We start from the raw sequence: 115,343 nt of genomic DNA on the forward strand, positions 1-115,343 counted from the left end.
GAGGTCGCCATCGACCGTCAGCAGCAGGTGGCGGGTCAGGCGCTGTTCCGGGCGCATAAAATGCGCCTGATGGTGAAGATACCAGGCCTGCACCGTCGACGGGTCCGGCTGCGGCACCTGCTGCGCCAGTTCGGCAAACGCGATCTCCAGCCGGGTGTGATGAAGCACGATGGCCGCGCGCTCGTCGGGGGTAAAGCCTCCGTCGCTAAGCCAGATCCCGAGCGAAGCGGCAACGTTATCCCTCAGCTCCGGCGCAATATCGTGCGCGGGAACCAGGGCGACGATAGCCAGCTCCATCTCACGCTGGCGCTGCCAGGCCTGCTCAAAGGCCTGCGTATCGGCGGCATTCAATGCGGCCGGTTCACTGTTCCAGCGGCTGCGCGCCAGGCGCTGCCGGCCAAACCGTTCCCATGCGTTCATGATTATCTCTCCTCGACGAGGCTGATGGCCTGTACCGGCACGGTAAACCAGCGGCCGCTAAAGTCGACGGTATAGCTGTCGCCGCGTTCGCCCCGATCGGTTGCCTCAATGCGCCCCTGTTGGCCAACGTTAACCACCACCTCGCCGCCGACGGCCAGCGCCATCCGGCAGGTGACGGTATCTCCATACTGCAAGTTTCCGGCCAACCAGGGCTGGGCGAGGGGGATCAGCTCCTGCTCGCGGCAGCCGATGATCCGGTCGCTCTCCGGGAAGTGGATCTGGTAAATAATTTGATCCTGTAAAAAGACGCCCCAGTCGCGGACAAAGCCGGTGCTGCCGCGCCTGACCAGCAGCTCGCCGGGGGCGAAGCCCGCGACGGTGCCATCGTTACGAATCGCGCGCACCACCCGCACCGCGTCGCTGAAGGTGAATTTTGGCCTCATCTGTCGTCCTCCTGAAACTGCTGCTGGTAGCTCTCCGCGAGCAGCCGCCGCGCCAGCAGCCACGAGGCGCGGGCGTTCTCTTCCAGCCGGTTCTGTAGCGGGACTTCGGCACGCAGCTTGCGGTGAAACGTCGCCAGCACCGGCAGGCAGCAGCGGCCAAGCCGTTCTGGCTGATAGGGCACGGAGAAAAACTGAAAGAACGATTCGGCGGAGCTAAGTTCGTCCACGCCGGGAATTTGATAAAACCACTCCATGATTATCCCCCTGCTCGCAGCGCGGCTGCGCCGCACAGCTCGTCATAAATCGCGACCAGCTCATAGTCCCGCGGGCTGCGCTTCCCGCTCTCGGCAAAGCGGCGGATGGCGGGCAGCAGTTGGTTAATTTGCGCTGAGCTGAGGTGATAGCCCATCCGATCGAAAATGCCGTTGACCGCCTGGCGCCCGGAGTGTTTTCCCAGCACCAGCCGGTAGCTGCGGCCGACCAGCGCCGGGTCGATCGCCTGATAGCTCTCGCGATCGCGCAGCAGCGCCGCCACGTGGACTCCCGATTCGTGGGTAAAGACCAGCTCGCCGACCAGCGGCTGCTGCGGGTCGATAGGGCGCTGCGCCGCCGCCGAAACTTTCTGACAGAGCGCCGGAAGCGCCGGGAAGTAAACGCCGGTCTCGACGCCGAGGCAGCGCTCCAGGCCCAGCGCCACGGTTTCCAGCGCCGCGTTGCCCGCGCGTTCGCCGAGGCCGAGGGTGGTGGTATTCACGCTGGAGGCTCCGGCGCGCACCGCCGCCAGCGTATTAGCGGCGGCGAGACCGAGATCGTTATGGGCATGCATCTCTATTTCACCAGCCCACGCTTCGCGCAGGGCCGAGATTTGCTCGAAGGTGGTAAACGGGTCGAGTATGCCGACCGTATCGGCGTAGCGCAGGCGGGACGCGCCGGACTGCTGCGCCACCCTGGCGATATCGCCCAGGTTCTGCCCGCCGGCGCGGGAGGCATCTTCGCAGCCAATGCACACCTGCAGGCCGAGGCTCCGGGCGAGCTGAATAAACGTCGCCAGCCGCTCCAGCAGCACCGCCAGCGGTTCGCGCAGCTTGTACTGCCGCAGCTTGTCCGAGGCCGGAATGGAGATATCCACCCAGTCGATGCCCAAATCGGCGCTCTGGCGAATCTCCAGCGCATTCATCCGACACCAGGTCATCAGCGTGGCCTGGGGAAGCTGGCGGCGCACCAGCTGGATCCGCGCGATCTCCTCATCCCCCATTGCCGGGGTGCCCACTTCCATCGCCGTAACCCCCGCCGCATACAGCGCCTCGGCAATGGCCACCTTCTCGCTGGGGCGGAAGGCCACGCCGGGACTCTGTTCGCCATCGCGCAGCGTGGTGTCGTTGATCAGCACGCGTCTCATCGTCGCCTCCGCCTTAGCCATAAACCGGAGTGAAGACGTCTGCCGCCGGATGCGGCCTGCCGTCCTGCCAGTAGGGCGACAGCGCCCGCAGCCGGTCAACGATCGGCGGCAGCATGGCAATGACGTAATCAATCTCTTTTTCCCGGGTGTAGCGCGAGAGGGAAAAACGGATGGTGCCGTGGGCCGCGGTGTAGGGAATATTCATCGCCCGCATCACGTGCGAGGGCTCCAGCGAACCTGAGGTGCAGGCGCTGCCGCTGGAGGCGGCAATCCCGACCTGATTCAGCAGCAGCAGGATCGCTTCCCCTTCAATAAACTCAAAGGCCAGATTCAGAGTGCCGGGCACGCGCGGCTGGCCGCCGCCCATCACCATGACCGCAGGGACGCAGGCCTGCAGGCGCCGTTCGAGGCGATCGCGCAGCTGGCCCGTTTGCTCCATTCCCGGCAGATGGATCTGCGCCAGCTCGCAGGCCGCGCCCATGCCGACGATCCCGGTGATGTTTTCCGTTCCGGCCCGCCGTCCGTACTCCTGATGGCCGCCGCGCAGCAGCGGGCGAAAGCGCGTTCCCCGGCGCAGATACAGGCAGCCGACGCCTTTCGGACCGTGAAACTTATGCGCCGAGCAGGAGAGCATATCGATGGCGGTCTTACCGACCGCTATCGGCAGCTTGCCCACCACCTGCACCGCGTCGCAGTGGAACAGCGCGCCCTGTTCATGAGCCAGCTCCGCCATCTCGACCACCGGGAAAATGACGCCGGTTTCGTTATTCGCCCACATCACGCTGACCAGCGCGACCCGCGGGCTGAGCGCCGCCCGGAACTGCGCCATATCCAGCGCGCCGTTGCCGTCTACCGCGATACGGTGGATCAGATAGCCCTGGCGCTCCAGGTGTTCGCACGCAGCCAGCGTCGCCGGATGTTCGACCGCGGTGGTTACGATCTCCCGGCGTTCCGGCATCAGCGCCGTCGCCGAGGCGATGGCGGTGGCGGTGGCCTCGGTGGCGCAGGAGGTAAAAATTATCTCGCTGGGATACTCCGCCCCGAGCAGCGCCGCGGCCTGCTGATGAGCCCGCTCGAGGGCGGCCTGGGCCGGAATGCCAAAGTCATGGATGGACGAGGGATTGCCGTAAAAATCGGTCAAAAAGGGCATCATCGCTTCGAGGACCATCGGGTCTAAACGGGTGGTGGCGTTGTTATCGAGATAAACCTGTTTCATCTTGTCCCCCTTGGGTCAGTTAACCGCGGCTATGCCGCCACCACTTCCATATAACAGCCGGTACGTTCCATCAGCTTCTGCTGCAGCCAGGCCAGGGTCATATCGGTCATCATGCAGCCGCTGCAGCTGCCGGAAAGGCTCACGGTGACCTGGTGGTTGGCGACGTTGAGAAGCGACATATCGCCGCCGTCGGCCTGAATATGCGGGCGCAGTTCGGCGATGGTGTCGACCACGCTCTGCCAGTGCGGATCTTTGCCGCTGGCGGCGGGAAGGGGGCTCGGCGGCTGCTGCGCAAGGATCTCCGCCAGCGCCAGCTCGATCTGCTCATGGCAGGAAGTGCAGCCGCCGCCCGCTTTGGTGTAGTTAATCACCTCTTCAAGGGTGGTCAGGCCGTTGTTGAGCACCGCGCGGCGGATATGCCCTTCATCGACGCCGAAGCATTTGCAAATCAGCCGGCCTTCTTCATGCTCCTCTTCGAGGCTCTCGCCGCGAAAGTTGGCGATAGCCGCCCGCAGCGCCTCCTGGCCCATCACCGAGCAGTGCATTTTTTGCGGCGGCAGTCCGTCGAGATAATCGGCGATCTGCTGGTTGGTAACCTCTCCGGCTTCGGTAAGCGTGCGGCCGACGATCAGCTCCGTCAGCGCGGAAGAGGAGGCGATCGCGCTGCCGCAGCCAAAGGTCTGGAATCCGGCCTCCTCGATTATTTCGCTTTGCGGGTCGACGCGCAGCATCAGGCGCAGCGCGTCGCCGCAGCTCAATGAACCCACATCGCCCACCGCGTTGGCGTTGTCCACCACGCGCGCGTTGCGGGGATTAAAAAAATGGTCTTTCACTTTCTCGGAGTAATTCCACATGCTGTCAGCTCCAGGGATGATGACGGAAAACGCCGGGGCGCGTTCCACCGCTAAAAGCGCGGTGGTGGTGATGAACAAGCAAATGCAATACCAATGCGTAAATACGTTTATTTTTAGAGGGTTAGGATTTTCCCCTGACAATACGGGCCGACAGTGTCGTTATTTGTTGTGGGGTTTGTCACAGAAACGACACGGTTAGCCGCGCGGGTCCCGCTCCTCCCGCCACTCCTGCTCCTCAAGCAGGCGGGTAAAGCGCTCAGGGTCGCGCCTGCGGGCGCTTTTGCGCTGCTCTTTGGCGTACCAGTAGAGCTGGATCTCCTGGAGTAAATCGACAATTTTGGTGTCGGCGGGCACGCGTTCGGCGCGGACGCCAACCTGCAGCAGCTGGCGAAATATCGCATCGCCGATTGCCACGCAGAACAGGGTGACGCAATCCTCAAGGGCATGGATGCGCTGACCAATCTTCTCCGCCTGATGGCCGCTTTCGACCGAGAAATCAACCACCCGGATCAGGGTGACCCGATCCTCCTTGACGCCATACACCACCAGCCGCGGCGTGGCGCCGAAGTGGCGGTCGACATGGCGATAGTCGGAGCTGGCAAAGGCGACCTTCATGGACCACTCATCGGAATGGACCATGTCAAACTGGCGGTTAATGGGCGGCATAAGCGGCTCCTGTGGTGAAGGGCGGTTCGGCATTCTGGCGCAGCGGCGAGCGGTAGAGGGCGACCTGGCGGTGACGCTCGCGCATCAGGTTTGCCAGTTCAAACAGCGTATCGCGCATACCGCCATAGCCTTGCCGCACCCGCCGGAACTCGCCGAGCCTGTCAAAGAGAGGGAAACCCGCGCGGATCAGCGGTAGCGCAAACTGTTCCGCGAGGTCGCAGGCGTGAGAATTGGCTACCAGCAGGTCGGCGGGCTGCGAGCAGAGCAGGTTTTGCAGATCCTCCAGATCCCCCGGCACGACGCGTTCGACCGGCAGCTGGCGCAGGCTGGGATGGCCGGTGGGGGCGACCAGCGGACCTGGCCGCATTCCCTGGCTGCTGGCAAAATCGCACCATGCCGCCAGCAGATCGCCTTCTGCCGCCATCGCCATGCGCTGGTCCTGGAGCCACGTGTGGCAGTCGATCATCGCATCCTGAAGCTGTCCACGCTGGCGTTCAATCCACTGCGGAACGCCGCGTCCGGAAATTTTCGCCAGCTGATGAATGAACGTATCGCAGTGCTCAAGGGTCATCAGGTGCGGAAGGGCGATCGCCTCGCCGTGGCTGCGCTGGGCCAGCAGGGACGACGCCCGACTCAGCGAGGCGCCGATGGCGAAGCTGCACAGGCTCTGCCCCATCTGCTCTATCAGGCGCAGCGGCGTCCCGCCCTGGGTCACCGGCGAAAAATCCCCTTGCGCGAGGTGCCCGTCCATCGATTGCGCCAGGTCCGGCAGGATCACCGGCTGCAGGCCAAAGGCTTCAACGTAGCGGCGCAGCAGCTCGATATCGCCGGGGGAGCAGAGGTGGCTGACCAGCAGATTGACCCGACGATTACGCTGGCCGGCGCGGGGCGTCGGCGCCACCCACTGCTCAATGACGCTCTCCAGCACGGCGCTGAAGCCGTTTTCCATAGAGCCATAAAAATCAGGGCTGTTGACCGTCAGTATCGCCACCCCTTTGTGCCGGGGATGCTCTTCGCGAAACTGGCGCACCACCCGGGACATATCGCTGCCCTGAGCCTCCGACAGCCCGGTGCTGAGCAGCACGATGGCCTGCGGAGCGTTGCGCTGGCACAGGGTATCGAGCGCGGTAAAGATATTGCCGTCCGCGCCCATAATCGTCGAGGTCGGGTCCATCGCCGTCGACTGTAAGGGCACCGGGTCGTGGAAGTGCTGAATAAAAAAGACCTTAGCGAAGGCGCTGCATCCCTGCGCGCCGTGGACCAGCGGGATGCAGTGTCCGATCCCGAGGCTGGCGAGGATTGCGCCGAGCGGTTGGCCGGTTTTGATCGGACTGACCGCCAGCGGTTTATCGGTGCGGAAAATTTCTGCCATGCTGTGCTCCTTAGTGCCAGGGGGCGCGGGAATGAGTTTGCGGCCAGATCGGGCTGTTGATGGTCTGGCAGATCTGGCGGGCGAGGGTGACGATGCCCTGATAGCCGGCGAAGGCGTGCTCGCGTTCCTGATTGATATCGAGAAACGGCAGCCGGGCCTTGTAGGCGGTGTACATATTGCGCCCGCCGGCGATCATCAGGTCGGCCTGATAGCGGTAGACCACGTCCAGCAGCGTGCGGGCGTTGCCTTCATCCAGCATGACCGCCTCTTCGCCCATCAGTTCGCGGATCCGCTGTTTATCTTCCTCGGTGGATTTGCGCGTGCCGGTCGCCACCACGCTCATCCCCAGATCCTGCAGCGCCGACACCACCGACCAGGATTTGACGCCGCCGGTGTAGAGCAGGGCTTTGCGTCCGCGAAGCTGTTCGCGCCACGGCCTGAGCGCCAGCTCCGCCGCCCGCTCTTCGCGCGCAATCAGCGCTTCGGTGCGGCGGCACAGATCGTCATCGCCCAGCAGGGCCGCCAGCTGACGCAGGGCATCGGAGGTCGCGCGGATACCGTAAAAACTGCCTTCGAACCACGGCGTGCCGTAGCGTTGCTCCAGCGCCCTCGCGACGTTGATTAGCGCCCGCGAACAGACCAGCATATTGGCCTGCGCCCGGTGCATGGTCTGGATTTCGGCAAAGCGCCCGTCGCCGGAGAGGCTGCCGAGCACGCGGACCCCCAGCTCATCGAGCAGCGGCTGAATATGCCAGAACTCGCCGGCGATATTAAACTCGCCAATCAGGCCAACGTCATGGCGATGCTCCGGGGCGAACGGGGATGCCTCCGGCCAGGGGGCCGGTTCGCGCTGGCCGATGACCCGCTTGACCATCACCTCGCCGGCCAGCCGGTTGCCGAGGTTTTTGCTGCCGTAAAAACCGGCGGCGTCGATGGCGATAACCGGCACGCCGGTGGCGGTCTGCGCGGCCTGGCATACCGCTTCAAGGTCGTCGCCTTCCATTGCCGGCACGCAGGTGTTGTAGATAAAGACCGCCGCCGGACGGTAGCGCGTAACGATATGGCGAACCGCGTGAAACAGGCGGCGCTCGCCGCGGCCCATAATCACATCCTGCTCGTTGAGATCGGTAGTGAACCCCAGCCGGTTAATGTTCGGCCCGGAGCTTATGCTGCCGCGGTTATCCCATGAGCTGCCGGCGCAGCCGATGGGGCCATGCACCAGGTGCGCCACGTCGGCGATGGGTAGCAGAGCGATCTGGGCGCCGTCGAACGCGCAGCCGCCGGCGGTGGCGCCGGGTTTTGGCGCGCTACAGCCGGACTTCTGTTTATGGTTATGTTCGCAGGCGGGCTCATCCAGCAGCGCCAGAATTTCATTTCCCTTCATAGTGACCTCGTAGAACGTGGGGGATGATGATGGAAATGCAATTCGCGCTCCACCCAGGGGCTATTGATTTTTAAAGGGAAAGCCTTGTCAGCTTTGCGACAAAGCCAACAATCGGACGGGAATATTGTGGGTTGTGGCCGGGGAAGAAAAAAAGCCCGCGGGGTCAGCGGGCAACGGGCAAACAGCAGGGGGGCTAAAAGACGCGTTCCTGCAGCGGATTATCCCTGTTAAGCCGCTTCGCCAGCCACGGCGGCAAACGCCCGGTCAGCAGCGCGTTGATGGCCTCGCACTGGGCCTGAATCGCGGTGCCGGGCTGCGCTTTCATCGGATGGATCTGGTGGCGAATCAGTCGGGCGGCGGCGGGTCCGCCGATCTCCTGGCAGAACAGCAGCTGGCAATCATCAAGCAGCCGGGCGCGCGCTTCGCTGGCCTCCTGCTGGCCCGGCTCTGACGGATAGCGGCGCAGATCGTACAGCCAGCCGCCTTGCTCATCGAAGGCATAGATAAAAAACAGGCGTCCCTGGCCGAAATGGCCGTTAATGAGCAGGCCGTCCTGGGAGCAAAATGCGGCCAGCAGCTGCGGCGTCCGCTGAGCGGGACGGGCAATGCGCAGATGAACGGGCAGCGCGCCCCGCAGGCTGGCCATCACCCGCGACCAGCGGGCCGGGGACATAACGGCCGTCGTTGACGGAAAGGCGGCGGCGAGCTGCGGCTGCGTTAAGGTGGCCAACCCCTCCGGGGTCAGGGTTTCGCCGCTTTCCTGCGCCAGCCAGTCTAGTATTTGCGCCGGCGGCAGATCCGGCAGCGTCTGGAATAGCGCCAGCAGGCGCCAGAAAAGGGTATCGTTGTCGGACATCTCCAGCTCCTTATATCAGCGTACTGCGGGTTGCCCGCAGGCTTATCGGGAAGGCGGGCCGCTCCGGCTGCGGGTTGACGTAGTAGCGCCCGCCGCCCTCCAGCGAAATCGCGCCGCCCCAGCGGTCAACGTCGTTATGCTCAATCTGTATCACCCGTGCTTCCAGATCCTGTTTGGCGATATAGGCATACAGATCCGCGCCGCGCTCACGAAAAATCACGATAGGCATAGCCCCTCCAGGCCCCGCTTTCGCGGGGCGGCAAATGGTTAACGGACGAGGTCGAAGCTGTAATCGGTTTTGCCTAACTGGCCGGTGTCGTTATCCAGTTTCTCCAGCACGGCGTTCACCAGCGTCGTGACGATGTTCATGGCGCCTTCATAACCCCAGGTGGTCTGACGGTGCAGGTGGTGACGGTCGAACAGCGGAAAGCCGAGACGGATGAGCGGTACCTCAAAAGCTTTGCCCTTCGCCAGGGTATCGCGCTGGATAAATTTGCCGTAGGAGTTGCCTATCATAAAGTCCGGCTGGCGGGTGAACATCAGCGAACGGAAGTGCCACAAGTCGCAGTTGATGAACACTTCGCTGTCGCGACCGTAGGGCGAGGCCTCCAGCATTTTCTTCATCGCCTTCAGCCAGCGCTTGTTGGCGTTATGGCTCAGGATCACCGTCGGCTCGCAGCCGAGCTCCAGCAGAAAGCGGGTCAGCCCCATCACAAAGTCCGGGTCGCCGTACAGGCCAAATTTCTTGCCATGCAGCCAGGTGTGGGAGTCGAGCATCATGTCGACCAGCCGTCCGCGCTCAAGGGTGAGGGCGTCGGCAATCGGCCTGCCGCTGAGCTGGCTGACGGTCATCAGCAGCTCGTCGGTGGCGGCCAACCCCAGCGGGATCGCCACCTCGGTCGCCGGCTGATTCCACATATCCTGCACCACTTTTTTACTTTTCAGCAGCTGCCACGGCTGCAGGAGCAGCGTATCGATGGCATCCGGGGCCTCCTTCATCTCCTGCTGGGTGGTGCCGCCCGCATACATCCGATAATGGCCGTCGGCGGGGGTATCAAGGACCTCCGACGGATCGGAGAGCAGGCTGCACGGCACCGCCATCTGCGCCATCATCCGCTTCAGCACGCGGAAGTTGCCGAGATAGGTCTCAAAGCCGGTGACCAGGTTGAGCTTTTGCAGTTTGCCCGGCTGCCCTTGATAGTCGGCGGTAAAGGTTTTGGCGAACCCTTCGAACATATTGTCCCAGCCGGTGACGTGGCTGCCGATAAAGCTTGGCGTATGGGCGTGCGGCACGGCAATGCTGCTATCGACAAAACCGTCTTTTTTGGCGTTGGCGATAAACGCCTGCAGATCGTCGCCGATAACCTCCGCCATGCAGGTGGTGGAGACCGCGATGATCTCCGGTTTGTACAGCGCGCCGGCGTTCCGCAGCCCGAGGTTCATATTGTTGTTGCCGCCGAAGACCGCCGCGTCTTCGGTCATCGAATCGGAAACGCAGGCGATCGGCTCTTTGAAATGGCGGTTAAAATAGGTACGAAAATAGGCCACGCATCCCTGGGAACCGTGAACATAGGGCAGGGTGTTGGCAAACCCTAGCGAACAGAGCACCGCGCCCAGCGGCTGGCAGGCTTTTGCCGGGTCAACGGTTAGCGCCTCGCGCTGAAAGTTCAGCGTTTCATACTCGGCGGTGGTGGTCCAGGCGAATACCTCCTGCACGCGCCGGGCGTCGTGGGCCTCTTCCAGCGTCCGCTTATTGCGGAACAGCTCCTGGTATTCATCCTGTTCAAATAGCGGATAACAGCTATTAATTTTGTCAATCGTTTGGCTCATGGTGTTCTCCTCCCGCGCCACAAATCGGTGAACAGACGGGACAATAAATGGGCAATCACGCAGACTTCAGCCACGGGGCGATCAGTTCGTTCCACGCCGGGTTGTTTAAGGTCATATCCATATCGCGGGCAAAAATGGCGAAACCATCGTAGCCGTGGTACGGGCCGGAGTAGTCCCACGAGTGCATCTGGCGGAACGGAACCCCCATTTTCTGGAAGATGTACTTTTCCTTGATCCCGGAGCCGATAAGGTCAGGCTTCAGCGCTTTGACAAACGCCTCCAGCTCATAGCTGCTGGCGTCATCGAACAGCAGGGTGCCTTCTTTCAGATCCGGCAGGGTGCGGTCGTAGTCATCGTTATGGGCAAACTCATAGCCGGCGGCGACGATCTCCATGCCGAGATCTTCATAGGCGCCGATAACGTGCCGTGGCCGCAGGCCGCCCATATAGAGCAGCACCTTGCGCCCCTCCAGCCGCGGGCGGTATTTGGCGATAATCGCCGCCGTTTGCCCCTGATATTTGGCGATCACCGCCTCGGCGTTGGCGCGAATGGCGTCGTCAAACTGGTCGGCAATTTTGCGCAGCGATTCGGCGATTTTGGTCGGGCCGAAGAAGTTGTACTCCATCCACGGGATCTGATGCTTTTCTTCCATGTGCCGGGCGATGTAGTTCATCGAACGGTAGCAGTGGACCAGATTCAGCTTCACGAAAGGGGTGTTCTCCATCTCCACCAGGGTGCCGTCGCCGGACCACTGGGCGACCACCCGCAGCCCCATCTCTTCGAGCAGGATGCGCGAGGCCCAGGCATCGCCGCCGATGTTGTAATCGCCGATGATCGCCACATCGTAAGGGGTGGATGCAAACGGCTGCCCCTCACGGTTATTGAGCACCCAGTCGCGAACCACGTCGTTGGCGATATGGTGCCCCAGCGACTGCGACACGCCGCGAAATCCTTCGCAACGCACCGGGATCACCGGTTTATCCAGCGCCTTGCTGCTGGCGTTGGCGACGGCGCTGATATCATCGCCGATGAGCCCGACCGGACACTCCGACTGGATGGTGATGCCCTTGGTGAGCGGGAACAATAGCTCCATCTCTTCAATCAGTTTGCTGAGCTTTTTATCACCGCCGAAGACGATGTCGCGCTCCTGAAAATCGGAGGTGAAGTTCAGGGTGCCGAAGCTGTCGACGCCGCTGACGCCGGTGAAGTAGTTGCGGCGCCCGGCGCGCGAGTACTGGCCGCAGCCGACCGGCCCGTGGGAGATATGGGCCATATCCTTAATCGGTCCGAATACCACTCCTTTGGAGCCGGCGTAGGCGCAGCCGCGCACGGTCATCACGCCGGGCTGCGATTTACGGTTCGAGATGATGCACTTGCCGACGCTCTCCATTTGCGGATCGCTGACCATCATGTGCTTTCTGCGCTCTTTACGCGCAGTTTCGGGAAAGACTTCCAGGACCTCCTGGATTAGCGCGAGATTACGCTCGCCTGTGGCGTTGGTCATGATGATTGTCCTGTGTTCAGGCCGCGTTTTCTTCGGCGGCGGTTTTACCGATGATGCTGGTGTCTTCTTCTTCCATGATGCCGAATTCCATCAGCAGCGATTCCAGCTCATCCATGGTGCAGGGCGTCGGTACCACCTTCATGGTGTTGTTGACGATCTTGGTTGCCAGAGTGCGGTACTCATTGGCCTGCTGGCAGTTCGGGTCGTACTCGATGACCGTCATCCGGCGGATTTCCGCGCGCTGGACGATGTTGTCGCGCGGCACGAAATGGATCATCTGGGTGCCGAGCTTCTCCGCCAGCGCCACGATCAGCTCATCTTCACGGTCGGTTTGACGCGAGTTACAAATCAGCCCGCCGAGACGCACCTTGCCGGATTTCGCGTATTTAACGATCCCCTTGGAGATATTGTTGGCGGCGTACATCGCCATCATCTCCCCGGAGCAGACGATATAGATCTCCTGGGCCTTATTTTCACGGATTGGCATCGCGAAGCCGCCGCAGACCACATCCCCGAGCACGTCATAGAACACGAAATCGAGATCGTCCTCGTAGGCGCCTTCCTCTTCGAGAAAGTTGATTGCGGTGATCACCCCGCGCCCCGCGCAGCCGACGCCCGGCTCCGGGCCGCCTGATTCGGCGCAGCGCACGTTTCCATAGCCGATTTGCAGGACATCTTCGAGCTCAAGGTCCTCCACCGAGCCCACTTCCGCGGCCATCTCCATAATGGTGTTCTGTGCTTTGGCATGCAGGATCAGGCGGGTGGAGTCCGCCTTCGGATCGCAGCCGACGATCATCACTTTCTTACCCATCTCTGCCAGCGCGGCGACAAGGTTCTGCGTGGTGGTGGATTTGCCGATACCGCCTTTACCGTAGATAGCGCATTGACGCATGGTCATGGTGACTTCTCCTGTTGTTGAGTGTTTGCCACCAGAGAAGTGCAGGGAACATACCAGCCGGGCCATATAATTTAACTTTATGATAAATATGTAATTAAATTTCAACGACCGGTGCGCCCGTAAAACAAAACGGCACAATCAGGCCACCAAATGTGGGAAACAGAACAATTCTGCTCGCCAGGCCAGGAGCGGCGCTTTGTCGGCTGTTCAACAGCTTGTCGCGGTCTGTGTCTTATTCCACGCAATCTCCTGACGTCATGAGGCGCCCGCCGCTGCATAACCTGCTGAATTCAATCGAACTATTTAGCTACGCGAGAGCTGGCATGGGCTGTGCTTGAGGCACAGACAGGGTTTGCCGCCAGCCGATGCGGCGAAGATGCCTCTCACCTTCGAGGAATGAACAATGTCCGGAAAAATGAAAACAATGGATGGCAACGCCGCGGCGGCCTGGATCTCCTATGCCTTTACCGATGTCGCGGCTATCTATCCCATCACGCCTTCCACGCCGATGGCGGAAAACGTCGATGAATGGGCGGCGCAGGGGAAAAAGAATCTGTTTGGTCAGCCGGTACGCTTGATGGAGATGCAGTCAGAAGCCGGTGCGGCAGGCGCGGTACACGGCGCGCTGCAGGCCGGGGCGCTCACCACCACCTATACCGCGTCGCAGGGGCTGCTGCTGATGATCCCCAACCTCTACAAAATTGCCGGTGAACTGCTGCCGGGAGTCTTTCACGTCAGCGCCCGGGCGCTGGCGACCAACTCGCTGAATATTTTTGGCGATCATCAGGACGTGATGGCGGTGCGTCAGACCGGCTGCGCGATGCTGGTGGAGAACAACGTGCAGCAGGTGATGGACCTCTCCGCCGTGGCGCATCTGGCGGCGATAAAGGGCCGTATCCCGTTTATTAATTTCTTCGACGGCTTTCGCACCTCGCACGAAATTCAAAAAATTGAGGTGCTGGAGTATGAGCAGCTGGCAACGCTGCTGGACCGGCCCGCGCTGGACAGCTTTCGCCGTAACGCGCTGCATCCGGATCACCCGGTCATTCGCGGCACCGCGCAAAACCCGGATATCTACTTTCAGGAGCGGGAAGCGGGCAACCGCTTTTACCAGGCTCTCCCCGATCTTGTCGAAGGCTATATGGCGCAAATCAGCGCCATCACCGGACGTGAGTACCACCTGTTTAACTATACCGGCGCAGCGGATGCCGAACGGGCGATCGTCGCGATGGGATCGGTATGCGACACCATCCAGGAGGTGGTGGAGACGCTGAATGCGGCGGGAGAGAAGGTCGGTTTGCTCAGCGTCCATCTGTTCCGCCCCTTTTCGCTGGCGCACTTCTTTGCCCGGCTGCCGAAAACCGTCCGGCGCATTGCCGTACTCGATCGCACTAAGGAGCCCGGGGCCCAGGCCGAGCCGCTGTGTCTGGACATTAAAAACGCCTTCTATCATCACGACGATCCGCCGCTGATTGTCGGCGGTCGCTACGCCCTGGGCGGGAAGGACGTTCTGCCCAACGATATCGCTGCCGTTTTTGACAATCTCAACAAGCCGCTGCCGACGGATGGATTTACGCTGGGGATTATCGATGATGTCACCTTTACCTCATTACCGCCGCGCCCGCAGACGCTGGAGGTTTCTCACGCGGGCATCACCGCCTGTAAATTCTGGGGGATGGGCTCGGACGGCACGGTAGGGGCCAATAAAAGCGCGATTAAGATTATCGGCGACAGGACCGATCTCTACGCGCAGGCCTATTTTTCCTACGACTCGAAAAAATCCGGCGGCATTACCGTTTCGCACCTGCGCTTCGGCGACCGGCCCATTACCTCGCCATACCTGATCCACCGGGCGGATTTTATCTCCTGTTCGCAGCAGTCCTATGTTGAACGCTATGAGCTGCTGGATGGGCTAAAGCCGGGAGGAACCTTTTTGCTCAACTGCAGCTGGTCCGATGCCGAACTTGAGCAGCACCTGCCCGCCGGCTTTAAGCGCTATCTGGCGCGGGAAAATATCCGCTTTTACACCCTCAACGCCGTTGATATTGCCCGCGAGCTGGGGCTTGGCGGGCGGTTTAATATGCTGATGCAGGCGGCGTTCTTTAAGCTGGCGGCGATTATCGATCCGCAGACCGCCGCGAACTATCTCAAACAGGCGGTCGAAAAAAGCTACGGCAGCAAAGGGGCCAGCGTCATTGAGATGAACCAGCGGGCGATTGACCTGGGCATGACGTCGCTGCATCAGGTGACGGTACCGCCCCATTGGGCGACGCAGGAGGAAGCCTCGCCGCAGCCTTCGCCCCTGATGCCGGATTTCATCCGCGATATTCTGCAGCCAATGAACCGCCAGCGCGGCGACCAGTTGCCGGTTAGCGCCTTTGTCGGGATGGAAGACGGCACCTTTCCTCCGGGAACCGCCGCGTGGGAGAAGCGCGGCATTGCGCTGGAAGTGCCGGTCTGGCATCCCGACGGCTGTACGCAGTGTAATCAGTGCGCGTTCATCTGCCCGCATGCGGCGATCCGCCCGGCGCTGCTGAGCCGGGACGAGCAGGATGCGGCTCCGGCCGCGCTGTTGAGCAAGCCCGCGCAGGGGGCGAAGGAGTACCACTATCATCTGGCGATCTCGCCGCTGGACTGCTCCGGCTGCGGTAACTGCGTCGATAACTGTCCTTCACGCGGCAAGGCGCTGAAAATGCAGTCTCTCGATAGCCAGCGCCAGATGGCGCCGGTCTGGGACTACGCGCTGGCGCTGGCCCCGAAAAGCAATCCGTTTCGTAAAACGACGGTCAAAGGCAGCGAGTTTGAGACGCCGCTGCTGGAGTTTTCCGGCGCCTGCGCGGGCTGCGGAGAGACGCCCTATGCGCGTCTGATAACCCAGCTTTTTGGCGACCGGATGCTGATTGCCAACGCCACCGGCTGCTCCTCTATATGGGGCGCCAGCGCGCCATCAATCCCTTATACCACCAACCATCGCGGTCATGGCCCGGCGTGGGCGAACTCGCTGTTTGAAGATAATGCTGAATTTGGCCTCGGCATGATGCTGGGCGGGCAGGCGATCCGCAAACAGATCGCCGACGACATAGCCTCCGCGCTGGCGCTGCCGGTAAGCGAGGAGCTAAAAGAGGTGATGGGCCAGTGGCTGGCGCAGCAGGATGAGGGGGAGGGAACCCGCGATCGCGCGGACCGCTTAAGCGAACGGCTGGCGCTGGAAAAAGAGGGCTCACCGCTGCTGGAGCAGCTCTGGCAGAACCGGGACTATTTTACCCGGCGCTCGCAGTGGATATTCGGCGGCGACGGCTGGGCGTACGACATTGGTTTCGGCGGCCTCGATCACGTGCTGGCCAGCGGCGAGGACGTCAATATCCTGGTGTTTGATACCGAGGTTTATTCCAACACCGGCGGGCAGTCGTCGAAATCGACCCCGACGGCGGCCATCGCCAAATTTGCCGCTCAGGGCAAACGCACCGGTAAGAAAGACCTCGGGATGATGGCGATGAGCTACGGCAACGTTTATGTCGCGCAGATTGCAATGGGGGCCGATAAAGATCAGACCCTGCGGGCGATTGCGGAAGCCGAGGCCTGGCCTGGACCCTCGCTGGTGATTGCCTATGCCGCCTGCATTAACCACGGGCTGAAAGCCGGCATGAGCTGCAGCCAGCGGGAGGCGAAACGCGCGGTGGAGGCGGGATACTGGCATCTGTGGCGCTATCATCCGCAGCGCAAGGCGGAAGGCCGGACGCCGTTTGTTCTTGATTCCGAAGAGCCTGAAGAGAGCTTCCGCGACTTCCTGCTCGGCGAGGTGCGCTATGCCTCCCTGCACAAAAGCTCGCCACAGCTCGCGGACGCGCTTTTCGAAAGGACGGAGGAGGACGCCCGGGACAGGTTCAGGAAGTATCAGTCGCTGGCCGGTGACCAGTAACGCTTATTTTGCCAAGCCGCAGAGCAGGGCGGAAAGGAGAAAATGCAGAGGGATTTGCCCAATAATGACTTCACGTAGCGAATGTTGACAGGGGAACGATATGTTTACCGGTATTGTCCAGGGGATGGCGAAAGTGCTGTCCATTGAAGAAAAAAGCCATTTTCGCACCCACGCAATAGAGTTGCCCGCAGAGATGCTGGCGGGGCTCGAAGCCGGGAGTTCGGTGGCGAATAATGGCTGCTGTTTGACGGTCACGCGCATTGACGGGGCGCGGGTAAGCTTTGATTTAATGGACGAAACCCTGCGCGTCACCAACCTCGGGGCGATTAGGGCGGGTGATAGCGTCAACGTTGAGCGCGCCGCTAAATTCAATGATGAAATAGGCGGACACCTGATGTCTGGTCATATTATGACGACCGCCGAAGTGGTGCAAATCGTGGCGTCTGAGCATAACCGTCAGATGTGGTTTAAGCTGCAAAACCCGGCGGCCATGAAATATATTCTCTACAAAGGCTATATCGGCGTGGATGGGATCAGCCTGACCGTCGGTGAAGTTATGCCGCTGCGCTTTTGCGTCCATTTGATCCCGGAGACGCTGCAACGCACCACGCTTGGTGCGAAAAAGGTGGGGGACCAGGTGAATATTGAAATTGATCCGCAGACTCAGGCGACCATCGATACCGTGGAGCGCGTGCTGGCCGCCGTCGCCGAAGCGGGGCGGTAAACAACCCCGTATGACGCCGCTAGCCCGTAATCCCCGAGTGAGAAACAGGTGACGTTGTCACCTGCGCTATCGGCAGCTTCAAGGCCAGGTACCTGTTGGCGAGTTACATTCCAGCTTTAGCTTAGGTAACCCGGCCTCTTAGAATCTATTGACCGCACGGCTTAACGCCAGGGAGGAGAGGCGCGCCGTGCTCTTTTTTCGCCCAATGCTAAATCGCGAAGGAATAGTTTTTAACCATATTCTTCAATAAGATATTGCATATTCAGTGAATCTATAACCGCTCGTTGGTGGCTGACGACCATGATGATGCTGTGCGGGAGTTCGCTGCGGATCGCTCTTATCAGCTCGATGGCCGTCATATCGTCCAGATGACTGGTTGATTCATCAAGGCAGATAAGATCCGGCTGATTCAACAGGATGCGGGCAAACGAAAGACGCTGCTGCTCGCCGCCGGAAAGGATACCGCTCCATGACTGGCGCTCATTCAGCTGCTGGCACAAATGCTGCAGCCCAACTCTCTTCAGACAGCTCTCCAGTCGTTCATTGCTGACTTTGGCTAAGCCAGGATACGTCAACGCGTGGGTCAGGAGATCGTCAGGCAGATACGGTTTTTGCGGGACGAACAGGCTTTTCCCTGTCGGGTGGTGATAGACCCCGCTACTGTAAGGCCACAGCCCGGAGAGTACCCTTAAGAAGGTGGTTTTCCCGCAGCCGCTGGCGCCGGTAATAGCAATAGCCTCGCCGTGCTGTAAGTCGAGATTTATGGGGTTAAACAGGGGCGCGCCATGAGCGTGACGGGCGACCAGATTACGGCAGCGTAATTTTCCGGGCTGACGGGGATATTTCGCTTTCGCCGGCAGCGCGATTAGGCCTTGCTCAAACTGCCATAGCCTCTCTACCGTCGCTGACCAGGCCACTATCTGGCGGTAGGAGTCGATAAACCAGCCGAAGGCGTCAAGGACGTAGCCGAAAGCGGCGCGCGCCTGCATGACGCCGCCAAGCGAGATCTTTTTGGCGATGTACAGCGGCAGGACTGCAAAAATCGGGATCATCAGGCTCAGGCGGAAATAGGAAGTGGTGAACGTATCTAAGCGAAACTCGCGGGACATCAACAGCTGCCAGTTCCGCGCAATCGCCGAAAAATGACGGTGCACGCGGCGCAGTTCGGCACGCTCGCCGCCATAGAAGGCAATCTGTTCGGTATTTTCGCGGATGCGCAGCAGGCTGGCGCGGTAGTCAGCCTCGGTTTTTTGCCGATCCATATTCAGCTGATGCAGCGGGCGGCCGATCCGGTGGGCCAGCAGGCTGCTAATGACCGCATATCCCAGCGCCACCCACACCAGATAGCCATGCAGCGTGACGTCATGGCCAGCGACGGTAAGGCTGAGCGTGCCTGAGAGCTGCCACAGAATAAAAATGAACGATAAAAGTCCCGTGATGTTTTTTAGCAGCGATAAAAATAACCCAAGGCTCTGCTCAACCAGCAGGCGGATATCCTCGGCAATACGCTGATCGGGATTATCGGGTTCCGCATGGAGGCTCAGATGATAATGGTTGTGTCGTCGCAGCCACAGGTAGTGAAATCTCATGGTCATCTTCTGGCGCCAGCGGATGATCAATAATTTTTTCAGCCAGTTCGTACTGATAATAAACGACACAAACAGGGCGGTATACCCGGCGTAGGAGAGCGCCAGCAGGCCGATCGACGCATGCTGAAAATAGTCGGTGAGGGCATCGTAAAATTCCCGGCTCCAGTCGTTGTACTGCACGCTGACCCATACCACGCCTAACGTGAGGGCGATCAGCGTCAGCAATAAAAGCCATGAAAACCATTCGCGAGGGTGCAGCCAACAGGGGGCTATCAGCTGATAAAACCGTTTCAAACTTTGCATAAAGAAGGTCGCACAGAGTGTGTAAAAAGCGTGACAGCCGCCCTCGCGGACGGCTGTCCATTATCCTTTGCGCTTAATAAGCCCATTTCACGTTGAACATGAAGTTACGCGGATCGCCGTAGAAGTTGTTGCCCCCACGGTGACGGTTGGAAACGCCGAGATAGTATTCTTTATCCGTCAGGTTGTTGCCGTTCAGGCTCAGGCTTATATGTTTACTGTACTGATAACCGATATTGGCGTTGAAAAGCGTGTATCCGCCCTGCGACACGTTGTAGTTGGTGGTGGTATCCGTCTGCGCCGTCAGCCCTGCGCCGACGGACCATTTATCCCATTCTCCCGGCAGGCGATAGCTGTTATACAAACGGAAAAGATGCTGCGGCGTGTGTTTGCTGTAGTTGGTGCCTTTTTGCGTGGCGGCGGCTTCGAGATATTTGCTGTTATTAAGCGTGTACCCGGCGTAGACCTGCCAGCCCTGCGCAAGCTGCCCGGATATCTCCATTTCAATGCCCTGGCTCTGCACCTTGCCGTCAGCGACGTAGCAGTCATCGCAGTCCACCCCGCTCATGGCGTTATTGGCCTGAATAATGCGGAACAGGGCGACGGAGGCGTTCAGCCCGCCGTTAAAGAATTCCCCTTTGACGCCGGTTTCGTAGTTGCTGCCGGTGACCGGCGGCAGGAAGTTGCCGCTGGCATCCAGCGAGCTTTGCGGTTTGTAGATTTCGGCGTAGCTCAGATACCAGGTGTAGTCTTTGGCGAAATCCCACAGCAGGCCGCCGTAGGGGATGATTTTACCTTTCACCTTGTAATTGCTGTGCGCGGTCATCGCCCCGGTGGTGAGATTGGTGAAATAGGAGTCGTAGGTAAAGCTGCTGTAACGGCTTCCGAGGATCAGCTTCCAGTCGTCGGTCAGGCTCAGCCGCGTCGTGGCGTACAGGCCGCGCTGATAGACGTTGTACTGATAGCGCCGCGTGTAATCCCAGTCGGGTTCGGAGAGGCTTTCAGGGTCCCAGCTATAGATATTCACCTCGCTGGTATTGCTCAGCGAACCAAATAAATTATTGAAGTTCTCTTTCTGATAATCACCGCCGAACACCAGCTGGTGATCGCGATTCAGCAGCTGGAACGGCCCGCTCAGGTTGAGGTTAACGCCGTACTGGCTGCTGCGGTTGTGTCGTTGCAGGTAGTTATTGAGTTTCGCGCTGCCTGAATCATCCACGCCTTGAGTGCCGTTGCCGTAAACGCCGATGAATTTTCCCTGCGCGCTGGCGGCCGTGTAGTTCAGCGAGCCTTTGGCGACCCATTCGTTATCAAAATAGTGTTCGAGCTCGGCGTAGGCGTTAGTTTTCTCGAAGGTGATGTTATTCCAGCTGGCGCCGAGAAAGGTCGAGCGGGGCAGACCCAGGCTGGAGTAGCTGGTGGACATCGGCACGCCGTAAAGATTGGGCACCGTATCGGTTTTTTGCCAGGAAATACCGGTGGTCAGCGTGGTCTGCGACGTCAAATCATAGGCCACGGTACCGAAGAGTACCTGACGATCGCTGTGCACGTAATCGGTAAAGCTGTCTCTCTTTTGCAGTACGCCAACCGCGCGGCCGCGCAGCGAGGCATCGTCATTCAGCGGCCCGGAGATATCCATTTCGCTGCGGTAGTTATCCCAGCTGCCGGCGCTGGCGCTGATGGAAGAGCGAAAATCGTAAGTCGGCCGCTTGCGCACCATATTCACCGCCCCCCCCGGTTCGCCGCTGCCCTGGGTCAGACCTGACGCGCCGCGCAGGACTTCCAGATGATCGTAAATAGCCAGATCCGGCGATTCGGTGGACGCTTCGGCATACCCCATTCCGGCGAGGCTGTTCTGAAACGAGGAGCTGATACCGTCTTCCTGAAGGTTATCCATCGTGAAACCGCGCGACTGGTAACGGGTTTGATAGGAGCTTTCGTTGATGACGTTCACCCCTGTGACCTGGCGCATAGCGTCGTCCAGCGAGGTCATATTCTGATCGTTCATCCGCTGGCGGGTAACCACGCTGACCGACTGCGGCGTTTCCCGCGGAGAGAGATTCAGGCGAGTCGCCGCCGACATGCTGCGGGTGGTGTAAGAGCCGGTATCTTCAGTCATCGAGCCGTAGTTAATGTCACCGACCACCACCATTTCGTCCCCTTCAGGGATCTTTTTCAGGGTGTAGCTGCCGTTGGGCTGACGTTCTGCCAGCAGCCCCTGATCGGTCAACAGCCGGGAAAAGCCTTCGCTAAGGCTGTAGGTGCCGTTGAGCGCCGGAGAGGATTTCCCGGCAGTCAGCTGCGCATCGCTCGCCAGATAAATGCCCGACTGCGCGGCAAACTGATTCAGCTGAGTCGCCAGCGGCGCGGCCGGGATCGCATAAACGTGCTTATCCGTCGCCGTTTCGGCGGCCTGAACAGCCGGCGCGATGGCGGCGGCAAACGTCAGTACCGGTGCGCAGAACATCATGCGCAGGAGGGCGGCCGTCGGCGTACGACGGAAAATCCGCGGCTGGCTGGTGCGTGGTGATGATGACATAGATTCCCCTGATAATTCCCAAAAGTAAAAGTGCTGCATAGGGTTAATCGGATGAGGGCCCGTAAAGGGGAACCGATGAGGCGAATTTATTTGTTATTTATCGCGCGGGGCGACCGTCAGCCACCATGAGAAGCGGCGGTTGAGCTGCACAGGCAGCGCGTTGGTGAGCATATCCAGCGCCATATCGGTATCGTGCAGCGGGAACGTACCGGTAACGGTCAGCGCTGACACGGCCGGATCGCATCCCAGATAGCCGCGGCGATATGCCGACAGCCGTTCGATAAACTCACCGAGGGGGAGATTATCGGCCTGTAGCAACCCGCGCGGCCAGGCAGGCTCCGCATTGCGCAACGGCGAAACCGGGCCAAAGGCGTCCCGCCGGAAGGTCATCGCCTGACCGGCCTGCACGATCGGTGCGTCGCTGATAGCCGCCGGGGAGACTTCCACCGCCCCCTGATACACCTGCAACACGGTGGTATCGCCGAGCGCCTGCACGCTGAAACGCGTGCCGAGGGCGCGCATTTTGCCCTGCGCGGTGACGATGGTCAGCGGACGGCGCGGATCGGCGGCGGTTTCGATCATCACCCGGCCGTTCAGCAGCTGCAGCGCGCGCTGCGTCGGGGAGTAATCGACGTTCAGCGCGCTGTCGGTGTCAAGCCAGATCCGCGAGCCATCAGCCAGCGTGAACGACGTTATTTCGCCGTGGGGGCTGTGATAATCGGCGTGCCATGCCAGTACCTGATTGCGCAGCGGCGTATGACGCCAGCAGCCCCAGGCGAGCAGGGTGCCGACGGAAATCCAGGCCGCCATTTTCAGCACCTGGCGCCGCCCGGCGCTGTGCGTTCGCTGGGTCAGCGCGGTCAGCGCCGCCGCTTGTCGCTCACCGTTTTCCCGCAGCGGCGAAAAGCGCTGGCTGATGTTCAACACGTACTGCCACGCCAGCTGATTCTCCTGACTCTCGTCAAGCCAGCGTTGCAGTGCGGCGGGATATGTCTGCGGCGACGAGATGTCCTGGACTTCGGCGTACCAGTTTGCCGCCTGCTGCAACGCGGCGAAGCCGGGCTTATTGCTCATCGTATCTGCCCGCGGCGGGGGGTAATGCATCGAGATACTCGATTTCAAGGCTCAGGCAGTGGAGCATGGCCTGAGCCATATACTTCTTCACCATGCGCTCGGAGACGGCGAGTTCGGCGGCGATGTTCGCGTAAGTCAGGCCACCGATCTGCGACATCAAAAACGCCGCGCGGACTTTCTCCGGCAGAGCCTGCAGCATGGCATCCACCTGAAACAGGGTTTCCAGGACGATCGCGCAGTGTTCCGCTGAAACCGCGGTGGACAGCGGCTGCGCCGCCAATGTTTCCAGCCAGACGCGCTCAATTTCTTTTCTGCGCCACAGGTCGATACACATGCCATGAGCCATCGAACCGAGGTAGGCGCGCGCGCCGGCAAGAGTGTCAAAGCTTCGCGGTTTTATCAGCAACCGCAGGAATACGTCTTGCGCGAGGTCGGCGGCATCGCTGGCATTCCCAAGGCGTCGTCTGAGCAACTTTTGAAGCCAGTTATTATGCTCGGAGAACAGCAGCACCATATTTTCAGCTGAACTAAAACCAGGAGATGACATGTCGCTCTAACCGCCAGAGGAGGGTAAGTTAAGAAATATTTAGACATAAAAATTTACATGAGAATGATTTTCATTTCAACATTAGATACTAAAAAATTACCATCAGCGCATTACGCATAAAAGGGTTGTCCCCCGGAAAAGGGCCTGCTTCCGGGTAAACGCTCTCTCCGGCAATGGTCCGGTAAATTCTGCAACGGTAAAGAAAGCAGTCATCTCCGCAATTAAATATAGTGAAATTCATCCGGCAGCGGATAATTTAATGGGATGAAAACATTCCCCACCCACGCGCGAAAAAAAATAACAGGCGGATTGACGGTAAAGCCGGTAATAAATTAGTCAGGTAGTGAACGGCTTGCACCGAAAGTAACCTGCGGTATGGTGCAAGGTTAATCTCAGGCTACGTCAGATAAAAGAAAGGCAATGTCTCATTTTGGTGCTTTCCGGTATCGGTGATGCATCATGATGATCCGTGACCCATTGCGGGGGGCGCTCATTCATTCGGATATCTTATTGATAGTTAATGAATAAATTAATGGCATGCTTTGTGCTTATATCTACACACCAGCGTAAAAATCGAAAGGTATACACAGGTAAACTCAGGAACCAGCGACGATAATCTGCAGCTTGCATTATATCAGTACCGATACGACAGGCCGGCAAAGAATTTTCAATGCGGTCATTATTTAACTCGCAACCGATTTAATGTTCACGTTGACGATGATTTTCAAGGGGGCGTCCGGTACATAATATAATCCGCATTGATAAACCCAAAGTTCATGCAGAGATAACGGCATTTATTATGCTGGAATTGATTTGTGCTGCAAAAATAATACCTCCTTTGTTTTGCGAAACGAAAGGCAAGAGGCTTAGTTCTGTGAAAGTAAAGCATATACTGCCCCGATCGGCGGTTTGATAAGGATACAATGCTGATGCATAAACTCATAAAAAACTACGAAGCCGACATTTATTTCGACGAGCTAATTGACCACGAGGGCAACCCCCGCCTTTCCGCACAGCGCCTGATTCAATGCCTTGATTCTCTCCCGCCGGACGAACTGGAAAAACGTCGCCTGACCGCAGAGGCGACGGTGCAGGAAATGGGAATTAGTTTTACGGTATATACCGACAAAGGAAATATCGACAGGACCTGGCCATTCGATATTATTCCTCGCACCATCGATGCCAAAGACTGGGCGATAGCGGAGACCGGCCTGAAGCAGCGACTTACCGCCCTGAACCGTTTTATCGAAGACCTGTATCATGAGCAACGCTGCATCAAAGATGGCATAATTCCTGAGTATATTATTAAGGAATCAAAAAATTTCCGCCCTGAGTGTATAGGTATGTCGCCTCCCTATGGCGTATGGGCTCATATCTGCGGCACCGATTTAGTGCGTGATGAAACCGGGCAGTTCTACGTACTGGAAGATAATCTCCGGGTACCATCCGGCGTCTCCTATATGCTGGAAAACCGCGCGATTACCAAGCGTGTTCTGCCTGAATTGTTTGAAAGTGACGATATCAAGCCGATTGACGCCTATCCTGCACAACTCCTGGAAACCCTGACAGCCCTGTCGCCCCGGCAGGTCGCGCGCCCGGAAATCGTGGTGCTGACGCCGGGGATCTATAATTCCGCCTATTTCGAACACGCTTTCCTTGCCCAGCAGATGGGGGTGGAGCTTGTGGAAGGCGCCGATCTGTTTGTCGGCAGCGACGACTGCGTTTATACCAAAACGATCTACGGCCCGGAACGGGTGGACGTCATTTACCGGCGTATTGACGATCTATTTCTCGATCCGGAAGTCTTTCATCCTGAATCCGTTCTCGGGGTTCCCGGCCTGATGCGGGCGTGGAAAGCCGGAAACGTCGCGCTGGCCAATGCGCCAGGGGCAGGGGTTGCGGATGATAAAGTCGTCTATGCGTACGTTCCGGCGCTGATTCGCTACTATCTGGACGAAGAACCGATTCTGCCTAACGTCAAAACCTACCTCTGTCAGAATGATGACGAGCGCGATTATGTCCTCCAAAATCTGGACAAGCTGGTGGTGAAACCGGCCAACGAATCTGGCGGTTACGGCATGCTGGTGGGGCCGCATTCGACCAAAAAAGAGCAGCAGCTGTTTGCCGAACTGATACAGGCTAATCCGCGTAATTATATCGCTCAACCGACGCTGAAACTGTCCACCGCGCCGGCTCTCATCGCTAAAGATTCTCTGGAGCCACGGCACCTTGATTTGCGCCCTTTTATTTTACAGAGCAAAGAGACGTACGTGACGACCGGAGGGTTAACGCGGGTTGCGATGAAAAAGGGCTCATTAGTGGTTAATTCATCGCAGGGCGGCGGGAGTAAGGATACCTGGATCGTGGAGAGCAAGAGATAATGAACATGCTATCAAGAGTTGCCGCGCGTCTTTACTGGAGCGCGCGTTATCTGGAGCGAGTGGAAAATATCGCGCGGTTAGTCAGCGTGTACGACGATCTGCTATACGATCTGCCACGGGATATTGCCGTTTCCTGGTATAACCTGATTGAAATTAACAGCGGGGTGGAGCTGTTTAGCCAGCGCTATAAGATTAAAGACGAACGCAATGTTCTGAAGTTTTTGCTGGCTGACGATACCAATCCCGATTCTTTACTTTCGTCATTAAAAATGGTCCGTGAAAATATCCGTACCAGCCGTGATGTTGTGCCGGGAGAGATGTGGGAACTGATTAATGAACTGGATTTATACGCGAGGCAAAACATCCGCCTGGGTATTAACCGCTCTGAGCGGCATACGTATATTAATACCGTCATTGAAGGGTGCCAAAAAATTAGCGGCCTGCTTACCGGTTCTATGAGCCGCGATGCCGGCTGGCATTTTCTGAACATGGGGCGCTATCTGGAGCGCGCTGATATGAATACGCGCATTCTTGACGCGGCTAATTCGCTGATGATGCAGGCTCGCGAGGAGGAGAGCGTCAAGCTTGGGCAGGTAGTGTGGTCTAAAGTGCTGAAGTCGCAAAGCGCCTATCTAAGCTTTCGCCGGGTTATGCGCTGCTCGATTAAAGGCTCCCTGGCGGTCACTCTGCTGCTCACAGATGCTCATTTCCCCCGTTCGCAGCGCTATTGCCTGGAACAGATCAAGCTCGCCGCCGCTGAGCTGCCGCGGGCGGCGGTCGTTTCGGCGCACATCGATAGTCTGTTGCTTGCTACCCGAGGCGTCGATAATTCTCACGATCTGAATCAGGAATTTAGCCACTATTTAAATGAAATCCAGCTCAGCCTGATTGCGCTACATCATTTGATTACCGATAACTGGTTTCATTTCCTGCAAGGAGATGCTGCATGACTATCCGGGTTGCGATACAGCATAAAACTATCTATGAGTTCGATCGTGTTATTAACGTGGCGCCACATATTTTACGACTGCGGCCGGCCCCTCATTCACGCACGCATATTCATGGCTACTCCCTGAAAGTGACGCCGGAAAGTCACTTTATTAACTGGCAGCAGGACCCTTTCGGCAACTATCAGGCGCGGCTGGTTTTCCCTGAAAAAATGAACCGGCTGGAGTTTGAGGTGGAGGTGATTGCGGATATGACCGTGATCAACCCGTTTGACTTCTTTATTGAAGAGTATGCCGAGAATTTTCCATTTGTTTACGATGCCTTACTGCACGAAGAGCTTACGCCCTATCTGAAGACGTCTGAGCAGAGTCCTGAGCTGGAAGAGTGGCTGGCAACCGTTGAACGCAAAGAAAAGATGCCCATCGTGCCTTTTCTGGTGCAGTTAAATAGCCGCCTGGCGAACGAAATTGACTACGGCATTCGCCTGGAGCCCGGCGTACAGAGTTGTCAGGAAACGCTGACGTTGAAAAAAGGCTCCTGCAGGGACACCTCCTGGCTGCTGGTACAGATACTCCGGAATTTGGGCCTCGCTGCTCGCTTTGCCTCGGGTTATCTGGTGCAGCTGGCCGCCGATGTAAAAGCGATCGACGGTCCGTCTGGCCCGGAGCAGGATTTCACCGATCTGCACGCCTGGTGTGAAGTCTATCTGCCCGGTGCCGGGTGGGTGGGGCTCGACCCGACGAGTGGTTTGTTCGCGGGGGAAGGGCATATTCCTTTAGCCTGCACGGCCGACCCGCTCTCTGCCGCGCCGATTACTGGCGGAACCGACCCGTGCGAATGCGAGTTCAGCTACTCGAATATTGTTACGCGAATTCACGAAGACCCGCGGGTCACGCGCCCTTACAGCGAAGAAGAGTGGCTTAATATCAACGCCCTGGGACGCGCCGTTGATGCCGACCTGCAATCTGGCGATGTGCGCCTGACGATGGGGGGCGAGCCGACATTTGTCTCTACCACCGATATGGATTCCGCGCAGTGGAATACAGAGGCGCTGGGTAAGGATAAGCTACGGCTGGCCAAGGATCTGTTACTACGGCTAAAAGCGCAGTTCGGTCACAATGGTTTACTGCATTATGGTCAGGGTAAGTGGTATCCGGGCGAGGAAGTACCGCGCTGGGCGCTGGGCTGCTTCTGGCGCACCGATGGCGAAGCCCTGTGGCGCGATCCGTCGCTGTTTGCCCGCATCGATCGGGATTATGGCCATAGCGTCGAAGATGCCGAACGCTTTGGACAGGCGCTCTGTCGGCAATTAGGCGTTGCGCCAACCTACCTGCAGCCGGCTTATGAAGATTCACTCTACTATCTGTGGCTGGAGCGCTCGCTGCCGGAAGAGGTTGATCCGAGAACGGCGAATCTGACCGATGACCTTGAACGGCGGAGGCTGGCCAGTTTACTCAGCCGCGGTATGGAAAACGCAGCGGGCTATATCCTGCCTGTCGAATTTGATGGCATACGGTGGCAAAGTAGCCGCTGGTCAATGCGCGCCGGGCTTATTACGCTGATCCCCGGCGATAGCGCGATGGGTTATCGTCTGCCGCTGAATGCGCTGCCTCCGCTAGCCGAAGATGAGATAGCCGCCGAACGCGATCCTTTTGAACCGCGTGAACCGCTGCCTGTCTTTACTCCGGATAAATATACGCCAACGACTATCGCCCGGCAGGCGGTGCAACAACAACAGCCGGCACGAAATCGGCGTAAAAGTGTGATCCGCACCGCTCTGTGTCTTGAGCCGCGCGATGGCAAGCTACATCTGTTCCTGCCGCCGGTAACCCACCTGGAGCATTATGTTGCGCTGATTCATGCCGTCGAGGCGGCGGCCGGCGAGCTGCAATTGCCCGTGGTGATTGAAGGCTATGAACCGCCAAAAGATCATCGCTTGCAGAAGCTGCTGTTGACCCCGGACCCGGGCGTGATTGAGGTCAATATTCACCCGGCCAGCCGCTGGGATGAGTTGGTCCATAATATTGAAACCCTCTATGAACAGGCGCACCAGGCGCGGCTGGGGGCAGAGAAGTTTATGATCGATGGGCGGCATACCGGAACCGGGGGAGGCAACCACGTTACCCTGGGCGGAATCACACCTGCTGACAGTCCTCTACTGCGGCGTCCCGATCTCCTGCGTAGCCTGGTGACATACTGGCAGCACCATCCGGGGCTTTCCTACTTATTCTCAGGAATGTTTATTGGCCCAACCAGTCAGGCTCCGCGCCCGGATGAAGGTCGGGATGAAGCCCTGTATGAAATGGAGATTGCCTTCCAGAACATGCCGGAAGGGCTGGTTGATACCCCGTGGCTGGTGGACAGGCTGATGCGCAACCTGCTGGTGGATATCACCGGCAATACCCATCGCTCCGAATTTTGTATCGACAAACTCTACGCGGCGGGCAGCAGCAGCGGGCGTCTGGGGCTGCTGGAGTTTCGCGGCTTCGAAATGTCTCCTCACGCGCGCATGTCGCTGGTGCAGCTGCTGCTGCTCCGTTGTCTGGTGGCGCGTTTCTGGAAAACACCCTATCACAAGCCGCTGGTCCGCTGGGGGACACAGCTGCACGATAAATTTATGCTGCCGCATTTCGTCTGGCAGGACGTTAAAGAAGTGGTGGATGACCTGCAACAACATGGCTACCCGTTCAAGCTGGCCTGGCTGCTGCCGTTCGAGGAGTTTCGCTTCCCGCACTATGGCCGTCAGCAAATTGATGATATTGAGCTGGAGCTTCGCTGGGCGATCGAACCGTGGCATGTACTGGGCGAGGAAGTCACTCAGTCCGGGACCTCTCGCTATGTTGATTCCTCCGTCGAGCGCATGCAGGTGCGCCTGTCCGGTTTGACTGAAGGACGCTATGTGCTGGCGTGCAACGGCCGCCGCGTACCGCTGCGAGCGACCGGCAAAAAAGGGGAGATGGTAGGGGCGGTACGCTATCGAGCCTGGGCGCCGCCATCGGCGCTGCATCCGACTCTTGGGGTGAATACCCCCCTGGTGTTTGACCTGATTGATACCTGGAACGGTCTTTCCATTGGCGGCTGCAGCTATCGCGTCAGCCACCCTGGCGGACGTCACTATGAGACGCTACCGGTCAACAGCAATGAAGCTGAGGCGAGGCGCGTCAATCGATTCTGGGATCATGGCTTCACCCAAGGCGTCCTGACCCCTCCACCGGCATTTAGCGCGTTAAGGACATTCTATGAGCATGAGCAGGTTCCACGCCCTATGGCTCCGCCGGAAGAAGAGCCCGGCGACGAATACCCGCATACTTTGGATCTTCGCAGGAAGTATACTAGGATTTAGCTTTGAGCCGGGTAATCAGAATACATGACAGCTTCTTTTTCTGAATCAATCACGCCGGCCTGTGAGCCGGCGTCTTTCTCTGTCGATCTCTCTACGACAGACGTTTATAACGAAGCTTGCGATCCGGCGAACATCATCCGCCCGCAATGGACTGAGGTCATGAACAGCGTCAGCGAGATGGGCGTGGACGGGATGGAAAACCGTCTTCGTCAGGCCAGGCGTATTTTGCGCGATGATGGCGCAACCTATAACCTCAATGGCGATCCGCTGTCGCCGAACGTCTGGTCGCTGGACATCATTCCAAATCTGCTGGCGGAAGACGAGTGGTTAACCGTTGAACGCGGGCTGGCGCAGCGTTCGCTGCTTTTCGACCTGATGCTTAAAGATTTCTACGGCGAACAACGGCTGCTGAAAGAGGGAATTATCCCGTCAGAAATCGTGTTCTCTCACCCAGGCTTCCTGCGTCAGTGCCACGGTATACGTCTGCCGAGGGCGCACAATCTAATCTTCCACGCTGTCGATTTAGTTCGCAGCGGCGATGGACAGTTTGTGGCTATTGGCGATCGCACCCAGGCGCCGAGCGGCACCGGTTATGTTCTGGAAAACAGAATCGCAGTTTCTCGCGTGCTGCCGTCGCTGTTTCGCAACAGCAACGTCCGGCGGCTTTCCGGCTTCTTTCATGCACTACGGCATACGTTAGCCAGCCTCGCCAGCCACAAAACCGATACCCCGCGGATCGTGGTGCTGACGCCCGGTGCGTACAGCAGCACCTATTTTGAGCATGCTTACCTCGCGAACTATCTCGGTTTTCAGCTGGTACAGGGAGGCGATCTGACCGTGCGTAACGGCAGGGTATGGTTGAAATCCCTTAATGGCCTGTCGGAAGTCGATGTGATTTTGCGCCGTATGGATGATGCTTATTGCGACCAAACGGAACTACGCTCCGACTCACGACTGGGCGTGCCGGGACTGCTGGAAGTGGTACGCAGCGGTAACGTCGTGCTGGCAAACCCTCTGGGCTCGGGGGTTCTTGAAGCGCCGGCGTTACTGGCGTTTCTCGCAGAAATTAGTCAGTGTTTGCTTGGCGAACCGCTATTGATCCCGACGGTTAAGACCTGGTGGTGCGGCCGCGCTGAGGATCGCGATTTTGTGATCCGTAACCTTGAGCATCTGATAATCAAACCGTCCTGGCGTAGTTTTGATAGCAAAAGCATTTACGGCCATAGCCTGGATGACAGCAATCGGACGCTCATTATTCAGCAAATCATAGCCAACCCGCACAACTACGTGGCTCAGGTATATGTACCGGGCTCGCGCGTACCGGTCTGGGATAAGCAACAAATTGAGTATCGCCCCGGTATTTTCCGCGCGTTTACCGTTGCCGCCCCGGAGGGCTACTGCGTAATGCCCGGAACGCTATCACGGGTGGCTGAGTCCGCTGATGAATTTATTGTCAGCGATTTATCCGGCGCCCGCAGCAAAGATACGTGGATACTGGGGGAAAAACCCGACATCGCGCAGCAGCCGCTGACGGATTCCATTCCTCGTGATGAGGGAAATCTGCCCAGCCGCGTTATAGAGAACCTGTTCTGGTTTGGCCGCTATGCGGAACGCGCTGAAATGAGCCTGCGCGTGATTCGTACTCTTTTCAAACAACTTAACGGAGTTGAGTTGTTTATGCCTGAAAGCCGCGAAGTCCTGCTGGGGGCATTATTCTCGCTCACCGGCACGTTGCCTGAAAGAGACGCCATCGGCGACCAGAGTCATGAGCTTTCTTCGCTGGTTTGCGATGGTCAACGCGTCGGGTCCATTAAATTTAATATCCAAAGCATGCTGACATGCGGCGAGCAGGTAAAAGAGATGCTCTCGGCCGATACCCGAATTATTCTCAATGAGTTACGCGATTGCATCCGGACGGTGGAGGTAGCGTATCAGGATGGGCTGCCGGAACTGCCGGAAGAGTCACTGGATAACCTGGTCACCTCTTTACTGGCATTGTCCGGGCTAAATCATGAGAGCATGCTGCGCGGAATGGACTGGCGTTTTCAGGAGATTGGCCGCCGCGCCGAACGGGCGCGTCTAACCGCCATTTTGCTAAAACACACGTTGACCCGCGCTCTTCCTGGCCTGCAGCAACAGCAAATTTTAGAATCGGTACTGATGAGCGTGGAGGCATTGATCTCTTTCCGTCGCCGCTATCGAGGACGAATGAACATCATTTCCGGTCTGGATTTATTGATGCTGGACGGTAGCAACCCGCGTTCATTGATTTATCAGATCGATCGGCTGCGCAAATATCTGCTCGATCTGCCGCGACAGGAGGGTCAGACTTCCAGCCTGACGTCCGACATGCGTCCGATAATGAAATCACTGACTGATATTCAACTGGCCGAGCTGGACATGCTGGCGCAGGTCGATGAACAAACGGAGCTGCGGGGACAACTGGATGCGCTCATGACGCAGATAATCAGCCAGCTGGAGCAATTCACGACCTTGCTGAGCGACAAGTATTTCGATCACGCAGATGGACCGCAGCAGTTGATTAACGCGCAATGGAAGACCGACTTATGAAATATCGGGTACGTCATCTTACGGAGTACCAGTACAATTCCCCCGTGACGTTATGCTACAACATGACGCATCTTCTGCCGCGCGATACGGCTAATCAACGCTGTTTGCTACGCCGAATTACAGTCACCCCGATGCCCGTTTATCAGAGCGAGGGGAGTGATTATTTCGGCAATCTGACGTTTTATTTCTCGATTCAGGTTCCGCACGATACGCTAACCATTGAGATGGAAAGCTACTTTGATATCGACGAAACAAACCACGCCGACCTGCTATATAACCACCCGCTGACCTGCGGAGAGTATCGTCGATTGCTACATGAGTCTGGGACACCGGAGCTGCGGATGGCGAAAGAGTATGTGCTGGATTCCGAACTAATCCTCCGTTCCGAACGGCTGGCCAGCTATGCTGTCGATATTTTTCACGATAATGCCGGGGTAATTCAGGCGGCGATGGACTTTACGCATCGTATTTTTACGGAGTTCACTTTCGACCCGGTTGCGACCAGCGTCACTACGCCACCCGAGCAGGTGTTGCAGGAAAAGCGCGGCGTCTGTCAGGATTTCGCCCATCTGGCGATCGCCTGCCTGCGTTCCGTCGGGTTACCCGCGCGTTATATCAGCGGTTATATTGAAACGCTGCCGCCTGAGGGGCAGGAAAAATTAGCGGGGGCCGATGCGTCGCATGCGTGGTTTGCTATTTTTATCCCCGATTTAGGCTGGCTGGAATTTGATCCCACCAATGACCTCATGCCGCAGGGGCAGCACATCGTGACGGCATGGGGGAGAGACTACGCCGATGTCACCCCGTTACAGGGGGTTATTTTCGATGGTGGAGCAACGCTCGCCCTGCAGGTGGCGGTAGATGTGCAGCGCGAGTGCTCCCCTGATTGATCGTGATGCGATGAACGAACGCTTAAATACCCTCTCAACCTCGGCTGAGGGGTATTTAAGCTTGCGGCGTTCCTTGAGCGTTTAGTGAATAACCTGCGACAGAAACGCGCGGGTACGCTCTGATTTTGGATGGGCGAAAAACTCCTGCGGCGGGGCCTGTTCTACGATTTCGCCGCGGTCCATAAAGATAACCCGGTCAGCCACCGTGCGCGCAAAGCCCATTTCATGGGTGACGCAGAGCATCGTCATACCATCTTCCGCCAGGCCAATCATGGTATCGAGCACCTCTTTTACCATCTCCGGGTCCAGCGCCGAAGTGGGTTCATCAAACAGCATGATTTTGGGTTTCATGCACAGTGAACGGGCAATGGCCACGCGCTGCTGCTGACCACCGGACAGCTGTCCCGGGAATTTATGCGCATGTTCAGCAATACGTACTCGCTGCAGATAGTGCATTGCCAGCGCTTCCGCTTCCTTCACTGGCATCTTACGCACCCAGGTCGGCGCCAACGTACAGTTCTGTAAAACGGTCAGGTGAGGGAAAAGATTAAAGTGTTGAAATACCATGCCGACTTCAGTTCGCACGCGTTCTATATTGCGAACATCATCGTTGAGATGAATACCATCAACGACGATACGCCCCTGCTGGTGTTCTTCCAGGTGGTTGATGCAACGAATCGTGGTCGATTTACCCGAGCCTGAGGGCCCGCAGAGAACAATACGTTCGCGGGGCTTCACCTGCAGGTTAATATCTTTCAATACGTGGAACTGACCGTACCATTTGTTCACATTTTCGAGCGAAATCATCATTGCGTCAGCAGAATTAGTCATCGTGTGTGTCATGTAAAACCTCAGTGCGATTTACGCCCGGTGTGAAAGCGCTTTTCCAGATACTGGCTGTAGCGCGACATGCTAAAACAGAAAATCCAGTAGACGAGAGCGGCAAAAACGTAGCCCTCTGTCGACATGCCAAGCCAGGTGGGGTCAACCGTCGCCTGTTGTACGCTACTGAAAAGATCGAACAGGCCGATGATGATCACCAGGCTGGTGTCTTTAAACAAAGCGATGATGGTGTTGACCAGGCCGGGGATGGTGAGCTTGAGCGCCTGGGGAAGAATGACCAGAAACTGTGTTTTCCAGTAGCCCAGCGCCAGCGATTCAGCCGCTTCATATTGCCCTTTGGGCAGCGCCTGCAATCCACCGCGCACCACTTCCGCGATATAGGCCGACTGGAACAGAATAACCCCGACCAGCGCACGCACCAGCTTATCGATAGTGGTTCCTTCGGCCATAAACAGCGGCAGCATCACCGATGACATAAACAGCACGGTAATCAGCGGCACGCCTCGCCAGAACTCGATAAAAATCACCGACAGAGTGCGAACGACCGGCATCGTTGAGCGGCGTCCCAGCGCCAGCAAAATCCCCAACGGCAACGCCCCGGCAATCCCGACGGAGGCGATAATCAGCGTCAGCGTCAGACCTCCCCACTGGCGGGTCTCGACGCGTTCGAGGCCCAAAAAACCGCCGTACATCAGGACCCAGACGATGATGGGATAGGCCACCGCCCAACAGGCGATATAGCGGCCTCGGCGCGGCATTGATTTGATAAACATCGGGATGATGGACAACAGACCAATCACCAGCGCGAGGTTGATACGCCAGCGGAGTTCATGCGGATAGAGCCCATACATGAACTGGCCAAAGCGCGCATGGATAAACACCCAGCAGGCGCCTTCTTTGGTACAGTCGGCGCGAGTTGTACCCAGCCAGTTTGCCTTGAAGACCAGCCAGTTCAGCGCCGGGGGGATCACGGTCCAGATAATCCACAGACACAGCAGCGTCAGCAGCGTATTGAACCAGCTGGAGAACAGATGTTTACGTGCCCAGGCCCAGGCTTTACTCGCCGGGTTTGCTGGTGCCGGGGGTGTTTCATGTGTGGTAACAGACATAGTCATTCCGTTCTCTTAACGCTCAACCAGCGCGATTTTGCGGTTGTAGATATTCATCAGCAGCGAAATAACCAGACTGATGATCAGATAGACCGCCATGGTGATAGCAATGGTCTCGATCGCCTGACCGGTCTGATTCAGCACCGTACCGGCAAACAGCGAGACCATATCCGGATAGCCGATGGCCGCCGCCAGCGAGGAGTTTTTCACGATGTTGAGATACTGGCTGGTCAGCGGTGGAATGATGACCCGCATTGCCTGGGGAATGATCACCTGCCGCATGGTCACGGGATTCGGCAAACCTAGCGAACGGGCCGCTTCACTCTGTCCATGCGGGACCGACTGGATACCGGAGCGAATCACTTCAGCAATAAACGAAGACGTGTAGATCGACAGCGCCAGCGTCAGCGAAGCCAGCTCCGGGATCATGACGAATCCGCCACGGAAGTTAAATCCGCGAAGCTGCGGGACATCCCAGTGGGTGGCGGCGCCAAACAGCGTATGGGCTATCAGCGGGAAGACGATAATCATCGCGGCGGCTGTGGGCCAGGTCCGCCGCAGCTGACCGGTCTTCAGCTGGTGCTGGCGGTTGTAATGCCGTAACCCGATGCTGCCTGCGATCGCCAGCGCCAGGGCGATAACGAATGGCCAGCTGCCTGGCGCATAGGTGGGCCACGGGATGTAAAGGCCGCGGTTGCTGACAAACGCCAGATCGAATGCGCTTAATGCCTCGCGTGGGCCGGGGAGATTACGCAGAACGGCAAAATACCAGAAGAAGATCTGCAGCAACGGCGGGATGTTGCGGAACGTCTCGATATAAATGGTCGAGAGCCTGCGCAGCAGCCAGTTATCAGACAGACGGGCGAGGCCGATAAAGAAACCGAGAATGGAGGCGAAAACAATGCACAGCGCGGAAACCAGCAGAGTATTGGTTAACCCCACAAGGAAGACGCGCGCGTAAGTATCGCCTTCAGTGTAATCAATCAGATGCTGGACGATGCCGAAACCGGCACTACGTTCAAGAAAACCAAAACCGGATGTAATACCGCGATTGGCCAGGTTGATCACCGTGTTGTGGATCAGATATCCCACAACAGCAAACACGGCCACAATGGCGACTATCTGGTAAAGCCAGGCGCGAACCGTGGGATTACCGAACGAAAAATCCCTTTTTACGGTTGGGCGTTGAGACATGTTGAAACCTCAATGAAAAAAGCGCATTGGGTACCGCAGGGTGCGGTACCCGACTGGAAGGCAGATTAGCGTACCGGCGGTGCGTACTGGATGCCGCCCTGGTTCCAGAGCGCATTCTGGCCGCGCGCGATTTTCAGCGCGCTGTCTTTACCGACATTGCGGTCAAAGCTCTCCTGGTAGTTACCGACCTGTTTAATAATGTTGAACGCCCATTTATTGTCGAGCTTCAGGTCTTTGCCAAAGTCGCCTTCAGAACCCAGCAGGTGAGCCATGTCCGGGTTGGAGGGTTTTGCCGCCAGCTGATCGACGTTTTTCGAACTGATCCCCATTTCTTCAGCGTTCAGCATTGCGTACAGGGACCATTTAACGATAGTGAACCAGTCGTCATCGCCGCGGCGCACAACTGGCCCCAGAGGTTCTTTCGAAATAACTTCCGGCAGAACGATGAATTCATCCGGTTTGCCCAGCTTAATACGCAGCGCGTACAGCTGAGACTGATCGGAAGCCAGGGTGTCGCAGCGGCCGCTGTCGAGGGCCTTAGCCGATTCGTCAGAGCGGTCAAAGGTCACCGGCGTGTATTGCATTTTGTTGGCTTTGAAGTAATCGGCGACGTTCAGCTCGGTATCCGTACCTGCCTGGATACACACGGTGGCGCCATCCAGCTCTTTAGCGCTTTTGAGGCCAGCCTTTTGATGGGTCAGGAAGCCGATACCGTCATAATAGTTGACTCCCGCGAATAAGAACCCCATCCCGCCGTCGCGTGAAGAAGTCCAGGTGGTATTACGGGACAGAATGTCCACCTCACCTGATTGCAGGGCGGTAAAACGCTCTTTTGCCGTCAGCGGGGTGTATTTGACCTTGCTGGCATCGCCAAACACCGCCGCAGCAGTAGCGCGACAGACATCCACATCAATACCGGTGAATTTACCGTTCGCATCGGCGTAAGAGAAGCCCGGCAGACCATCACTGATACCGCATTGAACAAACCCTTTCTTCTTAATTGCATCCAAAGTGGTGCCAGCATGTGCTTGCTGCGCGACGGCGAACAGAGACGCCGCGGCGACCAGGGTGGAGAACATTATTTTTTTCATAAATCATCCTGTGTGGATAAATCGTGGTGTTATGTGGTTGTGTTGAGCACTGTACCGTGCGTTTTTTCCTGTGGCGGTCCGCCATTTCCGTTAAGGCAATTTTGATGCCATGTTTTCAGATCACTGAAATTTATAGGAAGAGTTCTTCATCATCTGAATCATCAAGAAAGTTACGGTTACTATTGAGCACTAAAAGGGAACAATACGAGTCATCGTGGGCAAAAATAGTGCAAAAGTTTCACGATAAGAAAGCAGCGGGCGTGGAGAAGAAGGGCGCATGCTGATGGGTTTGGCATTTAATGACGAAACGATTCACTCGCATACAGCCGCGGTCTCAAGGGATAGCAGGATGAGGGAAGGGGGACGAGTTGGGCAATATCACTGACGGGAGTGTGAGATTTACCGGTAAAATCTCACGGTATTAACTGCAACTATCGTTACCATCAAGCAGGTAACTGTTTCATTAGTTGCGAATGCAAACGTGGCAAAAGGAAACCCGTTAATGCTGAAAGCGCCAGGGTAATGTTTAATTCGTATTGGCAACGTTCAGCCCCGACTGGTAATAATTCAGGTAGTGGATCGCAGGTCTCCGACAAGTGCGTGAGTTCAAAGGACGGCACTGGAATTCGGTTTGGATTGTTTAGCCTGGCGTTGGCCATTGTAATAATATGCTTTGGCCTGATAAGTATTTTTCTGTTTTTACGCACTAGCGAGGGAGTGAATCTATGCCGGTACAAGTCGGGATCTATATTTTTGATAATGTTGAAGTCCTCGATTTTGCTGGACCTTATGAAGTCTTCACCTGTGCTTCCAGGGTTCATCGGGGAGAAAAACCACTGTTTAACGTCTTTACGGTAGGCGAAACCCTGGAGACCATACGTGCGCGAGCAGGACTGAAACTTACCCCTGAAGCCACGATAGATAATCATCCACCAATAGATTGCTTGATTATTCCTGGCGGGGTTGTCGATGCGGAGCTTGCAAAGAATAATGTAATTGACTGGATATACCAGCAATCGTTAAAAACGGTGATTACCTCTTCAGTGTGTACCGGCTCTTTTTTACTCGCTAAAGCGGGTATTTTGTCCGGTAAATCCGCCACCACGCATTGGGAGGATATTCCCGATTTCCGAATGATGTTTCCACAAGTCTTCGTAAAAGAAGAATTACGCTGGGTAGATGAGGGACCAATTGTAACCTCCGCCGGGATTTCAGCGGGTATTGATATGAGTCTACATTTAGTCGAACGCTTTTCTGATAGAGCGCTTGCGGAGCTTACCGCGAAACAGCTGGCATTTGACTGGACCGGGAATAAACCCACGATTTAGTTAATTCAATGAAACAGGAGACGCGGAGGGCAGCCTGTTTAGCATCATAGTATTGCGCGAACCACAGAAGAAATAAGGGTCAGGTTAGCGCGATCGTATGGTTCAACCTTTAACTGCGGTTATTTTCTTTTCCCGAAAATGGCGCGGCTCCTGACCTGCTCCCTTTTACAAGAAGGGAGCAGGGTCAACTCAGGAAAGGGCTTTAGCCCGGACGCGCTGCAGGCGGCGCAGCGTAATGGTACTGGCGCCAAGGTGGGCGTCTTTGATATGCAGAATAATCAACTCTACCGCTCGCTCCTCCAGCCGGCATTCTATAGCCTCCAGCAGTTCAGCATGCTCTTCATAGGTCTGCGCAATACGCGCCTCATACTCAAAATCGAGCCGGCGCATAATGCGGATCCTGTCGGTAATATTGGTCAGAATTGCCGTCAGTTCGCGATTGCCTGCGGCTTCCGTCAGGGCAATATGAAACTGCTCATCAAGTTCCAAAACTTTATCGCACTCTAATAGTCTCGCCTCAGGCGCGACGCACCAGACTGCTTTAAGTTCGGCGAGAACGGCCCGGTTCACTTTCGGCGAAGTTGAGTTGCACAGATGCCTGACCGTATTCGCTTCAATCAGCGCGCGCGTTTCGTACAGATCTTCATACGTATCGAAATCAATGGGAAATACCTCCCACCCGTTACGAACGCAGCGCCTGACCAGGTTTTCGTTTTGTAATATCAGCAGCGCTTCGCGCACAGGCGTACGCGAGCATCCAAGGCGACGGGCAATGTCCACCTCCGTGAACCGATCTCCTGGCAGAAGAACAAACTGGTAAATTTCCTGCCGCAGTCGAAGACAGACGCGCTCCGAATGCGGAAGAAGCTGTGTAGGTTCAGATGTCATTGCCGTTATTCCTGAAAAGTTCTGAGATTAGCTATGCTGGCGGATGAATCGTGCACGCCAGGGTTTTAAAACGCACAAGGCGAGAGCGGCGGTAACAAAATCCAGGCCAATTGCGCAACTGAAGACAACATGCCACCCCTGAGTGTATTGATACAAGAGCGCCGCAAGCGGGCCGCCGAAAATCGAACCGATGCCTTGCGAAATGTACAGCCAGCCATAGTTTGACGCGGCATTTTCGCTGCCAAAGGTGTCAGTCAGGGTCGACGGGAAGAGTGAAAAGATCTCTCCCCAGCCAAAGAACACTACACCAGACAATAGCACAAAGAGCATTGGATCTTCTCGACACGCCAGCCATAACGTCATGGCAACGCCCTCAAGCGCGAATGCGATGAACATGGTTTGCTCGCGGCCAAAACGGTCGGAGATAAAGCCAAATAGCGGGCGGGTCAGACCGTTAGTGAAACGATCAATCGTCAGAGCCAGTGGCAAAGCCGCCATACCAAATACCACCGCCTTACTGATGCCGAAATCCTCTGCGAAAACCGCCATCTGCGAGGTAACCATCAACCCGGAGGTGGACATCATCGCCATCATGGCGAACATCAGCCAGAACAGCGGCTGGCGCAGCATTTCGCGTGAGGTGAATTGCTTGCTGCTCTGCGCCAGCTTCTGGCTGACGGGGATCGACACCGTGTTCGGCGGCAGCCTCAGCCCCTGACTTGCCAGAAAACCTATAGCGGCAAAAATGATGCCGAAAACGGTCATCGTTTGTTCAAGACCGTAGCTGCCAAGCGACATTGAGATGGGGAAAGTGGTTAATACGGCGCCCATACCGTATCCGGCGGCCACCGAGCCTGCGGCGAATCCACGGTGCTGCGGGAACCATTTCACCATCAGGCCGACAACGCCGATGTAAACAATCCCGGTACCAAGCCCGCCCATACAGCCATAGATCAACCACAGCGCGGTCAGACCATGAATATGCGCTGAAAGTACCCAGCTCATCCCGGCCATTACGGTGCCGATCGAAATCAGCAGCCTGGGGCCGAATTTTTCAACCAGCCGCCCCTGAAACGGTGAAAAGAAAGTCTGCAGTATGATTAGCAGAGAAAAGGTGACCTGCAGTTCCGGTAATCCCACGCCCAGTTTCGCGGCTAACGGCTTCGTCAGCAGCGTCCAGACATATTGCGGACTTGAAATGGCAGCCATACAGATCAAACCAAGAACGAGCTGTCCCCATTTCCCATATTTAGGTGTGATAAAGGGTTCGCTGAGAGTAGTCATAATAATCTCCGATCGCAGTGTAAAATCATTCGGTAGAGGGCGCCCGTCAGGGGATATCGCCCGCCGTTGAAAAATGTCGAATAGAAAAAATGAGCGTTACCAGATCGCCACGCCGCCGTCGCTGCGCGGATCGCTACCCCCCTCAAGCATGCCGTTGCGGCGGCGGATGATGGCGCCGGCATGACCCATGATGTCGTCATAAGGGGGATAGATTTCGACGTCATGGCCGTAACGCCTGAGGATGTCGGTTGTCGCCGGGCTTAAGCGGCTCTCAATCTTGAGCGTGTCGCTGCTTTCGCCCCAGGTGCGGCCCAGCAGCCAGCGCGGCGCGGCTACCGCCGCCTGCGGAGACATGCCTTGATGAAGAATACGGTCGAAAACGGCGGCCATTGTCTGCGGCTGGCCGTCGCCGCCCATGCTGCCGTAAACCATCACGTCACCGTTTACCAGGCGCACCAGCGCCGGGTTGAGCGTATGGAATGGCAAACGACCTGGTTGAAGCGGGTTAGTCGCGGCGGGGTCAAGCGAAAAACTGCTGCACCGGTTCTGCCAGATAATGCCGCTGTCCGGCAGAATAACGGCGCTGCCGAATTCATGATAAATACTCTGGATATAGCTCACTGACGTACCGGAACTATCGACGACCCCCATCCAGATCGTGTCCGCCGGACCGCGGCCACCTTCCCACGCTCGCGTTCGATCGGCCGCGATTTGTTGGCTGAGCATTTCGATGTTTTCCGGCGCGAGCAGGGATTGTGGGTCGACTTTCATATGCGCCGGGTCGGTGATATGACGATCCCGCAAATCAAACGCTAGCTTGATCGCTTCCACGCACTGATGAATGAAATCAGCTTCGTCAACAATGGCGCCTTTTTTACGCTGATATTCGATGATCCCGGTGATAAGCAGCGAGACCAGTCCCTGGGACGGCGGGGGCAGGTTATAAACCGTGCCGGCATCTATTTCCAGCGCCAGCGGTTTGACCAGAGAAGCGCCGAAGCTATCCAGATCGCTGAATTGCAACAGGCAGCCGGCGGCGTTAAGTTCACTGGCAATAAGACGAGCGATATCACCGTGATAGAAATCATCCAGGCCGTTTATGGCCAGCTTTTCCAGCGTGTTGGCTAACGCAGGCTGGTGCAGCAATTCATCCGTGTTCAGCGCCTCGCCTGAGGGAGCGAATAGCGAGGTAAAGCCGGGGAATAACCGCAGCTGGTTTAGCCTGGATGCGATTTGCTGGTGCAGCCCATCACTGACCGGAACGCCATAACGAGCATAGTGAATAGCATCCTTCAGCAGACGGGATAACGGCAGGCGCGCTGGTTCAGTGAGGTTCTGTTCCGCCCATTCCAGCGCCAGGCTCCAACCTGCCACCGCCCCGGCCACGGTATTGGCGGCATGCGGACCCCGCGACGGAATTTGCTGAAAACCCGCCTTTTTATAAAAAGGGATATCAGCTTTTTGTGCCGCATATCCACATGCCTGAATCGCTACCGGCTCTTTACCCGGCGCCGAGATCAACCAGAAACCATCGCCGCCAATGCCGTTCATATGCGGATAGACAACGGCGATAGTGGCTGCGGCGGCAACCATCGCTTCAATAGCGTTGCCACCGTCTCTTAAAACAGCGACAGCGCTTTCTGCTGCCATCGCGTGCGGCGCAACAGCCATCCCCTGCGTGCATTTTACTGACTTCATCTGATTCATTGCATAACACCTTGTCGACATATGTGTATACACATGCCAATGCAACAAATAAGCCAATTATAAAATATAATTATAATCAACAAGTTAAACTGAAATCGAATGGAGGTGGCGGGTGGGATTTCGTCGTGCGGTGGCACTGCAAAGGTGCAAATGTCAGATCCAGGTGCGTTGCATATAAAAGAACCAGACAGGCGGGGCAGGGAAGAGGACTCCCGTTAAGTCGGGGCTCTTTTCGCCCATCCGGAGCGGTTTATCACCGCAGCCCGGCGATAGCGTGGTTGCTAAATCACTCTTTGCCTGGATTGATCGCCTTCGCTGACACCGGGTGAACCTTAGCGGGCGCAGGAGTGGGATGCTAAAAAAGAATGTAAAGAATGATCCGCGGCGATAAATAGCGGATCATTCTTTTCCCCGCCTTTTATATTCTCTCAACAGTTTGAATATGCCAGTTTCAGGAAAAATGCCCTGTGTCGGAAATGTGTTTTTCAACTTTGGATATGTGTTTTTCTTGTTTGTCTTTATAGACCCCGCAGCAATATAGTTTTAGTAAAGAAATAAATGCCAGTGTTGCGCATTTATCAGGGATAGCTCGCTGCGAAAATAAAATAATGATTGCTATTGATAAGATCAGTAAAAGTTTTACTGGCGAACAAATACTAAAAGAGGTTTCGCTTTCCATTAATACAGGGGAAGTTATCTGCATTATTGGTCCAAGCGGCTCGGGGAAAACGACATTATTGCGCACCTTAAATTTTCTGGAGCCTGCCGACAGTGGGAAAATAGAAATCGATGATGCGGTTGTTGACTGCGCGAAAGCCGGAAAAAAAGAGATTGAAAAAATACGCGCGAAAACCGCGATGGTCTTTCAATCCTGGAATTTGTTTCACAATCTCACCGCATTGCAAAATATTACCGAAGGCCTGATTTATGCGCAAAAACGCCCTCGTCAGGAGGCAGTGGCTGTAGCCGAGCGTCTGCTAAAACAGGTCGGGCTGTTGCATAAAAAAGACCATTACCCGAACAGCCTTTCTGGCGGGCAGAAACAGCGTATCGGCATTGCCCGTGCGCTGGCAATTAACCCGGCAGTGCTGTTACTGGATGAACCGACATCAGCACTGGACCCGGAAAAAGTAGGCGAAATCCTGACGCTGATTCAGAACATTGCCGCCAACGGGCAAACGATGATTATCGTGACTCATGAAATGGAGTTTGCCCGCCAGGTCGCCTCCAGGGTGGTGTTTATGGAAAACGGGGAGATCGTGGAGCAGGGGCCGCCTGAGCAAATTTTTGGCGCGGCGTTGCACACGAGGACCCAGGCGTTTCTTGCCCGATTACGTTACCACGCCTGAGGCCACGCTGATGAATCCACATCCGTTATTGAGTTCCGACGATCTGCTTTTCATTGTGCCGAAATTACTGGAAAACCTGCCGATCACGCTGGGTATTACGCTTGCATCTCTGCTGCTCGGCCTGGCGCTTGGCCTGCTGGCTGCGGTATTACAGTTTAGCCGTTCACCGGTGTTGAGTGTGTTTGCGAAAGCGTACACCGATGTGCTGCGCGGAGCGCCGCTGGCTCTGCTGATCCTGCTCTTTTTCTTCGGCGGAAAACTGATTCTCTCAGCGCTGGAACTACCGGCGTTACTGATTAGCGATATGACCTTTGCCATATTGTCTATTTCTGTTGGCATTAGCCCCTATTTTGCAGAAATGATGCGCTCGGCATGGAATGCCGTGGATCCAGGACAAAAAGAGGCCATACGCAGCCTGAATATTCCCTGGCATATTGGGATCGCGCGCATCATTTTCCCACAAGGACTCATTATCGCCATTCCGAATTTTGGCAATATTTTAATCAACCTCGTTAAGATGACGTCGCTGGTTAATATTATTGGCATTGTCGATATTTTTGGTCGGGCGCAGAAAATCTCGCAAAACAGCTATGGTACCAAGCAGGTTGCGGCATTTATTAGCGTCATCCTCATTTACTGGTTTCTTAACATAATTATCTTTTATCTCACTACCCGTATTGAGAAAAAGTATCAATATTTACTGGAGTAAAATACGACTATGTTTAGCATCGATTTTATCCGGGATAATTTCACCTTTATACTAAGTGCACTACCGATCACGTTGCTGATCACCATTTTATCGTTATTTTTTTCGACGCTATTAGGCGGCGTCCTGGCCTGGGTGGTCATTCGCGATGTGCCTTACGTGAAATATCTGGTTGCGGTGTTTATCTCTTTTGGGCGCTCCATCCCCATGCTGGTGATGCTCTATTTTATTTTTTATGTCTGGCCGTGGCTTGCCAGCGGGCTTTTTGGCGGTCCGCAGGAGACGCCGTTCAGCTACAAGCTCTCGCCTCTGGTCGCCGCGGTAGCTGCTTTTTCAGTGGTGTTCAGCGCGTACTTCGCAGAGACGTTTCGTTCGGCGTGGAATGCGGTGGAAAAAGGGCAACGAGAAGCTGCATGGTCGATTGGCCTGACCGGTTTTACCCAGTTTCGACGCATTATTTTGCCGCAGGCGGCGGTATCCGCTTTACCTAACTACACCAGCGTCCTGATTGACCTGATCAAGGATACGTCGCTGGTTTATACCATCACCGTGATCGATGTGATGGCAAAGGCGAATATCGCGGCGGCACGTGGTTTTCATTATGTGGAGGCCTATTGCATCGTCATGATTATTTATATTGCGCTCTGTCTGGTCCTTACCCGGATATTGCGACATATCGAGGCGTATCTCAGTAACCGGTGGAAAAGCCATGCACGAAAAGTGGTTCCATCTCACTCATTTTGGGGAAAGAAGTATGTTCAAAAATAAGGTGTTAATGATCGGTTCGTTGCTGTTAGCAATGCAGGTAGCGGTGGTTCAGGCGGTCGAAAAAAGCCCGAATGCAGAAACTGTTGAAGTGGTGGTGAATGCGAACGGGTTCCCGTTTAGCTTTGTGGATGATAATAACAATATTACCGGTTACGATGGTGAGTTATTAAAAGTCATTGACCAGAAGCTCGCCAACTATAAGTTCCATTTTAATGCGGTCTCTCGTGATGCGATGATCATCGGGTTATCCACCGGCGCGTATACTCTGGCGGCTGACCATTTTTATCTCACGAAAGAGCGTGCGGCACAATACGCGTACTCTGGCCAGCCTTCGGGCATCAGCGACCTGCGTTTAATTATACGTAACAATGAAAATGATATTCATACGCTGGGAGATCTGGCGAGCGGTAAGAAAAAACTGGTGCCGATCCATACGTCTGACGCACGCTATACCGTTATTGATAACTACAACAAAAAGCACCCAGGTCAGCAAATCAATCTGCAGCCGAACGGTGAGCAATCTGCGGCGGACATTTTCAAAGCCGTCGCCTCCGGAGAGTACGATGCGGCTATATATCCGATTGGCGCATTACTGGCGTTAAACAAAGCCCTGAATCTGAATCTGAAAGCCTCCGGGTCGGTCGGTTTGTTCCCCAACGTCTATTTATACAAAAAGAATGCCGACCCGAAACTGATTGAGGCCATCGACCACGAGCTTGAAGCCCTTAAAAAAGACGGCACGCTGGCCGCACTGTCTCGCAAGTGGTATGACGAAGATGTTTACGGTCTGCCGGGTGCGGAAAGCGTCAAAGTAAACACCGACTGGGAATAGTCGTTTAAGGGGAGTGCTGTCTGATGAATACAAAACAGCCCGCTTCGGCGCACAACGCGCCGACCCTGGACGACGAGGTTACTCTTGCGCTACGGGCTATCACCGAAAAGCGCGCCGCGACGCTTGGCTATTTACTTGATGAATCCCGGCTACGCAATCAGCCCGACGATTATGCGCGCGACGCTATCCGCCGTTATGGCCGTGATATCGGGCGTTCCGTACGCGCGAAGATGCGTTGTGACAACGATTTGCAGGAATTTGCTGCTGTGTTTACCCGTGGGCTGGAATCGCAGGTTTACGAAATGGAGACCGTATCGACCAGCCCGTCAGAGTTTATTGTGCTGTTCCATTATTGCCCTTACGTCAATTGCTGGCGTCAGCAGGGACGCGATGCCCGGCAGATTGAGACGCTGTGCGACATCTGCATGGAAGGGGATCATGCGTTAACCGATGCATTCGAGGGCATGCAGTTAGCGGTTGAGACCGCGCTGGCGCGGGGGGATGCCGCCTGCCGGCTGCGTTTCTACCAGACTCAGGAGGCTTAATGACAACACTAAAATGGGATCACGCCGTTCAGTTTGTGAACCAGCCGGACGAAGCGATTGCCGCGTTTGCCGGGCAGCAGCTCAGCGCGCTTGCCGGTGGGCGTCACCCTGGCTGGGGGACCTGGAATGCGCTCAGCTATTTCGGACTGACCTATATCGAATTTCTCGCCATCTACGATCGCGCCGAGCTGGCGTCGGCGCAGGCCGATTTTTTGCTCTCCCGTGACGCGGCGCAGCTGTTGCCGGAAAACCAGGCGCTGCATCGGGTGGCGCTGCGCACGGATGATATTGACCAGACGCATGCCGACCTGCGCAGCAAGGGGCTGAATGTCTCCCCGATTGTCGACGGCCGGCGTAACGATCCGCAGGGTAATACCATTAGCTGGCGTATTTTCACTATCGATGGGGATTTTAACGGTCTGCCGTATCCCTTTATTTTGCAATGGGGAGAGGGCGATAGCGCGCGGCTGGCGCGGCTACGTGCTCAGGGGCTCGACGGGCCACATCCCGCAGGCGAGGTAACGTTGCAGAGCGCTATTTTTGCGGTGCAAGACCCGCAGGCCGCGCGTGCGCACTGGCACGCGCTATTTGGGTTCAATGAACTGCCTGAGGGGCTGGCAGTGGGCCAACAGCGCTTTGTTTTTCTCCAGGGGCAGGCCAACCGCTTAGTCGAACTGGTCTTTAACGTCGCTGACCCGGCGCTGAAAGGCCAACGTTTTCGCGTAGGCAACGGCGAATATCGCTTTCAATAAGGAGTCACTGCGCATGGCAAATGTACATTTTATTGGTGCCGGACAAATGGCGGAGGCCATTATTCGAGCCTCGCTGGCGGCGGGGACGCTTCGCGCGGAAGAGATTTCGCTGGAGGATATCGATTCGGGTCGCATCGCAGCGCTCACTGAACGTTATGGCCTGGCGCAGGAGCAGCAGCGCGAGGATGTGTTGCGCGAGGCCGCCCTGGTGGTGCTGGGGATCCGCCCACAGGACGATTTATCGAGTGTGGCAGAGCGTATTCGGCCCCATCTTTCTGCCGCAACGACGGTGATCTCCCTGATTGCCGGGGTGACGCTGCACAAACTCGAAACCGTATTGGGGACGGGAAAACCCATTGCCCGGGTTATCCCTAATACGCTTACCGATACCGGATTTGGCTACAGCGGGGTGGTTCTGAACGCGCAGGCGATCCCCGAACAGGTGGAGCCTTTTCTGAGCGGTTTTGGCAAGGTGCTTTACCTGCCGGAACGGCTTATTGATATCTTTACCGGCTTCGGCGTCGCCGGGCCGAACTACATTTATTACTTTATCGAGTCGTTTACCGATGCGGGCGTGCTGGCCGGTCTGTCGCGTGCGCAGGCAGCTGAGGTGGTTCTGGAAAATCTGCAGGGGGCGATAGAGATGCTGCGCCTGAGCCAGAAACACCCGAGGCAGCTACTCGATATCAACAACTCCCCGGCAGGGGTCGGGATTCATGGGTTGTATGAGCTTAACAACAGCGATTTCGCTGCAGGCCTGCAACGCAGCGTGCTTGCGGCGGTGAAACGCACCCGTGAGTTGGGTGAGGCACAGTAAACGTTATCAGGAGCGATCGCTATGAAGAGAAAAAATACGCTATTCCTCGCCGGACTGCTCTGCGTGATGGGGACGTTGAGCACCTCTGCGGCCTGGTCGGTCACCCCTCAATCCCCCATAGCCTGGGGGGAACGTTGGAAAAATCTGCCGCGAACACCAGCGCCTGCCGCCGCGCTGAAACCGGCGTATGCCAGCGTAAACGGAATACAGCTCTATTACGCCACCACCGGAGAGGGAACGCCGGTGGTTTTGCTCCACGGCGGGCTGGCGAATTCCGATTACTGGGGTCAACAGGTTGCAGCGCTGGCGAAGCATCATAAGGTCATTGTGGTTGATAGTCGGGGCCATGGACGCAGCACGCGTGACGAGCGCCCTTACAGCTACGACCTGATGAGTGATGATGTGGTTGCGCTGCTCGATCATCTGAACATTAAGAAAGCGGATATTGTCGGCTGGAGCGATGGGGGAATTATTGGTATCGATTTGGCTATTCGCCACCCGACCAGAGTGAACCGCATTTTCTCCTTTGCCCCCAATACGAAAACCAGCGGCGTAAAACCTGATACCGAGAAAAACCCGGTCTTTGCCAGCTATATCGAACGGGCGGGCAATGAATATCGCAAGCTTTCAAAAACTCCCGACCAGTACGATGCCTTTGTCGATCAGATAAGCCATATGTGGGCAACACAGCCCAACTGGAGCGATGACGATCTCAAGAAAATCACGACCCCGGTACTGATTGTCGATGGAGACCATGACGAGGCCATTGTGCGGGAGCATCTGGAATATATTGCCAACACCATCCCGAATGCCGGATTGTTGATTTTACCAAACACCAGCCACTTCGCGTTTATTCAGGCGCCGAAAGAGTTCAACGAGGCCATCCTGAGCTTTATCGATTACAGGTGACGAGGCATGGAGCTGCAAAAATACGGTGCAGCAAAAGCAGACAGGTTGATAAAGAAACAGTGGAGAAGGGCGTGCGAAATTCATTCTGTTTTTTTGAATAACATCCACAAATTGTTTCGATTTTAATCACTCTATGGTCGTCTTATCATTTATCACATCGGGGCAACAGCGCCCAGTACTGAACAAATGACTTAAGGAATACGACCATGAAATCCATCAAAACTTTAGTTGTAGTTTCTGCTTTTTCCATGATGTCTTTCGGCGCTTTTGCCCAGAGCGTGACCGCCACGGCATCAACGATTGACAGCGCTGAAGCACAGATCGCCGCACAGGCAAAACAGAGCGGTACGTCGTACAAAATTACCGAGGCCAGCTTCAATAACGGCGTTCATATGACGGCGGAACTGACCAAATAATCGAGGGAACTGCCGGACTGATCGCCGTAAGAGTAAGACCGCAGGCGTTGTTCTTAAACTTATTAAAGCCCCTGAAGGGGCTTTTTTTGTCCTCAGAGCCCGGTTTTTATCATGAGACGTCTGAGCGTTTCCTTACCAATGACAATGCCGTGATTTTCAGCCAGCTTGTCTCGCGCCAGTGTGGGGCCAAAATCTGAGTAACGTTCCAGAATGATACTCAGCGCCAGTTAGGTCAGTGATTCGGGCAACAGGCGATTGAGCGATTACCAGCGCGGCCGCGACTGACTTTGGTTATTCATTCCAGGCGGCCCACATTGATGGTAGCGTTGCAGCAGTCGGTTGCAATGGCGCGGCGTGATACCGGAGCATTTTCGCTGCCTGACCAGGACGTGAGCTGCGATTGATAACATCGTGAAGTGAAGGATTTTGAGGCAGTTGATTTCTTTCACGGAGAAAACCTCGGCATCAGGTATATAGCCATAGAAAATGCCTCATCAGGAAAAGTGAGTCGTTGACCAGACATACAGGTTTGAAAACTATAGCCAGGTATTCCTATATAGATATAGAGAAAGAGAGTTACGCCAGTTAGCCACAAACAGACTTAGCATTGAGCCCCTACAACTTAGGTGCGCATAATGTATATTATGTTAAATTGACTGCGAAGGTTTATGACTTCACATACAGCATGCAGGCATTGATAAATAAATACGTTGATATTTCTGACTTCCCTCTCATTTCCTCCGAGTTCATTTTCTTCATGCCGTCGTTGTATCTCCTCAGATACCATATTGATCATCTGGTCCTCTGGCAGCAAAAGCATCGGGTCACGTTTTGCCGCAGCTTCTATTCATCTGGCCACAATCTGGAATTGCTATCGGGCAAATGCCCGAATTTTCACTGTATCTTGAAAACGGCCGTGTCATTCAGCCAAACCTGTTGCTATTTACTCATGTGCAGTTAAAGCATCCCTCACCTTTTCATTGTTTAAGAAGCCGGCCGTCCGCCGCTAGCGCGGCGGTTGACGACCCTTACGACAATTTGCTCGAGGCTCTGACCACCAGTTCCGGCATCTGCCCGCGGCTGCCGATCACGTTATGTCCGGCCAGCACTTCAAACAGTAGCGTGACGGCCTGACGGGCAACCTCATCGAGGTGCATGTTCACCGCCGTCAGCGGCGGCAAGGATTCCCGGGCGCGAATACCGTCATAACGGGTGGCTAAGCGCATCCGCTGCGGCATGGCGATCGCCGCATCGTGAAAAGCTCGCACGGCGCCGCTGGCAAAGGTATCAACCAGTACCAGGACGCCATTGATTTCGGGATGTTCCTGCAACATCTGACGCGCCGCCTGATAGCCAGCCGTTTCCCCTTCATGCTCATCAAGGTAATAGATCACCGGCGTCTGCCGCCCTTCGCACCAGTGGCGATAAGCGACCTCCGTTTCCAGCGCGGAGGTCCGCGGCGTATGCCCGACAAAGAGCGCGCAACAATCGGCGCCTTCTGTCTGCAGGTGGCTCAGCAACAGTTTCGCCGTCGCTTCCGAATGCAGATCCACCCACGGTACCGGCGTCGGTGTTCCAGGCGTGCGGCCAATAGTGATGCATGGGATCCCCGCCTGTTGCAGAGCCTGCAGCTGCGGATCGTTTTCGGCGGGTTCCAGCAGAATGGCGGCATCAAAGGTCACCATGTCCAGCGGGTTCTTCCCGGGCGGGACCAGGATCAGCGCATGCTGCTTCTCCAGCGCCATAATCGCCGCCGTAAGCGCGACCTCCATCATAAAACCCAGCTTCGATGCTCCGGAAGCGATGGTCAGCGGCAAGGAAGAAAGAAGCGCAATCGTGTTGGTTTTGCCGGTACGCAGCTGGCGGGCGCGAATATTCGGCGTGTAGTTCAGTGCCTGAATCGCCTCCTCAATACGTTGCCGGGTCTCAGGTTCGACAAAACGGGTGTGATGTAACGCATTAGACACGGTGCCAGGCGATACGCCGGCAAGGCGTGCAACATCAATGAGTCTGGCGCGTTTTTTATCTTGAGCAGTCATCTGGCTGGCGTTCCCTCCTGAGAATTTACGCTCAGGGTAGCACATTTCCAGGGTATGAATTTCGGCACTATTACATAACAAAATCATATTAAAAAAGTGGCCGTTTACCGTAGCTCTCTGGCGAGCATTCCTATCTAATGTTGTTTCATTAAAACGTTTTAATGGCGTATTTTGCCAGAAAAAAATCGCTTCAGGAGGCTACGTGGCACACTTATCTCAGGATCCTGCATTCACCCTCGGGCGTCGTCCGAGCGGGCTGACCTTCTCCGATATGGAGAAAAGCTTCGGCGGCTATACGCTCTTCGCCCCACAAACTGCCGAAGGCCGGGTATATCTGGTTGATGAGCGTGGAAAAGAGGCGCACCAGTGGCAGCTCCCGGTTCGTGCCGGACGCGATGCCGTGCTGCTGCCTAACGGTAACCTCGGCTATAACGGTAGCCACAGCATCTCAGCCAACCTCTATCCGGCCTGGGATCTCTGGCACGGCGGCGATTTTTATGAAGTCACTCCGGATAACGAAGTGGTCTGGCATTATGAGGATATCTTCCATCACCACGACGCGCAGTGGCTGGCGAACGGTAACCTGCTGTATACCGCGGCGGCGCCGCTGCCGGCGGAAATTGCCGCTCGCGTCACCGGCGGCGATCCGCGCCGCGATGCGCCGGACGGAGTCATACAGAGCGATATCGTCAAAGAGGTCAATCGCGACGGTGAAGTGGTATGGGAATGGCGCGCCTGGGAGCATCTGGCCCCGGAAGATTTTCCGGTTCATGAGATCTTCGACCGCCGCCACTGGCCGATGATCAACGGTCTGTCGGTCACCCGCGACGGCCTGGTGCTGATGAGCCTGCGCACCACCTCCGGGGTAATTGCCGTCAATAAAGAGACCGGCAGCATGGTCTGGCACGTGGGGCCGGATGTCGTCGCCCAACAGCACACCCCGATTGAGATGGAAAATGGTTCGATTCTGGTGTTCGATAACGGTAACCTGCGCACCGGCGTAACCTCGCCACACTCCACGGTGCTGGAGTTCGACCCGCACACCCAGGCTATTCGCTGGCAATATCGCGATATTTTCCCGCCGGCCTTTTTCTCACCCTATATGGGCAGCGCTCAGCGCCTGGCCAACGGCAATACCTTTATCTGCGAATCCGCCTTCGGCCGCCTGTTTGAAGTGACTCCACAGGGGGAGACGGTATGGGAATACATTATTCCTTACTTCAATGAATACCCGGAGCATCTTAGCAAGGGGATCATCCCCGGTAAGCAAAACAGCGCCTTCCGCGCGCACCGCTACGCGGCCGATGCGCTACCGTGGCTGAAATAATCGCTCTTCGCCGACGCGGGTCGGCGGGGATGTTCTCACGTCTTTGGGAGGAATTTATGCCGTATTCTGACTCCGCCGTGCCGGAAAACGAAGCCTTGCCCTGGCAAACTAAGCTGCTGCTGGCCCTTCAGCATGTGCTGGTTGTGGCCGCTACGCCGATCACCGCCGTTTTTCTTATTGCCCAGGCGCTTCACTTCAGCGATGGCGTCACCACATCGCTGCTAAGCGCCACCTTTCTGATGTGCGGGCTGGGGGCCATCCTGCAAAGCCTCGGTATCGGCAGCTTCGGCGCGCGCCTGCCGTTTATTATGGTTCCGGGCGGTGCCCCTATCGCGATCTTCATCGCTATCGCTTTACAGACCAATATCCAAACGGCAATTGGCGCGGTGATCTTAACATCGCTGTTTTATTTTATTGCCCTCCCCGTTTTTCGCCGTTTTCTGCACCATTTCCCGCCGTTTATTATCGGGATTATGCTGCTGCTGGTCTCCATCAACCTGATTCGTCTGTACGGCGGGCTCATTATCGGTCAGCCGGGCAGTAGCCACTTTGCGCAGCCCACGAACATTATTCTGGCGCTGGTCACCATCCTGATTACGCTGATCTTCGCTCTGGCGTTCAGCGGCATCCTACGTCAGCTGTCGGTCATGTTCGGCCTGCTGGCGGGCACGCTGCTTGCAATGCTGCTGGGCAGCGCCGATTTTAGCGGCGTCAGCCACGGGCCGCTGTTCAGCCTGCCGCAGCTGTTTCCGTTCGGCTGGCCAATCTTCAATCTGTCAGCGTCTCTGCCGCTGCTGATTTATGCGGTGATTTCTATGGCTGAAGCAACCGGGCAAACGATTGCCACCGCAGAGATCGTCAAATCGACACAAAACGTCCATCAGGCCATTCCCCGCACCATCCGCGGCGACGCCGTTATCTCGCTGCTGGGCGGCGTTTTCGGTACTTCGTTGATCATCACCTCCGGCGAGAATATCGGCGTGGTTCGGACCACTAACGTCAAATCACGCCACGTCACGGCGATTGCCGGATTGCTGTTAATCCTGATTGCGTTATTCTCGCCGCTGGTGCGCCTTGCCACCTGTCTGCCCGGTCCGGTGGTCTGCGGGACGGCGGTGATTGTCTTCAGTATCATCGGGGTCATCGGCATCGATATGATTGCCCGCGAGCCGCTGCACAAGCCGGGGAAAACCTATGCCTTAGCCACTGGTCTGGCGATGGGGATGCTGCCGATCCTCGTGCCTGGCCTGTACCAGAATTTCCCCGCCGCCGTGCAGATGGTGCTGGGTAACGGCATGGCGGCGGGTACCCTCACCGCGATCGTCGTCAACTCGTTATTCCTGGTGAGCGAAAAGCGGGCCGCCGTGCGCCTAAAAGGCTGAACCGATACGCCGCTTTGACCCGTTAACGGTAGTGATGTTTGTTCAGACCAAACTTTTTCATCCGCAGATAGAGTTTTTTGCGCGGGATCTGCAGATATTCGGAGACATCGTTAATTCGGCCCTGGTGGATATTCAGGGCCTCGACAATAATCTGCCGCTCGTAATCTTCGACCCGCTGGTCGAGCTGAACGGGCTCAACGGGCTCAACGGAGTGCAGCATGGGGTTCGGGATGTCGGCCAGCGGCATCACCCCGACGGCAAACAGTTTGGCGGCATTGGCCAGCTCGCGGACGTTATTCGGCCAGGGACGCGCGATCAGTTTTTTAGCCAGCGCCGCTGGAAGTTCAGGTACAGGGTTATTCAGGCGCAAACAGGCCTGTTGCAGATAGTGCATGAATAGTGGCTCGATATCGTCAAGCCGCTGCGCCAGCGGCGGGCAATACTGCTGGGTCATGGCGAAACAGTAGTAGAGATCGGGGATAATGCGGTTATTGCCGGCCATGGCAATCAGCGGCTGTAGCCCGATGCCGACCAGGCGAAATGGCAGCTCATCTTGTCCCTGCAGGTGCGCCAGCATATGCTGCTGCGCCTGGGTCAGATACTCGATATTGCGCAGGACCAGCGTCCCACCCTGCGCCTGCGCGATCCATTCATTGAGCGGCGTGTCCTGCTCTTCGAGGATATCGCCGAAGATAATCGGCTGCGAATGACGTGAGCTAAGGCGATGCATATAGCACGCTGCCAGCGTACGCCCGGTGCCCCGTTCACCATGGAAATAGACCGCGATATCGGTTTCTGCCAGTTGCTGGAGCGTATGCCGCATCTGAATGACCCATTCGCTACGGCCGATCAGGTTGTCTTCCAGCTGCTCCTTTTGCCATTGCCGACGCACGACCTGCGTCTGGCGCTGGGCCAGCGCTTTATCGACCAGGCCTAACAGCTGCTCCGGGTTAACCGGTTTTTGCAAAAAATCCCATGCCCCTTTTTTGACGGCATCGACGGCCATAGGGACGTCACCGTGGCCGGTAATCAGCATCACCGGCAGATGGGGGTCATGTTTCAGCAGGATCTTCAGCAAATCGATACCGGAACAATGCGGCATGCAGACATCGCTCAGCACGATCCCCCCCCACTCCTCGCTCACCAGATCCTGCGCCATCAGCGGATCGCGACAGGCATACACCCGGTGTCCGGCCTCCGTCAGCAGCTGAGTGTAGGCGTCCAGCACGTCGCTGTCGTCGTCAATCAGCAGAATATTATGTTGATGAGTGAGCATGGTTGACATCCGTTGGTAAAAATTGCAAAACAACGCAGGCATGATGGCTCAGCGTCGACGCCAGCCGTAAATGCCCGCCCATCTGTCGCATCAAGGATTCGCTGATTGACAGGCCGATCCCCAGCCCCAGCTGCTTGCTGGTGACAAACGGTTTCAGCAGTGAGTCGGCCAGCTCCAGCGGCCAGCCGCAGCCGTTATCCGTGATGGTTACCGTCCAGCCTTCGGCTGACTGCCCCCATGCAACTGTAATGCTGGGTGCACCCTGTGCCGCATCCAGCGCGTTTGTCAGCAGGTTGACCAGCACCTGCAGGATCCGCACCTCATCTCCCAGCACCTGCGCTGCGCCAGGGGGCAGGTGCAACGAGCCGCGCAGCGGCTTATGACGCAGGGACAACAGCTCCCAGGCGGCGATAAAAGCATGGCGCAGATCGACGGGGCTGGCGGGAGCATCAACCTCCGGCCGCCGCGTAAACTGCCGCAGATTGCGGATAATGGCGTCAATGCGGCCAATCAGTCCCTCGGCTTTGCTCAGCGTCTGACCGGCGTTATCCGCTTGTCCGTTTCTGATGGCGCTACGTGCGCTGTAGAGATACATCGACAGCGCGTTGAGCGGCTGGTTTATTTCGTGCGCCAGAGTGGTCATGGTCTGCCCAACCACCGCCAGCTTGGCGGTCTGAACCAGTTCATCCTGGGTGGTGCGCAGATGCGTTTCCACCCTTTTTCGCTCAGTAATTTCCCGCTCCAACAGCTGACGCTGCTGATTTAACTGGCCGAGGGTATGGCGCAGGAGTTTACCAATGCGCCCCAGTTCATCCTCGCCGTAAACCGGAATGTCGGCGTTAACGTCGCCTAACCCGATACGGACCACCGTCTGGTTAAGCTGGTTAAAGCGTTTAACCAGCCGCGAGCGGATAAAATAGTGGTTGAGCAAATAGGCAAGGATCAATGCCAGCAGCGTGGCAATCAGAATCAGGCTACCGCTGAACCACATGGTATGTTCGAGGCGCTGATTAAAGGCGCGCATTTTGCTGTGGCTGTCGCTGAGCTGGGACTCCAGCTGTGCGCGAAAGCGGGCCAGCGTCGTTTCTTTGTCTTGCGTCACCTGCGATAGCGAGTCCTGTGCCTGAATATATTCGCGGATCGCCGCCGGCATTTTATTTTCGGCAATACCGATATCGAGTAGCTCATCAATCGTCTGGCGCAGGGTTATCGTACTGGGATAGCTTTCCAGCAGATGCATATTGTCGCCAGCGGTTTTTTTCAGATAGGCCAGATAGCGAATATGCCCTTCAATATTGCCATTGCCCTCTGTGCTGGACTGCACCTCGATCAATCGGTCGCGCAGGTCGCTGATAATCTGATTTTCAATACGCGCCAGGGTATAGACCTGCTGCTGCTCCCCCTGCACCGCACGAAGATTGGCCTGTAGTCGGGGGATGGCATTCCCCGGTTTTGCCTCCATCTGATCGAGCAGCGCGCCCTGCTGCCAGCTGAAATCCTGCACCAAAGAGTTCATCTCGGTGGTGAAATCTTCATGCAGCCAGTTAATCCGCGCGGTGGTCTCATTGACCTTCTCACGGGCGATGAACATGTTGTACAGCGAACGGTCAAGCCTCGCGAGGAGCTGGCGGCTGTCCCGCAGCGTCAGTTCAATTTGCTGGCGCTCCGGTGTGTCGAGACGCTGGCTAAGAGTGGCGATTTGATCGAGGTGCTGCAGGATCTGGTTGCGCAACTGCAGGCGTGAGGTGGTATTGGCCGCCAGCAAAAATTCGTTGAGCTGATCGACCACGGTATTCAGGTTGTTTTCAATCAGAAATGAGGTCTGTATCCGCGGAAAATAGTCATTCAGGGCATAGCGGATTTGCGAACTTTGCTCGTGCCAGGAATATAGACTGACGCCGCTGACAATCAGCGTCAGCAGCGCCCCGGTGAGAAAGGCGCCGCGCAGGCTGGCGCTGATGGTCAGGTTTTTAATAAAACCGGGGAGCCTCATTTCAGATTCTCCAGTTTCTCAATCGCTTGTCGCTGCTGCTCCTGAAAAAACAGCTGCCATTCCATCATCAACTGCTCGGCCTGATCTTTGTTATCCAACTGCTGGAGGTAGCGCCGATCCCGACTTTGCTGAGCGCTCACCGGCATGGCGGTCAGCAAGGCGCGGATCTCCGGCAGCGGCGTCTTAAGTCGGGATTCGGCATTGTGCAGCGCGCGCCAGGCGTCTTTCAGCTGGGACAAGCGAAAACTGATGGCGATGTCGAACAGCTTTTGCACCAGACGCTGACGTTGCAAAATCAGCTGATAATTGAGAGAGGGTTCGCTCAGTAGCTGATGCTGTTGCCGCGCACGCGCGCCGTTGCCAGGGGCGGGGATAATCGAATACTTCCCGGTATTGGTATCCGACAGCGCCTGCTGCCCTTCCGGGCTCAGCAGAAACTGAATAAAGCGCCGGGCTTCCGCCGGGTACGTGTTATGGCGGATCAACGCCACATAGGTTGGCGAGGCTGCCGAGTGGGGAAAATAGTGGAACGTCAGGTTCGGGTCGTCAAGCAGCAGGTTCGCGTAGTTATCGATGACCGGACCGACCGACCCCAAACCGCTTTTGATTTTATCCGCCACGCCAAAACTGCGGCTGGAAATAGTGATCAGGTTCCCTGCCACGCTCAATATGGTTTCCCACCCCCGCTGCCATCCCTCCTGTTGCAGCAGCGACTCCACCATCAGATGGTTAGTATCGGAACGGGAAGGACTGCTCATCAACAAGGTTCCCTGATAGCGCGCCTGCATCAGGTCATCCCAACTGGCGGGCAGCGGCAGGTGGCGTTCGCTGAGATTACGCTGGTTGATTAACAACCCAAAGCCGGAGATGGCCACGGCGACGGCTGTGCTGCGGATTGATTCCGGTACCAGCTGCTGGGACTGCGCAGGCGCATCCGGGTAGGCCGCCAGACGTTGATGTTCCTGCAGATGCTGCAGCAGCATCGGCGAAGAGGTCAGCACCAGATCGATATTCTCACCCCCTGCACTATCCAGCAGCTGTTCCAGCGATGCGCTGGTACGGTTAAGGGTACGGATAATCACCGACTGCGGCTGAGTTTGCCAGCGGCTGATGATATAGGCGGTGGCATCGGGCGAAAACGTTGTGGCAATAACCAGCTCACTCTTTTTGGCCTGAACAGAAAATACCGTTATCAGGCTGAGAAATAAACCGACGACCATCATACCTCGCTGCTGTTTATTTGACCGCTTATCCATGCTACGTCCTTTTCGCTGCAATTGTTTTGTGATCATTTTCATAAAACAGGAAAAATAATAAATAAAACCCCGCCCCGGTTTGTGACAAAAAAGTTCATTTATGGATAACGCCTCGATTAAACCGCGGAGTAAGTCAACATTCTGTTTAATCCCCGGAAAGAGATCATAGCTTATAATCCTCATTAAAATCATAGTGTTAAGATGATCAAGCTAACAAGCACCGACTGTTTCCCGCAAGGATATGACGGAGCGCTGAATCCGGACCAATTATCACCGAATTATAGAGTGAAGGCAAAAATACATTTGAGTCAAAAAATAGATATTCGATTTTGTATTTGAGTCAAATCTGACTCAAATACACTGAATTGTTTTGTTGGTTTATTTTTACCACAATCTATTTCGCATGCCACACCGCCAAATTTGCACACCATGATTCACTACCGATAACATAATATAGGTACTTAAACATGTTTTCATTATTAAAACAAAAAGTCGCCGCAGCTGCGGTTCCTGCGCAACAAATAAGACCCACTTACCAACGCTATCGTCTCCAGGCGTTATTAAGCGTGTTTCTCGGCTACCTCGCCTACTACATTGTGCGCAATAACTTCACCCTTTCGACGCCGTATCTGAAAGAGCAGCTCGATCTCAGCGCCACCCAGATAGGGATGCTCAGCAGCTGTATGCTGATTGCCTACGGTATCAGCAAAGGCGTGATGAGCAGCCTGGCAGACAAGGCCAGCCCAAAGGTCTTTATGGCCTTTGGCCTGGTCATGTGCGCCATTGTTAACGTCGGTCTGGGTTTCAGCAGCGCGTTCTGGATTTTTGTGGTGCTGGTCGTGATCAACGGGCTGTTTCAGGGGATGGGCGTAGGGCCCTCATTCATTACCATCGCCAACTGGTTTCCACGCCGCGAACGCGGCCGTGTCGGCGCGTTCTGGAATATCTCGCATAACGTCGGCGGCGGAATTGTCGCCCCTATCGTCGGCACCGCGTTTGCGCTACTGGGTTCAGAACACTGGCAAACCGCCAGCTATATCGTACCTGCGGCGGTGGCGGTACTGTTTGCGCTCGTGGTGCTGGTTCTCGGTAAAGGCTCACCGCGCAGCGAAGGCTTGCCGGCACTGGACGAAATGTTGCCAGAAGAGAAAGTGCTGCTGAATACCGGTAATATCGACAAAGCGCCGGAAAACATGAGCGCATGGCAGATTTTTTGTACCTACGTGCTAAGGAATAAAAACGCCTGGTATGTATCGATGGTCGATGTCTTCGTCTATATGGTGCGCTTTGGCATGATCAGCTGGCTGCCAATCTACTTATTGTCGGTGAAACACTTCTCCAAAGAGGAGATGGGCGTCGCGTTTCTGTTTTTTGAATGGGCGGCCATTCCGTCTACCCTGCTGGCCGGCTGGTTGTCGGATAAGGTATTTAAGGGCCGCAGGATGCCGCTCGCAATGATTTGCATGACGCTGATCTTCTTCTGTTTGATTGGTTACTGGAAAAGCGACTCACTGTTTATGGTCACGGTTTTTGCCGCCATCGTCGGCTGCCTGATTTACGTGCCGCAATTTTTGGCTTCGGTACAGACCATGGAGATTGTTCCGAGCTTCGCGGTCGGCTCCGCCGTAGGTCTACGCGGTTTTATGAGCTATATCTTCGGCGCCTCGCTGGGCACCAGTCTGTTCGGGGTAATGGTGGATAATCTGGGCTGGCACGGCGGTTTCTATCTGTTGATGGGCGGCGTCATTTGCTGCATCCTGTTCTGCTATCTGTCGCATCGCGGCGCGCTGGAGCTGGAACGCAAGCGTCAGCAGGCGGCCAAAGAGCAGGCGCTGGCGCTGGCATAATCATTCATCAAGCAGGCCCCGACGACGGCGATAGCGGGTCGTCGGGGAAGCGATGCCCAGCGGTTCCAGCAGCATACCAATATCTTCTCCTGGCTTGTCGTTTCGCATTGAGCGCGGCTAGCGTCTTGAACATTACAGCTGCCTGATCGGCATGACTTAACACGTACGGCCGATTTTTATTTAACAATAAGATTATTAGCCCAACGGCTTACTACATCACGGTGGTAAATATTAATACCATACGCATATTTACGTCATTCAATCAGGAGCTGACGGCTCAGCATGATTTTTATGCGCGATTAATCCTTCTGAAATAAAACAGCAATGTTACTTAATAATAATCTGGCGTGCAGATCGCTTTAAAAGCATATGTGGGCGTGATTTTAAAAAGGTAACTTATGAGTGATAACAGCGCTATTCAATCTAAAATGGAAACCGCCAGCGGCCTTCCTAAAATACATCAGAAGAACAGCAGGTTAGCTGTTCTTTTTTTTGTTTTATTATTAGTTATAGGCATATCATTTGCAGGGATAAATTTATTTAATGATGTACATGACGCCGGCGCAGTATATACAAGTTATATTCCTTTCCTGTTGCTCGGATTAGCGCTCCTGATTGCATTAGGCTTTGAATTTGTTAACGGTTTTCACGACACGGCTAACGCAGTGGCGACCGTAATTTATACCCACTCGCTGTCGCCAATGGTGGCGGTGGTCTGGTCCGGCTTCTTTAACTTTCTCGGCGTGCTGCTGTCCAGCGGTGTGGTGGCCTTCGGCATCATCTCGCTGCTGCCGGTTGAGTTGATCCTGCAGGCCGGTACCGGCAACGGCTTCGCGATGGTGTATGCCCTGCTGTTCTCCGCCATCATCTGGAACCTCGGCACCTGGTGGCTCGGGCTACCCGCCTCCTCATCGCACACGCTGATTGGCTCGATTATTGGCGTCGGCGTGGCGAATGCCCTGATCCACGGCCGTACCGGCACCAGCGGCGTTGACTGGGGGCAGGCAATAAAGGTGGGCTATGCGCTGTTGCTATCGCCTGTGATCGGCTTTGTGTTCGCCGCCCTGCTGCTGCTGGTGCTGAAAGCGTTCGTTAAGAACCGTCAGTTGTACACCGCCCCTAAAGGGAATATGCCGCCTCCCCTGTGGATCCGCGGCCTGTTGATCCTCACCTGCACTGGCGTTTCCTTCGCTCACGGGTCCAACGACGGCCAGAAAGGCATGGGGCTCATTATGCTGATCCTGGTGGGCACCATGCCGATTGCCTATGCCCTGAACCGCTCGATGCCTCCGGAGCAAATTCCGCGGGTGGCGGCACTGGCAGAAGTCACCAAAAACGATTTGCTGCAGCAATTTCCGGCGGTCGGCCAGCAGCCTCCACGCGAGGTACTGACCAGCTACGTGCGTACCAGGGAGCTAACCCCGGAAGTGGTGCCGGCCCTGGCCCAGCTGACCGGCGCTATCGGCGATCAGATCCGCCAGTACGGCTCGGTCGATAAGATCCCCGCGCAGTCGGTATCCAACACCCGTAACGATATGTATCTGGCGTCGGAAACCATCAAACATCTTAAATCTGAAAACCAGCTGCAGATTTCCACTAATTCACAGCACAACCTCGACGCGCTCAAGGGCGAGCTGGACAGCGCCACCCGCTTTATCCCGTTCTGGGTAAAAGTGGTGGTGGCTATCGCCCTGGGCCTCGGCACCATGGTCGGTTGGCGGCGGATCGTCGTGACCGTTGGTGAGAAAATCGGTAAATCCCACCTGACCTATGCCCAGGGCGCCAGCGCCGAGCTGGTCGCCATGACCACCATCGGCGCGGCGGACGCCTTCGGTCTACCGGTTTCAACCACCCACGTGCTCTCCTCTGGCATCGCCGGCACCATGGCAGCCAACCGCTCCGGCTTGCAGATGTCCACGTTACGCAACCTGTTGATGGCCTGGGTGCTCACCTTGCCGGTCTCGATATTGCTGTCGGCAACGCTTTACTGGGTCTTCACCAATTTCTAAAAAGACTAAGACGGAAAACGATTATGTCTATGCATGAATTTGACCGCGACGAAACCTTCAACCAGCGCCTGCTGCAGGAGTTCTACGACAGCTATGATGAAGAGCTGGAGATGGAACTGGACGATTTGCGTTTTAACAACGCCGAAGTCGACAGCGATCAGAAAAAGGCCTGGCGCAAGCAATACTTCCGCGAATTGCTGCGTCTGCAGGGCGAACTGGTAAAATTGCAGGACTGGGTCATGCGCACCGGTCACCGACTGGTGATTGTCTTCGAAGGGCGCGACGCCGCCGGCAAAGGCGGCGTGATCAAGCGTATAACTCAGCGCCTGAACCCTCGCACCTGCCGCGTGGCGGCATTGCCGGCACCGAACGATCGCGAACGCACGCAGTGGTATTTCCAGCGCTATATCGCCCACCTACCGGCGGCCGGCGAGATGGTACTGTTCGACCGCAGCTGGTACAACCGTGCCGGAGTGGAGCGGGTGATGGGCTTTTGCAGCGATGAAGAGTACGAAGAGTTCTTCCGTAGCGTACCGGAGTTCGAAAAAATGCTGACCCGCAGCGGCATTCAGATCGTCAAATATTGGTTTTCAATCACCGATGACGAACAGGAGCTGCGTTTCCTCAGCCGCATTCACGATCCGCTCAAACAGTGGAAGCTTAGCCCTATGGATTTAGAGAGCCGCTGCCGCTGGGAGGACTATACCGAGGCGAAAGAGGTGATGTTAGAACGCACTAACATTCCAGAGGCGCCCTGGTGGGTGGTCCAGGGCGTTGACAAGAAAAAGGCGCGACTGAACTGCATCAGCCATCTTCTGCAGCAAATTCCTTACACGGAAGGCGATGGCAGCGTTATCACCCTGCCACAGCGTAAGCGCAACCCGGAATACCACCGTAACCCGGTTCCGGATAATATGATTGTTCCCGAGATATATTAAATAAACAGGGGCTTATGAAAAAATAAGCCCCTGCGTTTCCCTCCTGCGATCTCCGTCAGTCCCATCAATGTATTTCCCGTCGCGCCGGGCCCCGGCGCTTCCAGGATTGTGAATGCGGGCTTAGAGTTGGGTTTTGTCGATATACCAGATCTTTTGCGCGTACTCGCGCACGGTGCGATCCGAAGAGAAGTAGCCCATGTTGGTAATGTTGAGCATCGCTTTTGCGGTCCACTCTTCCGGGGTTCGGTAGAGCGCATCCACCTTGTCCTGACAGTCAATATAGCTGCGGTAATCGGCCAGAACCTGATAGTGGTCGCCAAAGTTAATCAGCGAATCCAGCAGACCACGATAGCGGCCCGGCTCCTGTGGGCTGAACGCCCCGGTCCCCATCTGGGTCAGCGCCTGGCGCAACTCTTCATCCTGCTCGTAGTAATCGCGCGGCTGATAGCCGTTGCTGCGCAGCGCCTCGACCTCTGCAGCGGTATTACCAAAGATAAAGATGTTCTCCTCGCCCACGTGCTCCAGCATCTCAACGTTGGCGCCGTCCAGGGTGCCAATAGTCAGCGCGCCGTTCAGGGCGAATTTCATATTGCTGGTCCCGGAGGCTTCGGTCCCTGCCAGCGAAATCTGTTCAGAAAGGTCCGCGGCCGGAATGATCATCTGCGCCAGACTGACGCTGTAGTTGGGAATAAACACCACTTTTAGCCTGTCGCCAATCTGCGGATCGCCGTTGATGACTTTGGCCACGTCGTTAATCAGATGGATGATCTGTTTTGCCGTGTGGTAAGCGGACGCGGCTTTGCCGGCGAAAATCACCACTCGCGGCACCCATTCGGCCTGCGGGTCCGCCTTGATGCGGTTATAGCGGGTGATCACGTGCAGGACGTTCATCAGCTGGCGCTTGTATTCATGAATACGCTTAATTTGCACATCAAACAGCGCCTTCGGGTTGACCACCACGCCCAGCTGACGGGCGATATAATCGGCCAGCCGCTGCTTATTCGCCAGTTTGGCTTCGCTGACGGCCTGGTTAACCAGCGGATAATCCTGATACTCGCCCAGTTCGCTCAGCTGGCTTAAATCCGTACGCCAGGTCTGGCCGATATAACGGTCCAGTACCCCGGAAAGCGCCGGATTCGCGGCGGCCAGCCAGCGGCGAGGCGTGACGCCGTTAGTCACGTTGGTGAAGCGGCGCGGAAAGATTTTGGCGAAATCGGCAAACAGCGACTCCACCATCAGCCGGGAGTGCAGTTCCGACACGCCGTTAACCTTGTGACTGACCACCACCGCCAGCCAGGCCATCCGCACGCGGCGGCCGTTGGATTCATCGATAATCGAGGTCCGGCTCAGCAAGGCAATATCATCGGGATAGTGCTCCTGCATGGTTTTCAGAAAATAGTCATTAATCTCGAAGATAATCTGCAAATGGCGCGGCAGGATTTTCCCCAGCATATCGACCGGCCAGGTCTCCAGCGCTTCGCTCATCAGGGTATGGTTGGTATAGGAGAAGACCTGGCAGGTCACCTCAAAAGCGTCATCCCAGCTGAAGCTGTGTTCGTCGATCAGCAGGCGCATCAGCTCCGGGATCGACAGCACCGGATGGGTGTCGTTGAGGTGGATAGCAATTTTATCCGCCAGGTTGTCATAGGTTTGATACAGCTGGTAATGGCGGGTGAGAATGTCCTGCACCGTCGCCGAGACGAGGAAATACTCCTGACGCAGACGCAGTTCGCGCCCGGAATAGGTCGAGTCGTCCGGGTAGAGCACCCGGGAAACGTTCTCGGAATGGTTCTTATCCTCCACGGCGGCGAAATAGTCCCCCTGATTAAATTTACCGAGGTTAATTTCGCTGCTGGCCTGGGCGCTCCACAAACGCAGGGTGTTGGTCGCATCGGTTTCATAACCCGGGATAATCTGATCGTAGGCCACCGCAATAATCTCTTCGGTTTCCAGCCAGCGCGAGTTTTTGCCCTCATGCTGAATGCGCCCGCCAAAGCGGACGGTATAGCGGGTTTTATGGCGCTCGAACTCCCACGGGTTACCGTATTCCAGCCAGTAGTCCGGTGACTCCATCTGCCGGCCGTCGATGATGTTTTGCTTAAACATGCCGTAGTCGTAGCGGATGCCGTAGCCGCGTCCTGGCAACCCCAGCGTGGCGAGGGAGTCGAGAAAACAGGCCGCCAGACGACCGAGACCGCCGTTGCCCAAGCCCGGATCGTTCTCCTCATTAATCAGCTCTTCCAGATCCAGCCCCATTCCTGCCAGCGCCGTTTTCACATCCTCATAGATGCCCAGCGACAGTAAGGCATTAGAGAGGGTACGACCGATGAGAAACTCCATCGACAGATAATAAACCTGCCTTGCCTGCTGTGAGATCCGTGCCCGATGCGCCCGTAGCCAGCGCTCTACCAGCCGATCGCGCACGGCGAACAGCGTGGCGTTGAGCCACTCATGTTTATTGGCAAGTGAAGGGTCTTTACCAAGGATAAACATGAGCTTATAAGCGATAGCATGCTGCAGCGCTTCTTCATTCAGCCTGGGTGAAATATAACTTACGCGTGGTTCCATTTTTCTTATCCGTAGTAATTAAATAATGCGCTGATACAGCTGCTGGAAAGACTTTGCGGCAATCTGCCAGCTAAAATCCATGCTCATTGCCTGACGTTGCACGTACCGCCACAGCGATGGACGGGACCACAGAACAAAGGCCCGGCGGATGGCACGTAATAACGACGCTGTCTCGCTGTCGGTAAACACAAATCCGGTCGCGAGGCCGTCAGCAAGGTTTTCGAGAGAACAATCGGCGACGGTATCGGCCAGTCCGCCGGTGCGGCGAACCAGCGGCAATGTGCCGTAGCGCAGGCCATAAAGCTGGGTCAGGCCGCAGGGTTCAAAACGGCTGGGAACCAGGATGACGTCGGCGCCGCCGATCATCTGATGCGACAGCGCCTCGTCGTAGCCGATCCGGATACTCACCTGCCCGGGATATTGCGCCGCGGCGGCAAGAAAACGGGCCTGCAAATCAGGGTCCCCGGAGCCCAGTAGCGCCAGCTGCCCTCCCTGCTCAACTAACCCCGGCAGAGCGTCAAGGAGTAGATCCAGCCCCTTTTGGCTGGTCAGGCGACTGACTACCGTGAACAACGGCGCCCGAGCGTCCTCCTTCAGCCCCAGCGTCGTTTGCAGCAGTTGCTTGTTCTTCGCCTTCTCAGCCAGCGAGGCCGGGTCGTAATGCGCCGCCAGCAATGAATCGCTGCGCGGATCCCAGATGCTTTCATCGACCCCGTTAAGGATCCCCGACAGCCGCCCTTCTCGCTGACGCTGCCGCAGCAGCTCTTCCAGACCGAACGCATACTGCGGTTCGGTTATTTCACGGGCATAGGTCGGGCTGACGGTAGTGATATGGTCAGCGAAATAGAGGCCCGCCTTGAGGAAGGAGATCTGCCCTTTAAACTCCACTCCGTGCATCTGGAAGAATGCCCCCGGTAAAGCGATCTCCGCCATATGCCGGGCCTGGAACAGCCCCTGATAGGCAATGTTGTGCACCGTAAACACCGATTTGGCCGGGTTGCCCCGGGCGGCCAGATACGCCGGCGTGAGGCCCGCGTGCCAGTCATGGGCGTGGATGATTTCAGGTCGCCAGAACGGGTCCAGACCGCCGGCAAGCTCGGCCCCGACCCAGCTCAGCAATGCGAAACGTAGTACGTTATCGGGATAATCCTGCATCTGTTGGTCATGATAAGGATTACCCGGTCGGTCATAGAGATGCGGGGCATCAATCAGATAGATGCCCACGCCGTTAAAGTCGCCGAACAGCAGCGTCATCGGCCCGGCGAATGTCTCCCTGCTGGCTACCACCTGCGGCTCCTGTATCCCGTTGCGGATCGCCGGAAACCCTGGCAGCAGCACGCGGGTATCCAGCCCATCGGCAATTTGCGCCGCCGGGAGCGCGCCGGTGACGTCGGCCAGTCCGCCCGTTTTTAACAGCGGGAACATCTCTGCTCCTACATGTAAAACTTGCATGTATGCTCCTTATTATTCAGCCACAGAGACGACCCGCGACAGAGCAATATTGTCCCTGCCGCCGGACGCGCTTTTTCCGCAAATGGGCTCATACTTCAAGTCTTTCCAGCATTTCTTTGGTAACCAGAACGATACCCTCTTCCGAACGATAAAAGCGCCGCGCATCTTCAACGGCATTTTCGCCAATGACCATTCCCTCCGGGATCACGCAGCCGCGATCGATCACGCAGCGCCTTATCCGGCAAGAGCGGCCAATCCACACGCCCGGCAATACAACCGACGAATCTATATTACAGAACGAGTTAATCCGAACTTTGGAAAATAGAACCGACTGCACCACCACCGAGCCAGAAATAATACAGCCGCCGGAGACCAGAGAATTCATGGTCATGCCGTGGCTGCCGGAACGGTCCTGAACAAATTTGGCGCTGGGCAGCGATTCGACATAAGTACGGATCGGCCAGTTACGGTCATAAACATCCAGCTCAGGCACCACGGAGGCTAAATCAAGATTTGCTTTCCAGTACGCTTCAAGGGTTCCGACATCCCGCCAGTAGGGCTCGGCATTATTATCTGACTGGACGCAGGAGCGCGGGAACGGATGCGCATAGGCTTCACCTGCCGCCGTAATTCTGGGAATAATATCTTTGCCAAAATCATGGGTGGAGTGTTCATCCCGATCGTCTTCTGCCAGCAGCTGGTAGAGATATTCCGCGTCAAATATATAAATGCCCATACTGGCAAGCGAGCGGGTTTCATCGCCAGGCATGGTGGGCGGATGAGCCGGTTTTTCAACAAATTCAATGATCCTGTCATTCTCATCAACCGCCATGACGCCAAACGCTGTCGCCTCTTCTACCGGCACCGGCAGGCAGGCTACGGTGCAGCGCGCGCCTTTTTCGACATGATCGAGCAGCATCCGCGAGTAATCTTGTTTATAGATATGGTCACCGGCCAGGATAACGACATATTCAGCATCATAGCGGCGGATAATATCCAGGTTCTGCGTCACGGCATCCGCCGTACCTCGATACCAGTTCTCACCATGCACCCGCTGCTGCGCCGGTAATAGATCCACGAACTCATTCATTTCTTCATTAAAGAATGCCCAGCCCCGTTGAATATGCTGAACCAGTGAGTGCGACTGATATTGAGTAATAACCCCAATACGTCTTATGCCTGAGTTAATACAATTCGATAAGGCAAAATCAATAATTCTGAATTTACCGCCGAAATGCACCGCAGGTTTTGCGCGAATAGTAGTCAGGTCTTTTAATCGTGTGCCACGTCCTCCGGCGAGGATCAGGGCCACGGATTTAAGCGGTAACTGGCGCGACAGCATTAAGTTGTCAGTATATTCAATTTTACTCATAATTATGTCCTGCGATTAATGAAAAGCCATCAAAGAAAATAATGAAGAAAAAGCATTACTCTTCTGTAAATAAATGCAGAAGTGATCTCCTCGGGTAATAACTGGATTGCAGTAAATCAGCGCTCTGTTTTATTCGCCTTCAGATTCCCGTACCAGCCAGATGGTTGCCAGCGGCGGCAGGGTAAGCGAGAGCGAGTTCTCGCGGCCGTGGCTGGCGATCGCGTCGCTTTCCACCACTCCCCCGTTGCCGGTATTGCTGCCGTGGTAGTGCATCGAGTCGGTATTCAGCTCTTCGCGCCAGCGCCCCGGCTGGTTAATCCCGAAGCGATACCCGTGACGAGGCACCGGCGTGAAGTTGCTGGCGACGATAATCTCATTCCCGGCCTTATCGCGACGGACGAAGACAAACACCGAGCGCTCATGATCGTCCACGACCAGCCATTCAAAGCCGTAGCGGTCAAAATCAAGCTCGTGCAGCGCCTTGTGGCGGCGATAGGTATGGTTCAGATCGCGAACCAGACGCTGGACGCCGTGGTGCCAGTTGTCGCCGCCTTCCAGCAGATGCCAGTCGAGGCTGGCGTCGTGGTTCCACTCCCGCCCCTGGGCAAACTCGTTGCCCATAAACAGCAGTTTTTTACCGGGGAAGGCAAACAGCCAGCCGTAGTAGGCGCGCAGGTTGGCAAACTTCTGCCACGCATCGCCGGGCATGCGGTCCAGAATCGACTTTTTGCCGTGCACGACTTCATCGTGGGACAGCGGCAGGACGAAGTTCTCGGTGTAGTTGTAGAGCATGCCGAACGTCATCTTGTCATGGTGATGACGGCGGTGAACCGGATCGAGCTTCATGTAGTCGAGGGTGTCGTGCATCCAGCCGAGGTTCCATTTGAACCAGAAGCCGAGCCCCCCCGTCGAGGAGGGACGCGACACCCCGGCAAAGTCGGTGGACTCTTCGGCCATCGTTACCGCGCCAGGGGTCTGTTCGCCGAGAACGCGGTTGGTATTACGCAGAAACTCAATCGCTTCCAGGTTTTCCCGCCCGCCGTACTCATTCGGCACCCACTCGCCCTCTTTACGGCTGTAGTCGCGATAGATCATCGACGCCACCGCGTCGACGCGCAGGGCGTCAATGCCGAAGCGCTCAATCCAGTACAGGGCGTTGCCCACCAGGAAGTTGCTGACCTCCCGGCGGCCGTAGTTGTAGATCAGCGTATTCCAGTCCTGGTGATAGCCTTCGCGCGGGTCGCTGTGCTCATACAGCGAGGTCCCGTCAAATGCGGCGAGGGCAAAATCATCGGAGGGAAAGTGGCCCGGCACCCAGTCGAGGATCACGTTGAGGCCCGCGGCGTGCGCCGCATGAATGAAGTAGCGGAAGTCTTCGCGGGTGCCAAAGCGTCGGGTGGGCGCGTACAGCCCGGTTGGCTGGTAGCCCCAGCTGCCGTCAAACGGATGTTCGTTAACCGGCAGCAGCTCCAGATGGGTAAAGCCCATCCATCTGGCATAAGGCACCAGCTGGTCCGCCAGCTCGCGATAGCTCAGCCAGAAGTTGTTATCGGTATGGCGACGCCAGGAGCCAAGATGGACCTCATAAATCGAAACCGGCGCATCAAACTGGTTCGCCTGCTTGCGCGCCTGCGGCTGGGTAATTTTGTCCGGCAAACCGCAGATCAGCGAGGCGGTATCCGGGCGCATCTGCGCTTCAAAGGCGTAGGGGTCGGACTTCACCCGCAGGTGGCCGTGCGCGTCGATCATCTCAAATTTATACAGCTGGCCGTTCTGCGCCCCGGGCACAAACAGCTCCCAAATCCCCGACTCCTTACGCAGGCGCATCGGGTGGCGGCGGCCGTCCCAGTAGTTGAACTGGCCGACGACGGAAACCCGGTGGGCGTTCGGCGCCCACACCGAGAAGCGCGTGCCGGTGATGCCGTCCATCGTATCGGCGTGGGCGCCGAGGGTTTCATAGGGCCGCAGATGGGTGCCTTCAGCGAGCAGCCATACGTCCAGGTCCTGCAGCAGCGGGCCAAAGCGGTAAGGGTCATCAATCAGATTGAGCTGACCGTGCCAGGTAACGGCCAGCTGATAGCGGAAAGCATTTTTTCGACGCGGCAGAACGCCGCTAAAGAAACCGCGCGAGTCGAGGCACTCAAGCTTGCCGACTTTGCGTCCGGTTTTCGGTTCAATCACCCACACGTCGGTGGCATCGGGTAATAATGCGCGTACTTCCAGCCCGGCATCGGTGGCGTGCATGCCAAGCACGGAGAATGGATCGGAACAACGGCCTGCAAGAAGTGCTGAAATCACACTTTTATCATTATAATCAGACATGTCAGTCACCCTACTATCATCCTGCGGAAAGAATTAAAACGTCTCTTCCTGCTTTATTGATCCGGTAATATCCCGCAGCGATGCTACGCATCGAAATATCAACCCGTTATTCCAGAGCCTTAAGACATGTCGGTCGTCCACCAATATAGAGTGATTAACCTCCTGAAAAGTGAATTAAATGTGCCGTACGTATTTTGTATTATCTACCTTCAGAATAATTACTCCTGATTTTCTTTCTGTGAGTAAACACGCATTTCTAAATTAACGGAAAAGCAAGCAATGATATTATTACGCTCGTCACACTAACTTTTCGTGTTGGCATCCTGTGCCCACTCAGAAAGTAAATTTCGCCATGATGAAGCGGCACGATTTACCGAAGAACAGGCATGGTCGCGAGGACAAGAGAGGTCTATGGTTGTGGGGTTAGTCAGTCCCGGCGGGTATCAGACCTTTCTCATGCATTTAAATTTCGGGCAAAACTAATCATTGAGGTCGTGGGCGGCGTGAATCTCATGTTAGTTCTGGGCCCATGTTCATCGCCGCAGTTGAAGAATCATGAGAGCCAAAGAACTTCCCTTAAGCCCTGGTTTTCGGTGCTGCGCCTAATGCGCGGATATAGTCGCTTACCGGCACGGGTCGGGAAAAATAGTACCCCTGAAATATCTCTATCCCCAGGGCCCGCAGAACCTGCAGCTGATTATTATCCTCGACCCCTTCCGCAATGATGTGGCAATTAAACTTCTGCGCCAGGTTCACCATATTTTTAACGACCAGCGCCGAGGCCTCGTTCGTCCCGACGTTGGACGTGAAGACCTTGTCCACCTTAATGAACTCCGGCTGAAACTGCTGCAGGTAGCTGTAGTTCGCGTAGCCGGTACCAAAATCATCGAGGGAAAACTGCACCCCGAGCTGGCGGAGCTTCCCGGTCACCGCGTCAGTTTGCAGCGTGTTTTCGATCGATTCACGTTCTGTAATTTCGAGGACCACCCGAACGTCCGCGCCCTTTAGCTGCGACTTAAATCGTGTGCACAGCGCCACGATGTCATCGTCCTGGAAGTTAACGGCGCAGGCGTTAAAGCAGATATAAAGCCCTTCCGGCAGCAGCGACTCATGTTCACGCAGCTGGCGGATCGCCTCGTTGAAGCAGATGGCCGTCACGCCTTTAATCAGACCGGTTTGCTCGGCCACCGAGATGAATTTGTCCGGGGGAATAAAGCCGAGCTTCGGATGTTCCCAGCGCACAAGCACCTCTCCGCCGACAATCCGCCCCTGCTCACCTTCCACAATCGGCTGGATATAGGGCTTCAGCTGTTTATGCTGTATCGCTTTGCGGAGCATAAACTCTAACGTGCCGCGGTAGCCCAGATAGCTTCTGAATAACCAGGTCAGCAGCGCCGACACCACAAGAATGGCAATAAACAGGTTCTGCTCATAATGGATAAACGCGGAGAGGCCAGCCAGGCCGCCGCGGTCGGCAATGACGCTATATCGGAACTCCCCGGATTCGAGCGGCACCGGGATGGCGATACGCGCAGCCGTGCTGACCTGACCATTACGGTCCAGGTAGCGGTCTCCCACCTTCAAATACAGGTGCGAGTCGCCATCCAGCACCCGCAGGACGTTATACAGGTAGTAGCCGTCAATACCGATCAGCACGCTGTTGCCGCTTCGGTCCTGCAGAGTGTAGACAACCAGCGATTTGGAAGGCGTGATCTGATTGCCGCCCATCAGGATCAGCGAGCCGTCCGGATAGGCGGCCTGATTGAGGCTAAATGTCTTACCGCCAAAAACGGAGGTACAGTATATTTCATCACGCTTTGCCATGCTCACCGTCCTGACGTCCGGAATGGTGGCAACAATAGTGCGCAGGCCCGTCAATACTTCCTCGCCGCAGCTTTCGCCCAGATATCCTCTGGCGCGCTCGGCCGCCAGCTCGGCGTGGCCGAGCGTGACGTCGAGGCTGGTGATAGCCTGTTTCAGGCGGGAATGAATATCTTTATCCAGAGAGTACTGCATCTGCAGATAGCACAGCGCGATACCCAGACTCATAACCAGCAGGAAAAACACCAGAAGCAGAGGGCTATGGTATGCCGGAGGTCTTTTCATTGAGAGGTTCCAGTAAACGGTCTGAGCGGGAAGCTATTTTTTAACACCGGTACGCTTGTGGTAATGATAATTCAACGCATGAAAAATGTCCGCCCCCGCGGGCAAACGGAGCCACAACCGCTGATAAATCGTACTTTTCAGCCGAAAGCCAAAGGCATCACCGGCCTACGGCTGCCCCGCCTCCCGAGCGCGTTGAGCGTTTAACCCGCTTCGAATCAAATGCTGGCTTTCGCAACTCGCATATCACGTCCCGGCGGCGCGCCAAACATACGGGCATATTCACGAGTGAACTGCGGAATACTGGCGTAACCAACCGCATACGCCGCCTGTGCGATGCCCGTGCCGTCGGTCAGCATCAGATGGCGGGCGTGAATCAGGCGCAGCTGTTTCTGGAACTGGAGAGGCGAGGTCGTGGTGATAGCCCGAAAATGCTGATGGAACACGGAAACGCTCATGCCCGCCGCGCTGGCAAGTTCTTCAACGCTTATCGTGCGCGTAAAATCTTTACGCAGAATAGCGACCGCACGACTAATTCGCCCTGAATGGCTATTCACCGCGCCGAGGGCGCGAATCGCGGGGCCGTGTACGCTGCGGAGCAGCCAGTAATGCAGTTCACGTCGTAATCCGTCTCCCAGAATGGCCATCGCCTCCCGCTGTTCAAACAGCCTGGCCAGCCGATAAGCCGCGTCCGTAACCTCGGCATTGATCGGTTCAATCCCGACGCAGGGCGTATCCCCCTGCTCTACTGGCGCAGCATCCTGAAGCTCACGCAGGATCGCGGTATCCAGTTCCAGCACCAGGGAATAGTAAGGATGGCGCAGGCTGGCCTCGATAATCTGGCTGCTGGTCGGAACATCGGCGGCAATGACCATAGCCTCGCCCGGACCATATTCAAAACTCCTGCTGCCGGTGGTGACGCGTTTACGCCCCTGCAACAGCATCGCAATCAGAGGTTTGTTAATGGCCGCCTGTAATTCGGCGGGGTGTAAAGCCCGGATAATCGTCAGCCCCGAAACTGGCGTAACGACAAGCCCGTTACGGTCGGCATGAGCATCGGCATAACGGCGACAGAGATCGAACAGAGCAGTACGCATAACATCCTTTCAGGCAAGTTTTTAAGCGATAGTATGCGGTAATTCGCGGCAGAGCGAACGGCTAAAAGAGAAATGAGCAAAAAATAACAAGGATCGGGCAATTTGGACGGGCGGCCAGGTTCTATTGTAGGGACACCACCAAACAGAAAGGACATATCATGAGCAAAATCGCACTCATCACTGGCGCTAACCGCGGCCTTGGCCGCAACGTCGCGCTCGCCATTGCGCAACAGGGAGGCGATGTCATCGTCGCCTACAGAGGAAACGAGGACCAGGCTAACGCGGTTGTGGCAGAGATCCGCGCCCTTGGCCGCAAGGCGGTCGCTCTCCAGCTTGACGTGGCGCAGACGGCAAGCTTCCCGGCCTTCGCCGAAACGCTGCGCATACAGCTTGCCGAGGTCTGGGGGCGCGACACCTTCGATCGCCTGATTAACAACGCCGGTCACGGCGAGTTTGCCGCCGTGACCGATACTACCGAAGCGCAGTTCGACGGGCTGTTCAGCGTGCACGTCAAAGGGGTGTTTTTCCTGGTTCAGGCGCTTTTGCCGCTGCTGGCCGACGGTGGACGGATCGTTAATTTTTCATCCGGGCTGACCAGGGTCTCATATCCAGGATTTTCCGCCTACGCGGCGGCAAAAGCGGCGGTGGAAATGCTGAGCGTTTACATGGCGCGCGAACTGGGCTGGCGCGGCATTACCGTCAATACCATCGCGCCTGGCGCAATTGAAACCGATTTCGGCGGCGGACTGGTGCGCGACAACGCCGAGGTCAACGCCCGGTTTGCCGCCATGACCGCGCTCGGCCGCGTTGGCGTTCCCGACGATATCGGGCCGATGATCGCCAGCCTGCTGCGGGACGATAACCGGTGGGTGACCGCACAGCGTATCGAGGTGTCGGGCGGGCAGACCATCTAGCCCCTAACTCCTGCCAACAGGGTCTGGCCTCAGCGAGGCAGCTGCTGCTCCAGCGCCAGACCCGCCAGGCGTACGGTTTCCTGAAGACGCTCCAGGCTATCCCCCGCCCGCGCTTTCGCGGAAAGGCCGGCCATCAGGGTGCTGATAAAGTCTGCCAGTCTCACCGCATCCTGCGGATATCGCTGGGCTATATATGCCCGGATGTTATCTTCCGCGGCAGTATGCAATTCGCTCGCGGCCTCGCGCGCAGGGCGATCGTTGCAATGGATACCTTCCAGAACCAGGCACCCCGCTGCCGTCGGGTCGGCAACGTAGCGCCTGGCCGCCTCGTTCAACACATCGATCAGACATTGAGCCACCGAACGGTCAGCGCGCAGAAGTTCCGCAAAAGGAATCGCTCCGGTGTGGCTGTAGCGATCTAACACGCGGGTGTACAGGCCGAGCTTACTGCCAAACGCGGCATAGAAGCTGGGCGGATTGATGCCGAATGCCTTTGTCAGGTCGGCAATGCTGACCGCGTCATAACCCCGGGAATGAAAAAGATATTGCGCAATTTCAACGGCCTGCACCGGATCAAACTGGCGGGGACGCCCCGGGGTGCGAACCTGTTTTGTAGTACTCACTACATTACTCCTTGACAGCGTGATTTGCCGAAGCATATTGTAATCCTCACTACAATATCATGAGGAACAGGCAATGGCTGCATTTGAGAACAAATCGGTACTGGTTTTGGGCGGAAGTCGCGGTATCGGCGCGGCTATCGTGCGCCGCTTTGCTGCGGATGGCGCGTCGGTTGTCTTCAGCTACGCCGGATCGCCGGACGCGGCGGCGGAACTGGCGGCAGAAACCGGCAGCGTAGCGGTACGGGCGGACAGCGCCGATCGCGATGCGGTGATCAAGCTGGTGCGTGATAGCGGGCCGCTGGATCTGCTGGTGGTCAACGCGGGTATCGTCCTCTTCGGCGATGCGCTGGAACAGGACAGTGATGCCGTCGACCGTCTGTTTCGCATCAACATTCATACGCCCTACCATGCTGCGGTCGAGGCTGCCCGTAAAATGCCGGATGGCGGACGCATTATTGTTATCGGCTCGGTGAATGGCGATCGCATGCCCATCGCGGGAATGGCATCTTACGCCGTCAGCAAATCAGCTCTGCAGGGGCTGGCGCGCGGATTAGCGCGTGATTTTGGCCCGCGCGGGATCACGGTCAACGTCGTTCAGCCCGGCCCTATCGACACCGATGCTAACCCGGAGAATGGCCCGATGAAGGAGCTGATGCACAGCTTTATGGCCATTAAACGGCACGGGCGTCCTGAAGAAGTGGCGGGAATGGTCGCCTGGCTGGCAGGCCCGGAGGCTTCCTTCGTCACGGGGGCCATGCACACAATCGACGGCGCGTTTGGCGCATAATCGTTATAAAGGCCACCGCGTCGTGGCCTGCTACTCAATGCTCCGCAGATTTCACGCTGCTGAGCATTGATGTACCGGACGAGCCGGTGCTGACGACCAGGCCCGCGAGGATACGCCAGCTCTGCCAGGCGATGACCGGGCGGCAAGCGTAAAAAAAGATCCCCTTCCGCTGTGTTACTCGCCTTAAGTCGTAAATACACGCGTCCCGTAGTCCGCCCCGCGCTCGCCCTCTCAGACCGCGTTTACTCGTTGCCCCACTGATTCAGAAACTCCGCAATATCATCGATCCGCGACGCTGCGATCCCGGCCTCAGCGGCCAGCTCTTTCTGCGTGTTTTCGCTGATCTCTTCGTTCGCCATTAAGCGGGTAATCAGCGCCTGGAAATAGGCGGCCAGCGGCTGACGTTCTGATTCATTGACCGGTTTGGCTGATTCAGTCGCATACTCATCCACGATGTCATAAAATTTCAGCGGTATTTCATTGGTCATTACGTCTTTCCTCATGGCTTGATATTGATTGACTGAACTCCCGACGCGCAAACCTGCCGCTCTTATTCGGCGCAGGTTTACGGCCCGTCAGACGATTCTACCCTATAATTCACGGGCGCACGGCCCACAATATTAACCGCTCGGGGGCGGTTTTCCCGACAAGCAATATTACAGCGCCAGCATCATTTCATGCCACGCCATGCCGCCATGATCGGATGCCGACGGCTTGATATATTGAAAACCAAAGTGCGCGTAGAGATCGACGTGGCGATCCTTGCACATCAGATGAACGGTCTTCTTATTCATCGACCTCATCTGCGATAAAAATTCGCGCATCAGCAGAGATGAATAGCCCTTACCCTGGAAATCGGGGTGCACCACCACCGACATAATCACCACGTTGGGCGCGGCGGCATCGTGCCCGACCAGCTCCTTAAACTCTTCATCGGACATCACCACCTCCCAGGCGCAGCCTGCGTTGATGAAACCGACGATTTCACCCGCGATTTCCATACACAGGAAGCCTTGCGGATATCTGGCGATACGGGTCGTGATTTTTTCTAACGTCGCGGCTTCATCGCCTTCATAAGAGGTGATTTCAATCGCGTAGCAGCGATTGGCATCGGCGAGCGTAGCCTGGCGCAATACGGGGGTGGTCATTACCTGAACCTCTTTATACTCATGTGGTTGCGAGCATAATACACTTCAGGCGGCCGCTTTGCGCTGCATTCTCTACGCCACTGCGTCAGGCGGGCTTACTGCTCGGCCAGGTGGCGGTCAATAATTTGCTGGACCGAGCCGTCCTGCTGCCATTGCGTCAGCAGAGCAACCAGCCTTTCATACGCCGCGTCACTGCGCCGAGGAACGCAAATCGCCTGATTTATCTGACCGAAATTATCGGCCAGTACGCGCAAGCCGGCGTGCCCGGCGGCGGCACGTTCGAGAGGCTGGCGGATGCCCGCGGCCATATCCCCCTCGCCGTTGATAAACGCATCGATGGCCGCCTGCGATGAGCTCAGACGGTTGAGCGTGGCAAAGCGGAGCTGACGCGTCAGGTGCAGGTCGTAAGCCGCGCCCTTGCCGACGTTAATCACCACTTCCTCTTTATCCATCTCCGCGACGCTCTGCCAGCGGCTCCGCGCCTTGACCAGCACGGTACCCTGAATGGTGATGTAGGGCTGGGTGAAGCGCAGGGTTTCCTCGCGCTGAGGATCTATCGCCAGAAAGGCAATATCCCAGACGTCATTTTGCGCATCGTCCACCACCTTAGCCGCCGCCGGATAGGTGATAAACTGCGGCGTAGCCCCCAGCTCTGCCGCAATACGCCCGGCAATCTCCGGCGTAATCCCGCCCGGCTGCCCGTCCGCCAGCGTCTTTGCCAGAACGGCGTTGCCGAGGTTAATCGCAAAACGTATTGGTTTAGCGGCGCTCATGCGGTGTCTCCCTGAAGCGATAATATTGAGGTGCTGAATTTCACCGACCTGCCGGCTACCGGGTATTAAGCGCCTGAATCAGGCTAAATGCGGTTAGCGTCCCCAAAATATAGCCTCATTTAAGCGCGTCGGGCAGAGCCGCCGCCGCGCTATTTCGCTGAGAAATCGCGGATCGGTGTGCTGGATCGATTCTGATTCATCACCACTGGTTATTGATTTCTCTTTGCGCCTTGGATAAGGTTTGGCGACAAGGTGATGGTGTTCCACCTTTCCCAACCGCCGGCTCTGTCGAACCGGATGATGACGCCTGATGTACAATTATTGCTGTTCCCCTACGGGCATGTATGTCAGGAGTTGCTATGCACAATCAACGCGCTTTATCTCTGCCTCTTACCTCAGCGCAAGAGTCCATTATCCACGTCTTTGGCCATCGGAACCCTGACAGCGACACGATCTGCAGCGCGCTGGTTGTGGCCGACTGGCTCAACTATACCGCCAGGCCGGCGCGCCCTTTCCGTCTGGGGGAGTTAACCCCGGAAACGCGGTATATTCTGCAGGTTGCGGGGGTCGCACAGCCGGATTTACTCCACGACGATCTGACGAATAAAAAGGTCTGGCTGGTTGATTTCACCGACGTTGAACAAGGCCCGCTAACGCTCCCCGACAGCGATGTGATCGGCATTATTGACCACCATCGCGTGGGCACCATTGTGACCAAAAATCCGCCGGACGTTTGGATCCGTGCGGTAGGATGCTGCGCGACGGTTATTCTCACCATCCTGACGACGGAGAGCCCGATGCCGCTCAGCGCGGCCCAGGCGATCCTGCTGCTGGGAGCCATACTCAGCGATACGGTCGCCCTCAGCGGCCCCACCACCACGCCGCGGGACCGCGAGTCGGTGGCGATTTTGCGCGATATTGCCGGCGTTGATTACGACGCCTTCGTCGCCGGGCTGCTGGCGGCGAAAACCTCCCTGGAGGGCCAGTCCGCCGCGCAGCTGCTGCATCGCGATGCAAAACATTACCAGATCCACGGCGTCTCTCTCCTGTTAGCGCAAATTGAGGTTCGCGATATGTCGGATATCAACCCGCATTTGCCCGGACTGAAACAGGAGATGGAGCGAGCCAGGCGTGAAATGGGACTGGAGATGGTTGTTCTGATGCTAACCGACATTACCCATCGCCATTCCATCCTCTATTTTTCGCCCAACGACCTTATCCGCAGCCATCAGGTTTCTCTCCCGGGCATGACCAGCAGAAAAAAGGAGATCCTCCCGTGGCTGACCGACCGTCTCGCGTCACCTGATGAGTGATTTCGCTGAACGCAGGCCGCCCCGCTCACGGGACGGCGTGGGATTACACCTCGCGGCGGGAGACGTAATCTCGCGGGGCTTCGCCGGTGTAGATCTGCCGCGGGCGGTAAATACTCAGCGGCTCTTCATGCATCTCATTCCAGTGGGCCACCCAGCCCAGCGTGCGGCCGACGGCGGTTACCACCACAAACATTGACGAAGGCAGCTTCATCGCCTTGAGGATCGCTGCCGTATAAAAATCGACGCTGGGCGACAGGCCGTTTTCAATAAAGTAGGGATCGGTCAGCGCCACCTCTTCAAGGGCCATCGCCACCTGCAGCAGCTGGTCTGACATTCCCAGCTCCGCAAGCACCCGGTGACAGGTTTCGCGGAGAATAGCGGCGCGCGGGTCCAGGTGGCGGTAACGCGAGTTACCAAAGCCCAGGCGGCGGAACGCCTGCGGATCGCGCTTCGCCTTACTCAGAAAAACGGGCACCTGATCCACGGTTTCAATCTCTTCCAGCATCCGCATACTGGCTTCGTTGGCTCCGCCGTGCATCGGCCCCCACAGGGAAGCGAGGCCCGCCGCAACGCAGGCAAACAGGTTTGCCCCCGAGGAGCCGGCGGCCCGCACCGTGGTGGTGGAAGCGCACTGGCCGTGGTCGGCGTGCAGCACCAGAATCTGGTTCATCGCCTCCTCAATAACCGGATTCACCACATATTTCTCCGCCGGAACCGCAAACAGCATATGCAGGAAGTTCCCCGCATAGGAGAGATCGTTGCGCGGATATGGCGCGGGTTGTTCGATGGCGTATTTATAGCTCATCGCCGCCAGCGTCGGCATTTTTGACAGCAGACGCGTGGCCGCAAGGGCGCGGTGTTCAGGGTTTTCTACATCCAGCACATCATGGTAAAACGCCGCCAGCGCCCCAACCATCGCGCACATCAGGGCCATCGGATGGGAGTCGCGGCGAAAGCCGCTGCACATCCGCGACATCTGTTCATGCACCAGCGTGTGGCGGGTGATCGTATTGCGGAAAACCTGATAGCTGGCTTCATCCGGCGCCTCGCCCCGCAGCATAATATACGCCACCTCAAGGAACTCGCACTGCCGCGCCAGCTGGTCTACCGGGTAGCCACGGTGTAGCAGCGTGCTGTTTTCGGTATCAATATAGGAGATGGCCGACCGGCAGCCGGCGGTATTGGTAAAACCAGGGTCGAAGCTGCATAGATCTGACTGATTTAGCGCGCGGATATCAATGCCCACGCGGCCCAGAGTCCCGGAAACCGTCTCCAGGGGAATAGGCTGTTGCCCATCGAAAGTAAGCGTTAGCGGTTTAGTGGCCATCCTGTAAAGTTCCCCCTGTACAACAAGCGTGTCATAAACCTGAATCAATTTTTCAGGCGCAACCTTGAACATAGCCGCAGTGGATTCGCTATTCTTTGATATGAATAGCTAAAAGGGGTAATTATTGCCGCCACGAATCAATAACGCCCCATGATTCGTGACAGCGTCACCTGTCACACCATCCCCAGATAGGCGTTCCGGACCTCCGGATTGTCGAGCAGCTCGCTCCCGGTTCCGCTAAGCCGGATCTGGCCGTTAACCATCACGTACGCTCGATCGGAAAGCTTAAGCGCGTGGTGGGCGTTTTGTTCCACCAGAAATAGCGTCATTCCCTGCGCCGTCAGTTCGCGCAGTATCTGAAAGATTTGCTTCACCACCAGCGGCGCCAGCCCGAGGCTCGGCTCGTCGAGCAGCAGCAGCTTCGGCCTGCTCATCAACGCGCGGGCAATCGCCAGCATCTGCTGCTCGCCGCCGGAAAGCGTCATCGCCCGCTGCGTCCGCCGCTCTTCAAGCCGGGGAAAAAGCTGATACATGCGGCGCTTATCCTCTTCCTGATAGCGGCTGCCAATCGGGATGGTCCCCATCAGCAGGTTCTCTTCTACCGTCATATCCGCAAAAATACGCCGCCCTTCCGGCGCCTGAGCGATGCCGTTTCCGGCGATAAAATGGGTGGATTTTCGGCTGATATCCTCCCCACGATAGAGGATCTGCCCCTCCGCGATGCGCGGCTGACCAAAGATGGACATCAGCAGCGTGGATTTACCGGCGCCGTTGGCGCCGATCAGCGCCACCGTCTCTCCTTCATTGACCGTCAGCGAGACCTGGTTCAGCGCCTGAATCTGACCGTAAAAGACGTCCACCTGGCGAAACTCAAGCAACGGCTGACTCATACCGCAATCTCCTCTTCATCCGCGCCCAGATAAGCGGCGATAACGCTGATATTCGACTGGATCTCCTGCGGAGCGCCGCGGGCGATCACGTCCCCGCGGTCGAGGACGATAATATGATCGGAGATCTCCATCACCATCCCCATATCATGCTCAATCAGCAAAACGGTGATGCCGTGATGCTGGCGCAGAAAGCGGATAATTCGGCTCAGGGCGTGCGTCTCCGCAGGGTTCAGCCCCGCGGCGGGCTCATCTAAGCAGATCATCTCCGGGCCGGTGCACATGGCGCGGGCAATCTCCAGCCGCCGCTGCTGACCGTAGGAGAGCGTGCCGGCCAGCCGGTTGGCGCAATCCACCAGATCCACCACCTCCAGCCAGTAGAAGGCGCGGTCGAGGGCCTGATTTTCGGCCTTACGATAGCCGCGGGTGTTCAGGATGCCGGCCACCAGATTACGGTTTACCTGCATATGCTGGGCCACCAGCAGGTTTTCGATCACCGACATCTCGCGAAACAGGCGGATATTCTGGAAGGTCCGCGCCAGCCCGGCCCGGTTCACCAGATGCGTCCCGCCGAACATTTTGTAGTAGATCCGCGACCCCAGACGCGCCGGGTGGAGCAAATCATCGGGACGTATTTTTTGCCCGAGGACCTGAATCACGTCGGTCATCGCGGCACGGGCGTTGAGCACAATCGCCCCGCCCGTGGCGCGATAAAACCCGGTCAGGCAGTTGAAAACCGTGGTTTTCCCCGCGCCGTTGGGGCCGATCAGCGCGGTAATCGAGCCCCTTTCCACATCGAGGTTAACGTCGTTAAGCGCTTTGATACCGCCAAAATGCATCATCAGATGCTCTACCCGCAGAATGCTGTCGCTCATGGTGCCACTCCCTTGCGCACGGTAACCCCCATGCGGCTGGTTCGCACCAGCCCGCGCGGCCGCCAGATCATCATCAGTACCATCAGCACGCCAAACAGCAGGACGCGATACTCATCGAAACCGCGCAGCAGCTCGGGCGCGACGGTGAGCACAAAGGCCGCCAGCACCACCCCCAGCGTTGAACCCATGCCGCCCAGCACCACAATGGCCAGGATGAGCGCGGACTCAAAAAAGGTGAATGACGTCGGGTTAACAAACCCCTGGTAGGTAGCGAAAAAGACCCCGGCAATACCGGCGGTAGACGCGCCGAGCATAAAGGCCGAAAGCTTAACCAGCACGTGATTGAGCCCCATCGCGCGGCAGGCAATTTCGTCCTCGCGCAGCGCTTCCCACGCTCGGCCGATAGGCATCCGCGTTAAGCGGTGTTTGATAAACAGCACCAGCACCACCACCAGGCACAGCACGCCATAGATAAAGATAAACTTCAGGTTGGGGTTGTAGCTAACGTGCAGAAACTCATGGATCGGCACCCCGCCGTCTTTCGCCCTGCGCCCGAACTCCAGCCCGAACAACGTGGGCGCCGGCACGGAAACGCCGTTCGGCCCGCCGGTAAAGCTGACCCAGTTATTCAGCACCAGACGAATAATTTCGCCAAACCCCAAGGTGACGATCGCCAGATAGTCCCCGTGCATTCGCAGCACCGGAAAGCCGAGCAGCGCCCCCGCCAGCGCCGCCATGATGGCCCCCAGCGGCAGCATCGCCCAAAATCCGAGCCCCAGATACTGGTAGCCCAGCGCCAGGCCATAGGCGCCAATCGCATAGAACGCCACGTAGCCCAAATCAAGCAGGCCGGCGAGCCCCACCACGATATTCAGCCCGAGCCCGAGCAGCACGTAAATCAGCCCAAGAATGGCCACCGTCAGCAGATACTTGGTGGCGATAGCCGGAAAGATCGCCGCCGCCACCAGCAGCAGCGGCACGATCCAGCGCAGCCGCGAGCGGTAGCCGACCGGACGGACGTAGACCCCGTCATCGGCCCCTTCAAAACGGGCGATAAATTTGCGTCCGCCGCGGCTTTGCAGCAGCAGGCTCAGCAGCAGCCTGCCGGCCATCACCACCGCGACGATGACCACCACCCGCTGGGTGGAGAGTTCAAAACTGTAGCCTTTCAGCACAATGCCGACGATCGGTCCAAACACTATCAGCGCACACAGCCCCGCCAGAACGCTATCAATCAGGCTTTTTTTAATATCCAGCCCTTGCTTGCGCGATGCTTCACCCATGCTTTACCCCTTAAACCTTTACGACCATCGGACGACCCAGCAGCCCCTGAGGGCGAAATATCAAAATTGCCACCAGCAGAGCGAAGGAAAACACGTCTTTGTAATCAGAGTTCACCATCCCGGCAAACTGGGCTTCAGCCACGCCCAGCAGCAGACCGCCCAGCATCGCTCCCGGCAGGGAGCCAATCCCTCCCAGCACCGCTGCGGTAAAGGCCTTAATGCCAATAATGAAGCCGATATAAAAATCGAAGGTGCCGTAATTCATCGTCACCAGCACCCCGGCCAGCCCGGCCATCGCGGCGCCGATCATAAAGACCAGCGAGATAACCCGGTCGGTATTAATGCCGAGGATTGCGGCCATGCGCCGATCCTGCTGCGTCGCCCGGCATACCCGCCCCAGCCGGGTATGATTAATGACCCACGAGAGGATCATCATCCCCACCAGCGCGGCGACGAGAATAAATATTTTGGTCCACGTAATTTGCACCACGCCGTCGCCAACCTCGAAGCGCAGCACCCCCGTCAGCAGGGTCGGGATGCCCTGCTGGTTCGGTCCCTGGCTGATTTGCACATAGTTCTGCAGGATAAGCGACATGCCGATAGCCGAGATTAACGGCGCCAGGCGGGTTGAATTGCGCAGCGGCCGATAGGCGATACGCTCAATAGTCCAGCCGTAAACGCCGGTCACCACAATGGTGAACACCAGCGTGCCGAAGATCAAAACCGGAAAGGAGTGAATGCCAAACCAGGAGAGTAGCGCCAGGCCGATGGCGCAAAGGTAGGCGGAAACCATATACACTTCGCCATGCGCGAAGTTAATCATCCCGATAATGCCGTAAACCATGGTGTAGCCGATGGCAATTAATCCGTAAACGGCTCCCAGCGTCAGCCCATTAATCAGTTGTTGCAGAAAAAACGCTTCCATAGAAACCATCCTGCCAGTAAGCAGGCAGCGACCGGCAAAGCTCCCGCCGCGCGCTGCCTTCAGTAGTACGACGCCCTTTTTTATAGGGACAAAGAGTTCAGCAAACGGTTAAAGCTGGTGATACTTGCCCTTGTCATCCCATGCGTAGACCACATAATCCGACACCTTCAGATCGCCTTTACCGTCCCAGGCCTTTTTGCCCATAACCGTATCAACGCTGTGATTTTTCAGCCACTCGCTGGCCTTGGTGTTGTCGGCGCCCACCGCGTTATAGGCCGCGGCGATAGCCTGGATAGACGCGTAGGCGTACAGGGTATAGCCTTCCGGCTCGAAGCCGCTGGCGCGGAATTTCTCAATAACCGTTTTGCCCTCAGGAATGGTTCGCGGATCTTTACCAAACGTCATCAGTACGCCGTTGGTAAACTGCGGGCCGCCGGCGGTAGTCACCAGCTCCTCGGTAACGACACAGTCGCCGGAGAAGAATTTCGCCTGCAGCCCCTGCTCCCTCATCTGACGCACCAGCGGGCCGGCTTCCGGATGGCAGCCGCCGAAATAGACCACGTCAGGCTTCAGCGCGCCAATTTTGGTGACCAGGGCGTTGAAGTCTTTCTCACCCCGCGATAGCCCTTCGTACAGCACCTCTTTGGTACCGCGTTTTGCCAGCGCCGCGCGGGTGGCGTCGGCCAGCCCCTGACCGTAGGTGTCCTTGTCATGAATGACGGCTATTTTCTTCGCCTTCAGCACATCAAGCATATAGTCTGCCGCGATCGCCCCCTGCTGATCGTCGCGGCCGCACATACGGAACATATCCTTCATCCCGCGCTCGGTGATCAGCGGGTTAGTCGACCCCGGCGTAATCGTCAGGATCCCCGCCTCGTCGTACACTTCGGATGCCGGCATCGTCGATGACGAACAGAAGTGTCCGACAACCGCGGAAACCCCCGACTCATCAACCAGGCGGTTGGCTACCGCGACGGCCTGCTTCGGTTCGCAGGCGTCATCCCCCTGCACCAGCACAATTTTTTCGCCCTTAATTCCTCCCGCCGCGTTAATGTCTGCTACCGCCTGCGATGCCCCTTTCCAGTACTGAGCGCCATAGGAGGCATTAGGTCCGGTGAACGGCCCGGCAACGCCAATCTTCACATCCGCCTGTGCGCAAAATGCCACACTCATACAACCTGCAATCGCAAAATGAAGAGTCAACTTTTTCAGTTTCAGAGACATTCAGATATTCCTCAGCGATTTATAACCTGGCGCCATTAAATGGCGCGGAAAATATCACTTACCGTTTTGTTTGCCGAAGGCCGTTATCCAGCCGCAGCGGCTAAAGGTGGAAGAAGCAAAAATCCCGCCAGGAAGAAATGACATGACAGATCGCTTACTAATAGATGAGAGCAACGCGTAACAGCCGCGGTTACCGCCACCGACCAACGTGCATTTCAGGACAGGTCAGGAGATATGTTGCCATCACGTGGCGAATTGAGGACTGCGGCATCCGTTCCGACCCGCGAGCTAAACATAGTTGTTCTTTGCTGACGTTGCGCACTGGTCTGGTGCAAAAGTGCGAAAATGATCATGAGCGTGAAAAATTCTGTTGCAATATTGTGAACGAGATAGCAAGAGCGATTCTTTCGTCGCGTTGTTTTAATACGCAGTTAAAAAAATAGATTACGCCTGCGGCAATCGTAAAAAGCGCCGACCCCAGGCCCAGATAATTCCCCATACTAAGGATTGACTTAAATGCGCATAATACGAAAATGCTTCTTTTACGCGACTCACAGAATAAGCCCACGTCTATGACTATCCGCTCTCGTCGCTTTTTTATGGCTACCGTGGCCGCATCGGCCGCGTTGGTGGCGACCGCCTTTATCCTCGCCAGCTGCAGCAGCCAGCCGCCTCGCTCGCTGGTTACGCCGCTGCCGCCGGCGGTTAAACAGCCGGCGCTGCCCAAAACGCACGGGCCGGTACGCGGGGTCTGGCTGACGACGGTCTCACGCCTCGACTGGCCGCCGGTGGGCTCGATCATTGCCAGCAGCCCGGAAAGCCGGATTAGCCAGCAAAAGGTGGCGCTGATCGCCAAGCTCGATAATCTGCAGCGCCTCGGGATTAACACCGTGTTCTTCCAGGTCAAACCCGACGGCACCGCGCTGTGGCCCTCAAAGATTTTACCGTGGTCCGATATGCTGACCGGCGCCATCGGCGAGGACCCGGGCTACGATCCGCTGCAGTTTATGCTGGATGAAGCGCATAAGCGCGGGATGCGGGTTCACGCCTGGTTTAACCCCTACCGCGTCTCGGTGAACACCCGCCCGAAAACCGTCGCCGAGCTCAACCGCACGCAGTCGCAAAGTCCGGCCAGCGTATTTGTGCTGCATCGCGACTGGATCCGCACCGCAAGCGACCGCTTTGTCCTCGACCCGGGCATTCCGCAGGCTCGCGACTGGATAACCAGCATCGTCGCCGAAGTCGTGCAGCGCTACCCGGTCGACGGCGTGCAGTTTGACGACTATTTCTACACCGAGACGGCGGGCTCAGCCCTTAACGACAATCAAACCTTCCAACAGTATGGCCAGGGGTTCGCCAGCAAAGCGGACTGGCGCCGGCACAATACGCAGCAGCTGATTGCGCAGGTGTCGCGCACGATTAAGCAGATTAACCCCAACGTTGAGTTTGGCGTCAGCCCGGCCGGCGTGTGGCGCAACCGCTCCCACGATCCCGCCGGCTCAGACACGCGCGGCGCGGCGACCTATGATGAGTCCTACGCCGATACCCGCAGCTGGGTACAGCAGGGGCTGCTCGACTACATCGCGCCTCAGCTGTACTGGCCCTTTGCGCGCGACGCCGCCCGCTACGACGTGCTGGCGAAATGGTGGGCGGAGGTCGTCAAGCCTACCCGTACGCGGCTCTATATCGGCGTGGCGCTCTACAAAGTCGGCGAACCGTCAAAAAATGAACCCGACTGGATGGTTAACGGCGGCGTGCCGGAGCTGAAAAAGCAGCTGGACCTCAACGAGTCGATTCCCGAAATCCAGGGCACCATTCTGTTCCGCGAGAACAACCTGAACCAGCCGCAGACCCGGCAGGCCGTCAACTATCTGCAGAACCGCTGGGGAAGTTAGCCCATCCCGCCGGCTGAACCCCTTTAGCCGGCGTTCTCTCCCTGCGTTCTGCGCCCGGCTCATCACGTCATCGGCCGGGCGCACTTTTTTTTCACCTGCGCGCAACTTTTCCCTCCGCTGCGGCGAATTGAATAGCTGAGATGAACGAGTTTGGCCAAACCGGCACTCCCCAAAATCGCAGGAGCAGATAATGACACGCATTAAAAACCTCATCCGTACCCTGACTATGACCGCCGCGCTGGGTCTGTCCGCCACCGCGTTCAACGCCGGCGCGGCGCTGCCCGTGGGCGCTAAAGCGCCGGACTTTAAGCTGCAGGGCGCCCTCGCCGGTAAACCGCTGACTTTCTCCCTGCAGCAGGCGCTGCAAAAGGGGCCGGTGGTGCTCTATTTCTTCCCGGCGGCCTTTAGCGCCGGCTGTACCATTGAAGCTCATGACTTCGCGGAAGCTACCGACAGCTTCACTAAAATGGGGGCCACCGTCGTTGGCGTAACCGCGGGTAATACCGACCAGGTCAGCGACTTCTCCAAACTGGAGTGTCGCGATAAGTTCGCCGTCGCGGCGGACCCGGGAGCTAAAGTCGCCGCGCAGTATCAGACGCTGATGGAGATGAAAGGTAAAACGCTCTCCGATCGCACTTCGTACGTGATTGCGCCGGATGGCAACATCCTGCTGAGTTACACTGATAGAAACCCGGATGCACATATTGAGAAAACGCTCGCTGCCGTGAAGCAGTACGACGCTTCTCACCCGCAAACCCATTAAGTAAAGAGGCCAGCGATGTTAACCGCGATGCTGGCCGCCTTTATTGGCGGCATCATTCTCAACTTTATGCCCTGCGTTTTTCCGGTGATCTCCCTGAAGGCGCTGGGGCTGCTGCGTCACTCTGATAACGCCGCCAGCGCCCGCCGTGAAGGCCTGGCGTTTTTGCTCGGCGTCGTTATCACCATGATGGCGCTGGCGGGCATTCTGCTGGCGATTCGCGCCGGCGGCACCGCCGTCGGCTGGGGCTTCCAGCTGCAGTCGCCGCTGGTGATCGCGCTGCTCTCCCTGACGATCCTCGGCGCGGCGCTTAACCTGCTTGGCGTCTTTGAAGTCGGGCTGACGGCGCAGCGCGTCGGCGGGCTGGATATCGGCCGCAGCGCTTTTATCCGCTCGGCGCTAACCGGCGCGCTGGCGATCGTGGTCGCCACGCCCTGCGCCGCGCCCTTTATGGCCAGTGCGATTGGCTACGCGTTGGTCCAGCCGCCGGCGGTGTCGTTAACCATCTTTCTCGCGCTGGCATTCGGCTTCGCCGCGCCCTTTACCCTGGTGTCGCTCTTTCCGGCGCTCGCCAGAATATTGCCGCGCCCCGGTCCGTGGATGGATATCCTTAAACGCGCGCTCGCCTTTCCGATGTTTGGCGCCTGGGCATGGCTGGTGTGGGTCCTGGCCCAGCAGGCCGGGAGCGCGGCGTTAGCCGCCCTGCTTGCCGCCTCGGTGGTGCTCAGCTTCGCCGCCTGGCTGTACGGCATTGCGCAACGTCGCGCCTTCCAGGGCAAGGGACACAAGGCCCTCTTTGCGGTTACCGCCGCGCTGATTGTGGCGGTCATTGCGCCGCTGCCGGGGCTGGTTAAACCCGCCGCCTCCTCGCCGGATGCCGGGCAAACGGCGGAGGTGTCGTCCCAGCGCTGGACGCCGCAAACCGTCGCCGCGCAGCGCGGTCACGGTAAGGCTATCTTCGTCAACTTTACCGCCTCCTGGTGTATTACCTGCCAGGTGAATGAGAAAACGTCGCTCTCCACCCAGGCGGTGAAAGAGGCGCTGGCAAAAACCGATACCGTCTATATGGTGGCGGACTCGACTAAATTTAATCCGGACGTAGACGATGCGCTCAACCAGTTCGGCCAGGGCGGACTGCCGCTGTATGTGGTTTATCCGGCCGACGGCGGGCCGCCGAAAGTCCTGCCGCAGGTGCTGACGCCGGGGATTGTGGTCAACGCCCTGACCCAGGCCGCCGGCAAAAAGGCGTAATAACAAGGCGGATTATGCAAACAAACGATAGCGCGCGCGACAGCTGGCCCGCGCTAATGGAGCAGGCGCAGGCGGGGGATCAGCTCGCCTACACCCGCCTGCTCAAAGCGCTGGTGCCGGTGATCCGTTCGCAGGTGCGGAAACGGATCGCCGACGAGGCGCTGGTGGAAGATGTTATCCAGGATGTACTGCTCAGCGTACATCGGGTGCGTCACACCTACGATCCGGCCTTTCCCTTTCTGCCCTGGCTGCTGGCGATTATCTCGGCCCGATCCGTTGACGCGCTGCGACGGCGCGGGCGCTATCAGCACTGGGAACTCTCTGACGAGGTGCTGCCCGAGGCGGCAACTGCCGATCCGCCGCGCCAGGACAGCCGGGAGGAGCTGGCGGGCTATCTGCAGCAGCTTCCCCTGCGCCAGCGCGAAATTGTCGAGCACGTTCATCTGCGAGAAATGAGCCTGACGGAAGCGGCCACCCATAACAATCTAAGCGTAGCGGCGGTGAAATCGCTGCTGCATCGGGCGTTGAAAAACCTGCGCCGATTTGGAGCTCATCATGACCGATCATAATCTGCTTATTGAAAAACTGGGCCGCGAAATGCGCCCGGTAAAACGTCCGTGGCCGATCGGCTGGCGCGTCGCGGGCTGGCTGGCCGTTGCCCTGCCTTGCGCCTACGCCGCCAGCTTCCTCGTACGGCGCGGCCTGACCGACTGGTCCCAGCCCGGCGCGAGCCTGGCCGTGGTGCAGCTGGCGCTGGCATTTTTGCTCGGGACGTTAACCATTCGCCGCGCGTTCACCATGAGCATTGCCGGGCGCCGGAGCATCAGCTGGAAGGCCCTTTTGCCCATTGGCCTGATGTGGCTCGGCCTGAGCATCAGCAGCATTCCCGGCGACGCGCCGCCGCTGCACGATGACGACAGCGTCAGCTGTTTCACCTTTCTGCTGGTCGTCAGTACGCCGATGATGGCGCTGATGATCGCCAGCCTGCGGCGCACGCGGGCGCTCTATCCCGCGCGCAGCCTGGCGATGGCGGGGCTCGGCGTCGCCAGCCTTGCGGTAAGCCTGCTGGCGTTTTGTCATCCGGTGCATCTGCACCTGCTGGATTTTGCGCTGCATCTGGCGGCGATCGCGACGATCGTCGCGCTGACGGTGATTGTCGGCAAGCGTTGGGTTAGCGTCCGCTAACCCGCCAGCCCGCTTTGCAGCCGCGCATGGTTCCTGAGGGTGTGAGAAATAATGGCCTGGTAAACCGTCGGCGAAAAATCTCCCGGCAACGAGGCCCTTACCGCATCGACCGCCCGCGGCAGGTTATCGGCAAAATAGCGCAGGATCTCCAGCATCTGCTGCTGCGCAAATCCCACCTCCTTCGCCGTGGCGAGGAAATGACGCGGATAGATCGTTTGGATCTCCGTTTTCCGCCCTTTGGTTGCTTTCAGGCTCATCGACAGCTTCAGGTCGCTGATATGCAAACCCGCGCCCCCCAGCACAGGAAAAGCCGAGATGATGTCGTAGAAAGGCGTCAGGCGGTAGCTGCCGCCGGGCTGAAGAAAAATGGAAAAATTCTTCGCATGCCCGTCGGTGGCGCCGATCAGCCATTGAAAAACGATGAACTTCATAAAATCGTAGCGATCCTTCAGCGCCTCGCTGGAGCCCAGCAGAAACGCCATAATTTGCGCCACGCCCGGCCCGCCGTCCGACTCGTACTTCATCGAGGAAGGCATCCCGAACGCCTGGCACAGATCCTCCTGCGGCAGGCGCAGCAGACGCGTGTTTTCCTGCGCCCAGCGGCGGTCAAAGCGCTCAACGGCCAGCGCCCGGGTGCTGCGGGTGGTGATAATTTCAGCCTGCGGAACGGCAAAGCCCAGCTCCCGCGCCAGGGCCAGACATAAATATTCGTTGTCCACGCTTTCGCTAAGATCCAGCACCGCGTCCGGCTGCCTTATCTCGCCGATCGGCAGCTTGATAATATGCGTCGTTGGCGTTGTCGCCGTCGGTATGCACCAGCGGCCGTCCATCTTCAGCAGCGCCGTTTTCTCCTGAGCGCCGGCGACCGATATTCTGAACTCCTCCTGGCCGTTAATCATGCCGAGCGGAATATCCGCGCGATAGGCCGTCAGCAGCGCGTCAAGCCGGACGTCGTCGAGCGGTTCCCAGGTCAGGCCGCCGGTCGCCGGTGCGTCGCCAACGGGGAGTAAGGTGACCGCCCCGACGCTATCCCGCCCCACCTCGGCCAGCAGATCGAAGGGCTGCTTCGAGCGGGCCTGGTAGCGCTTGACAATGCGATCGCGCACCAGCGGGCTATCGGGCAGCAGGTTGTCGAAGTAGTTAAACACCGCATCCGAGGTGATGTTGCCGAACTGCAGCGGCAGCGACAGGGAAAGCGGTCGCGCGCGCGGGTTTTGTATCCAGCCCCGATCATAACGGAACTGATGCGCGCCGTTGCTCAGCTTGATCAGCTCCCCGACGCGTTCATTATTCATCCACGTCACGAGCGTTGCCATTACCACTCCAGATCCGGTTGGCTATCGTTTTGCTCAAAGGCCGAGGCCGCGCCCTTTTCGCACACCGTCATCGTCATTTCCAGAGATTGTAAAATCTTAAACAGCGTCGTTAAGGTGGTTTTATCCGGATGGTTTTCGAAGTTCGAGATCGTCGCCTGCTTAATGCCTATCCGGCGGGCCAGATCGCTTTGCGTCCATTGGTTTTTTTGCCGGACCAGCTTGATATGGTTTGCCAGCTGGGCCGGGCTGTAGATCGTCGGGGGCGTTATCATCGTCTTTATCTATCCTCTTGTGGGGATAAGACTCTGTTTATACCCTGGTGAGGATAATGTCAACGCTCGCCGTAAATATCCCCACAAGAGGATAAAGACTGCGGTATCCTTTAGTGGGGATAAATCATGAAATATCCTCACCTGAGGATATTGACCGCGGTGCCCGGCGATTGGGCCAGGCCTTAGTCGGTTATCAGCTCATCATAGAGGGCGCGCAGGCGCGTACGCAGATAGAGCACGGCTTTATGCTTGCGCGAAAGAAGGGCCTGCTCGCTGGCCCCGCACTCGGCGGCCAGCTCTTTATAGCTGTAGCCCAGCAGCTCGGTCTTTTCAAAGACCTCCCGCTGGGCGGCGGGCAGTTCGGATAACGCCTGGTTCAGCTCCTCCCACAGCAGCTCTTTCAGGTACTCGTCCTCCGGCGTTTGCGGCACGCCGAACAGGGTCTCCGCCAGCTCATCTTCCGGGAACTCTCCTTCCTCATCCCCGCTGAAGTAGTCCGCCAGCGGCAGCTCGCGTTTTTTGCGCGCCCGGTCGGTCATTTCGTTACGCGCGGCGCGGAACAGCCAGGCGGCGACGTTCTCCACCGGCTGCTCGACCTTCATTAATTGCCAGGTCACTTCCTGCAGGATATCGTCAGCCTCGTCGCGTACCGAGGCGCGGCCGCGGATAAAGGCCTTCAGCCGGGAGCGGCAGGCGTTGAGCGCCGAAATGAGCAGTGACTCTCCCGTCGTTGCGCCTTTCATTTCGCTCACTCGGTCGGCGTCGTTTTAGACGCATCGTCTGCCGGCTGGGCGGGGTCGTTACGGCGATCGCGCCAGCCGCAATGCCCGCGATGGCCGCGGCGACCAAAGCGCTGCATAAACTCTTCGCGCTGTTCGGGATTCATCTGCATCCAGCGTTCATGCATGCGCCGACGCTCGCGACCCATCCCGAACATGCCCGGGCGGAAGCCAAGGCCGCCGAAGAGGATCCGCGACAGCGCCAGCAGACCTAAAGCCTGCCAGAAGCCGATGCTTTTAACCCCAAGAATGGCCGGCAGCAGCGCGTTCCACAGCGACATCACCACCAGCCCGAGTATCGCGACGATCGCCACGCCAACGATCAGCGGTTTGCCCATCCGGTGGCGACCAAAGCCGCAATGACGGCGGTTTTCATGCATATCTAAATTTCTCATCTTCTTGCTACCTCATGACTGTCGTGAAAAGTGACTGCTGATGAGGTAGACGAATGAGCCGGAGAAATATTGCTAAGAATTTAAAAAAAACGGCTAAATATATTTATGCGGCGAATATTTTATTGCGGGGCCCATCGCGCCGCGCCTCAATATTTTTCCACCAGATGCAGCTTCACCTGGTTTCGCCCTTCTTTCTTCGCCGCATACAGCGCCTTATCGACGCGATTGAACAGTTGGTCGATCTCTTCATCATCCTGACGATCGGCGACGCCGATGCTGACGGTAACCGGGCTGGGATGATCCGGCATTTGATGGCCGCTAACCGCAAGGCGAATGGTTTCCGCCATTTGCAGCGCCATCGCAATGGAGCGTTCGGGAAGAAATAACAGAAACTCCTCGCCTCCCCAGCGATATATTTTGTCCTGATGCGTCACCGTCGATTCAAGGATCCGGGAAATCGCCAGTAAAACCTCATCGCCTTTCTGATGGCCGTAGCTATCGTTAATGGCCTTAAAGTTATCGACATCAACCAGCAGCAGGCAGAAGCCGCCAGCTGTAAACGAAGCGGAATCAACGATGCGATAAAACTCACGCCGGTTAAGCAGACCGGTCAGCGGATCGTGCGAAGCTGAAAACTCAAGCTCGCGCCTTAAATGCACCTCTTCGGTTACGTCATGCACGATGCAGAGCATCAGGCGAATATTGTATAGCACCACCGGACCGGCGTAGGTTTGAACGTGGCGAATGGAGCCATCGGCGAGAATATGGGTGAAATTGAGCGGCTTATGGCCTCCAGGCAGGCTTGCGACGTTGCGCATGATCGGCAAAACATCGCGGCCCAAAGTATTAATCTGCCAGGTATGCTTCGCCCGCATCTCATCCGAGGTGTAATTATAAAAGCGCAGCGCGGCAATATTGGCATCAATAATTCTGCCGTCCCGGTGAGGATCGATTAATAACATGGGCGCGGAGTTGGTCATAAAAAAGCGGGAGAAAAAACCGTTACTGCGCCGCTGGTAATGCCGGGAGGAGGTATTGATAGACTCATTTTGCTGCAGCAGCTTTACCGCCTCGAAGAGAATCAGCGTGTCATATTCTTCTGATTTAATCAGCGTGGTTTTACAGTAAATCGAGGTCTGGCCGTCGGCGGAATTAATTGTCCAGACTTCAAAAATCTCGGCAATATTTTTGCAGTAATAGAGGTAATTCTGCAGGCTCACTTCCGGGCAGGTGGAGAATGTCCCTTTGCGCATCTCATCCAGCGACATATCGCCGCTGAGGGTTCTGGAGGCCTGGTTGCTGTAGAGGATGCGCTCTTTGAAAGGATGAACCACCCAGACGGGGGTGGCTAACAGGTCGAAAATAATTAATTCTTTTAATAGCATGCCGCCCTCCACCCTCTATACATCGTCTATCAGTAATCCGGTCACATGAGCATTTATCGCCTGCTGGCGCAAAATCAAATTAATCAGAGAGTTCAAAGGGATGACGCAGAAGCGCCAATTATAGACCCATTTTTAATCACAGACGGTGTCTGAGCTGGCAAAAAACGTTACGCACCGCTCCTGACCAGCATTGGTACCTATTATTCAATTCATTTCAAATGGAGAGAGGAAACCAACAGAGTTAGTCGTATCTTTTTTGTCCATCTGCTGCGGGTCACTTTACCTCTTTCCGCGAGCTTTTTCTCTCGCCGGACGCCTGTTTTTCTCTGCGCTCAAGGGGCTGCCCGGCGCCAGCTGCTGCCGGGGGAATAGCGGCTTCATGCACTCTCCAGGCGATATGGTTTTTTACTCCCCAGGTCACTGAAGAATAATGGCTTTCAGCCTATGAGAATATATAGTACGCGCCGCGGAGGTCCCCACTGCCGGCGGCCGGTTTTCGCCTTACTTTTGGATAAAAAAGCGCGATAAATCACACTAATTAGCTATAAAAATTTCCCTGCCCTTGGCCGTCGTGCACTTTTCAGCTAATGACCACGTGACACCGTCACTTAAACGGAGCGCAATCCCCTGGCGCAATGACCCGAAGCCGGGATTGTAATCAAAAAGTGAATGCCGTATAACATGGCCCTACCGAGGGGTGTCCCGTGAGGGCTGAGATGGCGTAAGCCGAACCCTTTGAACCTGATCTGGGTCATGCCAGCGAAGGGACGGGTCGGCAATTTTGCCAGTTTTCCGCCATTGCCTGTTCATACTTCTGCACGCCCGGATCTCCCCTTAATCAGGAGGTCCTGTGATTCTTCCCGCATTTACTCAAGGTATCTACGGTCGTCTGCGCCAGCAGGCGGGACGCGACTGGCAGCACTACGTCGCCCATCCCTTTTTACATCAGCTGGCTGACGGCACCCTGCCCGAACGCGCATTCCGCCGCTACCTGACGCAGGACTATCTGTTTTTGATCCACTTTGCCCGCAGCTATGCCCTGCTGGTCAGCAAGCTGCGCACGCTGCCGGAGATGCGCGCCGCGGCGGCCTCGATGAACGCCATCCTCAGCGAGCTGCCGCTGCACGTCGGCTACTGCGCCGGCTGGGGGCTGGATGAAGCGATCATGGCCGCCGAGCCGGAGGCGTCTGAGACGGTCAACTACACGCGCTACGTGCTGGATATCGGCCACTCCGGCGACGCCCTGGATCTGCTGGCCGCGCTGATGCCCTGCGTGGCCGGTTACGCAGAAATTGGGCTCGGGCTGCTGCATAGTCCGCAGACCCGCCTGAGCGATAATCCCTACGCCTCGTGGATCCATAACTATGGCGACGAAGGCTATCTCAACGGCGTCAACGCGGCGATCGCCCTGCTGGAAACCCTCTGGCAGCAGCGCGGCGGCGAGTCGAGATTCGCTGAGCTCAGCGCCATCTTCGCCACCGCCACGCGCCTGGAGGCCAACTTCTGGCAGATGGGGCTGAATGCGGTAACGGAGGCGTCGGCGTGACTCCCCCGGCCATCCACGTCCGGGAACTGGGGTTACGCTTCGGTTCGCGGGTCGTTTTTGAGGATTTATCGTTCGATATCCCCGGCGGGCAGTGGGTCTCCCTGCTGGGCGCCAGCGGCGCCGGAAAAACCAGCCTGCTGCGCATCATCGCCGGCCTCGCGGCGCCGACATCCGGCCAGGTCTACGCCAGCGACGGGCTGCCCGTGGCGAAACGGCTGGCGTGGATGGGACAGAAGGACCTGCTCTATCCGTGGCTGAACGTGCGCGATAACGTAGCGCTCGGCGCGCGCCTGCGCGGGGAGCGCGTTGACCGTTCGCGCGTGACAACCTTATTGTGCCAGGTCGGGCTGGAGCAGTGCGCCGACGATCGCCCGGCGTCGCTCTCCGGCGGAATGCGTCAGCGCGCGGCGCTGGCCCGCACGCTGTATGAAGACCGCCCCGTGGTCTTAATGGATGAACCCTTCTCCGCCCTCGACACCATCACCCGCACGCGTATTCAAACCCTGGCGGCTGAGCTGCTGGCCGACCGGACCGTGGTGCTGATTACCCACGATCCGATGGAAGCCTGCCGCCTGAGCCACCGTCTGCTGGTGCTCGCGCCGTCCGCGGGCGGGATCGACGATTCGCACCATTTGTCTGGCCTGCCGCCGCGGGCGGCGGACGATCCCGCGCTGCTTGCCAGCCAGGCGGAACTGCTGCAGCAACTGATGAGGGCCGACGGATGAGGGGCAAACTCCTGCGCGGCGCTGTGGTGTTTGGCGGCCTGCTGCTGGTCTGGTGGCTGGTGACCCGCAGCGGGATCCCCGCCTTTCTGCTGCCTTCGCCATCGGCGGTCGCCGGCGCCCTGTGGCTCAACCGCGCGTATCTGGGCTGGCATACCCTGGTGACGCTAAGCGAAATTCTCAGCGGACTGCTGCTCGGGGTCCTGCTCGGCGTGGTGCTGGCGCTCTGCATGATCGTCTCGCCGCGGCTGCAGCGCTGGCTGATGCCGCTGGTGCTGACCAGCCAGGCCATCCCGGTGTTCGCTCTCGCCCCTCTGCTGGTGCTGTGGTTTGGCTTCGGAATGAGCGCCAAGGTGATGATGGCGGTGCTGGTGATCTTCTTCCCCGTCACCTCCGCGTTCTTTGACGGCCTGCGGCGGGTCAATCACGACTATCTCGATCTGGCCCGCACGATGGGCGCCTCCTTTGGCGCACAGCTGCGCCACGTGCGGCTGATGGCCGCGCTGCCGGCGCTGGGGTCCGGCCTGCGGATGGCCGCCGCCGTCGCGCCGATTGGCGCCATCATCGGCGAATGGGTGGGCTCAGCCGAAGGGCTCGGCTACGTCATGCTCAACGCCAACGCCCGGCTGCAGACCGACATCTGCTTTGCGGCCCTGTTTATTTTAGTGCTGCTGACCGTCCTGCTGTGGCTGGCGGTCGACGCTTTCTTGCACCGGCTGATCGACTGGACGCCGGAATAATGAGCTGTACGGATAATAAGGAATACCATGAATAAACGTATTTTTGCCGGGATGGCCCTCAGCGCGGCTATCAGCGCACACGCTGCGGCGAACGAGAAGCTAACCCTGGTGCTGGACTGGTATATCAACCCGGATCACGCGCCGATTATGGTTGCGGAACAGATTGGCGCCTTTAAAGAACAGGGCCTCGACGTCAAAATCATTCCGCCATCCGACCCGGCGCTGCCGCCGCGGCTGGTGGCCGCTCGCCAGGCCGACCTGGCCATAACCTACCAGCCGCAGGTGCATTTTTTCGCCGATGAGGGGCTGCCGCTGGTGCGCGTCGGGACGCTGATTAACTCACCGTTAAACACTATTATTGCGCTGGATAAGAGCATCAAAACGCCCGCCGACCTGAAGGGGAAAAAGGTTGGCTACTCGGTGAGCGGCATCGAACAGGCGACGCTGGCAACTATGGCGCAGTCGGCGCATATCGATCCGCAAAGTATCAAGCTGATCAACGTTAACTTCCAGCTGACCAGCGCCCTGCTTGCCGGCCAGGTCGACGCGGTTATCGGCGGCTACCGCAATATTGAGGCGCTGGAGCTGAAGCTGCAGGGCAAAGAGCCGCAGGTCATGAACGTAGAGGATTACGGCGTGCCGGCCTACGACGAGCTGGTGATTGTCGCCAACCGGGATGAAGCGCACGCGGCGAAAATCAAAAAATTCCTCGTAGCGCTGCAAAAAGGCGTGACCTGGCTGCGCGCCCACCCGCAGGAGACCTGGCAGGCCTTCGCCGCCGCGCATCCGGAGCTGAATACCGAGCTCAACAAGCAGGCGTGGCTGCAAACGATACCGCTGTTCGCCACCGATCCGGCGGCGCTTGATAAGCCGCGCTACGAAGCCTACGAACAGTTTTTGTTTAACAATAAGTTGGTTAAAAAAATCACACCTTTATCGCAGTACGCTATCGAACTGCGTTGAGTAACCTTACCGCTGGCGGAACTATTTCCGCCAGCGGCGTCAGCGAAGCGGTAATAAAACAGGGTAAAATCCTACACTAATAATTACACTTTTTATGGTTTTATGAACGTTAAAATAACGGATAAAAATCAGCCATTTATCATTAAATTTAACAATGTAAAAATAACGTAAAAATAGCGCAATAAATAAAACGTTGAATGCGGATTTAAAAAGCCATATATTGTGCGCGCTTTATGAATGGCGATTCATTTTCTTAAACCAATTATTCAACCAGGGTTCAACCGTAACGCTGGTTGTGGGAGTGATATGATGACGGATAAAGTCCGTATTGATACTTTAAGTGCAGATTTATTGGACGCAAACAACGAAACCTTTTTGGCCCGTCAGGCCGAATTCGAATCGAACGTCAGGAGTTACCCGCGCAAGCTGCCATTGGCCATTACCAAAGCGGAAGGCGTATGGCTGACCGATGCGGATAACAAACAGTACCTGGACTGCCTTGCCGGTGCTGGAACCCTGGCTCTTGGTCATAACCATCCTGACGTGCTGCAGAGCATCCAAAGTGTCATTACCAGCGGCTTGCCGTTACATACCCTCGATCTGACAACTCCGTTAAAAGATCGCTTCTCCGAATACCTGCTCTCTTTATTACCGGGCGAAGGTAAAGAATACTGCCTGCAGTTCACCGGCCCGTCCGGCGCTGACGCCGTTGAAGCGGCGCTGAAGCTGGCGAAAAAATACACCGGCCGTTCTTCGGTCATCAGCTTCTCCGGTGGCTACCACGGGATGACCCACGGCGCGCTGTCGGTGACCGGAAACCTGTCACCGAAAGAAGCGGTTAACGGCATGATGCCGGAAGTCCAGTTTATGCCGTACCCGCATCAGTACCGCTGCCCGCTGGGTATCGGTGGTGAAGCCGGCGTGAAGGCGCTGACCTACTACTTCGAAAACCTGATCAACGACGTTGAAAGCGGCGTGCGTAAGCCTGCGGCGGTGATCCTTGAAGCCGTTCAGGGCGAAGGCGGCGTGAACCCGGCGCCGGTCGAGTGGCTGCAGCGCATCCGTAAAGTGACCCAGGAGCACGGCATTCTGCTGATTATCGATGAAGTCCAGGCCGGCTTCGCGCGTACCGGTAAGCTGTTCGCCTTCGAACACGCGGGCATTGAGCCGGACATCATCGTGATGTCCAAAGCCGTAGGCGGCGGTCTGCCGCTGGCCGTTCTTGGTATCAAGAAGCAGTTTGACGCCTGGGAACCTGGTCACCACACCGGTACTTTCCGCGGCAACCAGCTGGCAATGGCAACCGGCCTGACCACCCTGCGTCACCTGAAAGAGAACGACATCGCCGGTAAAGTTGCGGCCCAGGGCGAGTGGCTGAAAGGCAAGCTGGCCGAAATGCAAAAACGCTACCCGGTCATTGGTCACGTTCGCGGTCTCGGTCTGATGATCGGCATCGAAATCGTTAAGCCGAACGAAGCTCAGGATCACATGGGCTGCTACCCGGCCGACGGCGCGCTGTCTGCCCTGCTGCAGAAAAAATGCTTCGAAGCGGGCCTGATCCTTGAGCGCGGCGGCCGTAACGGCTGCGTCCTGCGCCTGCTGCCGTCGCTGCTGATCAGCAACGCTGAGCTGGAGATTTTCTTCGACAAATTTGAACAGGCCCTGCTGGCCGCCGGCGTAAAACCGGTCTGAGTGGAGTAAGTGACCGCCATGTCCCAATTGAATCCGATCCTTGCCGGTTCGCCGCAGAGCATTGAGGCGTATCAGCAGGTTATCGCTCAGACCAGCCAGGCCGTCGCCCGGTGGCTCAAGCAGCCTGAGATGTATCAAGGCAAAAGCGTCGCCGAGCTGCGCGAGCGCATTACCCTTGAGTTCACCGAACAGGGTCTGGGCAACCAGGCGGCGATTGAACGTGCGATCGAGTACTTCCTGAAAGACAGCCTGTCGGTGCATCACCCGCAGTGCGTGGCGCATCTCCACTGCCCAAGCCTGGTGGTAAGCCAGGCGGCGGAAGTGCTGATTAACGCCACCAACCAGAGTATGGACTCCTGGGACCAAAGCCCGTCGGCCACCATCATTGAGATGAAGCTGATCGAATGGCTGCGCGCCCGGGTGGGCTACCGGGCAGGCGACGCCGGCGTTTTCACCAGCGGCGGCACCCAGAGTAACCTGATGGGCCTGATGCTGGCGCGCGATGCTTTCTTCGCCCGCCAGGGGCACTCGATTCAGCAGGATGGTCTGCCGGGCGATATCCGCAAATACAAAGTGTTCTGTTCTGAAAACGCCCACTTCTCGGTGCAGAAGAACATGGCGCTGATGGGCCTCGGCTACCGTTCGGTCACGCTGGTCAAAACCGACCGCTTTGCGCGCATGGACGTCGAAGACCTGAAGGCGAAAATCGCCGAAGCGCAGGCCAACGGCGAGCAGATCATGGCGATCGTAGCGACGGCAGGCACCACCGACGCGGGCGCTATCGACCCGCTGCGCGTGATTGCCGGCATTGCGGCGGAGCATCAGATCTGGCTGCACGTGGATGCGGCCTGGGGCGGCGCGCTGCTGCTTTCCGGGCACTACCGCGATTATCTGGACGGCATTGAGTGCGTGGACTCCATCACCCTGGACTTCCACAAGCAGTTCTTCCAGACCATCAGCTGCGGCGCGTTCCTGCTAAAAGACGCGCGCCACTACGAGCTGATGCGCTATCAGGCGGCCTACCTGAACTCCGAGTTCGATGAAGAAAACGGCGTACCGAACCTGGTGTCCAAATCGCTGCAGACCACCCGCCGCTTCGACGCGCTGAAGCTGTGGATGGCGCTGGAAGCGCTGGGGCAGAAACAGTACGCGGAAATTATCGATCACGGCGTGACGATGGCGAAAAACGTCGCTGAATACGTTGCCAGCCAGCCGACGCTGGAGCTGGTTATGGAGCCGCAGCTGGCGAGCGTGCTGTTTCGTTCGCGCCCGCAGCAGACGGCGGGCAGCGACGATGCGGCTATCGCCCTGCTTAACCAGCGCATCGGCGACGCGCTGCTGGACTCCGGTCGCGCCAACGTCGGCGTCACCGAGCACAACGGCGTGACCTGCCTGAAGCTGACGCTGCTCAACCCGATCGTCACCCTCGATGACGTCAAGGTGCTGCTGAATCTGGTTGAACGCACCGCCCAGGAAGTGCTGGCAAAGTAAGCTGAACTCCCGGACTGCGGCGCCTGCGCCCGATCCGGGATAGCGGCCCTTGCCGCCCCGCCTCCTCCCGAAAGCCGATAACTCACCTTATCGGCTTTTTTTTACGCCTCTCCTCGCGCAACGTAGCCGATGCGATAACTCTCTCCTTCATCCGAGGGCGCATCGCCAAAGCTGACCTCCAGCAGCTGCCAGCGGCTCAGGTCCCATGCGCAGAGCTGCCCCTGCAGATCGAGGTTTGCCAGATCGCTAAACGGAGCGATGGCGCGCTTTTTGACGCTCAGCCAGGACTTATCCATCACCTCCCCGACCGCCGGGACGCGCAGCGCCAGCCAGCTTTCGATCCGCGGCCAGCCAAAGTCTGCGCACAGGCCGGCAAACCCCGGACTCTGCAGAAAGCGCGCCATCGCCTCTGCGTTTTGCCAGACGTACAGCGGAGCATAGCGGTTCTCCTTTATAGCCCCGGCGCGGTCATCGCTGCGAGAGTAAAGGTACGTTTTAAATAACAGGCCGGGAAAGCCGTCCAGCTTTGCGCCGCCGTGGCGAATGCGGCGCTCAATAATCGACATGTCATAGTCAGCGGGCAGCGTAAAGCGATACTGCATAACGATCATGGTAACTCCGGAAGGTAATGTTGACGTTGAGCCCAGTGTGATGCCACAGTATCTTCCTGAAAATCGAATAATTCAGGAGTCATCATCCTGAATAAGAGGATGATTATGGAAAAGCTTACTCCGGCGCTGGATCTCGATGCGCTACGCACCTTTGTCACCGGGATCGAGTGCGGCAGCTTTGCCCAGGCGGCGGTACGTCTTTCGCGCTCAACCTCCGCGGTCAGCGCTCAGCTTAAGAAGCTGGAGATGCAGTGCGACGCCGGGCTGGTGGTGAAACAGGGTCGTCACCTGGCGCTCACCGCCGAGGGAGAAAAGCTGATGGGCTATGCCCGGCGCATGCTGGAGCTCAACGATGAGACCCTACGCGCTCTAAAAGGCGAACGGCTTACCGGTGAGATCCGCATTGGGATGCAGGAGGATTTTGGCGAATCCCTGATGCCGGGGATCCTCGGCCAGTTTAAACGTCACCACCCGCAGCTGCGGATCGTCGCCAGAGTGGACCGCAATCTCCCGCTGCGCCAGGCGCTGGCCGAACGCACGCTGGATATGGCGCTGCTCTGGCAAACCGACGATAGCGGCCCAACGTTGGGTCAGTGCCAGCTGGAGTGGATTCATCATCCGGACCTCGACGTCGCCGCCCTGCTGGCCGCGGGCGAGCCGCTTCCGCTGGTGATGTTTGAAAGCCCGTGCCTGATGCGCTCAAGGGCTATCGCCGCTCTCGACGCGGCCGCCATTCCGTGGCAGGTGATGTTTGTTAGCCATAGCCTCAGCGGCGTCTGGGCGGCGGTGCAGGCCGGATTAGGCCTGACGGTCAGAACCAAAATCGGCATGCCGGAGAATCTGCATGCCGCAGGCGCCCTGCTGCCATCCCCCGGCGCCCTGGCTATCGGTCTCGAAGAGAATCCGCTGCAGGCGCGGAATACCGCCGCCTGCACGATGCTCGGACAGCTGATGGCCGAGGCGCTGGGCGGGCTGACGTTCAGGTGACAACGTCACGAGAAGGCGTCAGGCGCGGTAGCGCGGCGCCGGTTCCGACTGCGCGAAGCCGGGCAGCATCGCCTGGCGCGCCGCGTTCAGGGCCCCCCACTGCGTTTCATCGTGCAGCGGCGGAATGGTGACTAATTCACGGCGGTCGAAACCCACCAGCGCCGCATCCACCAGTTTATCCACCTCCATCAGGCCGGGAATGGCATCAACGTCCTGGCCGCTGCGCTGCCAAATCTCGGTGCGGGTCGCCGCAGGCAGCACCGCCTGGACGTAAATCCCCTTCGCGGCCAGCTCCACGTCGAGAGCCTGAGAGAGAAACAGCACAAAGGCTTTAGTTGCGCCATACACCGTCAGGCCCATTTCCGGAGCCAGCCCGACAACCGAGGCGATGTTGACGATAGCCCCTTCGCCCGCGGCCGCCAGCCGGGGAGCGACGGCATGGGCCAGGCGGGTCACCGCCGTTACGTTGAGCGCAATCAGCCGGGAGAGCTCCTCGCCGCTCTGGCTGAGAAAATCGCCGGGAATGGCGGTGCCGGCATTGTTAATCAGAATGCCGATGCGCGTATCTTCCCGCAGACGCTGCTCGACGGCGGCAACGTCGTCATCGTTAGTCAGATCGGCGGTTAAAATGTCGACCTGCACCCCCGCTTCGCTACGCAGGCGCTGGGCCAGCGCGGTAAGGCGCTCGGTATTTCGCGCGACGAGGACCAGGTCGTGGCCGCGTTGGGCAAAGCGTTCGGCGTAGACTGCGCCAATGCCGGTCGATGCTCCGGTTACCAGTACCGCTGATTTGCTGCTCATATTCGCTCTCCTGAATTTATACATGATGACCGTCATGAATAATGTCACAGGCTGGGTATGGTGTAAATAATGTTATATGATGGTCATCATAAATAATTTCAGCGCGGGATGACGCCATGAGAGTGAGCAGAAAACAGGTCGAAGAGAATAAGCAGACAATCCTTGCCGCCGCCGGTCGTCTGTTTCGTGAACGGGGTTTTGATGCGGTCACGGTCACCGATATCATGAAATCAGCGGGTCTTACCCACGGCGGATTTTACGGCTACTTCAAATCGAAGGATGAGCTGATCGCCCTGACCCTGGCGGAGCTGCAGGCAACGAGCGGCGCCACCGAAAACGGTAGCGCGCCGCAAATCGAACGCTACCTTTCTCCTGAGCATCGGGATAATTTTGCCAGCGGCTGCCCGCTGGCGGCGTTGGCTGCGGACACTATCCGCCAGTCGGAGCCGGCGCGGAGTGAAATGAGCGCCGGGCTCAAGCAGCAGATAGCCAATCTCAGCAAGACCGTTCCCGGGGAAGATGACGCGGCGAGGCGCCGCGCGGCCGTCGGCAGCTGGTCGGCGATGGTCGGGGCGGTGATTCTGGCGCGAATGACCTGTGACCCGGCGCTGTCGGACGAAATTCTTCGCGAAACCGCGGCCTGGCTACAGGAGAAAGCGCCGCAGAGTTAAGCCGTCCTCGGGGCCGGGGTCAGATAGTTCGCCACAAAGCGGGTCAAAATCGCCGAGGCCACGGGGCTCTCCTCGACCGCGCGGCTCAGCCTGTCCGGGTCAAGGCCCTCATTGCGCAGTACCGCCTGACGATAGTAAATCAGCGAGCGGGCAATCTCCGGGGTGATTTCAGGGTGGAACTGAGTCGACAGCGCGTGGGCGCCATAGCGGACAATCTGATGCGGATCGTGCTCGGACGAGGCCAGCACCGCCGCCCCTTGCGGCAGTTTGGTCACCGTTTGCAGATGCGTCAGATGAGCGCTGAAGGTCGCGGGATGGTCGGCAACCAGGCTATCGCTAAGGCCAGCGGCCGAGAGCGATATGGTTTTGCTGCCGGTTTCACGCCCTGCCGGATGGTAATCCACCTCGCCGCCCAGCGCGTGGGCCATCAGCTGATGGCCGTAGCAGACGCCAAACAGCGGCATCTCGATGGCCATCGCGGCGCGGATCCACTCCGCGGTCATCTCGCTCCACGCCAGGCGGTCCGTCACCATATCCCAGGAGCCGGTGATCACCGCCACCGTGTCGTTATCCGGCGCCGGGAGCGTCTCGCCGGCAAATACGCGCACCGCTTTCATCTGCTCCCGCCACGGTGCCAGCAGATCGGCGAACCAGCGCGGCAGGTCGCCGTGATCGGCGACAATCTCCTGCGGCGGCGTGCCGGTCTGCACCAAAAGAAGCGTTTTTCTGCTCAACGACATGGCGATACCTTTCTTATTTCTCAGATTTGCGTAAGGCTTCACTATGGAGAAAAGCCCCGTCGGCGGCAAATAATCAATTTACCGGCGATTATTCCCGGACGGCATAACCGTCCGGGGAGCGTTTTCTTCTCTACTGCGCGTCGGCGCTATCGATCTGCGGGACGTTAGCCTCTGCGCCGCCCTCTGCCGCCGCCGGCGCGTTGGCCGGGTCGAAGATATGGTCAAGAATGGCGCGCGCCGTAGGGCCGGCCACCACTCCGTCGCCGCCTCCGTTCTCAAGAATCAGCGCCATCGCCACCCGCGGATGCTGATACGGGGCAAACAGGGTATAGAAAATATGGTCACGCAGCCTGACCGGGATCATTTTCGCATTGTAGGTCTGGTTCTCTTTCAGGCTGAAGACCTGCGAGGTCCCGGACTTCGCGGCAATCTGATACGGCGCGGTGTGGAACAGCTTGTAGCCGGTGCCGTTTGGCAGGTTAGCCATGCCGTACATCCCGTTGCGCACAATCCCCCAGTACGGCGATTTCGGATCGCCCACCTGCGGCGTGTTTTGCGGCGGCTGATAGCGCTCAACCTTATTGCCGCGCTTCATGGAGTAGAGCAGATGCGGGTTCTTCACCTTGCCGTTGTTGATCAGCGTCGTCAGCGCTTTCACCATCTGAATCGGGGTGGCAATCCAGTAGCCCTGGCCGATGCCGACCGAGATGGTATCCCCTTGATACCACGGCTTCTTATGAACCCGCTGCTTCCATTCACGGCTCGGCAGCACCCCCGAATACTCTTCGTTGAGGTCGATCCCCGTCGGCTGACCGTAGCCAAATTTACTTAACCAGCTGTGAATCCGATCGATCCCCATTTCAAACGCCACCTGGTAGAAGAAGGTATCCGCCGACTCTTCAATGGCCTTGGTGACGTTGAGCATGCCGTGCCCGGTTTTCAGCCAGTCGCGGTAGCGGCGCTGGGTGCCCGGCAGCGTCCAGGTCGGCGCGCCGAAGAAGGTGGTGGTGGGCGTAATCACCCCGGCAGAGAGCGCCGATAGCGCCATATAGGGTTTAACCGTCGAGGCCGGCGGGTAGAGGCCCTGGGTCACGCGGTTGATCAGCGGCCGGTCGGCGTTATCGAGCAGCGAGCGGTAGGCCTGATAGCCAATGCCTTTCACAAAGGGATTGGGATCGTAGCTGGGGCTGGAAACCATCGCCAGCACCCCGCCGTCGCGCGGATCGACCGCCACCACCGCCGCGCGCTGCCCCTTGAGCACCGATTCAATATACTGCTGCAGATGCAGATCGAGCGTCAGATAGATATTTTTGCCGGCGACCGGCGGCACCTCTTTCAGCAGGCGCACCACCCGCCCGTGGTTATCCACCTCGACCTCCTGGTAGCCGGTGGTACCGTGCAGCTCCTGTTCGTAATAGCCTTCAATACCCTGTTTGCCGATATTATGGTCGGCGGCATAATTCTCGGCTTCGCCATTTTTTGCCAGCCGCTGTAGGTCGTTATCGTTAATTTTCGAGACGTAGCCGACAACGTGCGCCAGCTCGGCGCCGTAGGGATAGTCGCGCTGCTGATAGTTCTCTACGGTTACGCCGGGGAAATGGAATTCGTTCACCGCGAAGCGCGCCACTTCGACATCGCTCAGCGCGGATTTTAACGTCACCTCTTTGTAGCGACTGTTGTGCAGCATATCGTCGCGGAAGCTGGCGATATCATCGGGAGTCAGATCAACGATCGGCGTCAGCTGCTGCAGCAGCGCTTTCATATCGGCGATTTTGCTGGGGATCACCTGCAGGCGATAGAGGGTGATGTTCTGTACCAGCGGGATACCGTTGCGATCGAAGATGAGCCCGCGGCTCGGGGCAATAGGCAGCATTTTGATATCGTTCTGGTTCGAGCGGGTCTGATAGAAATCGTGCTGTTTGACCTGCAGCCGATAGAGGTTAACGATCAGAATGCTAAAGCAGACCACCACCAGAATAAAAGCCACCACGGCCCGGCGAATAAACAGCATCTCTTCCGCTGAGTGATCGCGAATTTCATCTCTCAATAGAGTCATTGGCGGTAATTCACCTGAGTTTCAATAAGAAGCCAAAAAATTAAAAGCGGGGAAGGATAGCCTTATCGGCGCGGTAGCCCTACGGAAAGGTTGCTAATGAATTGGCAGAAATGTTTCAGCATGTGAGTAGCGCCGGCCCAGGGCGGGCCGACGCTATTTTTTTCAGAATATGTGACACCGTCACCTAGCGCGCCAACCAGGCCCGCCATCCGCCGTAGGCCGTAATATCGGTCGCGCCCTGCAGGCCGTACGCCTCGCAGATAAAGCCGCTGAGCCAGCGCCCGTCCGCCAGCTCCACCTTGCCTAACCCCAGCGGCGCCGGAATCGCCGCCAGGAGCGATCCCAGCTCGGCGGAGGGCAGCTCCCACACCTCCACCGCAATGGCCGCCCCGCCGTTTTCATCCCGCACCATCCCCGGACGCCTGCCGTCGGCCAGCGCGTACAGCCGATAGCAGGCCGCGCTTTCCGTCGCCGCCAGCAGGCGTCCGCCCCGGGCCCGCAGCTGTCCGTTCAGCGCCAGCCCGTCGAGATGCGCGCCGCACACCACCAGCGCCTGACGATCGTGGCTGGCTACGCTCGCCGGCGGCGCAGGCGCTATCTGCGCCCCGCCGGCCAGCGGCAGCGGCTGCGCCCGCTGGAAGGCATCGGCCAGCCCGAGGAGATACTGGTCGGTAAACGCCCGGCCAAATAGCGTAACGCCGGAAGGCAGGCCGTTCGACAAGAATCCTGCCGGCACGCTGACGGCTGCATAATCGAGTAAATTCATAAAGTTGGTGTAGTAACCGAGGTCGGCGTTGCGCTTCACCGGCTCCGCTTCCAGCTCGGCAAGCGTGACCGGACGCGGATAGGTCGGCGTCAGGACGCAATCCACGCCGTCGAGCAGCGCGTCGCACTGCGCTTTATAGGCCTGCAGCTGATACATGGCCTTAAACGCGGCGACCGCATCGGTTTGCGGCGCCTTCGCCAGCACGTCGCGGATCACCGGCAGAACCGCCTCCGGCTGCCGTTCAATCAGCGGCCCCGCCACCGCGTAGCGCTCCGCCACCCAGGGCCCGTCGTACAGCAGGCTGGCGGCGGCGAGAAACGGCGTCATATCGAGGCTCACCGCCACGCCGCCGAGGGCCAGCAGCCGCGCTTTAGCCTGTAAAAAGAGCGCTTCACTCTGCGCGCAGCCGAGGAAGTTGAGCGTCTGCGGAACGCCGAAGCGAAATCCCGGCGCCGGCGTGCCGAAGGCCTGCTCCCCGTTCCACTGCGGATTGCGTCGGCTGTAGGCATCGCGCGGATCGACGGCGGCGGTCAGCGCCAGCAGCCGGCTGGACTCGGCGGCGGTGGCGGTAAAAAAGGTCGTGCAATCGAGCGTCCGGCAGGCCGGCACCACCCCGGCGGTCGAAATCAGCCCTTTGCTGGCCTTCAGCCCCACGAGGTTATTTAACGATGCCGGAACCCGCCCGCTGCCGGCGGTATCCGTACCGAGCGCAAAGCTGGCGACGCCGAGCGCCACCGCCAGCGCCGAACCGGCGCTCGAACCGCCCGCCGGATACTCCGGGTGCACGGCGTTACGACAGCGTCCGTAGGGCGATCGCGTGCCGTTGAGGCCGGTGGCAAACTGGTCGAGGTTAGTCTTACCGACCGGAACCGCGCCCAGCGCAATCAGCCGGGCCACAATCGTCGCGTCCCGCTCGGCGGTATAGGCGAACGCCGGGCATCCAGCGGTGGTGACGATCCCGGCGAGATCGATATTATCCTTAATCGCAAACGGCACGCCGTACAGCGGCAGGGTCTCCGGCGCCACGCCGTCCAGCGCCGCCAGCCAGGGCTCCTGCTCCTCTGCCGTCAGGATATGAATAAACAGCTGATACTGCGGATTCAGCGCGGCGGCACGCTGGCGCAGCTCCGCCATCAGCGCCCGGGGCGTCAGCCGGCCGTCGCGATAGCCTGTCGCCAGGGTGCTCAGGCGTAAATCAAAATTGTGCTGATTCATACGTTTTCCTCAATAATTACCGCCACCCGCTGCCCGGCGCGAACCGAGGCGCCAGGCTGAACGTTAACCTCGGCGATCACCCCGTCGCAGGGGGCCAGCAGCGGGATCTCCATTTTCATCGACTCCAGCACCAGCAGAACATCTCCGGCGTGAACCCGGCTGCCCGGGGCGGTTTGTACCTGCCACAGGTTGCCGGAAACGGGGCTTTCTACCCCCTGCTGCCCGTGCTGCAGCGGCGCGTCCTCACCCTCTTCGACCGCCGCCTCCTGGCTCTCGAAATGCGCCTGGCCGCTGGCTATCCAGCGATCGCGCTCCTCATTAAACGCGCGCTGCTGGTGCTGGCGGAAAGCGTCAATGCTCGTGGCCTCGCGCGCAAGGAACTGCTGATACTCCGCCAGCCGCAGGGTGCTGTGCTCAATGCGCAGCGGATAGCGGCCGAGCGGAAAATCACGGCGGATCTGCAGCAGCTCTTCGGCAGAGACCGGATAGAAGCGCAGCTGGTCGAAGAAGCGCAGCAGCCACGGCTTGCCGGCAAAATCAGCCACCTCGTGATAGCGATTCCACATTTGCAGCGTGCGGCCGACAAACTGATAGCCGCCTGGACCTTCCATGCCGTACACGCACAGGTAGGCGCCGCCAATCCCGACCGAGTTTTCCGCCGTCCAGGTGCGCGCCGGGTTGTATTTGGTGGTCACCAGCCGGTGGCGCGGGTCGAGAGGCGTAGCCACCGGCGCGCCGAGATAGACATCCCCCAGCCCCATCACCAGGTAGCTGGCGTCAAACACCGTATCCCATACCGCCCGTTCGTCGGGCAGATCGTTAATCCGCCGGATAAATTCAAGATTGCTGGGGCACCAGGGCGCGTCGCGGCGAACGGTGGTCATATATTTGTCGATCGCCTTGCGGCAGGCCGGATCGTCCCACGACAGCGGCAGGTGCACCACCCGCGTGGGAACCTCAAGGTCATCGCTGACGCACACCGTCGCCCATTCCGCGCACACCCATGCCAGCAGCGCTTCGAGGGGCAGCGTTTCCGGCTGGAAGTGAACCTGTAAAGAGCGGATCCCCGGCGTCAGATCAATCACGCCAACCCGGGCCTGGCCCTCCAGCGCCTGCATCAGCGCGTGGATGCGAAAGCGCAGAACCAGATCCAGCTCCGCCTCTCCGGCCTCCAGCAGCAGATGGGTATCGCCGGAGAGTCGCGCCACCAGACGCTTATTGGCTTCCCCGCAGGACATCACCACCGGCGACGCCAGCGGCGCAGGCTGCCAGGCGATAGCCGCGGGCTCAAGGGTTGCCAGCTCCTCGCGACGGCCCTGCGCCAGGCGACGGGCGGTGGCTAAATCGACCGCCACAAAGCGCACTTTATCTCCGGCTTTCAGCTGGCCGAGCTGCCACAGGTCGGCCTCAATCACCGTGACCGGGCAGACAAATCCGCCGAGGCTCGGGCCGTCCGGGCCGAGGATCACCGGCATGTCGCCGGTAAAGTCGACCGCGCCGATAGCATAGGGATTATCGTGAATATTCGACGGATGCAGTCCCGCCTCTCCGCCGCTGTCGCGGGCCCACAGCGGTTTCGGGCCCATCAGCCGGACGCCGGTACGACTGGAGTTGAAATGCACTTCCCAGTCGGTGGCAAAAAAGGTGGCGATATACTCTGCGGCAAAGAATTCCGGCGCGCCGTGGGGGCCATAGATGACCCGCAGCGTTCGCACCGCGTCCAGCGAGGTCTGCAGCGCGGCGGGCAGCGCGGCGCCGACGCTGTCCGCGCTGCAGGAGGCCAGGTGCAGAACGTCTCCGCCGCGCAGCGCGCGTCCGGCGTGGCCGCCAAACTGTCCGAGAGTAAAGGTGCTTTTGCTGCCTAAATAGTCCGGCACCTGAATACCGCCGCGCAGGCAGAGATAGCTGCGCACGCCCGCGCCGGTCACCGGGCCTATTTTCAGCGTCGCTCCGGCGGGAATAGTGAAGACGCGGTTCATCGGCTGAGCCACGCCGTCGAGGGTCACCGCAGCCGCTGCGCCGCATATCGCGGCCTGGGCGAGACAGTTAAACTTCAGCGTTGGCCCGCTGAGGGTGATTTCCAGCGCCGCTTCGCCCTCCGGGTTCCCAAGCAGCCGGTTACCCAGGCGCAGCGCCCGGTCGTCCATCGGCCCCGAAGGCGGTACGCCCACCGCCCAGTATCCGAGGCGCCCCGGATAGTCCTGAACGCTGGTCTGGGTCCCGGCGCTCAGGACTTCGACGGTCGCCGCCTGATAATCCAGCTGCTCAAGGCAGCGGGTCCAGGGTTCGCCGTCGGCAAAGGGGGCGAAAGCCAGAATCTGCTGCAGATAGAGACGATTGGTTTCCACGCCGTACAGCCGGGTTGCCGCCAGGGCTTCGCCGAGGTGGGCAATGGCCCGATCGCGGTCAGGCTGCCAGGCGATCGTTTTTGCCAGCATCGGGTCGAAGAACGGCGGCACGTCACAGCCGGCCTCCACCCAGCGGTCAATCCGCAGGTTTACCCCATCCGCCGGCGGGAAGATCGCTTCGCTGAGCAGCCCCGGCGACGGCTGGAACTGACGGCCGGGATCTTCGGCGTAGATCCGCGCCTGAATCGCGTGGCCGCGCGGCTGCAGATCCGCCATCAGCCGGGACAGCGGCGGCAAATCCCCCGCCGCCAGGGAGACCATCCAGCGCACCAGATCGACGCCCCAGACCTGCTCGGTCACCCCGTGCTCAACCTGCAGGCGGGTATTAACCTCAAGAAAATAGAAGCGCTGCGCCAGGCTATCGTAAACAAATTCCACCGTCCCGGCGCTGCGGTAGCTCACCGCTTTGCCCAGGGCGATCGCCGCCTCGCACAGCGCCTGCGCCATCCCCTCAGGCAGGTTGGGGGCCGGCGTCTCTTCGATAACCTTCTGGTTACGTCGCTGAATAGAACAGTCGCGCACGCCGAGGGCGATAACCTCCCCCTGCCCGTCGCCAAAGATCTGCACTTCGAGGTGACGGGCGCGGGAAATATATTTTTCGACGAACACGCCGGCATCGCTAAAGTTGTTCTGCCCGAGGCGGCGAACGGTTTCAAAGGCCTCCGCCAGCTCGTTGGCATCGTGACACACCCGCATGCCGATCCCGCCGCCGCCGGCGGTGCTTTTCAGCATCACCGGATAGCCAATCTCCTGCGCGGCACGGCACGCCTCGGCGCTATCGGCCAGCAGCCCGGTGCCTTCCAGCAGCGGCAGGCCCTGCGCTTTAGCCAGCGCCCTGGCGGTATGTTTAAGGCCAAAGGTCCGCAGCTGCTGCGGCGTCGGGCCGACGAATACCAGCCCGGCGGCTTCGCAGGCTTCGGCGAAGGCGGCGTTTTCCGATAAGAAGCCGTAGCCGGGGTGAATCGCCTCGGCGCCGCTTTGCCGCGCGGCGGCGATGATTTTTTCCACCACCAGATAGGTTTGCGCCGCCGGGCCGTCGCCGAGGCTTAGCGCTTCATCGGCCTCGCGGATATGCAGGCTGCTCAGATCGGCATCGGAATAGACGGCAACGCCTTTAACCCGCATAGCGCGCAGCGTGCGCAGAATGCGGCAGGCGATGGCGCCGCGGTTGGCAATAAGTAGGGTATTGAACATAAACGGGACTCACATCAGGGCGGGTCGTCCCGCAGCAAAATAGCGTTCTTCCCCGGGGTCGTCCCTGGGGAGCGCCGGCGTTACGATTTACGCGACGGCGTACTGTTCAGGCGATCGGCGCGTACGGCAAACAGGCGATAGGCCATCAGCCGCCAGCGCTGCCAGCGGGTCAGTTCCATACCAGCACCTCTGCCGGGGTCGGATCCCAGCCGTTGCAGGGGTTATTCAGCTGCGGGC

Annotated in this window: 95 protein-coding genes and 2 riboswitches (2 of these 97 running past the window's edge); of the genes, 38 read left to right on the plus strand and 57 right to left on the minus strand. The window is 57.6% G+C overall.

What is annotated here, in order from left to right:
- From nifM to nifH, 14 genes are all read right to left on the minus strand, one after another.
- Positions 1 to 420: the 5' portion of a nitrogen fixation protein NifM gene (gene nifM / locus NWP14_RS04415; RefSeq protein WP_331834221.1), read on the minus strand. It extends 381 nt beyond the left edge of the window; 420 of the gene's 801 nt are visible here — the first part of the coding sequence; the start codon lies at positions 418 to 420; its stop codon lies beyond the left edge, outside the window.
- A 2-nt stretch (positions 421 to 422) separates the two neighbouring features.
- Positions 423 to 863 carry a nitrogen fixation protein NifZ gene (locus NWP14_RS04420; protein ID WP_375214844.1) on the minus strand — a complete coding sequence of 147 codons (441 nt, stop codon included), beginning with the start codon at positions 861 to 863 and terminating at the stop codon, positions 423 to 425.
- A complete protein-coding gene (locus tag NWP14_RS04425; protein WP_095103586.1) occupies positions 860 to 1,120 on the minus strand; it encodes a nitrogenase-stabilizing/protective protein NifW in 261 nt (86 codons plus the stop codon). Before NWP14_RS04425 ends, NWP14_RS04420 begins: the two co-directional genes overlap by 4 nt.
- A complete protein-coding gene (nifV, locus tag NWP14_RS04430) occupies positions 1,120 to 2,262 on the minus strand; it encodes a homocitrate synthase (RefSeq protein WP_346431470.1) in 1,143 nt (380 codons plus the stop codon). The genes NWP14_RS04425 and nifV overlap by 1 nt, the downstream gene beginning before the upstream one ends.
- Positions 2,263 to 2,275: 13 nt before the next feature.
- Positions 2,276 to 3,478, minus strand: coding sequence for a cysteine desulfurase NifS (nifS, locus tag NWP14_RS04435; RefSeq protein WP_375214845.1), 1,203 nt, complete (start codon positions 3,476 to 3,478; stop codon positions 2,276 to 2,278).
- 29 nt (positions 3,479 to 3,507) lie between these two features.
- Positions 3,508 to 4,332 carry a Fe-S cluster assembly protein NifU gene (gene nifU, locus NWP14_RS04440; protein ID WP_095103482.1) on the minus strand — a complete coding sequence of 275 codons (825 nt, stop codon included), beginning with the start codon at positions 4,330 to 4,332 and terminating at the stop codon, positions 3,508 to 3,510.
- Between the two features lie 195 nt (positions 4,333 to 4,527).
- Positions 4,528 to 4,998 carry a NifB/NifX family molybdenum-iron cluster-binding protein gene (locus NWP14_RS04445; protein WP_095103484.1) on the minus strand — a complete coding sequence of 157 codons (471 nt, stop codon included), beginning with the start codon at positions 4,996 to 4,998 and terminating at the stop codon, positions 4,528 to 4,530.
- On the minus strand, positions 4,985 to 6,370 hold the full coding sequence (nifN, locus tag NWP14_RS04450) for a nitrogenase iron-molybdenum cofactor biosynthesis protein NifN (RefSeq protein ID WP_346431473.1): 1,386 nt from the start codon (positions 6,368 to 6,370) through the stop codon (positions 4,985 to 4,987). Before nifN ends, NWP14_RS04445 begins: the two co-directional genes overlap by 14 nt.
- A 10-nt stretch (positions 6,371 to 6,380) precedes the next feature.
- Complete coding sequence (nifE, locus tag NWP14_RS04455) at positions 6,381 to 7,754, minus strand: nitrogenase iron-molybdenum cofactor biosynthesis protein NifE (RefSeq protein WP_095103488.1); 1,374 nt, start codon at positions 7,752 to 7,754, stop codon at positions 6,381 to 6,383.
- A gap of 193 nt (positions 7,755 to 7,947) precedes the next feature.
- A complete protein-coding gene (locus NWP14_RS04460; RefSeq protein ID WP_375214846.1) occupies positions 7,948 to 8,610 on the minus strand; it encodes a NifB/NifX family molybdenum-iron cluster-binding protein in 663 nt (220 codons plus the stop codon).
- Between the two features lie 10 nt (positions 8,611 to 8,620).
- Entirely contained in the window at positions 8,621 to 8,839 is a 219-nt protein-coding gene (nifT, locus tag NWP14_RS04465; protein ID WP_095103491.1) for a putative nitrogen fixation protein NifT, read from the minus strand.
- 38 nt (positions 8,840 to 8,877) lie between these two features.
- Positions 8,878 to 10,440, minus strand: coding sequence for a nitrogenase molybdenum-iron protein subunit beta (nifK, locus tag NWP14_RS04470; protein ID WP_375214847.1), 1,563 nt, complete (start codon positions 10,438 to 10,440; stop codon positions 8,878 to 8,880).
- A gap of 55 nt (positions 10,441 to 10,495) precedes the next feature.
- Complete coding sequence (gene nifD, locus NWP14_RS04475) at positions 10,496 to 11,944, minus strand: nitrogenase molybdenum-iron protein alpha chain (protein WP_331834215.1); 1,449 nt, start codon at positions 11,942 to 11,944, stop codon at positions 10,496 to 10,498.
- A gap of 16 nt (positions 11,945 to 11,960) precedes the next feature.
- Positions 11,961 to 12,842, minus strand: coding sequence for a nitrogenase iron protein (gene nifH, locus NWP14_RS04480; protein ID WP_375214848.1), 882 nt, complete (start codon positions 12,840 to 12,842; stop codon positions 11,961 to 11,963).
- A gap of 403 nt (positions 12,843 to 13,245) precedes the next feature.
- On the opposite strand from nifH, the gene nifJ reads away from it, so the two are divergent.
- Together nifJ and NWP14_RS04490 are read left to right on the plus strand one after the other, a co-directional pair.
- Entirely contained in the window at positions 13,246 to 16,761 is a 3,516-nt protein-coding gene (nifJ, locus tag NWP14_RS04485) for a pyruvate:ferredoxin (flavodoxin) oxidoreductase (protein ID WP_375214849.1), read from the plus strand.
- Between the two features lie 100 nt (positions 16,762 to 16,861).
- Complete coding sequence (locus NWP14_RS04490) at positions 16,862 to 17,485, plus strand: riboflavin synthase subunit alpha (protein ID WP_095103497.1); 624 nt, start codon at positions 16,862 to 16,864, stop codon at positions 17,483 to 17,485.
- Between the two features lie 230 nt (positions 17,486 to 17,715).
- Here the strand turns inward: NWP14_RS04490 and NWP14_RS04495 are convergent, their stop codons facing one another.
- From NWP14_RS04495 to NWP14_RS04510, 4 genes are all read right to left on the minus strand, one after another.
- Positions 17,716 to 19,377 carry an ABC transporter ATP-binding protein/permease gene (locus NWP14_RS04495; protein WP_375214850.1) on the minus strand — a complete coding sequence of 554 codons (1,662 nt, stop codon included), beginning with the start codon at positions 19,375 to 19,377 and terminating at the stop codon, positions 17,716 to 17,718.
- Positions 19,378 to 19,450: 73 nt separating this feature from the next.
- Entirely contained in the window at positions 19,451 to 21,913 is a 2,463-nt protein-coding gene (locus NWP14_RS04500; protein ID WP_375214851.1) for a TonB-dependent siderophore receptor, read from the minus strand.
- 93 nt (positions 21,914 to 22,006) lie between these two features.
- Positions 22,007 to 22,987 (minus strand): FecR domain-containing protein, encoded by a 981-nt coding sequence (locus tag NWP14_RS04505; RefSeq protein ID WP_375214852.1) that lies wholly within the window; start codon positions 22,985 to 22,987, stop codon positions 22,007 to 22,009.
- Complete coding sequence (locus tag NWP14_RS04510) at positions 22,977 to 23,534, minus strand: sigma-70 family RNA polymerase sigma factor (RefSeq protein ID WP_189339905.1); 558 nt, start codon at positions 23,532 to 23,534, stop codon at positions 22,977 to 22,979. The genes NWP14_RS04505 and NWP14_RS04510 overlap by 11 nt, the downstream gene beginning before the upstream one ends.
- A 929-nt stretch (positions 23,535 to 24,463) precedes the next feature.
- Between NWP14_RS04510 and NWP14_RS04515 the strand changes: the two genes are divergently transcribed.
- The 5 genes from NWP14_RS04515 to NWP14_RS04535 all read left to right on the plus strand — a co-directional run bounded on the left by NWP14_RS04515 (position 24,464) and on the right by NWP14_RS04535 (position 33,667).
- Complete coding sequence (locus tag NWP14_RS04515) at positions 24,464 to 25,915, plus strand: circularly permuted type 2 ATP-grasp protein (RefSeq protein ID WP_095103588.1); 1,452 nt, start codon at positions 24,464 to 24,466, stop codon at positions 25,913 to 25,915.
- Entirely contained in the window at positions 25,915 to 26,865 is a 951-nt protein-coding gene (locus NWP14_RS04520; RefSeq protein WP_223261808.1) for an alpha-E domain-containing protein, read from the plus strand. Before NWP14_RS04515 ends, NWP14_RS04520 begins: the two co-directional genes overlap by 1 nt.
- Entirely contained in the window at positions 26,862 to 30,206 is a 3,345-nt protein-coding gene (locus NWP14_RS04525; RefSeq protein ID WP_095103503.1) for a DUF2126 domain-containing protein, read from the plus strand. The genes NWP14_RS04520 and NWP14_RS04525 overlap by 4 nt, the downstream gene beginning before the upstream one ends.
- A gap of 159 nt (positions 30,207 to 30,365) precedes the next feature.
- Positions 30,366 to 32,777: a circularly permuted type 2 ATP-grasp protein gene (locus NWP14_RS04530; RefSeq protein WP_375214853.1), complete on the plus strand. Its 2,412-nt coding sequence runs from the start codon at positions 30,366 to 30,368 to the stop codon at positions 32,775 to 32,777.
- Positions 32,774 to 33,667: a transglutaminase N-terminal domain-containing protein gene (locus tag NWP14_RS04535; protein ID WP_375214854.1), complete on the plus strand. Its 894-nt coding sequence runs from the start codon at positions 32,774 to 32,776 to the stop codon at positions 33,665 to 33,667. Before NWP14_RS04530 ends, NWP14_RS04535 begins: the two co-directional genes overlap by 4 nt.
- 81 nt (positions 33,668 to 33,748) lie before the next feature.
- Here NWP14_RS04535 and NWP14_RS04540 read toward each other — a convergent pair whose 3' ends face one another.
- The 4 genes from NWP14_RS04540 to NWP14_RS04555 all read right to left on the minus strand — a co-directional run bounded on the left by NWP14_RS04540 (position 33,749) and on the right by NWP14_RS04555 (position 37,904).
- Positions 33,749 to 34,510, minus strand: coding sequence for an amino acid ABC transporter ATP-binding protein (locus NWP14_RS04540; protein WP_095103507.1), 762 nt, complete (start codon positions 34,508 to 34,510; stop codon positions 33,749 to 33,751).
- Between the two features lie 8 nt (positions 34,511 to 34,518).
- Positions 34,519 to 35,619, minus strand: coding sequence for an amino acid ABC transporter permease (locus tag NWP14_RS04545; RefSeq protein ID WP_095103509.1), 1,101 nt, complete (start codon positions 35,617 to 35,619; stop codon positions 34,519 to 34,521).
- 15 nt (positions 35,620 to 35,634) lie between these two features.
- Positions 35,635 to 36,813: an amino acid ABC transporter permease gene (locus NWP14_RS04550; RefSeq protein ID WP_331833769.1), complete on the minus strand. Its 1,179-nt coding sequence runs from the start codon at positions 36,811 to 36,813 to the stop codon at positions 35,635 to 35,637.
- 65 nt (positions 36,814 to 36,878) lie between these two features.
- Positions 36,879 to 37,904 carry an amino acid ABC transporter substrate-binding protein gene (locus NWP14_RS04555; protein ID WP_095103512.1) on the minus strand — a complete coding sequence of 342 codons (1,026 nt, stop codon included), beginning with the start codon at positions 37,902 to 37,904 and terminating at the stop codon, positions 36,879 to 36,881.
- 725 nt (positions 37,905 to 38,629) lie between these two features.
- Here NWP14_RS04555 and NWP14_RS04560 point away from each other — a divergent pair.
- On the plus strand, positions 38,630 to 39,232 hold the full coding sequence (locus tag NWP14_RS04560) for a DJ-1/PfpI family protein (protein ID WP_375214855.1): 603 nt from the start codon (positions 38,630 to 38,632) through the stop codon (positions 39,230 to 39,232).
- Positions 39,233 to 39,421: 189 nt separating this feature from the next.
- Here the strand turns inward: NWP14_RS04560 and NWP14_RS04565 are convergent, their stop codons facing one another.
- The 3 genes from NWP14_RS04565 to NWP14_RS04575 form a co-directional block, all read right to left on the minus strand.
- Positions 39,422 to 40,120, minus strand: a complete 699-nt coding sequence (locus NWP14_RS04565) for a GntR family transcriptional regulator (protein ID WP_095103515.1) — start codon at positions 40,118 to 40,120, stop codon at positions 39,422 to 39,424.
- A gap of 27 nt (positions 40,121 to 40,147) precedes the next feature.
- Positions 40,148 to 41,404, minus strand: coding sequence for an oxalate/formate MFS antiporter (oxlT, locus tag NWP14_RS04570; RefSeq protein WP_095103516.1), 1,257 nt, complete (start codon positions 41,402 to 41,404; stop codon positions 40,148 to 40,150).
- 96 nt (positions 41,405 to 41,500) lie between these two features.
- Entirely contained in the window at positions 41,501 to 43,102 is a 1,602-nt protein-coding gene (locus NWP14_RS04575) for a gamma-glutamyltransferase (RefSeq protein ID WP_331833773.1), read from the minus strand.
- Positions 43,103 to 43,719: 617 nt separating this feature from the next.
- On the opposite strand from NWP14_RS04575, the gene NWP14_RS04580 reads away from it, so the two are divergent.
- The 9 genes from NWP14_RS04580 (at position 43,720) to NWP14_RS04620 (ending at position 50,205) form a co-directional block, all read left to right on the plus strand.
- A complete protein-coding gene (locus NWP14_RS04580; RefSeq protein ID WP_095103518.1) occupies positions 43,720 to 44,460 on the plus strand; it encodes an amino acid ABC transporter ATP-binding protein in 741 nt (246 codons plus the stop codon).
- 10 nt (positions 44,461 to 44,470) lie between these two features.
- Positions 44,471 to 45,169 (plus strand): ABC transporter permease subunit, encoded by a 699-nt coding sequence (locus NWP14_RS04585; RefSeq protein WP_095103594.1) that lies wholly within the window; start codon positions 44,471 to 44,473, stop codon positions 45,167 to 45,169.
- 9 nt (positions 45,170 to 45,178) lie between these two features.
- Positions 45,179 to 45,934, plus strand: a complete 756-nt coding sequence (locus tag NWP14_RS04590) for an amino acid ABC transporter permease (RefSeq protein WP_375214856.1) — start codon at positions 45,179 to 45,181, stop codon at positions 45,932 to 45,934.
- Positions 45,921 to 46,766, plus strand: a complete 846-nt coding sequence (locus NWP14_RS04595; RefSeq protein WP_095103521.1) for a transporter substrate-binding domain-containing protein — start codon at positions 45,921 to 45,923, stop codon at positions 46,764 to 46,766. The genes NWP14_RS04590 and NWP14_RS04595 overlap by 14 nt, the downstream gene beginning before the upstream one ends.
- A gap of 23 nt (positions 46,767 to 46,789) precedes the next feature.
- Positions 46,790 to 47,311 carry an L-2-amino-thiazoline-4-carboxylic acid hydrolase gene (locus NWP14_RS04600; protein ID WP_095103522.1) on the plus strand — a complete coding sequence of 174 codons (522 nt, stop codon included), beginning with the start codon at positions 46,790 to 46,792 and terminating at the stop codon, positions 47,309 to 47,311.
- Positions 47,311 to 48,063, plus strand: a complete 753-nt coding sequence (locus NWP14_RS04605) for a VOC family protein (protein WP_375214857.1) — start codon at positions 47,311 to 47,313, stop codon at positions 48,061 to 48,063. The genes NWP14_RS04600 and NWP14_RS04605 overlap by 1 nt, the downstream gene beginning before the upstream one ends.
- Before the next feature lie 13 nt (positions 48,064 to 48,076).
- Positions 48,077 to 48,880, plus strand: coding sequence for a pyrroline-5-carboxylate reductase family protein (locus NWP14_RS04610; RefSeq protein WP_375214858.1), 804 nt, complete (start codon positions 48,077 to 48,079; stop codon positions 48,878 to 48,880).
- Between the two features lie 21 nt (positions 48,881 to 48,901).
- The gene (locus NWP14_RS04615; protein ID WP_375214859.1) at positions 48,902 to 49,789 is read left to right on the plus strand and encodes an alpha/beta fold hydrolase; all 888 of its coding nucleotides are present in this window, start codon (positions 48,902 to 48,904) and stop codon (positions 49,787 to 49,789) included.
- Between the two features lie 206 nt (positions 49,790 to 49,995).
- Positions 49,996 to 50,205: a YdgH/BhsA/McbA-like domain containing protein gene (locus tag NWP14_RS04620; RefSeq protein WP_095103531.1), complete on the plus strand. Its 210-nt coding sequence runs from the start codon at positions 49,996 to 49,998 to the stop codon at positions 50,203 to 50,205.
- Positions 50,206 to 51,233: 1,028 nt separating this feature from the next.
- Here NWP14_RS04620 and NWP14_RS04625 read toward each other — a convergent pair.
- Positions 51,234 to 52,244, minus strand: a complete 1,011-nt coding sequence (locus tag NWP14_RS04625; protein WP_346431484.1) for a substrate-binding domain-containing protein — start codon at positions 52,242 to 52,244, stop codon at positions 51,234 to 51,236.
- Positions 52,245 to 52,446: 202 nt separating this feature from the next.
- On the opposite strand from NWP14_RS04625, the gene NWP14_RS04630 reads away from it, so the two are divergent.
- Both NWP14_RS04630 and NWP14_RS04635 read left to right on the plus strand, forming a co-directional pair.
- Positions 52,447 to 53,571, plus strand: a complete 1,125-nt coding sequence (locus NWP14_RS04630; RefSeq protein WP_375214860.1) for an aryl-sulfate sulfotransferase — start codon at positions 52,447 to 52,449, stop codon at positions 53,569 to 53,571.
- A 56-nt stretch (positions 53,572 to 53,627) separates the two neighbouring features.
- Positions 53,628 to 54,953, plus strand: coding sequence for a uracil-xanthine permease family protein (locus NWP14_RS04635; protein ID WP_375214861.1), 1,326 nt, complete (start codon positions 53,628 to 53,630; stop codon positions 54,951 to 54,953).
- Positions 54,954 to 54,975: 22 nt separating this feature from the next.
- Here NWP14_RS04635 and NWP14_RS04640 read toward each other — a convergent pair whose 3' ends face one another.
- Genes NWP14_RS04640 through NWP14_RS04650 form a run of 3 tightly spaced genes read right to left on the minus strand, consistent with a single transcriptional unit; the run spans position 54,976 to position 59,445 of the window.
- On the minus strand, positions 54,976 to 56,229 hold the full coding sequence (locus NWP14_RS04640) for a sigma-54-dependent transcriptional regulator (RefSeq protein WP_375214862.1): 1,254 nt from the start codon (positions 56,227 to 56,229) through the stop codon (positions 54,976 to 54,978).
- The gene (locus NWP14_RS04645) at positions 56,210 to 58,222 is read right to left on the minus strand and encodes an ATP-binding protein (RefSeq protein ID WP_346431488.1); all 2,013 of its coding nucleotides are present in this window, start codon (positions 58,220 to 58,222) and stop codon (positions 56,210 to 56,212) included. Before NWP14_RS04645 ends, NWP14_RS04640 begins: the two co-directional genes overlap by 20 nt.
- The gene (locus NWP14_RS04650) at positions 58,219 to 59,445 is read right to left on the minus strand and encodes an ABC transporter substrate-binding protein (RefSeq protein ID WP_375215097.1); all 1,227 of its coding nucleotides are present in this window, start codon (positions 59,443 to 59,445) and stop codon (positions 58,219 to 58,221) included. The genes NWP14_RS04645 and NWP14_RS04650 overlap by 4 nt, the downstream gene beginning before the upstream one ends.
- A 500-nt stretch (positions 59,446 to 59,945) precedes the next feature.
- Between NWP14_RS04650 and pgtP the strand changes: the two genes are divergently transcribed.
- The 3 genes from pgtP (at position 59,946) to ppk2 (ending at position 64,272) form a co-directional block, all read left to right on the plus strand.
- Positions 59,946 to 61,325, plus strand: a complete 1,380-nt coding sequence (gene pgtP / locus NWP14_RS04655) for a phosphoglycerate transporter PgtP (RefSeq protein WP_375214863.1) — start codon at positions 59,946 to 59,948, stop codon at positions 61,323 to 61,325.
- A 398-nt stretch (positions 61,326 to 61,723) separates the two neighbouring features.
- A complete protein-coding gene (locus NWP14_RS04660) occupies positions 61,724 to 63,334 on the plus strand; it encodes an inorganic phosphate transporter (RefSeq protein ID WP_331833733.1) in 1,611 nt (536 codons plus the stop codon).
- A 23-nt stretch (positions 63,335 to 63,357) separates the two neighbouring features.
- A complete protein-coding gene (gene ppk2, locus NWP14_RS04665) occupies positions 63,358 to 64,272 on the plus strand; it encodes a polyphosphate kinase 2 (protein WP_095103563.1) in 915 nt (304 codons plus the stop codon).
- Positions 64,273 to 64,392: 120 nt separating this feature from the next.
- Here ppk2 and glgP read toward each other — a convergent pair whose 3' ends face one another.
- From glgP to NWP14_RS04695, 6 genes are all read right to left on the minus strand, one after another.
- On the minus strand, positions 64,393 to 66,840 hold the full coding sequence (glgP, locus tag NWP14_RS04670; RefSeq protein ID WP_375214864.1) for a glycogen phosphorylase: 2,448 nt from the start codon (positions 66,838 to 66,840) through the stop codon (positions 64,393 to 64,395).
- Positions 66,841 to 66,858: 18 nt separating this feature from the next.
- Positions 66,859 to 68,292: a glycogen synthase GlgA gene (glgA, locus tag NWP14_RS04675; RefSeq protein WP_375214865.1), complete on the minus strand. Its 1,434-nt coding sequence runs from the start codon at positions 68,290 to 68,292 to the stop codon at positions 66,859 to 66,861.
- A gap of 88 nt (positions 68,293 to 68,380) precedes the next feature.
- Positions 68,381 to 69,664: a glucose-1-phosphate adenylyltransferase gene (gene glgC, locus NWP14_RS04680; protein WP_049100407.1), complete on the minus strand. Its 1,284-nt coding sequence runs from the start codon at positions 69,662 to 69,664 to the stop codon at positions 68,381 to 68,383.
- A gap of 129 nt (positions 69,665 to 69,793) precedes the next feature.
- Positions 69,794 to 71,986: a 1,4-alpha-glucan branching enzyme gene (gene glgB / locus NWP14_RS04685; protein WP_375214866.1), complete on the minus strand. Its 2,193-nt coding sequence runs from the start codon at positions 71,984 to 71,986 to the stop codon at positions 69,794 to 69,796.
- 576 nt (positions 71,987 to 72,562) lie between these two features.
- Positions 72,563 to 74,092, minus strand: a complete 1,530-nt coding sequence (locus NWP14_RS04690; protein WP_375214867.1) for an EAL domain-containing protein — start codon at positions 74,090 to 74,092, stop codon at positions 72,563 to 72,565.
- Between the two features lie 215 nt (positions 74,093 to 74,307).
- On the minus strand, positions 74,308 to 75,186 hold the full coding sequence (locus NWP14_RS04695) for an AraC family transcriptional regulator N-terminal domain-containing protein (RefSeq protein WP_375214868.1): 879 nt from the start codon (positions 75,184 to 75,186) through the stop codon (positions 74,308 to 74,310).
- A 158-nt stretch (positions 75,187 to 75,344) separates the two neighbouring features.
- On the opposite strand from NWP14_RS04695, the gene NWP14_RS04700 reads away from it, so the two are divergent.
- Positions 75,345 to 76,100, plus strand: coding sequence for an SDR family NAD(P)-dependent oxidoreductase (locus tag NWP14_RS04700; protein ID WP_375214869.1), 756 nt, complete (start codon positions 75,345 to 75,347; stop codon positions 76,098 to 76,100).
- A 29-nt stretch (positions 76,101 to 76,129) separates the two neighbouring features.
- Here the strand turns inward: NWP14_RS04700 and NWP14_RS04705 are convergent, their stop codons facing one another.
- Positions 76,130 to 76,723 carry a TetR/AcrR family transcriptional regulator gene (locus NWP14_RS04705; RefSeq protein WP_375214870.1) on the minus strand — a complete coding sequence of 198 codons (594 nt, stop codon included), beginning with the start codon at positions 76,721 to 76,723 and terminating at the stop codon, positions 76,130 to 76,132.
- Between the two features lie 73 nt (positions 76,724 to 76,796).
- Between NWP14_RS04705 and bdcA the strand changes: the two genes are divergently transcribed.
- Positions 76,797 to 77,510 carry an SDR family oxidoreductase gene (gene bdcA / locus NWP14_RS04710; protein ID WP_375214871.1) on the plus strand — a complete coding sequence of 238 codons (714 nt, stop codon included), beginning with the start codon at positions 76,797 to 76,799 and terminating at the stop codon, positions 77,508 to 77,510.
- A 242-nt stretch (positions 77,511 to 77,752) separates the two neighbouring features.
- On the opposite strand, the gene NWP14_RS04715 is transcribed toward bdcA, so the two are convergent.
- The 3 genes from NWP14_RS04715 to NWP14_RS04725 form a co-directional block, all read right to left on the minus strand.
- Positions 77,753 to 77,998, minus strand: coding sequence for a DUF2543 family protein (locus tag NWP14_RS04715; RefSeq protein ID WP_095097878.1), 246 nt, complete (start codon positions 77,996 to 77,998; stop codon positions 77,753 to 77,755).
- Positions 77,999 to 78,166: 168 nt separating this feature from the next.
- On the minus strand, positions 78,167 to 78,658 hold the full coding sequence (locus NWP14_RS04720; protein WP_095097875.1) for a GNAT family N-acetyltransferase: 492 nt from the start codon (positions 78,656 to 78,658) through the stop codon (positions 78,167 to 78,169).
- Between the two features lie 95 nt (positions 78,659 to 78,753).
- Positions 78,754 to 79,431 (minus strand): transporter substrate-binding domain-containing protein, encoded by a 678-nt coding sequence (locus NWP14_RS04725; protein ID WP_375214872.1) that lies wholly within the window; start codon positions 79,429 to 79,431, stop codon positions 78,754 to 78,756.
- 242 nt (positions 79,432 to 79,673) lie between these two features.
- A riboswitch (Fluoride riboswitch) is annotated at positions 79,674 to 79,748 on the plus strand.
- Between the two features lie 42 nt (positions 79,749 to 79,790).
- On the opposite strand from NWP14_RS04725, the gene NWP14_RS04730 reads away from it, so the two are divergent.
- On the plus strand, positions 79,791 to 80,744 hold the full coding sequence (locus NWP14_RS04730; protein ID WP_375214873.1) for a DHHA2 domain-containing protein: 954 nt from the start codon (positions 79,791 to 79,793) through the stop codon (positions 80,742 to 80,744).
- A gap of 43 nt (positions 80,745 to 80,787) precedes the next feature.
- On the opposite strand, the gene NWP14_RS04735 is transcribed toward NWP14_RS04730, so the two are convergent.
- The 6 genes from NWP14_RS04735 to NWP14_RS04760 all read right to left on the minus strand — a co-directional run bounded on the left by NWP14_RS04735 (position 80,788) and on the right by NWP14_RS04760 (position 87,208).
- Positions 80,788 to 82,071: a citrate synthase gene (locus NWP14_RS04735; RefSeq protein ID WP_346431501.1), complete on the minus strand. Its 1,284-nt coding sequence runs from the start codon at positions 82,069 to 82,071 to the stop codon at positions 80,788 to 80,790.
- 173 nt (positions 82,072 to 82,244) lie between these two features.
- Positions 82,245 to 82,961, minus strand: a complete 717-nt coding sequence (locus tag NWP14_RS04740) for an ABC transporter ATP-binding protein (protein WP_095097863.1) — start codon at positions 82,959 to 82,961, stop codon at positions 82,245 to 82,247.
- Positions 82,958 to 83,833, minus strand: coding sequence for an ABC transporter ATP-binding protein (locus tag NWP14_RS04745; protein WP_095097860.1), 876 nt, complete (start codon positions 83,831 to 83,833; stop codon positions 82,958 to 82,960). The genes NWP14_RS04740 and NWP14_RS04745 overlap by 4 nt, the downstream gene beginning before the upstream one ends.
- On the minus strand, positions 83,830 to 85,116 hold the full coding sequence (gene livM, locus NWP14_RS04750; protein ID WP_095097857.1) for a high-affinity branched-chain amino acid ABC transporter permease LivM: 1,287 nt from the start codon (positions 85,114 to 85,116) through the stop codon (positions 83,830 to 83,832). The genes NWP14_RS04745 and livM overlap by 4 nt, the downstream gene beginning before the upstream one ends.
- Before the next feature lie 10 nt (positions 85,117 to 85,126).
- On the minus strand, positions 85,127 to 86,041 hold the full coding sequence (locus tag NWP14_RS04755; RefSeq protein WP_375214874.1) for a branched-chain amino acid ABC transporter permease LivH: 915 nt from the start codon (positions 86,039 to 86,041) through the stop codon (positions 85,127 to 85,129).
- Between the two features lie 108 nt (positions 86,042 to 86,149).
- Positions 86,150 to 87,208: a branched-chain amino acid ABC transporter substrate-binding protein gene (locus tag NWP14_RS04760; RefSeq protein ID WP_331835750.1), complete on the minus strand. Its 1,059-nt coding sequence runs from the start codon at positions 87,206 to 87,208 to the stop codon at positions 86,150 to 86,152.
- Positions 87,209 to 87,864: 656 nt separating this feature from the next.
- Between NWP14_RS04760 and NWP14_RS04765 the strand changes: the two genes are divergently transcribed.
- The 5 genes from NWP14_RS04765 (at position 87,865) to NWP14_RS04785 (ending at position 92,356) form a co-directional block, all read left to right on the plus strand.
- Positions 87,865 to 89,160, plus strand: coding sequence for a glycoside hydrolase family 10 protein (locus tag NWP14_RS04765; RefSeq protein ID WP_375215098.1), 1,296 nt, complete (start codon positions 87,865 to 87,867; stop codon positions 89,158 to 89,160).
- A gap of 190 nt (positions 89,161 to 89,350) precedes the next feature.
- On the plus strand, positions 89,351 to 89,923 hold the full coding sequence (locus tag NWP14_RS04770) for a peroxiredoxin (RefSeq protein WP_095097845.1): 573 nt from the start codon (positions 89,351 to 89,353) through the stop codon (positions 89,921 to 89,923).
- Between the two features lie 15 nt (positions 89,924 to 89,938).
- On the plus strand, positions 89,939 to 91,171 hold the full coding sequence (locus tag NWP14_RS04775; protein WP_375214875.1) for a protein-disulfide reductase DsbD family protein: 1,233 nt from the start codon (positions 89,939 to 89,941) through the stop codon (positions 91,169 to 91,171).
- 14 nt (positions 91,172 to 91,185) lie between these two features.
- Positions 91,186 to 91,740: a sigma-70 family RNA polymerase sigma factor gene (locus NWP14_RS04780; protein WP_095097839.1), complete on the plus strand. Its 555-nt coding sequence runs from the start codon at positions 91,186 to 91,188 to the stop codon at positions 91,738 to 91,740.
- A complete protein-coding gene (locus NWP14_RS04785; RefSeq protein WP_095097836.1) occupies positions 91,727 to 92,356 on the plus strand; it encodes an NrsF family protein in 630 nt (209 codons plus the stop codon). Before NWP14_RS04780 ends, NWP14_RS04785 begins: the two co-directional genes overlap by 14 nt.
- On the opposite strand, the gene NWP14_RS04790 is transcribed toward NWP14_RS04785, so the two are convergent.
- The 5 genes from NWP14_RS04790 to NWP14_RS04810 form a co-directional block, all read right to left on the minus strand.
- Positions 92,353 to 93,672, minus strand: a complete 1,320-nt coding sequence (locus NWP14_RS04790) for a type II toxin-antitoxin system HipA family toxin (RefSeq protein WP_375214876.1) — start codon at positions 93,670 to 93,672, stop codon at positions 92,353 to 92,355. The genes NWP14_RS04785 and NWP14_RS04790 overlap by 4 nt on opposite strands.
- Entirely contained in the window at positions 93,672 to 93,944 is a 273-nt protein-coding gene (gene hipB / locus NWP14_RS04795; protein ID WP_375214877.1) for a type II toxin-antitoxin system antitoxin HipB, read from the minus strand. Before hipB ends, NWP14_RS04790 begins: the two co-directional genes overlap by 1 nt.
- 182 nt (positions 93,945 to 94,126) lie before the next feature.
- Entirely contained in the window at positions 94,127 to 94,687 is a 561-nt protein-coding gene (locus tag NWP14_RS04800; RefSeq protein WP_375214878.1) for an RNA polymerase sigma factor, read from the minus strand.
- Positions 94,688 to 94,692: 5 nt separating this feature from the next.
- Positions 94,693 to 95,118, minus strand: coding sequence for a hypothetical protein (locus tag NWP14_RS04805; RefSeq protein ID WP_095097827.1), 426 nt, complete (start codon positions 95,116 to 95,118; stop codon positions 94,693 to 94,695).
- A gap of 146 nt (positions 95,119 to 95,264) precedes the next feature.
- Entirely contained in the window at positions 95,265 to 96,503 is a 1,239-nt protein-coding gene (locus NWP14_RS04810; protein WP_095097824.1) for a sensor domain-containing diguanylate cyclase, read from the minus strand.
- A gap of 683 nt (positions 96,504 to 97,186) precedes the next feature.
- A riboswitch (TPP riboswitch) is annotated at positions 97,187 to 97,288 on the plus strand.
- Between the two features lie 65 nt (positions 97,289 to 97,353).
- Here NWP14_RS04810 and NWP14_RS04815 point away from each other — a divergent pair.
- From NWP14_RS04815 to NWP14_RS04840, 6 genes are all read left to right on the plus strand, one after another.
- A complete protein-coding gene (locus tag NWP14_RS04815) occupies positions 97,354 to 98,049 on the plus strand; it encodes a TenA family protein (protein WP_375214879.1) in 696 nt (231 codons plus the stop codon).
- Positions 98,046 to 98,774 carry an ABC transporter ATP-binding protein gene (locus NWP14_RS04820; RefSeq protein ID WP_375214880.1) on the plus strand — a complete coding sequence of 243 codons (729 nt, stop codon included), beginning with the start codon at positions 98,046 to 98,048 and terminating at the stop codon, positions 98,772 to 98,774. Before NWP14_RS04815 ends, NWP14_RS04820 begins: the two co-directional genes overlap by 4 nt.
- Positions 98,771 to 99,511 carry an ABC transporter permease gene (locus NWP14_RS04825; RefSeq protein WP_095097816.1) on the plus strand — a complete coding sequence of 247 codons (741 nt, stop codon included), beginning with the start codon at positions 98,771 to 98,773 and terminating at the stop codon, positions 99,509 to 99,511. The genes NWP14_RS04820 and NWP14_RS04825 overlap by 4 nt, the downstream gene beginning before the upstream one ends.
- A 27-nt stretch (positions 99,512 to 99,538) precedes the next feature.
- Positions 99,539 to 100,474 carry an ABC transporter substrate-binding protein gene (locus tag NWP14_RS04830; RefSeq protein ID WP_095097813.1) on the plus strand — a complete coding sequence of 312 codons (936 nt, stop codon included), beginning with the start codon at positions 99,539 to 99,541 and terminating at the stop codon, positions 100,472 to 100,474.
- Between the two features lie 306 nt (positions 100,475 to 100,780).
- Entirely contained in the window at positions 100,781 to 102,166 is a 1,386-nt protein-coding gene (locus tag NWP14_RS04835; protein ID WP_095097810.1) for a diaminobutyrate--2-oxoglutarate transaminase, read from the plus strand.
- A 9-nt stretch (positions 102,167 to 102,175) separates the two neighbouring features.
- The gene (locus tag NWP14_RS04840; RefSeq protein ID WP_375214881.1) at positions 102,176 to 103,657 is read left to right on the plus strand and encodes a pyridoxal phosphate-dependent decarboxylase family protein; all 1,482 of its coding nucleotides are present in this window, start codon (positions 102,176 to 102,178) and stop codon (positions 103,655 to 103,657) included.
- 101 nt (positions 103,658 to 103,758) lie between these two features.
- Here the strand turns inward: NWP14_RS04840 and NWP14_RS04845 are convergent, their stop codons facing one another.
- Positions 103,759 to 104,268, minus strand: a complete 510-nt coding sequence (locus NWP14_RS04845; protein WP_346431508.1) for a DUF4865 family protein — start codon at positions 104,266 to 104,268, stop codon at positions 103,759 to 103,761.
- A gap of 99 nt (positions 104,269 to 104,367) precedes the next feature.
- Between NWP14_RS04845 and NWP14_RS04850 the strand changes: the two genes are divergently transcribed.
- Positions 104,368 to 105,255, plus strand: a complete 888-nt coding sequence (locus NWP14_RS04850) for a LysR substrate-binding domain-containing protein (RefSeq protein ID WP_375214882.1) — start codon at positions 104,368 to 104,370, stop codon at positions 105,253 to 105,255.
- A gap of 18 nt (positions 105,256 to 105,273) precedes the next feature.
- Here NWP14_RS04850 and NWP14_RS04855 read toward each other — a convergent pair whose 3' ends face one another.
- Positions 105,274 to 106,056, minus strand: coding sequence for an SDR family oxidoreductase (locus NWP14_RS04855; protein ID WP_095097801.1), 783 nt, complete (start codon positions 106,054 to 106,056; stop codon positions 105,274 to 105,276).
- A gap of 116 nt (positions 106,057 to 106,172) precedes the next feature.
- Here NWP14_RS04855 and NWP14_RS04860 point away from each other — a divergent pair, with 116 nt between their 5' ends.
- Positions 106,173 to 106,727, plus strand: coding sequence for a TetR/AcrR family transcriptional regulator (locus tag NWP14_RS04860; RefSeq protein ID WP_375214883.1), 555 nt, complete (start codon positions 106,173 to 106,175; stop codon positions 106,725 to 106,727).
- On the opposite strand, the gene NWP14_RS04865 is transcribed toward NWP14_RS04860, so the two are convergent.
- The 5 genes from NWP14_RS04865 to NWP14_RS04885 form a co-directional block, all read right to left on the minus strand.
- A complete protein-coding gene (locus tag NWP14_RS04865) occupies positions 106,724 to 107,461 on the minus strand; it encodes a glutamine amidotransferase (RefSeq protein ID WP_370525529.1) in 738 nt (245 codons plus the stop codon). The two genes, NWP14_RS04860 and NWP14_RS04865, sit on opposite strands and share 4 nt — an antisense overlap.
- Positions 107,462 to 107,597: 136 nt before the next feature.
- Positions 107,598 to 109,523, minus strand: a complete 1,926-nt coding sequence (gene mrdA / locus NWP14_RS04870; RefSeq protein WP_375214884.1) for a penicillin-binding protein 2 — start codon at positions 109,521 to 109,523, stop codon at positions 107,598 to 107,600.
- A gap of 184 nt (positions 109,524 to 109,707) precedes the next feature.
- Entirely contained in the window at positions 109,708 to 111,504 is a 1,797-nt protein-coding gene (gene atzF / locus NWP14_RS04875; protein ID WP_375214885.1) for an allophanate hydrolase, read from the minus strand.
- The gene (uca, locus tag NWP14_RS04880) at positions 111,501 to 115,106 is read right to left on the minus strand and encodes an urea carboxylase (RefSeq protein WP_375214886.1); all 3,606 of its coding nucleotides are present in this window, start codon (positions 115,104 to 115,106) and stop codon (positions 111,501 to 111,503) included. Before uca ends, atzF begins: the two co-directional genes overlap by 4 nt.
- A 169-nt stretch (positions 115,107 to 115,275) precedes the next feature.
- On the minus strand, positions 115,276 to 115,343 hold the final stretch of the coding sequence (locus NWP14_RS04885; protein WP_095097782.1) for an urea amidolyase associated protein UAAP2. Its footprint extends 568 nt past the window's final position; 68 of the gene's 636 nt are visible here — the last part of the coding sequence; the start codon falls outside the window, past its right edge; it ends in the stop codon at positions 115,276 to 115,278.

Origin of the sequence: Klebsiella sp. C349492 (assembly GCF_042055345.1) — a bacterium.
In the GTDB taxonomy this organism is placed as follows: Bacteria; Pseudomonadota; Gammaproteobacteria; order Enterobacterales; family Enterobacteriaceae; genus Klebsiella; species Klebsiella scottii.

Bases quoted from the DNA above. Each gene is read 5' to 3' on its own strand.
- NWP14_RS04420 (WP_375214844.1), bottom strand. From the start codon at position 863: ATGAGGCCAAAATTCACCTTCAGCGACGCGGTGCGGGTGGTGCGCGCG.
- nifV (WP_346431470.1), bottom strand. From the start codon at position 2,262: ATGAGACGCGTGCTGATCAACGACACCACGCTGCGCGATGGCGAACAG.
- nifS (WP_375214845.1), bottom strand. From the start codon at position 3,478: ATGAAACAGGTTTATCTCGATAACAACGCCACCACCCGTTTAGACCCG.
- nifU (WP_095103482.1), bottom strand. From the start codon at position 4,332: ATGTGGAATTACTCCGAGAAAGTGAAAGACCATTTTTTTAATCCCCGC.
- NWP14_RS04445 (WP_095103484.1), bottom strand. From the start codon at position 4,998: ATGCCGCCCATTAACCGCCAGTTTGACATGGTCCATTCCGATGAGTGG.
- nifN (WP_346431473.1), bottom strand. From the start codon at position 6,370: ATGGCAGAAATTTTCCGCACCGATAAACCGCTGGCGGTCAGTCCGATC.
- nifE (WP_095103488.1), bottom strand. From the start codon at position 7,754: ATGAAGGGAAATGAAATTCTGGCGCTGCTGGATGAGCCCGCCTGCGAA.
- NWP14_RS04460 (WP_375214846.1), bottom strand. From the start codon at position 8,610: ATGTCCGACAACGATACCCTTTTCTGGCGCCTGCTGGCGCTATTCCAG.
- nifT (WP_095103491.1), bottom strand. From the start codon at position 8,839: ATGCCTATCGTGATTTTTCGTGAGCGCGGCGCGGATCTGTATGCCTAT.
- nifK (WP_375214847.1), bottom strand. From the start codon at position 10,440: ATGAGCCAAACGATTGACAAAATTAATAGCTGTTATCCGCTATTTGAA.
- nifD (WP_331834215.1), bottom strand. From the start codon at position 11,944: ATGACCAACGCCACAGGCGAGCGTAATCTCGCGCTAATCCAGGAGGTC.
- nifH (WP_375214848.1), bottom strand. From the start codon at position 12,842: ATGACCATGCGTCAATGCGCTATCTACGGTAAAGGCGGTATCGGCAAA.
- nifJ (WP_375214849.1), top strand. From the start codon at position 13,246: ATGTCCGGAAAAATGAAAACAATGGATGGCAACGCCGCGGCGGCCTGG.
- NWP14_RS04490 (WP_095103497.1), top strand. From the start codon at position 16,862: ATGTTTACCGGTATTGTCCAGGGGATGGCGAAAGTGCTGTCCATTGAA.
- NWP14_RS04495 (WP_375214850.1), bottom strand. From the start codon at position 19,377: ATGCAAAGTTTGAAACGGTTTTATCAGCTGATAGCCCCCTGTTGGCTG.
- NWP14_RS04500 (WP_375214851.1), bottom strand. From the start codon at position 21,913: ATGTCATCATCACCACGCACCAGCCAGCCGCGGATTTTCCGTCGTACG.
- NWP14_RS04505 (WP_375214852.1), bottom strand. From the start codon at position 22,987: ATGAGCAATAAGCCCGGCTTCGCCGCGTTGCAGCAGGCGGCAAACTGG.
- NWP14_RS04510 (WP_189339905.1), bottom strand. From the start codon at position 23,534: ATGTCATCTCCTGGTTTTAGTTCAGCTGAAAATATGGTGCTGCTGTTC.
- NWP14_RS04515 (WP_095103588.1), top strand. From the start codon at position 24,464: ATGCATAAACTCATAAAAAACTACGAAGCCGACATTTATTTCGACGAG.
- NWP14_RS04520 (WP_223261808.1), top strand. From the start codon at position 25,915: ATGAACATGCTATCAAGAGTTGCCGCGCGTCTTTACTGGAGCGCGCGT.
- NWP14_RS04525 (WP_095103503.1), top strand. From the start codon at position 26,862: ATGACTATCCGGGTTGCGATACAGCATAAAACTATCTATGAGTTCGAT.
- NWP14_RS04530 (WP_375214853.1), top strand. From the start codon at position 30,366: ATGAACAGCGTCAGCGAGATGGGCGTGGACGGGATGGAAAACCGTCTT.
- NWP14_RS04535 (WP_375214854.1), top strand. From the start codon at position 32,774: ATGAAATATCGGGTACGTCATCTTACGGAGTACCAGTACAATTCCCCC.
- NWP14_RS04540 (WP_095103507.1), bottom strand. From the start codon at position 34,510: ATGACACACACGATGACTAATTCTGCTGACGCAATGATGATTTCGCTC.
- NWP14_RS04545 (WP_095103509.1), bottom strand. From the start codon at position 35,619: ATGTCTGTTACCACACATGAAACACCCCCGGCACCAGCAAACCCGGCG.
- NWP14_RS04550 (WP_331833769.1), bottom strand. From the start codon at position 36,813: ATGTCTCAACGCCCAACCGTAAAAAGGGATTTTTCGTTCGGTAATCCC.
- NWP14_RS04555 (WP_095103512.1), bottom strand. From the start codon at position 37,904: ATGAAAAAAATAATGTTCTCCACCCTGGTCGCCGCGGCGTCTCTGTTC.
- NWP14_RS04560 (WP_375214855.1), top strand. From the start codon at position 38,630: ATGCCGGTACAAGTCGGGATCTATATTTTTGATAATGTTGAAGTCCTC.
- NWP14_RS04565 (WP_095103515.1), bottom strand. From the start codon at position 40,120: ATGACATCTGAACCTACACAGCTTCTTCCGCATTCGGAGCGCGTCTGT.
- oxlT (WP_095103516.1), bottom strand. From the start codon at position 41,404: ATGACTACTCTCAGCGAACCCTTTATCACACCTAAATATGGGAAATGG.
- NWP14_RS04575 (WP_331833773.1), bottom strand. From the start codon at position 43,102: ATGAAGTCAGTAAAATGCACGCAGGGGATGGCTGTTGCGCCGCACGCG.
- NWP14_RS04580 (WP_095103518.1), top strand. From the start codon at position 43,720: ATGATTGCTATTGATAAGATCAGTAAAAGTTTTACTGGCGAACAAATA.
- NWP14_RS04585 (WP_095103594.1), top strand. From the start codon at position 44,471: ATGAATCCACATCCGTTATTGAGTTCCGACGATCTGCTTTTCATTGTG.
- NWP14_RS04590 (WP_375214856.1), top strand. From the start codon at position 45,179: ATGTTTAGCATCGATTTTATCCGGGATAATTTCACCTTTATACTAAGT.
- NWP14_RS04595 (WP_095103521.1), top strand. From the start codon at position 45,921: ATGTTCAAAAATAAGGTGTTAATGATCGGTTCGTTGCTGTTAGCAATG.
- NWP14_RS04600 (WP_095103522.1), top strand. From the start codon at position 46,790: ATGAATACAAAACAGCCCGCTTCGGCGCACAACGCGCCGACCCTGGAC.
- NWP14_RS04605 (WP_375214857.1), top strand. From the start codon at position 47,311: ATGACAACACTAAAATGGGATCACGCCGTTCAGTTTGTGAACCAGCCG.
- NWP14_RS04610 (WP_375214858.1), top strand. From the start codon at position 48,077: ATGGCAAATGTACATTTTATTGGTGCCGGACAAATGGCGGAGGCCATT.
- NWP14_RS04615 (WP_375214859.1), top strand. From the start codon at position 48,902: ATGAAGAGAAAAAATACGCTATTCCTCGCCGGACTGCTCTGCGTGATG.
- NWP14_RS04620 (WP_095103531.1), top strand. From the start codon at position 49,996: ATGAAATCCATCAAAACTTTAGTTGTAGTTTCTGCTTTTTCCATGATG.
- NWP14_RS04625 (WP_346431484.1), bottom strand. From the start codon at position 52,244: ATGACTGCTCAAGATAAAAAACGCGCCAGACTCATTGATGTTGCACGC.
- NWP14_RS04635 (WP_375214861.1), top strand. From the start codon at position 53,628: ATGCCGTATTCTGACTCCGCCGTGCCGGAAAACGAAGCCTTGCCCTGG.
- NWP14_RS04640 (WP_375214862.1), bottom strand. From the start codon at position 56,229: ATGCTCACTCATCAACATAATATTCTGCTGATTGACGACGACAGCGAC.
- NWP14_RS04645 (WP_346431488.1), bottom strand. From the start codon at position 58,222: ATGAGGCTCCCCGGTTTTATTAAAAACCTGACCATCAGCGCCAGCCTG.
- NWP14_RS04650 (WP_375215097.1), bottom strand. From the start codon at position 59,445: ATGATGGTCGTCGGTTTATTTCTCAGCCTGATAACGGTATTTTCTGTT.
- pgtP (WP_375214863.1), top strand. From the start codon at position 59,946: ATGTTTTCATTATTAAAACAAAAAGTCGCCGCAGCTGCGGTTCCTGCG.
- NWP14_RS04660 (WP_331833733.1), top strand. From the start codon at position 61,724: ATGAGTGATAACAGCGCTATTCAATCTAAAATGGAAACCGCCAGCGGC.
- ppk2 (WP_095103563.1), top strand. From the start codon at position 63,358: ATGTCTATGCATGAATTTGACCGCGACGAAACCTTCAACCAGCGCCTG.
- glgP (WP_375214864.1), bottom strand. From the start codon at position 66,840: ATGGAACCACGCGTAAGTTATATTTCACCCAGGCTGAATGAAGAAGCG.
- glgA (WP_375214865.1), bottom strand. From the start codon at position 68,292: ATGCAAGTTTTACATGTAGGAGCAGAGATGTTCCCGCTGTTAAAAACG.
- glgC (WP_049100407.1), bottom strand. From the start codon at position 69,664: ATGAGTAAAATTGAATATACTGACAACTTAATGCTGTCGCGCCAGTTA.
- glgB (WP_375214866.1), bottom strand. From the start codon at position 71,986: ATGTCTGATTATAATGATAAAAGTGTGATTTCAGCACTTCTTGCAGGC.
- NWP14_RS04690 (WP_375214867.1), bottom strand. From the start codon at position 74,092: ATGAAAAGACCTCCGGCATACCATAGCCCTCTGCTTCTGGTGTTTTTC.
- NWP14_RS04695 (WP_375214868.1), bottom strand. From the start codon at position 75,186: ATGCGTACTGCTCTGTTCGATCTCTGTCGCCGTTATGCCGATGCTCAT.
- NWP14_RS04700 (WP_375214869.1), top strand. From the start codon at position 75,345: ATGAGCAAAATCGCACTCATCACTGGCGCTAACCGCGGCCTTGGCCGC.
- bdcA (WP_375214871.1), top strand. From the start codon at position 76,797: ATGGCTGCATTTGAGAACAAATCGGTACTGGTTTTGGGCGGAAGTCGC.
- NWP14_RS04715 (WP_095097878.1), bottom strand. From the start codon at position 77,998: ATGACCAATGAAATACCGCTGAAATTTTATGACATCGTGGATGAGTAT.
- NWP14_RS04720 (WP_095097875.1), bottom strand. From the start codon at position 78,658: ATGACCACCCCCGTATTGCGCCAGGCTACGCTCGCCGATGCCAATCGC.
- NWP14_RS04725 (WP_375214872.1), bottom strand. From the start codon at position 79,431: ATGAGCGCCGCTAAACCAATACGTTTTGCGATTAACCTCGGCAACGCC.
- NWP14_RS04730 (WP_375214873.1), top strand. From the start codon at position 79,791: ATGCACAATCAACGCGCTTTATCTCTGCCTCTTACCTCAGCGCAAGAG.
- NWP14_RS04735 (WP_346431501.1), bottom strand. From the start codon at position 82,071: ATGGCCACTAAACCGCTAACGCTTACTTTCGATGGGCAACAGCCTATT.
- NWP14_RS04740 (WP_095097863.1), bottom strand. From the start codon at position 82,961: ATGAGTCAGCCGTTGCTTGAGTTTCGCCAGGTGGACGTCTTTTACGGT.
- NWP14_RS04745 (WP_095097860.1), bottom strand. From the start codon at position 83,833: ATGAGCGACAGCATTCTGCGGGTAGAGCATCTGATGATGCATTTTGGC.
- livM (WP_095097857.1), bottom strand. From the start codon at position 85,116: ATGGGTGAAGCATCGCGCAAGCAAGGGCTGGATATTAAAAAAAGCCTG.
- NWP14_RS04755 (WP_375214874.1), bottom strand. From the start codon at position 86,041: ATGGAAGCGTTTTTTCTGCAACAACTGATTAATGGGCTGACGCTGGGA.
- NWP14_RS04765 (WP_375215098.1), top strand. From the start codon at position 87,865: ATGGCTACCGTGGCCGCATCGGCCGCGTTGGTGGCGACCGCCTTTATC.
- NWP14_RS04770 (WP_095097845.1), top strand. From the start codon at position 89,351: ATGACACGCATTAAAAACCTCATCCGTACCCTGACTATGACCGCCGCG.
- NWP14_RS04775 (WP_375214875.1), top strand. From the start codon at position 89,939: ATGTTAACCGCGATGCTGGCCGCCTTTATTGGCGGCATCATTCTCAAC.
- NWP14_RS04780 (WP_095097839.1), top strand. From the start codon at position 91,186: ATGCAAACAAACGATAGCGCGCGCGACAGCTGGCCCGCGCTAATGGAG.
- NWP14_RS04785 (WP_095097836.1), top strand. From the start codon at position 91,727: ATGACCGATCATAATCTGCTTATTGAAAAACTGGGCCGCGAAATGCGC.
- NWP14_RS04790 (WP_375214876.1), bottom strand. From the start codon at position 93,672: ATGGCAACGCTCGTGACGTGGATGAATAATGAACGCGTCGGGGAGCTG.
- hipB (WP_375214877.1), bottom strand. From the start codon at position 93,944: ATGATAACGCCCCCGACGATCTACAGCCCGGCCCAGCTGGCAAACCAT.
- NWP14_RS04800 (WP_375214878.1), bottom strand. From the start codon at position 94,687: ATGAAAGGCGCAACGACGGGAGAGTCACTGCTCATTTCGGCGCTCAAC.
- NWP14_RS04805 (WP_095097827.1), bottom strand. From the start codon at position 95,118: ATGAGAAATTTAGATATGCATGAAAACCGCCGTCATTGCGGCTTTGGT.
- NWP14_RS04810 (WP_095097824.1), bottom strand. From the start codon at position 96,503: ATGCTATTAAAAGAATTAATTATTTTCGACCTGTTAGCCACCCCCGTC.
- NWP14_RS04825 (WP_095097816.1), top strand. From the start codon at position 98,771: ATGAGGGGCAAACTCCTGCGCGGCGCTGTGGTGTTTGGCGGCCTGCTG.
- NWP14_RS04830 (WP_095097813.1), top strand. From the start codon at position 99,539: ATGAATAAACGTATTTTTGCCGGGATGGCCCTCAGCGCGGCTATCAGC.
- NWP14_RS04835 (WP_095097810.1), top strand. From the start codon at position 100,781: ATGATGACGGATAAAGTCCGTATTGATACTTTAAGTGCAGATTTATTG.
- NWP14_RS04845 (WP_346431508.1), bottom strand. From the start codon at position 104,268: ATGATCGTTATGCAGTATCGCTTTACGCTGCCCGCTGACTATGACATG.
- NWP14_RS04850 (WP_375214882.1), top strand. From the start codon at position 104,368: ATGATTATGGAAAAGCTTACTCCGGCGCTGGATCTCGATGCGCTACGC.
- NWP14_RS04855 (WP_095097801.1), bottom strand. From the start codon at position 106,056: ATGAGCAGCAAATCAGCGGTACTGGTAACCGGAGCATCGACCGGCATT.
- NWP14_RS04860 (WP_375214883.1), top strand. From the start codon at position 106,173: ATGAGAGTGAGCAGAAAACAGGTCGAAGAGAATAAGCAGACAATCCTT.
- mrdA (WP_375214884.1), bottom strand. From the start codon at position 109,523: ATGACTCTATTGAGAGATGAAATTCGCGATCACTCAGCGGAAGAGATG.
- atzF (WP_375214885.1), bottom strand. From the start codon at position 111,504: ATGAATCAGCACAATTTTGATTTACGCCTGAGCACCCTGGCGACAGGC.
- uca (WP_375214886.1), bottom strand. From the start codon at position 115,106: ATGTTCAATACCCTACTTATTGCCAACCGCGGCGCCATCGCCTGCCGC.